The sequence below is a fragment of the Agrococcus sp. UYP33 genome, from assembly GCF_054060915.1.
On the sequence record NZ_JBSSDR010000001.1, the window covers coordinates 2,004,714 to 2,086,794 of the forward strand.

Here is an 82,081-nt window from a genome sequence, read left to right on the forward strand (position 1 = left end):
GGTGCTCTTCGACGACCGCCCCAAGGTCTCGCCAGGCGTCAAGTTCGGCGACGCCGAGATCATCGGCGTGCCGCAGATCGTCATCGTCGGCCGCGACGCGCACGAGGGGCTCGTCGACGTCTGGGACCGGGCGACGGGGGAGCGGCAGCAGGTCGCGCTCGACGCGCTGGAGGAGGCGCTGGGGCGCTAGGCCTGGCGCCCGGCGCCGGCCTCGGGCGCCGTGCGCCCGGGAGCCGCATCGGCGATCGTCCACTGGCCGGTGACCGATTCGGCGTCCTCCCACACCTCGACACCGCGGACGTCCGGCAGCATGTCGCGCGTGAAGACGGGATCCTTGCCCGCCTTGCGCTGCTCGTCGAAGTTCCGCAGCAGCCGGAAGGCGACGCGCGAGAGCAGCGCGATGGCGACCAGGTTCACGATCGCCATGACGCCCATGAGGAGGTCCGCGGTGTTCCAGATGGTCGCGGTGGCGACGACCGATCCGCCCAGCACCGCGGCCACCGCGAGCACGCGGTAGGCGGTGAGCGCGACGCGGCTCTCCGTGATGAACTCGATGTTCGACTCGCCGTAGTAGTAGTTGCCGATGATCGACGAGAACGCGAGCAGGAAGACGATGAGCGACAGCGCGACCCCCGCCCACGCGCCGAGCTCGCCCGTCACGGCGTCGAAGGTGAGCCCGATGCCGCCTTCGGCGCCGGTGAGGTCTGGCGTGGAGACCAGGATGATGAACGCCGTGATCGAGCAGACGAGGAAGGTGTCGAAGTAGACGCCGAGCGTCTGCACGAGGCCCTGCTTCGCCGGGTGCGTGACCGCCGCGGATGCCGCGCCGTTCGGCGCCGACCCCAGGCCGGCCTCGTTCGAGAACATGCCTCGCTTGACGCCCTGCATGATGATCGTGCCGATCGCGCCGCCGGCGACCTGCTGGAAGCCGAACGCGCCGGCGTAGATCTCGCCGAGCACGCGCGGCACCTCGGTGATGTTCATGCCGACGATGATGAGCCCGAGCAGCAGGTAGAGCAGCGCCATCGCGGGGACGAGCGACTCCGTCACCTTCGCGATGCGGCGGACCCCGCCGAACACGATGAGGCCCGTCAGCACGGCGACGACGGCGCCGATCGCCCACGGGAGCCATGCAGCGTCCGACCCGATCGTGGAGGTCACCGTGGCGACGATCGTGTTCGCCTGCAGCGACGAGAACGCGAACGGGAAGCAGACGATGAGGATGACGGCGAACAGGATGCCCATCCAGCGGGCGCCGAGGCCCCGCTGCATGTAGTACGCGGGCCCGCCGCGGAAGCCGTCGGCGTCGCGGTGCTTGTACAGCTGGGCGAGCGTCGACTCGATGAACGACGAGGCGCCGCCGACGAACGCCATCGTCCACATCCAGAACACCGCACCCGGTCCGCCGATCGCGATGGCGGTCGCGACACCGGCGATGTTGCCGACGCCGACGCGGCTCGCCGCCGAGATCGTGAACGCCTGGAACGACGACACCGACTGGTTGCTGCCGTCGCGCGCCTTCGGCGTCTTGTCGGTGAGCACCCGGAACATCGACGGCAGCAGGCGCAGCTGCACGACGCCGGTCCGGATCGTGAAGTAGATGCCCAGCACGGCGAGCACGGGCAGGACCACCCACGTCCACCAGAAGTCGCCGGTCGTCAGCACGAGGTCGTCGAAGCTCATGCGGGCCAGACTAGTTCCCGGGTCGCCCCTCTGGCGCTAGACTGATCGGTCGGCATCGGATGCCGGATGGACGCGGAACAAGGAGCCCACAAGTGAAGATCGATCTGACCGTGCTGAAGACCGTCGAGCGCGAGCGGGAGATCTCCTCGGACGCCCTGATCCACATCATCGAGCAGGCGATCCTGCAGGCGCACCTCCGCTCGGGCGAGAAGCACGACGCCGCGGCGCCGCAGCCGCGCGTCGAGGTCGACCGCGCGACCGGCGAGGTGACGCTCTTCGAGCCCGAGCTCGACGAGGACGGCAACCGCATCGGCGAGTCGATCGCGACCACCGAGGACTTCAGCCGCATCGCCGCATCCGCCGCGAAGCAGGTCATCTTCCAGGCGCTGCGCGACAAGAGCGACGAGACCGTGCTGGGGGCCTACAAGGACCGCGAGGGCGACATCATCGCCGGCGTCGTCCAGCAGGGCACGAACCCGCGCATGGTCCACGTCAAGCTCGGCGACGACATGGAGGCGCTGCTGCCGCCCGAGGAGCAGGTGCCGGGCGCCGAGTACAAGCACGGTCAGCGGATGCGCGTCTACATCACGAAGGTCGAGCGCGGCCAGCGCGGCCCGCAGGTCACCGTGAGCCGCACCCACCCGTCGCTCGTGCGCCGGCTCTTCGCGCTCGAGGTGCCCGAGATCGCCTCCGGCGCCGTCGAGATCGTCGCGATCGCGCGCGAGGCCGGCCACCGCACGAAGATCGCCGTGCGCGCCACCCGCCCCGGCATCAACGCGAAGGGCGCGTGCATCGGCGAGCTCGGCGCCCGCGTGCGCGCGGTGCAGGCGGAGCTCGGCGACGAGAAGGTCGACATCGTCGACTACTCCGAGGACCTGCCCGCCTTCGTCGCGAGCGCGCTGAGCCCCGCGCGGGTGTCGGACGCGTTCATGCTCGACGAGAAGACGAAGGCGGTGCGCGCGCTCGTGCCCGACTTCCAGCTCTCGCTCGCGATCGGCCGGGAGGGCCAGAACGCCCGCCTGGCGGCGAAGCTGACCGGCGCGAAGATCGACATCCAGCCCGACTCGGTCATGGATGAGTGACACGCCCACCTGCGTCCCGGGCGTGTCTGCGCTAGACTGATGAGCATCCGTACGTGCCTCGGCTGTCGCGCGCGCACTGAACCCGCACATCTCGTGCGGATCGTGGGCGCAGGCGGAGCGGCGGTCGTCGATCCCGATCGACGGCTTCCCGGCCGAGGGGCGTGGGTGCATCCGACGCAGCAGTGCGTGGAACGCGCGGTCCGCGCGATCCCGCGAGCGCTGCGCCAGCGCCTGGACACGTCACCCATCGCACGATGGGCCCAGGACGGGCTCGACCCGAGCCCCGACCGAAGGAATGAAAAGCACATGGACAACTGATGAGCAGCTCGAAATGAGACCCGTCAGCAATTGAGTCCGCCCTGTCCTGGGCGGACCAGGACAGGAGAGAACGTGGCAAACCCACGCGTGCACGAGATCGCCGCCGAGCTCGGCGTCGAGAGCAAGGTCGCGATGGCCAAGCTCAAGGAGATGGGCGAGTTCGTCAAGGGACCCGCCTCGGCGATCGCCCCCCCGGTCGCCCGCAAGCTGAAGGCCGCCCTGGCGTCCGAGAGCGCGAGCGCACCTGCGGCCGCGGCCCCGAAGGCACCGGCCAAGGCCGCCCCGTCGGCGAAGCCGGCATCGGCCACGCCCGCAGCGGCTGCCCCCGCCGCGACCCCGAAGGCTGCGGCTCCCGCGGCCCCGCAGGCCGCACCGGCACCCGCACCCACCGCGGCGCCTGCCGCGACGCCCGCACCGAAGGCTGCGCCGGCTCCGGCCGCGCAGACCCCTGCGCCGGCATCGCCCGCACCCGCATCGCCCGCACCCGCCGCGCCCGCGCAGCAGGGTGATGGCGACAGCGGCAGCAGCATCCCCCGCCCGATGGGCCGCCCCGGCGCACCGCGTCCGGGCAACAACCCGTTCGCGTCCGCGCAGGGCATGGGCCGGCCGCGCGTCGGCAACAACCCGTTCACGAGCAAGGCGGGCCCCGGCGGGCCGCGTCCCGTGGCTCCGCGCCCCGGCGCTCCCCGCCCGGGCGCACCGCGTCCCGGCGCTCCGCGTCCCGGCGCCCCGCGCACCGGCGGTCCCGGCCGACCCGGAGCCGGCGGTCGCCCCGGCGGCGGCTTCCAGCGCCCCGGCGCCGGCGCTCCCGGTCCCGGTGCTCCGGGCCGCGGCGGTCCCGCGTTCGCGGGTCGTCCCGGTGGTGGCGGCCGCGGTCGCGGCGGCACGGCCGGCGCGTTCGGCAAGGGCGGCGCGAAGGGCAAGTCCCGCAAGTCGAAGCGCACGAAGCGGCTCGAGTTCGAGATGCGCGAGGCGCCCTCGATCGGCGGCGTCAAGGTCCGTCGCGGCGACGGCACCACGGTCATCCGCATGCGCCGCGGCGCATCGATCGCGGACTTCGCCGAGAAGATCGACGCGAGCCCCGGTGACCTCGTGACCGTGCTGTTCCACCTCGGTGAGATGGCGACGGCGACGGAGTCGCTCGACGAGGCCACCTTCGAGCTGCTCGGAGCGGAGCTCGGCTACCGCATCCAGATCGTCAGCCCCGAGGACGAGGACAAGGAGCTCCTGGAGGGCTTCGACATCGACCTCGAGCAGGAGCTCGAGGACGAGACCGACGAGGACCTCGTCTACCGCTCGCCCGTCGTCACGGTCATGGGTCACGTCGACCACGGCAAGACGCGCCTGCTCGACGCCATCCGCGACGCGAACGTCATCGACGGCGAGGCCGGCGGCATCACGCAGCACATCGGCGCCTACCAGGTCTGGAAGGAGCACGAGGGCGAGGACCGCGCGATCACCTTCATCGACACCCCGGGTCACGAGGCGTTCACCGCCATGCGTGCCCGCGGTGCGCAGGTGACCGACATCGCGATCCTGGTGGTCGCGGCGGACGACGGCATCATGCCGCAGACCATCGAGGCGCTGAACCACGCGCAGGCGGCCAACGTGCCGATCGTGGTCGCGGTCAACAAGGTCGACAAGGAGGGGGCGAACCCCGCCAAGGTGCGCCAGCAGCTCACCGAGTACGGCCTCGTCACCGAGGAGTACGGCGGCGACACGATGTTCGTCGACGTCTCCGCGCTCGCCCGCACGGGCATCGAGGAGCTCCTCGAGGCCGTGCTGCTCACCGCGGACGCAGGTCTCGACCTGCGGGCCAACCCCAACAAGGAGGCTCGCGGCGTCGCGATCGAGGCGAGGCTCGACAAGGGCCGCGGCGCCGTGGCGACCGTGCTCATCCAGTCGGGCACGCTGCGCGTCGGCGACGCGATCGTCGCGGGCACGGCCTACGGCCGCGTCCGTGCGATGGTCGACGACCGCGGCGAGCTGGTCCAGGAGGCCGGCCCGTCGATGCCCGTCCAGGTGCAGGGCCTCTCGAGCGTCCCGCGCGCCGGCGACAGCTTCATCGTCACCGAGGAGGACCGCACCGCGCGCCAGATCGCTGAGAAGCGCGAGGCCGTGGAGCGCAACGCGCAGCTGGCGAAGGCCCGCAAGCGCCTGTCGCTCGAGGACTTCAAGCTGGCGCTGGAGCAGGGCAAGGTCGAGACGCTCAACCTCATCATCAAGGGCGACGTGTCGGGTGCCGTCGAGGCGCTCGAGGAGTCGCTCATGAAGATCGAGATCGACGACACCGTCGACCTGCGGATCATCCACCGCGGCGTCGGTGGCGTCACCGAGTCGGACGTGAACCTGGCGACGGTCGACTCGGCCGTCATCATCGGCTTCAACGTGCGCCCCGACCCGAAGGCTCGAGAGCGCGCCGCCCGCGAGGGCGTCGACATCCGCTTCTACAACGTGATCTACGCGGCCATCGAGGACGTGGAGAACTCGCTGAAGGGCATGCTCAAGCCGGAGTTCGAGGAGAAGCAGTCGGGCGTGGCGGAGATCCGCGAGGTGTTCCGCTCGTCCAAGTTCGGCAACATCGCCGGCTGCATCGTGCGCTCGGGGACGATCACCCGCAACGCCAAGGCTCGCGTCATCCGCGACGGCGTCGTGCTGGCCGATGGCCTCGCCATCGAGTCGCTGCGCCGCTTCAAGGACGACGTCACCGAGGTCCGCACGGACTTCGAGTGCGGCATCGGCCTCGGCAAGTTCAACGATCTGCAGATCGGCGACGAGATCGAGACCACCGAGATGGTGGAGAAGCCGCGCGTCTGACGCGCAATCGGGTGTGGGGCGACTGCGGTCGCCCCACACCTGTCTCTAGGACCGGAGGAACCACATGGCAGAGAACCCCAGGGCGAGGAAGATCGCCGACCGCATCCACGAGATCACCGTGCGCGCGCTCGAGCACGAGGTGCGCGACCCGCGGCTCGGCTTCGTGACGATCACGGCGGTGCGGATGACGGGCGACCTCCAGCACGCCTCGATCTTCTACACGGTCTACGGCACCGATGAGGAGCGCGAGGAGACCGCGAGGGCGCTCACGAGCGCGAAGGGCGTCGTGCGCCGCGAGATCGGCAAGGGCCTGACGCTGCGGCTGACGCCGTCGATCGAGTTCTTCCTCGACGCGCTGCCCGAGAACGCCGCGTCGATCGAGCACCTGCTCGACGAGGCGCGCGTGCGCGACCGCGCCGCGCAGGAGGCGGCCGCCGCCGCGCAGTACGCCGGCGACGCCGACCCCTACAAGAAGCCGCGCGAGATCGACGACGAGGACTGACGGCTCAGCGGACCTCGGCGAAGCGCAGCAGCCGCTCGGCGAGGTCCGCGTCCGTCAGCCGCACGCGGATGCGCGTGCCCGGCTCGGCGTCCGTGTCGCACGCCGCCTCGGTCGGCGGGTCGAGCAGCTGGATCGTCGACCCGTCCTTCCGGGAGTCCACGACGACCGCGTCGAACGCGTCGCCGATGCGCGACCGCAGCACCGCGATCTCCACGACGTCGATCGACTCCCGCTCGAGCCTCGATGCCGTCTGTGCCGACGCCTGCATGATGCCGGGCAGCCCCTCGAGCCCCTCGCCGGCCCACGCGGGGATCTCGCGGTCGTTCGCGATCGACTCGCAGTGGGCGAGCGCGTAGCGGTCGACGAGCCGCCGCAGCGGCGCGGTCACGTGCGCGTACGGCGCACCGATGGCCGCCTGCTCGAGCCCCGACGCCTCGGACGCGTCGTCCAGCACGGTGTACGCGGCGCCGCGGAAGAGCCGCCGCGCCGCCTGCAGGATCGCGAGCGTCGTCGGCTGCGAGCGGTCGAGGCGCCGCAGGAACGCGCCGTAGTGCTCGCCGTCGGCCCACTCCTCGCCGATCGCGCGCACCTCCGTGCGGAAGCGCTCGACGTCGGCGGCCGGCGGCGTCGGCATCGTGCGGAGGATGCCGCGCTTCGCGCGCAGCTGCAGGTTCGCGGCCTCCATGCCGGTCATGAGCGACAGCTGCGCGTTCCAGCGCTCGACCGGCAGCAGCTCGCGCCGCTCGATGCGGTACCCGTCGCCCTCGCGCACGACCTGCTCCTCTGGCATGTCGAGGCTCGCGCCGCCTCGCTCGGCCTCGAGCGCGATCCGCAGCTCGCCGACCTCCCGCAGCAGCCCCAGCATGGCGTCGCCGGCGTCGATGCGCTGCTGCGCCTCGGCGTAGGTCAGCTGCTCGCGGGAGCGCACCCGCGCGCGCTCGAGCCTGGTCGCGACCACGTCGCCGCGCGCATCCAGCCGCATGGTCCAGACGTAGGCGCCCCGCACCTGGCCGGCGAGGAGGCTCGCGACGCCCTCGCTCACGACCGGCGGGTGCAGCGGCACCCGGCCGTCCGGCGCGTACATCGTCTGGCCCCGGCGGCGCGCCTCGACGTCGATGGCGCCGCCCGGCGCCACGAACGCGGGCACGTCGGCGATCGCGTAGCGCACGACGACGCCGTCGCCGTCGCGCTCGAGGTGGAGCGCCTGGTCGAGGTCGGTCGAGCCCTCGGGGTCGATCGTGACGAACGCGACGCCCGTCTGGTCGGCCTCCGGCAGCGGCGGGTCCGCGGCGAGCGCTGCCGCCTCTGCCTCGGCCTCGGGCGGGAACTCGGCGGTCAGGCCCAGCTCCGCGCGGATCGCGGCGAGGGCGGCGGCGAGCTCGTCGCTCGCCTCGGTCAGACGCGCATGTCGTGCCGGCATGCGCACAACCTAGTGGGGCAGTCTGACGGCCCGCCCCGCCCCGCCCCGCCCCGCTCTCGCACAACGCAAGCCCGCAGGCGACATCGGGCGGCGGATCCGGCAAGGTGCGGATGCTGCCGCCGGTCGTCGTGCGGGGGCTTGCGTTGTGCGCAGGCGGGCCTGGCACCGCGGGTGGGAGGAGGTTCCCTCAGTCCGGGAGGCGGGCCGTCCCGTCAGCGCGCACGACGAGGCCGTCGGCGGCGAGCGACGCGAGCGCGCGATCGAGCTGCGCGGCATCGGGCCAGAGGGGCGCCAGCTCGGCTTCCGCGAGGGGCACGTCGACCGCGCGCAGGGCGCGCAGCACCGTGCCGCGCGCCTGCCGGTCGCTGCCCGCGAAGGTGCCCTGCCGCGGCGCGCGCCTGCCCTCGTACGCCGGGTAGCCGGCCGCGCGCCACGCGCACGCGTCGGCGATCGGGCACGCGTCGCACCTCGGGGCGCGCGCCGTGCAGACGAGCGCGCCGAGCTCCATGAGCGCGATGGAGGTGACGGATGCGTCGGCGGGGGAGTCCGGCAGCAGCGCCTCGACGTCGGCGAGGTCGCGCCTCGCGGCGGGGCCGGCCTCGCCCTGCCCGTGCACGGCGCGGGCGATCACGCGGCGCACGTTCGTGTCGACGACCGGGTGGCGGTCGCCGAAGTGGAAGACGGCGACCGCGCGCGCGGTGTAGTCGCCGATGCCGGGGAGCGCGAGCAGCGCGGCCACGTCGCGCGGCACGTCGCCGCCGTGCCGCTCGACGATCGCTCGCGCAGCGTCCTGCAGCCGCAGCGCCCGACGCGGGTACCCGAGCGTGCCCCATTGCCGCAGCACCTCGTGGGTGGGTGCGTCGGCGAGGTCGGCAGGCGTCGGCCAGCGCTCGAGCCAGCGGTCGATCTCGACGGCCACGCGCGACACCTGGGTCTGCTGCAGCATGATCTCGCTCACGAGCGTGCCCCACGCGTCGAAGTCGGGACGGCGCCACGGCAGGTCGCGCGCGTTGTCGCGGTACCAGCCCGCGAGCGCGGCGACGGAGGCGATCCCGAGCATCCCGCCAGGGTAGACGAGCGCGACCGCCTAGGCTGACGGCATGGTCGACTCCGCCCTCCTGATGAAGGCAGCGTCCTGGACGCCCGAGCAGAAGGCGCTCTACACGAGCCTCGCCGAGCTGCTCGTGCGCCGCAATCCGCGTGGCCGTCGGCTCGTCGCGATCGAGGGCCGCGACGGCGTCGGCAAGACGCGGTTCGCGGATGCCCTGCAGGTCGCGCTCGCGCGCGCCGGCGTCGAGGCGTTCCGCGCGAGCGCCGACGACTTCCACCGGTCGCAGGCGTTCCGCTACCGGCAGGGCCGCGACTCGCCGAAGGGCTACTACGAGGACGCCTTCGACGTCGAGCTGCTCGACCGCGTGCTGCTGCACCCGTTCCGCATGGGCGGCTCGACCGGCTTCATGACGCGCGCGTTCGACCTGCACGCCGACCGCTCGGTCGAGATGGAGTGGCAGACCGCGGGCCCGGACGCGGTGCTCATCGTCGACGGCGTGTTCCTGCAGCGCCCGGCGCTCGCCGGCAAGTGGCACGCGGTGCTCTACCTCGAGGCCGACGACCGCGTGCGCGGCGAGCGGATGCGCGCCCGTGACGGCGCGCACCCCGACGTGCAGCACGAGTCCCACCGGCGCTACCGCGAGGCGCACGACCACTACGAGCGCACCGTCCGCCCGCGCCAGAAGGCGCTCGTGATCGTCGACAACAGCGACTGGCGGTCTCCCCAGCAGGTCTTCGCCGACACCTGCTGACCCCTGCTGGTCGAGCTCCAGCGAGAGCAGCCCACGCCGGCGCTACGCCAGTCGCCGCACCACCGACGCGGGCAGGAACCGCCCTGTGCGCTCGACCTCGTGCACGAGCTCGACGAGCGCCGCGTTCACCGGTGCCTCTCGCCCGAGCCGCGCCGCGGCCGCGACGACCGCGCCGTTGATGTGGTCGACCTCCGTCGGCTGCCGCCGCCGGATCGACTGCTGCGTCGACCCGAGGTTCGGCACGTCGCCGAGTCGATCCTTGATGCGGAGCGGCACCTGCTGGGCGATCCGCCGGGGCGCGAAGGCGACGACCCGCACCATGAGCGGCGTCAGCCCCTGCAGCGGCTGGAACCGCACGCCCGAGGCCAGGCCGATCTGCGCCGTCTCCCGCATCGAGGCGAGCATCACGCGGCGCAGCCCCGGGTCGCGGATGACGTCCTGCACCGAGTGGCCGACGATCGCGGGCAGCGCGTTCACCATGTTGATGAGCAGCTTCGTCCACTGCGCGCCCTCGATCGACGGCGTCTCGCTCGTGGGCAGCGCCTCGTCCAGCACCGCCGCGAATCGCGCCCCCTCGGCGCCGCCGACGATGGTGTCGCCGGCCGCGGTGACCGTGATGACACCCGGCTCCATCGAGTTCGCCGCCATCAGCGCGATCCCGCCGGCGACGCGCCCGTGCCCCAGCAGCTCGGCCGCGGCGAGCTCGCCGCCGAGGCCGTTCTGCACGACGAGCAGCGGCACGCCGGCGAGCAGCGCGCGGTTCGCCTCGATCGCGGCCGCGGCGCCGGTCGCCTTGGTGGCGAGGATCGCGAGGTCGGGCGCCTCCTGCAGCACCTCCAGCGCCGCGACGCGGGCGGTGTGCGTGCCGAAGGCACCCTGCAGTCGCAGCCCGTGCTCGCGGACGGCCGCGAGGTGCTCGCCGCGCGCGGTGACGGTCACGCGGTGACCGATGGCATCCAGCCGCGCCGCGATCGTGCCGCCGATCGCCCCGGCACCGATCACCGCGATGCGCTGCCGCGGCTGCCGCCGGCCGTCCTCGATCGCCATGCCGAGCAGGCTATACGCGCCGCGCTGGCCGGATGTCGGCGGCGCGACCTACGCTTCCGCCAGGCCCGCGCGACGGCGTGCGGGGGAGGAGGCACGCCATGACCGACGCACCCCGGCTGACCGCCAAGCGCTTCCACGAGCATCCCGGCGTCGAGGACTGGCGCGTGCTGTTCTGGGGCGCGCACGCCCACTACGCGTGCGACTCGTTCGCGCAGGCGGTCGAGCTCGCGACCGCCATCGGCGAGGTCGCGGCGGCGGTGGGCCACGCGCCCGACGTGGACCTGCGGCCCCGCGGCGTGACGATCCGCACGGCGACGCGGCGAGACGGCGGCCTGAGCGCGGCCGACGCGCGCCTCGCCCAGGGCATCTCCGAGGCGGCCCGGCGGCTCGGGTGCCGGTCCGACCCCTCGACCCTCATGGTCACGGGCATCGCCGTCGCGCAGGACCGCGGCGCCGACGTGCGGCCGTTCTGGGCGGCCGTGATGGGCTACGACCTGCTCGGCGACGAGGATGCGATCGACCCCCAGCGGCGCAACCCGCACATCTGGCTGCACGAGCTCGATCCGCCGAAGCCCGGCCGAGGCCGCACCCACATCGACATCTCGGTGCCCGCCGACCACGCCGAGGCGCGTGTCGCAGCAGCGGTGGCGGCCGGTGGCCGCATCGTGCGGGAGGAGCCCGGGCGCTGGTGGACGATCGCGTCGCCCGAGAACCACGGCGTCGACATCGCCTCGTGGCCTGACGTCGAGGACTTCGACGAGGACCCGGGCGGCGGCCCCGACGAGGATCGTCCGCCCACGAGCGACTAGGGTCGACGGGTGCCAGCAGCCCCCGCAGACCCCGACGGCATCCTGCTCGTCGACAAGCCCCAGGGCATCACCAGCCACACCGCGGTGAGCCGCGCGCGACGGGCGCTCGGCACGCGCAAGGTGGGTCACGCGGGCACGCTCGACCCGATGGCGACCGGCCTGCTGATCCTCGGCGTCGGTCCTTCCACGCGGCTGCTGACGCACATGGTGGGGCTCGACAAGACCTACACGGCGACCATCGCGCTCGGCGCCGCGACCACGACCGACGACGCGGAGGGCGAGGTCACCGCGACGACGGATGCATCCCACCTGTCGGAGTCCGACCTCGTCGCGCCGATGGCGGCGCTCACGGGCGACATCGAGCAGGTGCCGTCGTCGGTGAGCGCCATCAAGGTCGACGGCGAGCGCGCCTACGCCCGCGTGCGGGCGGGGGAGCAGGTCGAGCTCAAGGCGCGACCCGTGACCGTCGCGCGGTTCGAGGTGCTCGCGTTCCGGCCCGGCGCCATCGCCGAGGCCGACGTCGTCGTCGACTGCTCGAGCGGCACCTACATCCGGGCGCTCGCCCGCGACCTCGGCGCGGCGCTCGGCGTCGGCGGCCACCTGTCGGCGCTCCGCCGCACCCGCATCGGCCCGTTCTCGGTCGACGGCGCGCCCGATGCCGACGCGCTGCCCGAGGCCGCGCGCGACCTGCTGCTGCCGCCCGCCGAGGCGGCCGCCCGCATCCTGCCGGTCGCGACGCTCGACGCCGAGCGCGCCGCCGACCTCGCCAACGGCCGCCGCACCGCCGCCCTCGAGGGGGAGTCGGGCATCGTCGCGGCGGTGCACGGCGACCGGCTCGTCGGCATCGCGCGCATCGCGGGCCGCCGACTGCTGCCGGTCACGAACTTCCCGACCGGCACCGGGGGCGCAGCGTGATCAGCTGGCTCATGCTCGCGCAGGCGAGCGCGCTCGGGCTCATCGGCGCGGCCGTCGCGGTGGTCGGCCTCGCGCGCCGCCCGTTCAACGACTGGGTCTTCGCCGGCGCAGCGATCGCGATGCTCACGCTCATCGTCCAGACCGTCGCGTCGATCATCGCGCCGCTCGCGGGCGCCGGCCCCACCGGCGACCTGCTCGAGTACTGGACATACCTCATCACCGCCCTCATGATCCCGCCGGCCGCGGTGCTGTGGGCGCTCGTCGACAAGAAGGGCGAGTGGGCGACGCTCGTCGTGGGTGTCGGCATCCTGGCGGTCGCCGTGATGGTCTACCGGATGCACCAGATCTGGTTCGTGCAGGTCGCCTGACCGCCCGCCGCCCGCGAGCGGCCGACCGCGCGAGGACTAGGATCGGACGAGTGAGCGAGCGGAAGCATGCGGGCATCGGCCGGGTCCTCGTGGCCGTCTACGCGGTGCTGGCGATGGCCGCCACCGGGCGCTCGTTCGTGCAGATCGTGCAGCGCTTCGACGAGGCGCCGCTCGCGTACTCGCTGAGCGCCGTCGCCGCCGTGATCTACCTCGTCGCGACCGTCGCGCTCGCGATGCGGGGCGACGCTTCTCGCACGGTCGCGCTCGCCGCCGTGTGCTTCGAGCTCGTCGGCGTGCTCGTGGTCGGCACGCTCTCGCTCGTCGCCCCCGAGCTCTTCGCGCACGACACCGTCTGGAGCCGCTTCGGGATGGGCTACCTGTTCATCCCCGCGGTGCTGCCGTTCCTGGGCCTCTGGTGGCTGCGCGCGAGCCGCGAGCGGGTGACGGCATGAGCGGCATGGCCTGGATCGACGAGCTCGAGTCCGTCCCCTCCGCCATCACGGTGGGCAAGTTCGACGGCGTGCACATCGGCCACCAGCGCATCATCGAGCAGCTGCGCGCCCTCGCCGAGCCCGCTGAGCCGGGAGCGGAGCGGCTGTCGACCACCGTCGTCACGTTCGACCGCAACCCGCTCGAGGTGGTGCGCCCGGACCGCGCGCCGGTGCCGCTCGTCTCGCTCGCGCACAAGGTCGAGCTGCTCCACGCCGCCGGCGCCGACCGGGTGGTCGTCGTGCCCTTCACCCCCGAGACCGCCGCGCAGCCCGCCCGCGAGTTCGCGGAGCGCGTGCTCTTCGACGGCCTCGGCGCGCGCGTGCTGCTCGTCGGCGACGACTTCCGCTTCGGCGCCCGCGGCGCGGGCGATGCCGCGCTGCTGCGCGAGCTCGCCGAGCCGCGCGGCGCGCGCGTCGAGTCGATCGCCGACATCTGCTTCGCCGACGGCCGCCGCGTCTCGAGCACCTGGATCCGGGAGGCGCTCGCCCTCGGCCGCATCGAAGAGGCGAACGGGATGCTCGGCCGCCGCCACCTGCTGCGCGGCGACGTCGTGCGCGGCTTCCAGCGCGGCCGCTCGCTCGGCTACCCGACGGCGAACCTCGGCGCCCCGGTCGAGGGGTTCATCCCCGCCGACGGCGTCTACGCCGCGCTCGCGCACGTCGACGCCGGGACCTTCGCCGCCGCCGTCTCGATCGGCGACAATCCCACCTTCGACGGCGTCGCCGCGAAGACGGTCGAGGCGTACCTGCTCGACGTCGACCTCGACCTCTACGACCGGCCGATCGCGCTCGAGCTCGTCGACTTCGTGCGCCCGATGCACCGCTTCGAGGGCCTCGACCAGCTCATCGCGCAGATGGGCCGCGACGTCGAGCAGACGCGCGAGCGCATCACCGCCGCGACCCCCTGAGCGTCGCCGGGAGGGCGGGCTCGGCCGGTAGACTGCCCTGCACCCGCAAGCCGCGACACACCTGGCGGAGAACCGCACCGCGGCGGAGCAGGAGGAACAGCGTGACCACACCCAGCGCAGCGCTCGCGCCCGCAGAGCGCGCCGTCCAGCTGCTCGGCAGCGACCTCTCGGAGGTCGCGCTCCGGCAGCACCTCGAGGGCCTCCCGACCGTCGACGCCGTCGGGCTCGAGGCCCGCGCCGCCGGCCTCGGCACGCGCTCGATCAAGACCACCTCGAAGCGGGCGGCGCTCGACCTCGTCATCCGCATGATCGACCTCACGACGCTGCAGGGCGCCGACACCCGCGGCAAGGTGCACTCGCTCGTCGCGAAGGCGCTCGTGCCCGACGCATCCGACCCCTCGACGCCCCGCCCCGCGGCCGTCTGCGTCTACGGCGACATGGTCGGCAACGCGGTCGACGCGCTCGGCTCCGCCTGGAGCGCGGGCAAGGACGACGGCATCAACGTCGCCGCGGTCGCGACGGCCTTCCCGGCCGGCCGCGCGAGCCTGCCCGTGAAGCTGCAGGACACCCGCGACGCGGTCGCCGCCGGCGCCGACGAGATCGACATGGTGATCGACCGCGGTGCCTTCCTCGAGGGCAACTACGGCAAGGTCTTCGACGAGATCGTGCTGACGAAGGAGGCGTGCCGCCGCGACGACGGCACGTACGCGCACCTCAAGGTCATCCTCGAGACCGGCGAGCTCGTCACCTACGACAACGTGCGCCGCGCCTCCTGGCTCTCGATCCTCGCGGGCGGCGACTTCATCAAGACCTCGACCGGCAAGGTGCAGCCCGCCGCGACGCTGCCGGTGACGCTGCTCATGCTGCAGGTCGTGCGCGACTGGGAGCGGCTGACGGGGGAGCGCATCGGCGTCAAGCCCGCCGGCGGCATCTCGACCGCGAAGGACGCCATCAAGTACCTCGTCACGGTCGCCGAGACGTGCGGCGAGACGTGGCTTGACCCGCACCTCTTCCGCTTCGGGGCGTCGAGCCTGCTCAACGACGTGCTGCAGCAGCGCCAGAAGCTCTCCACCGGCCGCTACTCCGGCCCCGACTACGTCACGATCGACTGAGGCACCCCATGGCATTCCTCGACTACGCGCCGGCTCCCGAGTCGACCTCCATCCTCGACCTGCGCGACGACTACCGGCTCTGGATCGGCGGCGAGTGGGTCGACGGCGGCGGCACGCCGTTCGCCTCGATCTCGCCCTCCACCGAGCAGCGGATCGCGATGTTCGCGTCCGCCGACGAGGGCGACGTGGATGCAGCGGTCGCCGCCGCGCGCACCGCCTTCCGCACCGTCTGGGGTCCGATGTCCGGCCGCGACCGCGGCAAGTACCTCTTCCGCATCGCGCGGCTGCTGCAGGAGCGCGCCCGCGAGCTCGCGGTCGCCGAGACGCTCGACAACGGCAAGCCCATCAAGGAGACCCGCGACGCCGACGTGCCGCTCGTCGCCCAGTGGTTCTTCCACTGCGCCGGATGGGCCGACAAGCTCGACCACGTCGGCCTCGGCGCCGCGCCGCAGCCGCACGGCGTGGCCGCGCAGATCATCCCGTGGAACTTCCCGCTGCTCATGCTCGCGTGGAAGGTCGCCCCGGCGCTCGCCGCGGGCAACACGGTGGTGCTGAAGCCCGCCGAGACGACCCCGCTCACGGCGATGCTGTTCGCCGAGATCTGCGAGCAGGCTGGCCTGCCCGCGGGCGTCGTGAACCTGCTCACGGGTGCGGGCGACACGGGCGCCGCGCTCGTGCGGCACCCGGACGTCGACAAGGTCGCGTTCACCGGCTCGACCGTGGTCGGCCGCGAGATCGCGAAGGCCATCGCCGGCACCGACAAGAAGCTCACGCTCGAGCTCGGCGGCAAGGGCGCGAACATCGTCTTCGACGACGCCCCGCTCGACCAGGCGATCGAGGGCATCGTCAACGGCATCTTCTTCAACCAGGGCCAGGTGTGCTGCGCAGGCAGCCGCCTGCTCGTGCAGGAGAACGTGCACGACGCGGTGCTCGAGCGGCTCAAGGAGCGCATGGCGACGCTGCGCCTCGGCGACCCGCTCGACAAGAACACCGATGTCGGCGCCATCAACTCGGCCGAGCAGCTCGAGCGCATCACCCGGCTCGTCGATCGCGGCGAGGCCGAGGGCGGCGAGCGGTGGTCGCCCGCGTGCGAGATCCCCGCGCAGGGCTACTGGTTCCCGCCGACCGTCGTCACCGGCGTCGAGGCGTCGTCGACGATCGCCCGCGAGGAGATCTTCGGCCCGGTGCTGTCGGTGCTGACGTTCCGCACGCCCGACGAGGCGATCGCGAAGGCCAACAACTCGCCGTACGGCCTGTCGGCCGGCATCTGGAGCGACAAGGGCAGCCGCGTGCTCGCCGTCGCCGACAAGCTGCGCGCGGGTGTGGTGTGGACGAACACGTTCAACAAGTTCGACCCGACGAGCCCGTTCGGCGGCTACAAGGAGTCCGGCTACGGCCGCGAGGGCGGCATCCAGGGCATGCAGGCATACCTGAAGGCAGGCAAGTGATGGCGACCACGAAGACGGCGACGCGCCTCGACGTGCCGAAGACCTACAAGCTCTTCATCGGCGGCGCCTTCCCGCGCAGCGAGTCCGGGCGCGTGACCGAGGTGCGCAGCCCCGACGGCGGCTTCGTCGCCAACGTCGCGAAGGCATCCAGGAAGGATGCGCGCGACGCCGTCCGCGCCGCCCGCAAGGCGCAGCCCGGCTGGGAGGGCGCGACCGCGTACAACCGCGGCCAGGTGCTCTACCGGGTCGCCGAGGTGCTCGAGGGCCGCAAGGCGCAGTTCGTCGACGAGCTCGTGCGCAGCGAGGGCCTCAGCGCCGCCCGCGCGCAGCAGCAGGTCGAGGACGCCATCGACCTGTGGGTGTGGCACGCCGGCTGGACCGACAAGATCGCCCAGATCGGAGGCAGCGCCAACCCGGTCGCGGGCCCCTACTTCAACCTGTCGGTGCCCGAGCCGACCGGCGTGGTCGCGATCGTCGCCCCGCAGCAGCAGGGCCTCCTCGGTCTCACGTCGGTCATCGCGCCCGCGCTCGTCACCGGCAACGCCGTCGTGGTCGTGCCCGCCGCGTCCTCGCCGCTCGCGGCGATCTCGCTCGGCGAGGTGCTCGCGACGAGCGACCTGCCCGGCGGCGTCGTCAACGTGCTCACCGGCGACCCGGCCGAGCTCGCGCCGTGGCTCGCGGGTCACGCCGACGTCAACGCGCTCGACCTCACCGGTGCCGGCGGCCTCGACTGGGTCGAGCTCGAGGTGATCGCGGCCGACACGCTCAAGCGCGTCATCCGTCCCGAGCCCGGCCTCGCGCCCGAGACGCCGCAGCGCATCCTCGCGCTCACCGAGACGAAGACGGTCTGGCACACGAAGTCGCGCCTCTAGCGGCGGATCGGCAGCGGAGCGCCGTCGTCATGGGCGGAGGGCACGTGCACGCGGATGCGCACGCCCACGGCGGCGGCGCGGGCACGAACCGCGTCGCGATCGCCTTCGGAATCACGGCGGCGCTCTTCGCGGCGCAGGTGTTGGGCTCGATCGTCACCGGCAGCCTCGCGCTGCTCGTCGACACCGTGCACATGCTGACGGATGTGGCCGGCCTCGGCGTCGCGCTCGGCGCGCAGGCGCTCGTTCGCCGGCCGCCGTCGGGGCGCCGCACGTGGGGCCTCGTGCGCGTCGAGGTGCTCGCGGCGGCCGCGCAGGCCGCGGCGCTGCTCATCGTCGCGCTGGTCGTGGTCGTCGAGGGCGTGCGCCGGCTCGGGGAGCCCACGGAGGTGCCCGGCCCGCTGCTGCTCGCCTTCGGCGTCGTCGGGCTGGTGGGCAACCTCGGCGCGCTCGCCGTGCTGGCCGGCGGCCGCGTCTCGAGCCTCAACCTGCGCGCAGCGTTCCTCGAGGTGCTGAACGACGCGATCGGCTCGGTCGCGGTGATCGCGGCCGGCGCCGCGATCTGGCTGTGGGGCTTCCAGCAGGCCGACCTCATCGCGAGCGCGCTCGTCGCGGCCCTCATCGTGCCGCGGTCGGTCGTGCTGCTGCGCGACACCGGGCGGATCCTGCTCGAGGCGGCGCCGGCGGAGCTCGACCTCGACGACGTGCGCGCGCACCTCGAGCAGCAGCCCCACGTGCTCGCCGTCCACGACCTGCACGCCTCGACGCTCGGCACGGGCTCGCACCAGCTGACCGCGCACGTCGTGGTTGAGGAGGCGTGCTTCCACGACGGGCACGCCCCGCGCATCCTCGACGCGCTGCAGACCTGCGTCGCCGAGCACTTCCCCGTGCCGCTCGAGCACGCGACCTTCCAGCTCGAGCCGCCCGGTCACGCCGACCACGAGCGCCCGACGCACGCCTGACCCGAGTCCGCCGTCGCCGAGTCCCGGTCAGGTGGCGATCTCCGGTACCGATCTGCGGGTGCCCGCCGCCCGCACCCGCAGATCGGTACCGGAAACGTGCTGTCGCGGGTTAGGTTGGCCGCGAGGAGGTGGCGATGGAGCGGATCGCGAACCCGGTGTCGGGGCGCGTCGGGAGCGTGCCGAGGCGCGCGGCTCCTTTGGTCACGCGCGGCATGCTGCTCTGCCGGTACGCGTACGCGTTCCTGGCTCCCGCGCTGTTCCTGGTCTGGTGGCTGCTGCCCCAGGACGGATGGCACCGCATCGCGCTGCTCGGAGCATGGCTGGTCCTCTCGCTGCCCCTCTCGGCGGGCGCGAATGGCTCGTGGTGGTCGGCACCGTGGGATGTGTGGCACACGTGCATGGCGATCGAGAGCGCCGTCATCATCGGGGCGATGGCGTGGAGCTTGCTCTCGGGTGACCCGCTCGTGATCCCCTTCGCGATGACGCTGCTCGTTGGCGCGGTCATCGGCGCCGGAGTCACGCACCTGTGGCGCTCCCGCGCCTGATCGCCACTTTCGCGCTCGCGCCCCTAATCGGTTTGCGGTACCAAATGGTCGCCTGAACACCGCCAAAGCGACCATTCGGTACCGCAAGCGAGTGCGCGCGCCTTCCTCGGCCCGATTTGCGGTACCAAGTGTTCGCCGGAACGCCGCCAGAGCGACCATTCGGTACCGCAAACGGCAGAGAGGCCACTCGGTACCGCAAACGGAGGACGACCACACGAGAGCCGGCCCACCGCCACCGCGACCGACGCACCCGCGCGCCCCGCACAGCATCCCGGCCGATCCGCCCCGTCAGCCAGCCGCTCCGGCTAGCGAAAGACCCGGCCGACCCGGCCGACCCGGCCGACCCACGACCCCCGCGCCCCCACGGAGCCAACCCTCACCCAACCGTCCGCACGAACCCCTCCCACGACACCCGCTCCACCAGCCCCTCCGACGCCCCCACGAGCACCGGGTCGTCGGTCACGAGCACGTCGGCCTGCAGCGTCGCGACGGCGAGCGGCTCGGCGAGCATCACGTCGTCCCAGTCGAGGTGCGTCGCGATCTTCCAGGCGGTCGCGCGCGAGACGCGATCGCCGAGCAGCCGCATCTTGAGCCCGGCGATCCCGTCGAGCACCCCGCGCACCTCGCCCGCGTCGACCTCGCTCGCGCGCACGGCGGCGTAGAGCAGCTGCATCGCCTGCGAGCGCAGCGCCCCCGCCCCGACGAGCTGGTGGTCGCCGACGTCGACGCCCTCCCGGACGATGCGCAGCGCGGTGGGCGCGTCGATGGCGAAGCGGGTCATCAGCAGCTCCTCTCGATCAGGTCGGCGTACCAGCGGCAGCCGTCGAGCCAGGTGTCGATGCGGATGCGCTCGTCGCGCGCGTGCAGCGTCAGGCGTTCCTCGCGCGTCATGGCGAACGGCGTGAAGCGGTAGACGCGGTCGGTGATGCGGTGCGCGTGCCGGCCGTCGGTGCCGCCGAGCATCACGTACGGCACGGTGAGCACGTCGGGTCGCATCCGCGCGACCGCCGCCTCGATGTCGACCCATCCCGGTCCGCTCGCCGGGCTCTCGCGGCTCGGGCCGTGCCCGTGCAGCACCTCGAGCTCGACGAGCGGGTCGGCGATCGCGCGGCGTATGAGCGAGATCGTGTCGTCGACGCTCGAGCCCGTCGCGATGCGCGCGTTCACGACGGCGATCGCCTCCTCGGCGAGCGCGTTCGGCGCCGCGGAGCCCGAGAGCTGCGTCACGACCGCAGTGGTCGAGAGCATCGCGCGCGTCTCGTCGCCGCGGGCGAGGATGCGCTCGACCAGAGGGCGGGAGCGCCGCACCCGCCGCAGCACGGCGCCCTGCGCGCCGCGGGCCTCGGCGCCCAGCAGCTCGAGCATGCGCAGCGACGGCTCGGGCAGCGAGCGGGGGAACGGCGCGCGGTCGAGCCGCCGGATCGCGCGGGCGAGCCGCGAGGTCGCCGCGAGCCGCGGCGGCGTCGACGCGTGCCCGCCGAGCTGCGCGACGCGCATCCGGATGTTCGCGAAGCCCTTCTCGGCCACCCCCACGACCGCGACGTCGCGCTCGACGCCCGCGATCGGCGGCTCGATGACGGCGCCGCCCTCGTCGAGGGCCCACGCCGGCCGCACCCCCGCGGCGTCGAGCGCCGCGATGGCCGACGCCGCGCCGGTGCCCATCGTCTCCTCGTCGTGGCCGAAGACGAGCCACACGTCGCGCGCCGGCCGGAAGCCCTCGGCGAGCAGCGCCTCGATCGCCACGCAGATGCCCACGAGCGAGCCCTTGTCGTCGAGCGTGCCGCGGCCCCACACGTGCGTCGCGTCGCGGTGGCCGCTGTAGGGCGGATGCGTCCACCCCTCCGGCGGCGCCGGCACGACGTCCTGATGCGCCATGAGCAGCGCCGGGCCGGCACCGGGCTCGTCGCCGCGGCCTGGCCAGCGGGCGAGCAGCGTCGCGCCGACGGACTCGACCTCGAGCGCCGTGAACAGCCGCGGGAAGCGGTCGCGGAGCGCCGACTGGAACGCGGGCAGCTGCTCCTCGCGCTCGGTCGGCAGCTGCACGAGCGCGATCAGGTCGTCGATCGCCCGGTCATCGATGCCCACCACGCGAGCAGGCTATCGTCGTCGCCGACCGGGGTTCCGGGGCGGACGGGGGAGCGATGGCGGATGCGCGCGCGACGGATGCCCTGCTCGTGCACGCCCTGCGCGCGAGCGGCAGCGTCTTCGCCGAGGAGGAGCTGGCCGAGCTCTGCCGCGCCGCGACCGATGCCGCGGCGCTCGAGCGGCTCGTCGAGCGCCGGGTGGCGGGGGAGCCGATCGAGCAGATCGTCGGCAGCGCCGCCTTCGCCGAGCTGCGCGTCGTGGTGCGGCCGGGCGTCTTCGTGCCGCGACGCCGCACCGTGCTGCTCGCAACCATCGTCGCCGACGCCCTCCGCGCGCTGCCGCCGGGCGCTCGCCTCCTCGACCTCGGCTGCGGCTCCGGCGCGATCGCGGCGCTCGCGATGCACCGCGTGCCGGGGATCGAGGTGGTCGCGATCGACGCCGACCCGGTCGCGGTGGCGTGCGCTCGCGAGAACCTGCCGACCGCCCTCGTGCTGCGGGCCGACTCACCGGACGTGCTCGACGCATCCGCCGCCTTCGACGTCATCGCCGCGAACCTGCCCTACGTGCCGACGCGCGAGCTCGCCCACATGCCGCACGACGCCCGCGACCACGAGCCGCTGCTCGCGCTCGACGGCGGCGCCGACGGGCTCGCGCCGCTCCGCGCCCTCGCCCCGGCGATCGCCGCGCGGCTCGCGCCGGGCGGCACCGTCGCGATCGAGCTCGCTCCCGAGCAGGTCGACGTCGCGACCGGCATCCTGCAGCGCGCCGGGCTCGGCGGCGTCGAGCAGCGCGACGACGAGGAGCTCGGCGCGACCGTGCTCGTGGCGGTGCGCGCCGCGCGTTAGCGTTGTGGCCAAGCATCGAAGGAGGCCCCCGTGGGCGTCGCGGACAACACGCGCGAGATCGAGTCGACCATCGTCACCGACCTGCGGGAGCGGATGAGCTACGGCTCCTACCTCGGCCTCGACACGCTGCTCGCCTCGCAGCACCCGCGGAGCGAGCCGGAGCACCACGACGAGCTGCTGTTCATCATCCAGCACCAGTCGACCGAGCTGTGGCTCAAGCTCGTCATCCACGAGCTCGACGACGCCCGCGCGCTGCTCGCCGCCGACCAGCTCGGCGCGGCGCTCAAGCGCATCGCGCGCGTGAAGCACATCCAGGAGGTGCTGACGCAGCAGTGGTCGGTGCTCGCGACGCTCACGCCCACCGAGTACGTGCAGTTCCGTGGCGCGCTCGCGAGCGCGTCCGGCTTCCAGTCGGCGCAGTACCGCCTCGTCGAGTTCGCGCTCGGCAACAAGCACGAGCGGATGCTGCAGGTCTTCGCCTCCAACCCGGCCGACCACGCGGCGCTCGCGGCCGAGCTCGAGCGGCCGAGCCTCTACGACGAGTTCCTGCGCCTGCTCGCGCGCCGCGGCCACGCTGTGCCCGCAGAGGTGCTCGACCGCGACGTGCGCAAGGCGCACGTCTTCAGCGAGCCGCTCGTCGACGTCTTCACGCGCATCTACACCGATGCCGGGCAGCCGGAGGGCGCGGAGCACTGGCGCGAGTACGAGGCGTGCGAGGAGCTCGTCGACCTCGAGGACAACTTCCAGCTCTGGCGCTTCCGGCACCTCCGCACCGTCTCGCGCACCATCGGCATGAAGACCGGCACGGGCGGCTCGAGCGGCACCGACTTCCTGCGCCGCGCGCTCGACCTCACCTTCTTCCCCGAGCTCTACGCCGTGCGGACGCGGCTCGAGGGGTGACCGCGCCGATCATCGCCCGCGTCGACCGCGCGCGCATCGGCGGTCTCTGGGTGACGGATGCGGTGGTCGAGCTGAGCGAGACCGGCATGCGGCTCGTGCCGCCCGACGAGGCGCCGGAGCGCGTCCGCACCCGGATCGGCGGCGTGCTCATGCCGCCCATCACCGACGCGCACGTGCACCTCGGGCTCACCGACGCGAGCCGGCGCGAGCCGACCGCGCTCGGCCGCGTGCTCGACCTCGGTTGGGCCCCGGAGGCGCTCCCCGGCCTCGCCGCAGCGGCGCGTGCCGCGCACCGCGGCCTCGACGTGCGCGTCGCGGGACCCTTCCACGCCGCGGTCGGCGGCTACCCGTCCGATCGCGCGTGGGCGCCGCCCGGCGCCGTCGTGGAGCTCGCCGACGTGGACGACGCGGCCCGCTCGGTGCGCGCCGCGGCCGACGCCGGCGCATCCGTCATCAAGGTCACGCTCCACGCCGAGGCGGGACCGGTGCTCGACCACGCCCTGCTCGAGGCGCTCGCAGGGCACGCGCACGACGCGGGACTGCCGCTCGTCGCGCACGTGCAGGGCGATGGGATGGCCGAGCGCGCCCTCGTCGCCGGCGTGGACGTGCTCGCGCACGCGCCGTGGACCGAGCGCCTGAGCGACGACGTCATCCGCGCGGCAGCGGCGCGCCAGACCTGGATCTCGACGCTCGCGATGCACGAGCGCGACGGCGACGACGCGGCGCTCGCGCGCGCGACCGACAACCTCGCCCGGTTCGCAGCCGCCGGGGGAGCCGTCGCCTACGGCACCGATCTCGGCAACGGCAGCGAGCGCTTCGACCTCGACCCGGCGGAGGTCGCGGCGCTGCGCCGCGCCGGGATCGACGGGACGGCGCTCGTCGACGCGCTGCTGGCCGAGCGGCTGCTGCCCGCGGGCGGCACCTTCGGCGGCGTGGCAGCGGCCGTCCACGACGATGCGTCGTTCCTCGCCCGCCTCGACCGCGCGAGCTCGCTGCCCCTCGACTGGTTCCACATGGAGGACGAATGACCGACACCGCCGCCCGCGCCGCCGCGCTCGACGCCGCAGACCCGCTCGCGGCGCACACCGCCGCGTTCGTGCGCGACCCGAGCGTCGTCTCCTACCTCGACGGCAATTCGCTCGGCCGACCGCTCGCGGCGCTCGAGCAGCGCTTCGCGCGCTTCATCGGCCACGACTGGGGCACCCGGCTCATCCGCGGCTGGGACGAGGGCTGGATGCGTCGCCCCTACGACCTCGGCGACCGGCTCGGCGCGCTCGTGGGCGCGGCCGCCGGTCAGGCCTTCGTCGGCGACTCGACCACCGTGCTGCTCTACAAGCTCGTGCGCGCCGCGGTCGACGCGCAGGCGGGGAGCGGTCGCACCGAGATCGTCATCGAGGACGACAGCTTCCCGACCGACCGGTTCATCGTCGAGGGCGTCGCCGCGGAGCGCGGGCTCGACATCCGCTGGATCGAGGTCGACCGCGCCGCCGGGGCGACGCTCGAGCAGGTCCGAGCGGCCGTGGGGGAGCGCACCGCGCTCGTGCTGCTCAGCCACGTCGCCTACCGCTCCGGCCACGTCGCCGACGTGGCGGGCATCACCGCCGCAGCGCACGACGCGGGCGCGCTCGTGCTGTGGGACCTGTGCCACTCGGCCGGCGTCATCCCGACCGAGCTCGACGCGAGCGGGGTCGACCTCGCGGTCGGCTGCACCTACAAGTACCTGAACGGCGGTCCTGGCTCGCCCGCCTTCGGCTATGTGCGGCGCGACCTGCAGACGGCGCTCGCGCAGCCGATCCAGGGCTGGATGGGCGCGGCCGACGTCTTCGCGATGGCGCCCAGCTACGAGCCCGCGCCCGACCTGCGCCGCTTCGCGAGCGGCACACCGCCCGTGCTCGCGACCGTGGCGCTCGAGGCGATGGTCGAGCTGCTCGAGCAGGTCGGCGTCGACGCCGTGCGCGAGAAGTCGGTCGCGCTCACCGACTTCGCAGAGGCGTCGCTCGAGGCGCACGTGCTCCCGCTCGGCGCGCGCCTCGCGAGCCCGCCGGCCGGGCCGACGCGCGGCAGCCACCTCACGGTCACGCACCCGGCCTTCCGGGAGGTCACCGAGCGGCTCTGGGCGCGCGGCGTCATCCCCGACTTCCGGGGCCCGGACGGCATCCGGGTCGGCCTCTCGCCGCTCAGCACGACGTTCGCCGAGGTCGAGACCGGCATCGCGGCGATCGGCGAGGAGCTCCGGGCCGCGCTGGCATGACGGGCGGCTACGCTTCACATGCGAACCCCGCACCCGCGTCCGCGCCCGCGACGCCCACCCGGCCACCGGGCACCGAAGGCAATGGAGCCAGCATGACCGACACCCCCACGTACAAGCTCGACCCCGCCCCGCAGGGCGAGCGCATCTACGCCGGCCCGACGCGCATCGAGCGCGACTCGCTCGGCGAGCTGCCGGTGCCGGCCGACGCGTACTGGGGGATCCACACGGAGCGCGCGCTCAACAACTTCCCCATCACGGGCCGCTCGATCTCGGTCTACTCCGACCTCGTGAACGCGCTCGCGGTCGTGAAGCAGGCGTGCGCGCGCGCCAACCGCGAGATCGGCGTGCTCGACCCCGACAAGGCCGACCTCATCGACCGCGTCTGCCGGCGCATCCGCGGCGGAGAGCTGCACGACCAGTTCAAGGTCGGCGTCATCCAGGGCGGCGCGGGCACCTCGACGAACATGAACACGAACGAGGTCATCGCCAACGCGTGCCTCGTCGAGCTCGGCCACGCCAAGGGCGACTACGAGCACTTCAGCCCGATCGACGACGTGAACCGCTCGCAGTCGACGAACGACACCTACCCGACGTCGATCAAGGTCGCGATGTCGTTCACCCTCCGCCGCCTGCTCGACGAGCTCGTGCGGCTGACGGACGCGTTCGACGCGAAGGCGGTCGAGTTCCGCGACGTGCTCAAGGTCGGCCGCACGCAGCTGCAGGACGCGGTGCCGATGACGCTCGGCCAGGAGTTCCGCGGCTTCGCCGTGACGCTGCGCGAGGACCGCGACCGGCTCGAGGAGACCATCGCGTGGCTCAGCGAGGTCAACCTCGGCGCCACCGCGATCGGCACCGGCATCACCGCCGACCCGCGCTACGCCGAGGCGGCCTGCCGCCACCTCGCGGAGCTCACGGGCCTCCCGATCGTCGCGGCCGCCGACCTCATCGAGGCGACGAGCGACACGGGCGTGTTCATGACGCTGTCCGGCACGCTCAAGCGCTGCGCCGTGAAGCTCTCGAAGATCTGCAACGACCTTCGACTGCTGTCGTCCGGCCCGCAGGCAGGGCTCGGCGAGATCACGCTGCCGCCGAAGCAGGCGGGCTCGTCGATCATGCCCGGCAAGGTGAACCCGGTCATCCCGGAGGTCGTCAACCAGGTCGCGTTCGCGGTCATCGGGTCGGATGCGACGGTCACCGCCGCCTCCGAGGCCGGGCAGCTGCAGCTCAACGCCTTCGAGCCGGTCATCGCGCACCAGATCCTGCAGAGCCTGCACTGGATGACGCAGGCGTGCCTCACGCTGCGCGTGAACTGCGTCGACGGCATCGAGGCGAACCGCGAGCGCCTCGGGCTCATGGTGGGCACCTCGGTCGGCGTCGTCACGGCGCTGACGCCCTACCTCGGGTACGCCGACTCGGCGAAGCTCGCGCACGAGGCGCTCACGAGCCACAAGTCGATCGCCGACCTCGTCGTCGAGGGCGGGCTGATGGATCGCGAGCGGGTCGAGAAGCTGCTCGCGCCCGCGCGGCTGTCGGGCCTGCAGCCCGTGACGCAGGCGATCCCGGTGATCTCGCCCGACGACCTGCCCTGACCGGCACGCGGACCGCGAGGAGCGGGGCGGGACTCGCTACGCTCCTTGCGTGACCGCCACCGCTCCACTCTCGCCGCTCGCGCAGCCGAAGGGCCCGGACGTCGGGCTGATCGCCGGCATCATCGGCATCGCCGTGCTCGCGCTCGCGTCGTTCGGCGTGATCCTCGTGCTGGGCGGGGCGATCGGCAACCCGCTCGTCGTCGCGACCTCCGGCGTGATGGCGCTCGTGCCGCTCTCGTTCGTCATCTGGGCGGTGCTCGCGATCGACCGCTGGGAGCCCGAGCCGCGCATCGCGATGTGGTTCGCGGCGCTGTGGGGCGGCGTCGCCGCGGTGCTGCTGACGCTCGCGCTCAACGCGTGGGTGCTCGAGCCGATCGTCACGCCCTTCCTGCAGTCGCAGGAGCAGTACGAGTTCTACGCCACGGTCGTGCAGGCGCCCATCACCGAGGAGCTGTGGAAGTCCATCCCGGTGGTCATCATGTTCCTGTTCTTCCGGCGCACGTTCGACGGCCCGGTCGACGGCGTCGTCTTCGCGGCGCTCTCGGCCGCGGGGTTCGCGTTCACCGAGAACATCCTCTACTTCGGCACGTCGCTCGCGGAGTCGGGCGACGGATCCTTCATCTTCTTCCTGCGCGGCATCATGAGCCCGCTCACGCACGCGATCTTCACCGCCGTCGGCATCGGGCTCGCGCTCGGCCTCGCCGCGCGGCTGCGCTCGCGCTGGTGGATCCTGCTCGCGTTCCCGGCCGGCTGGCTCGTCTCGGCGCTCCTGCACGCGCTCTGGAACTCGTCGAGCTGGTGGGTGCCCGGCGGCACCGTCGGCTTCTTCGTCTACTACCTCGTCGTGCAGGTGCCGCTCTGCGTGCTCGCGGCGGGGCTCGTCTGGCTGCTGCTGCGGCAGGAGATCCGGATCACGCGTGCTCGCCTGCACGACTACGGCCGTGCCGGATGGTTCACGGCCGAGGAGGTCGAGCGCCTCTCGACGGGCGACGGCCGGGCATCGCTGCTGGCCTGGGCGCGGAAGCGCGGCCTGCGTCGCACGATGCGCGACTACATCATCACCGCGACCCGGCTCGCCAACAGCCGGCAGCGCGCTCTCGTCGGCCGCGATCGCAGCCGCAGCAGCATGGCCGACGAGGCCACGCTGCTCGCGCGCCTCGTGCAGCACCGACGGGGGATGGCCTCCGCGGTGATGGGCCAGCCGGTGGCGATGGCGGTCGGCGCGCCCGTCGCGGCGCCCACCGCCCGTGTGCAGCGGTTCGGCGACATCGACGCCGCGTGGCCGCCGCGCCGCTGAACCCCCATCTCTGGTAGAGTCGAGCGGTTGCCGTAGACCGGCCGCGGACAGAGAGCGCTCCTGCATCGGGCAGGGGCACCGCGCTGCGAGGAGAGAGGGGTTTCACACCATGAGCCTGAACGCAGAGATCAAGAAGGCCATCATCGAGGAGTACGCCACGCACGAAGGCGACACCGGAAGCCCCGAGGTGCAGGTCGCGCTCATGTCGCGCCGCATCAAGGACCTCACGGAGCACCTGAAGGAGCACAAGCACGACCACCACTCGCGTCGTGGTCTGCTGCTGCTCGTCGGGCAGCGTCGCCGCCTGCTCGGCTACCTCCAGGAGATCGACATCTCCCGCTACCGCGCGCTCATCGAGCGCCTCGGTCTGCGCCGCTAGCCTTCGAAGCGTTCGAGGAGGGCCGTCCCTGCGGGGGCGGCCCTTCGTCGTTGCTCAGGAACCACCCTCCTTCGTGCTATCCGGCGGCGCGCACGAGCGACTGCGCGACGGCGACCGCGATCGCCGCGACCGCGACGCCCGCGCCGATCAGGAGCGCGCTCGCCGCATGGCGCCGACCCGCTGCCGTCGACGCGATGGCCGGCATGGGCACCGGCGCGACGGGCTGACGCTCGCCGTCGCGCGTCGCCGCGAGGGTGCGGATGCGGTGCACGAGCGCCTGGACCGCCGGATCGTCCATCCGCCACCCCGAGCGGGCCGTGACCGTGAGCGCGCCGCCCGCCACCTCGACGTCCAGCGGCATCGGTGCGTCGCGGAGCGCCGCGACGAAGCCGGCCGGCGGCGCGGCCGCCGCCCACGGCAGCTCGACGTACCCGCGGAGCTCCTCGTGCCCGCGGCGCGCGAGCAGCCGGTATCGCCACACGCCCCACTCCGCGCCATCCGGCGCGCGCAGGACGTCGCGCGCGACCCAGTCGAAGCCCTCCCGCAGCGCCGCGGCGGGCTTCGGCCCGAGCAGGGCTCGCTGCGCGTAGCCGAGCCCGTTCGCCTCCGCGAAGGGCAGCAGTCGCGCGGTGCGCCGGAGCGCGTCGCGTCGGCGACCGCCGCGCCACACGAGCAGCGCAGCGCCGATGCCCGCGAGCACGCCGCCCACGACCGGCATCGCGGGATCGGCGTCGCCGGGCAGCGCGGCGAGCACGAGCAGGGCGCCGGGCAGCAGCAGCACCCACCCGGCGACCGCGAGCCCGATGGCAGGCACGTCCGCCGGCTGGCGGTGCGCGCGGAGCCATCGCCGCGCATGGGCGTCGGCCTCCCTCGAGCGCGGCTGGTGCAGGGGACGGAGGTCGGGCTGCGGCGGCATGGGCACGAGTCGATTGAAGCGCGTCCTCCTGGGGTTCCGCGGCCCGTGCTGATAGCCTGTCCGAGGCCGCGTCTGCGGCCGTCGTGCGCCCGATTCGCACCTGCTCGAGAGCTGGTCGTTGGTGGAGGGTGCCGAAGTCGCCTTCGGCGCTCTCCACTGATGACCACTCCGTGCCGCGACCGGTGCACGACATCCATGTCGTGCCCTCGCGGGCACAGGAGAGGAGTGACCTTCATGGAAGGTCCCGAGATCACATTCGCCGAGGCTGTCATCGACAACGGCCGCTTCGGCACGCGCACCGTCCGGTTCGAGACCGGCCGCCTCGCGCAGCAGGCCCAGGGCGCAGCCGTCGCGTACATCGACGAGGAGACGATGCTGCTGAGCGCCACGAGCGTCTCGAAGCACCCGAAGGACAACTTCGACTTCTTCCCGCTCACGGTCGACGTCGAGGAGCGCATGTACGCCGCGGGCCGCATCCCCGGCTCGTTCTTCCGTCGCGAGGGCCGCCCCTCGACCGACGCGATCCTCACGTGCCGCCTCATCGACCGGCCGCTGCGCCCGTCGTTCGTGGAGGGCATCCGCAACGAGGTGCAGGTCGTCGTCACCGTGCTCGCGATCGAGCCCGACGAGCTCTACGACGTGCTCGCCATCAACGCCGCGTCCATGTCGACGCAGCTCTCCGGCCTGCCGTTCGACGGCCCGATCGGCGGCGTCCGCGTCGCACTGATCGACGGCCAGTGGGTCGCCTTCCCCAAGCACTCGCAGCTCGAGCAGGCCGTGTTCAACATGGTCGTCGCCGGCCGCGTGGTCACCGACGCCGCGGGCGTCGAGGACGTCGCGATCATGATGGTCGAGGCCGAGGCCACCGACAACGCCTGGGAGCTCATCCAGGGCGGCGCCGTGAAGCCGACCGAGGAGATCGTCTCGCAGGGCCTCGAGGCCTCGAAGCCGTTCATCAAGCAGCTCGTCGCCGCGCAGGCCGAGGTCGCGAAGACCGCCGCCAAGCCGACGCAGGAGTACCCGCTCTTCCCGCCCTACTCGCCCGAGGCCCTCGAGGCCGTGCGCGGCATCGCGAAGGACCGTCTCGGCGAGGTCTACCGCATCGCGGGCAAGCTCGAGCGCCAGGACGCCGACGACCAGCTCAAGGAGCAGGTCAAGCAGGAGATCGCGCAGCGCATCGAGCGCGGCGAGCTCGACTCGATCGTCGCGACGCAGGTCTCCGGCGCCTACAAGGCGGTGACGAAGGAGGTCGTCCGCGGCCGCATCCTCACCGACCAGATCCGCATGGACGGCCGCGGCCTCGCCGACATCCGTCCGCTCGACGCCGAGGTGGCCGTCGTGCCGCGCGTGCACGGCTCCGCGATCTTCCAGCGCGGCGAGACGCAGATCATGGGCATCACGACGCTCAACATGCTCAAGCTCGAGCAGCAGATCGACTCGCTCAGCCCTGTCACGTCGAAGCGCTACATGCACAACTACAACTTCCCGCCCTACTCGACCGGTGAGACCGGCCGCGTGGGCAGCCCGAAGCGCCGCGAGATCGGCCACGGAGCGCTCGCCGAGCGTGCGCTCATGCCGGTGCTCCCGAGCCGCGACGAGTTCCCCTACGCGATCCGCCAGGTCTCGGAGGCGCTCGGCTCGAACGGGTCGACGTCGATGGGCTCGGTCTGCGCCTCGACGCTCGCGCTCCTCAACGCCGGTGTGCCGCTGCGCGCTCCGGTCGCGGGCATCGCGATGGGCCTCGTCAGCGACACGGTCGACGGCCAGGTCCGCTACGCGGCGCTGACCGACATCCTGGGCGCTGAGGACGCGCTCGGCGACATGGACTTCAAGGTCGCCGGCACGCCCGAGTTCATCACGGCCATCCAGCTGGACACGAAGCTCTCGGGCCTGCCCGCCTCCGTGCTCCACGGCGCGCTGACGCAGGCGAAGGAGGCGCGCACGAAGATCCTCGAGGTCCTCAACGCCGCCATCGATGCCCCCGACGAGATGGCGCCCACCGCGCCGCGCGTCATCAGCGTGCAGATCCCGGTCGACAAGATCGGCGAGCTGATCGGCCCGAAGGGCAAGACGATCAACCAGATCCAGGACGACACGGGCGCCCAGATCTCGATCGAGGACAACGGCACCGTCTACATCGGCGCCGTCGACGGCCCCTCGGCGGAGGCCGCGCGCGCCGCGGTCAACGCGATCGCCAACCCGCTCAACCCGGAGCTCGGCGAGCGCTACCTCGGCACCGTCGTGAAGACGGCGTCGTTCGGCGCCTTCGTCTCGCTCCTCCCGGGCCGCGACGGCCTGCTCCACGTCACCGCGATGCGCGCCCTCAACGGCGGCAAGCGCATCGAGAGCGTCGAGGACGTCGTGTCGATCGGCCAGAAGATCCAGGTCGAGATCACGAAGATCGACGACCGCGGCAAGCTCTCGCTCGAGATCGTCGACGAGTCGGCGCCGGCTGCGGATGCGGTCGAGTCGACGGAGTCGGCGGACGCGGCCGAGTAGTCGCTCCCACGACGGATGCCCTCACCCTCCCGGGTGGGGGCATCCGTCGTCTGCGCCTAGGCTGGACGGATGCCCGCAGTCCAGCTCCCGCTCGAGACCCCTGAGATCGCCATCGCAGCAGCGGGCGGTGCGCTCGTGCGCCGCAGCGTGCTGCCGAGCGGCGTCCGCGTGCTCACGGAGCGCGTGCCGGGGGCGCTGAGCGCGACCGTCGGCTTCTGGGTGCCGGTCGGCTCGCGCGACGAGCGCGACGACGCTCGCGGCGCCACGCACTTCCTCGAGCACCTGCTGTTCAAGGGCACGCCGACGCGGTCGGCGTTCGACATCGCGGTGGCCTTCGACGAGGTGGGTGGCGAGCACAACGCGCTCACCGCCAAGGAGCACACCTGCTACTACGCGAAGGTGCGCGACCGTGATCTGCCGATGGCGGTCGACGTGCTCGCCGACATGGTGACGTCGTCGCTGCTCGACCCCGACGAGTTCGAGCGCGAGCGCGACGTCATCCTCGAAGAGCTCGCGATGGCCGACGACGACCCGGGCGACGTCGCGGGGGAGCGGCTGAGCGAGCTCGTGCTCGGCCTCGAGGCGCCGCTCGGCCGGCCGATCGGCGGCACGCCAGCATCGATCACCGAGGTCTCGCGCGACCGCGTCGCCGAGCACTACCGCGAGCACTACGGGCCGGGCGACCTGGTCGTCACCGTCGCGGGCGCCGTCGACCACGACGCGGTCGTCGAGCAGCTGCAGCTGGCGCTCGTCCGCTACGGCTGGTCGCTCGATGCAGCGAGCCCGAGGCCGCGGCGCGACCGCGCGGCGCAGCCCTACGCCGCCGGCGGCCTGACCGTCGTGCAGCGCCCGCTCGAGCAGGTGAGCCTCATGATCGGCACGCCCGGCCTCACCGCGACCGACCCGCGGCGCGGCGCGATGGCGGTGCTCAACGCCGTGCTCGGCGCGGGCATGTCGTCGCGGCTCTTCCAGGAGATCCGCGAGAAGCGCGGCCTCGCCTACTCGGTCTACTCCTACGCATCCGGCTACGCCGATGCCGGCCTCATGGGCATGGCGGCCGCGTGCGCGCCGCGGAAGACCCTCGAGGTGGCGCAGCTCATGCTCGGCGAGCTCGAGCGGCTCGCCGACGGCGCCAGCGACGAGGAGCTGCGGCGTGCGAAGGGGCAGCTCGCTGGCGGGTCGGCGCTCGCGCTCGAGGACTCCGACACGCGTATGTCGCGGCTCGGCCGCGCGGAGCTGACGCTCGGCGAGTTCCTCGACATCGACGCGACGCTCGAGCGGATCGATCGCGTCACCGACGCGGATGTGCGGGCGCTCGCCGCCGAGCTGGCATCCGGATCCCGCTCGATCGCGGCCGTCGGCCAGGTGCCGGAGGGCCTCGACACCCAGCTCGTGTCCCCCGGCTCGGCTAGGGTGGATGGAGCGGCCGCAGCCGCTCCATGACGATCACGAGGGCACTGACGCGCCCTGCACGGACCGGCGCATCGATGCGCCGAGTGGAGGAACGATGGCGCACCTGCTCTACCTCGTACGACATGGGGAGCAGGTCGACGCAGAGCACGGCGTCGAGGACGGCAGGCTCTCGCCGCGCGGCGTCCGGCAGGCCCACGCCATCGCGCAGCGGCTCTCGGGCGTCCACTTCGACAGCGCCTGGACGTCGCCGCTGCTGCGCGCGACCGAGACCGCCGCGATCATGCAGCAGCGGCTCCCGGCCGTCGAGTTCGAGCCGTCGTCGCTGCTGCTCGACTGCATCCCGTCGGGGCTCGAGCCCGACACGCCGCTGCCCTTCCAGTCGTTCCTGAAGAGCATCCGGCCCGCGGAGGCCGAGGCGGGCGCCGCGCAGATGCACGACGCCGCGGAGCACTGGCTGCGCCCATCGCGCGGCGACGTCAACGAGCTGCTCATCACCCACAACTTCGTCATCGGCTGGTTCGTGCGCGAGGTCATGCAGTCGCCGCACTGGCAGTGGATGGGCCTCAACCAGGCGAACTGCGGCCTGACGATCATCCGCCGGCGCTCGGGCAAGCCGCCGCAGCTCGTCGTGCACAACGACCTCGGCCACCTGCCCCCGGAGGACCGAACGGGCCTCCCCATCCCGCAGCCCTACTAGCGGCCCGGCCAGCCCGCCCCGGCCGACGGGTCGCGACCTTCCGCACAACGCAAGCCCGCGGGTCCCTTCCTGCGGCTGACGCAGGGATCACACCGAGATCGGCGCGCCGATCGTCGCTCGGGCTTGCGTTGTGCCTGAGGTGCGGGCTCAGGCGAGCGGCTTGCGGAACCAGGTCGTCGCGTTCGGGTTGTCGTTGTAGGCGGGCACGGATGCGTAGCCCCGGGTCGTGTAGAGCCGGTTCGCAGCCGTCAGCGCGCTGTTGGTGTCGAGCACGACCTCGCTCGCACCGAGCTCGACCGCGCGCGCCTCGAGCGCGGTGAGCAGCGACGCGCCCGTGCCCATGCCGCGGCCCGCCGGTGCGACGTAGAGGTGCTTGACCTCGAACCGCTCCGGCGACAGCCGCCGCAGCGCGCCGCAGCCGACCGGCTCGCCGTCCGACCAGGCGACCAGGAACGCGCCCTCTGGGGCGCGCAGCGTCGCGGGGTCCGCAGGCTTCGGCGTGTAGACACCGCCCACGAACGAGATCGCGCGGTCGGAGAAGTAGGCGTGCAGCAGGGCCTGCGCGACGGCGGAAGCGGGGTCCTCGGGTGCGATCGTGACAGCCACCCGACCACCCTACGACCGGTCTGCGGCCGCGCTCGCCGCACGGGCTGGGCCGTAGGCTTGACGCCATGGCAGGCACCAGGCGCATCGGCATCGCGGGCTCGACCGGCAGGCTCGGCTCCCTCGCGCTGCGGCTGGTGGCTGCGGCCGACGACCTCGAGCCGATCGAGCTCGACGTGCGTGAGGGCCTCGACCTGGCCGGGCTCGACGCGATCTTCGACGCGACGGTGCTCGATGCGAGCGAGCGGCTCGTCGACGCCGCCGTCGACGCGGGCGTGCCCGTCGTCGTCGGCACGAGCGGATGGACGCAGGAGCGCATCCGCGACCTGCGGGACCGCGGCGCCGATGGCATCCGCATCGTGCCCAACTTCTCGCTCGGCAGCGTGCTCGAGACGCACCTCGCGACGATCGCGGCCCGGCACTTCACCGCCGTCGAGGTCGTCGAGGCGCACCACGACCGCAAGCGCGACGCCCCGAGCGGCACCGCGACCCGCACGGCGGAGGCGATCGGCGCGGTGCGCGGCTTCCGGCCCGCGACGCCCGACGAGCCCGGCCGCGGCACGATCATCGCTGGCGTGCCCGTGCACGCGCTCCGCCTGCCGGGCGTCGTCGCGCGCCAGGAGATCGTCTTCGGCGGCACGGGGGAGACCCTCACGATCCGGCACGACACGACGTCGAGCGACTCCTACAGCGCCGGCATCCTGCTCGCGCTGCGCGCCGAGCGGCAGCCGGGCGTGACCGTCGGCATCGACGACCTGCTGGGCCTGACGTGACGGATCGGCCCGCCGCTCGCGTCGGCCTCCGCAAGTCGGTCGCGCTCGCGATGGCGGCGCTGCTCGCGCTCTACGTCGTCGTCGCCGGCGACCGCGCGGTGCGGTTCATCGCCACGGGCGAGCCGCTCGCGATCGTCGTCGGCGTCGCCGTGGTGGTGACCTTCCTCGCCGGCGCCTGGGCGCTCATCCGCGAGGTCGTCTTCGGCGTGCAGCTGGAGCGTGCCGTCGCCGAGCTCGAGGCGGCCGGCGGCATGCCGGCGCCGCTGCCCGGCACGCCATCGGGCCGCGCCGACAAGGATGCCGCCGAGCAGGCCTTCCCCATCGCGAAGGCCGACGTGGAGGCGAACCCGGAGTCGTGGGCGTCGTGGCTGCGGCTGTCGATGGCCTACGACGCGGCGCGCGACCGCCGCCGGGCGCGACACGCTGCCCGCACATCCCTCGGCCTGCGCCGGCAGCTGCGGCGGCTGCGGAAGACTGGACGCCAGGAGGCATCATGACCGCGAACGAGCCCGGAGCGCACCCCTACGAGGAGCTCCTCGCCGACGTGCTCGCGCACGGCGAGCACAAGAGCGACCGCACCGGCACCGGCACGCGCTCGGTGTTCGGCCGCCAGCTGCGCTACGACCTGTCCAAGGGCTTCCCCCTCATCACCACGAAGCGCGTGCACTTCAAGTCGATCGCGCTCGAGCTGCTCTGGTTCCTGCGCGGCGACTCCAACGTGCGCTGGCTGCAGGAGCGGGGCGTCACGATCTGGGACGAGTGGGCCGACGCGGATGGCGAGCTCGGCCCGGTCTACGGCGTGCAGTGGCGCTCGTGGCCGACGCCCGGCGGCGAGACCATCGACCAGATCCAGCAGGTCATCGACGAGATCCGCCGGAACCCCGACTCGCGCCGGCTGATCGTCTCCGCCTGGAATCCGGCCGACATCCCGAGCATGGCGCTCGCGCCCTGCCACGCGCTCTTCCAGTTCTACGTCGCCGACGGGAAGCTGTCGTGCCAGCTGTACCAGCGGTCGGCCGACATGTTCCTCGGCGTGCCGTTCAACATCGCGAGCTACGCACTGCTGACGCACCTGATCGCCGAGCAGACCGGCCTCCAGGTGGGCGACTTCATCTGGACCGGCGGCGACTGCCACATCTACGACAACCACGTCGAGCAGGTCACCGAGCAGCTGACGCGCGAGCCGTACCCGCTGCCGACCCTGCGGCTGCGGACGCACCGCGACTCGGTGCTCGACGTCGAGTACGACGACCTCGAGGTCGTCGGCTACGAGCACCACCCGGCGATCAAGGCGCCCGTGGCCGTCTGATGCTCGGGATGATCTGGGCGCAGGCGCGCGACGGCGTGATCGGCGACGCGGGCGACATGCCCTGGCGGCTGCCGGAGGACATGGCGCGCTTCAAGGCGATCACCACTGGGCACCCGGTCGTGATGGGCCGCCGCACCTGGGAGTCGTTCCCGGAGCGCTACCGCCCGCTGCCCGACCGCGACAACATCGTCATCACCTCCGACCACGACTACGTCGCACCGGGTGCCCGCATCGTGCGGAGCCTCGACGACGCCCTCGAGGCCGCGCGCGCGATCGACGACGAGGTGTGGATCATCGGTGGCGGCCGCGTCTACCGCGACGCCCTCGACCGCGCTGACCGGCTCGAGGTCACCGACATCGACCTCGACGCATCCGGCGACACGACCGCGCCCGTCGCGGATGCCTCGTGGCGCGAGGTCGCGCGCGACCCGGCCGAGGGCTGGCACGTCAGCCGCACGGGCCTCCGATACGCCTACCGCACCCTCGAGCGGGCCGCGCGCTCCTAGGGCTGCGCCCGGCGCGGCAGTTCCCGCTCCGCAACCGAGCGGTCGAGCTGCAGCGACGGATCGTCGGCCCGCGCGCCCTGCCGCAGTGACACGGACCAATCACCCTGCCCGATGATCTGCACCCAGCCGGGCCCGGCCTGGATCGGCACGGAACCGGCGTAGTTGCCGCTGTGCAGAATCAAGGTGTTGGCGTACTCCCAATCGTCCTCAAACCATCGCTGGTCGACCACGAAGCTCGAGTCCCCGGTGTACTGCGCATCCAGCACGCCCGCGCCCGCCCCGTAGAGGTAGGCCGCGTCGCCTGTTCCCCAAGCAGCGCCGGAGAATTCCGGCACGTGACGGATGTCGTCGAGGCGGAGCGTCCACGGGCCGTCAGCAGTGACCTGGAGGTGGCGGGTCATATAGCTCTCGCTCCAAGACCAGGTGCCGTCGAACACGACCGAGCCGTTGTAGCCGCCCCAGTGCCAGACCGGCTGTGCGATCTCCTCGTAGTTCGAAGCGAGCGCCGACACTGCGAACTCGGCCTCACCGCGGTGCGTCGCTGTGATCAGACCCGCGTACACCTCGGTGTCCAGATCGATCACCTGGCCCCCGGTCCCGGAGTACGACCGGCTCGTGAACGTCCCGTACCGGTCGCCCATTGCCTGCTGGAAAGCCGTGAACACGGGGCAGGGTCCGAGCGACAATGCCTGATCGCTGATCGACGCAGAGGTGCCGAGACCGACGACGGTCTCGATGCCGCGCTGGCTCGCCTCACCCCGGAGCATGTCCGAGATGCGGGCGTGGCACGCCTTGGGCGTGAGGTACAGGGGAATGCCTCGGAGCGCTGCGTGGACGGCGCCCGAGAGAGCGTCGGGGAAGTTCTCGCCGGTCGCGAGCATCATCGTGCGGTCAGATGGACTGGGGTTGAACGTGTCGTTGATAACGCGAGCGGTCTCGTAACGATCGGATCCGGAGTAGCGGAAGACACCGGTGGTCCCCGACCAGCGGAGCACCTGCTCGTCGTAGCTGCTGACCGACGGGCCGCCGCCGGCAATGTTGACGACTCGCCCCTGCACATAGGGCGCGACGCGTTGCCGCCACGCCTCGACGCCGCTCGGCGTGCCGTCGTGGTAGTCGAGGACGACGGCGTGCCGCCGGGTGCCGGCGACCGACGCCGCGACGAGCGCGTCTGGGAAATTGTGCCCGGATGCGACCCAGATGGTGTCGACGGTGGTCTCAGGGACGGCCAGCAGGCGGTCGAGCAGGAGCAGCGAGGTCTCGACACGGTCCCGCCCGCCGAGGCGTGTGATCTGCGCGCCGGTGGCGGTGCGCACCTGGTCCGCCACCGCTGCGGACACGGATGCCTCGGATCCGACGATCACCACCTCGGCAGGCGCGAGCGCGCGAATGCGCGCCATGACCGTCGTGTCGACGTACTCCGGTCGCGTGAGCAGGAGGTGCGCGCGCTCTGCCGCCGCGACGGGACCCGCGGCGAGCGCGTCAGGGAACTTCAGTCCAGAGGCGAGGAACACCGTGGAGCCCGCCCAGCCGTCCGACCACTTCGACACCTCGACGCTCGTTGCGAAGCGATCTGAGCCGGCGTAGCGGATGGTGGAGAGCGCCTGCGCGGCTGGCGCTTGCAGCGGCGCGACCACGATCGCCATCGCGAGTGCCAGCGCGAGCAGCGCTCGGGAGATGATGGCCATGGGAGCTCCTGGTGCGACGTGGCGACCCCAGCGGCCCGCCTATCCGCATCGTATGAGCGCATCGGGACCATCCGATGCGAGGATCCATCACGATTTCGCAACGGTCATGCATCGCCATACCCGGGTCACCGGAACCTGAGCGTCCAGGAGTCCTCGGCCATCACGCCGAGCACCGAGGGGCCCGCGCGCAGCTGGCCCGTGGTGGTGAACGGCTCGCAGCACGTCGAGAACGGCCACGCCTGCGTCGCGTAGGGGCCCGCGACCTCGCGCACGCCGAAGAACGAGGCGCCGCTGCCGCTCGCCTCGACCGTGCGGGCGACGCCGCCGTACACGTACACGGCGTCCGTGCTGCCGCTCGCCGAGCCGGTCAGCGCCGGCGCGCTCGTGAGGTCGCTCACCTGGATCGTCCACGAGCCGTCCGACGTCACCTCGAGGAAGCGGGCAGGCGTGTCGCGGCTGTCGACCGCGAGCAGGGCCGTGCCCGCGTAGGCGCCCGTGATCGACAGCGGCAGGTCGACGAGCTGCTGGCCGGCGTCGAGCGCGCCGATCTGGTTCATCCCGGCGCTCGGCATGCTCGCGCGGATCTGGGCGAAGGGGATGCCCGCGCCGAGGTCGATCACCCGGTCGCCGGTGCCGCTGTAGGAGCGGGCGGCGAACCTGCCGTACGCATCGCCGACCTCGTCCGCGAGCGTGCGGGGGCACGGCCCGAGCGACAGCGACGCGTTGCTGATCGTGGTCGCAGTGCCGAGGCCGATGACGCGGGTGATGCCGCGCTGGGTCGCCTCGCCCTGCAGCATGTCGGCGATCGCCGCGTTGCACGTGCCGGTCGTCAGGTACATGGGCACGCCGCGCAGCGAGGCGTGCACGGCCCCCGAGAGGGCGTCGGGGAAGTTGCTGCCCGTGGTGAGCAGCATCGTCGGCTCGGCGGGGGTCGCGGCGAACGCGTCGTTGATGATGCGGGCGGTCGTGTAGCGGTCCTGCCCGGCGTAGCGCGTGACGGATGCGGTGCCGGCGCCGCGGAGGCCCTGCGCGTCGGCAGCGCTCACCGAGGGCTCGCCGCCCGCGATCCGCACGTGCCTGCCGGTGACCGCAGGGCGCACGCGGTCGACCCACGCCTGTGCTGACGCGGCGTCGGCCGCGTGGTGGTCGAGCACGACCGCCGCTCGTGCCCGTCCGGCGACGGATGCCGCCACGAGCGCGTCGGGGAAGTCGAAGCCGGACGCGACCCAGACGGTGCTGACCGCGCCGCGCGACGCGAGCCGGTCGAGCAGCCGCAGCGACGTGTCGACGCGGTCCACGCCGCCGATGCGGCTGATGCGCGCGCCGCTGATGCCGGCCGCCTGCGTGGCGACGGCGGCCGAGACGGAGGCCTCCGAGCCGACGACCACGATCTCGGTCGGCCGGAGCTCGCCGATGCGCTCGGCCACGATGGCCGGGAGTCGGCCCGGCGCGGTGAGCAGCAGGTGCGCCCGCTCTGCGGCCGCGACCGGGCCGGCGGCGAGCGCGTCGGGGAACTTCTCGCCGTTGGCGAGGAACACCGTGGTGCCGGCGTTCGTGGCGCGCGAGATGGCGACGCTCGTCGCGTAGCGGTCCGCACCGGCATAGCGCTCGGTGGTCACCGCCTCGGCAGGAGCGGCAGCGGTGGTGAGACCGGCGACCACGAGGGCGAACGCGGCGGCGATGGAGACGAGGGCGCGCATGGCTGTCCTTGATGCTGAGGCGATGGTGCGGTGATCCTGCGCTTGCGGCGATGTGCAGCCTGCGCATGATCTGCTACCAGTGTCGCATGCGAACGATGTTGCAGAATTGCGTTTCCTGCATCTCTGCGACGGCCCCGAGACCGCTGCACGCACGGCGCGATACCCTGGCAGGGTGAATGCCAATCCCTTCGGCCAGGTGCTCGTCGCGCTCGTGACGCCGATGGGCGTCGACGGCGAGGTCGCCTGGGACGACGTCGAGCGGCTCATCGACGACGTCGTGACGAACGGCGCCGACGGCATCGTCGTCTCCGGCACCACCGGCGAGACCTCGACGCTCACCGACCCGGAGAAGATCCGGCTCGTCGAGGTGGCGAAGGCCGTCGCGGGGGACCGGGCGAAGATCATCCAGGGCGGCGGCTCGAACGAGACCGCGCACGCGATGGACCTCTACCGCCAGGCGGAGCTCGCGGGCGCCGACGGCGTGATGATCGTGACGCCGTACTACAACAAGCCGACGCAGTCGGGCATCCTCACGCACTTCCGGATGATCGCCGACGCGACCGACCTGCCGGTCATCCTGTACGACATCCCCGGCCGGTCCGGCATCCCGATCCGCTTCGAGACGCTCGTCCGCGCCGCGAAGCACCCGAACATCCTCGCCGTGAAGGACGCAAAGGGCGACTTCGCCGAGGTGAGCCGCGTGCTCAACCAGACCGACCTGCTCTACTTCTCGGGCGACGACGCGAACGTGCTGCCGCACCTCGCGATCGGCGCCTCCGGCCTCATCGGCGTGACGGCCAACATCGCGCCGAGGCCGTACCGCACCATGATCGACGCGGTCAACGCGGGCGATCTGCACACGGCGCAGGAGCAGCACAAGGCGCTCGAGCCGCTCGTGCGCGCCACCATGACGCACGTGCCCGGCACCGTCGCCAGCAAGTACATCCTCCACGGCCTCGGCCGCATCGGCAGCCCGCGCGTGCGCCTGCCGCTCGTCGGCCCCGAGGACACCGAGGCCGCGCTCATCGAGGACGAGATCGCCCTCGTCCGGGGCGTCGACGGCCTCGACCTCAGCCGCTTCCGCCCGGACCGCAACGCGGCCGCCGGCGGGGCGCTCCCCAAGGTGCACGGCACCACGCGATAGCCCGGAGGCTACGCCCCGCAGACCACAGCGCGCCCGGCGTGCGCACCCCACCACATCCGCCCGCCGCACGGCGGGCTCCATACGAAGGAGGGCCATTGACGGCCATCACCCAGCCTGCCCCGCTCGAGGCAGGCACGCTCCGCATCCTCCCGCTCGGCGGCCTCGGCGAGGTCGGCCGCAACATGACGGTCTACGAGCTCGACGGCAAGCTGCTGATCGTCGACTGCGGCGTGCTCTTCCCGGAGGAGCACCAGCCCGGCGTCGACCTGATCCTGCCCGACTTCGGGCCGATCCGCGACCGCCTCGACGACGTCGTCGGCGTCGTGCTCACGCACGGCCACGAGGACCACATCGGCGCCGTGCCCTACCTGCTGCGCCTCAAGGCCGACATCCCCCTCCTCGGCTCGCAGCTGACGCTCGCCCTCATCGAGGCGAAGCTCAAGGAGCACCGCATCAAGCCCTACACGCACACGGTGCGCGAGGGCCAGATCGAGCAGCTCGGCCCGTTCGAGACCGAGTTCATCGCGGTCAACCACTCCATCCCCGACGCGCTCGCGGTCGCGATCCGCACGCGTGCAGGGCTCGTGCTCCACACCGGCGACTTCAAGATGGACCAGCTGCCGCTCGACGACCGCATCACCGACCTGCGCGCGTTCGCGCGGCTCGGCGAGGAGGGCGTCGACGCGTTCCTGGTCGACTCGACGAACGCCGACGTGCCGGGCTTCACCGCGCCCGAGCGCGAGATCGGTCCGGTCATCTCGCAGGTGATCGCCAAGACCACCGGCCTCGTCGTCGTCGCCTCGTTCTCGAGCCACGTGCACCGCGTGCAGCAGGTGCTGGACGCGGCGGCCGAGAACGGCCGCAAGGTGGCGTTCGTCGGCCGGTCGATGGTGCGCAACATGGGCATCGCCGCCGAGCTCGGCTACCTCAAGGTGCCGGACGGCGTCGTCATCGAGCAGAAGCGCGCCGAGAACCTGCCGCCGCGCGAGGTCGTCTACATGTCGACCGGCTCGCAGGGCGAGCCGATGGCCGTGCTGAGCCGCATCGTGAACGGCGAGCACCGCATCGAGGTCGGGGCGGACGACACCGTCATCCTCGCGTCGAGCCTGATCCCGGGCAACGAGAACGCGGTCTTCCGCATCATCAACGGGCTCATGCAGCTCGGCGCGAAGGTCGTGCACAAGGGCTCCGCGAAGGTCCACGTCTCCGGCCACGCGTCCGCCGGCGAGCTGCTCTACTGCTACAACATCCTCGGACCCGCGAACGTCATCCCGGTGCACGGCGAGTACCGCCACCTGCACGCGGCGGCACAGCTCGCGATCGACACCGGCGTGCCGCGCGAGCGCGCGTTCGTGGGCGAGAACGGCACGGTCTGGGACCTCAAGGACCACCGGATCCGCGTGGCCGGCCAGGTCGAGATCGGGTTCGTCTACGTCGACGGCTCCTCCGTCGGCCGCATCGACGAGGCCGACCTCAAGGACCGTCGGATCCTCGCCGAGGAGGGCTTCATCTCGATCTTCATCGCGCTGGAGCCGCAGACCGGCAAGGTCATCGTGGGGCCGGAGATCCACGCCCGCGGCTTCGCCGAGGACGACAAGGTCTTCGACGAGATCCGCCCGAAGATCGTCAAGGCGCTCGCCGAGGCGGGCGAGCAGGGCGTGCGCGACCAGCACCAGTACCAGCAGGTCGTGCGCCGCACGGTCGGCCGCTGGGTCGGCACGCGCATCCGCCGCCGCCCGATGATCGTCCCGGTGGTCATCGAGGCCTGACCGGAAGCGAGCCGATCTCATCCTGCAGGAGGAGGTCGGCCGAGGCGCCCCGTCCTAGCGTATGGACAGGGGCGCCTCTGCATCTTTGCGGGCGCCGCAGCCGAGAGGACGACGCCGTGCCGGATCAGCACCACCCCGACGACCTCGACGCGCCCGCCGCGGCCGCGCCCGCGCGTGCCGAGCCGTCCGCTCGCGAGGCGCGCCGAGCGGCGACGCGGCAGCGACGGCTCGAGCGCCTCGAGCGCAAGCAGCTGCACAGGGCCGAGCGCGCCGCCCGCGGGCCTGGTGCCTGGCGGACCTGGGTGCTGCCGGTGCTCAAGCTCGCGGTGGGTGCCGCGGTCGCCCTCGCGCTCGTGAAGCTCGCCTTCTTCCCGGCGGGCGAGACCGCGATCGCCGACGACGCCTTCCCGGGCGCGGTGTTCGAGGAGCCCACCGCCGGGGTCGAGCGCGGCTCGATCGAGAACGCGGTGTCCGTCGCCGGTTCCGTCGTGCCGGTCGAGTCCGTGCCGGTGCGCTCCACCCGCTCGGGCACCGTCGCGCGGATCGTCGCCACGGACGGCCAGCAGGTCGCCGCCGGCGACGTGCTGTACACCGTCCGCGTCGAGACGCAGCCGCAGCCGGCCGCGGATGGCACGGTCGGACCGCCGACAGCGCGGGTCTACGACGTCACGGCGCCGGCCGCGGGGACGCTCACCGGGTTCGCGCTGCTCGTCGACCAGAGCGTCGACATCGCGACCGAGACCGGCGCCGTGCAGCCCCCGCAGCACCTCGTGCGCGCCTCCGTGGGCGCGGCGGAGCAGTACCGGCTCACGAGCCGGCCGGAGACCGCGACGGTCACGATCGAGGGCGGGCCGGCGCCCTTCGAGTGCGGCGGCGTCACGATCGCGCAGCCGACGGGCGAGGCGGCGGCGACGGGCGAGAGCGCGACCCTCAGCTGCGCCGTGCCGGACGACGTCCGCGTCTTCGTCGGCCTCGCCGCCAGCATCGAGCTCGTCGCGGGCTCCGCCGATGACGTGCTGCTGCTGCCCACGACGGCGGTGCTCGGCAGCGCGGACGCGGGCATCGTCTACCGGCCGACGGCATCGGGGGAGCCGGAGGAGGTGCGCATCGAGCTCGGGCTCACCGACGGCACGCGGGTCGAGGTGCGCTCGGGGCTGGCGGAGGGCGACCAGGTGCTGCAGTTCGTGCCGGGCGCCGCCGATCCGTGCGCCGATCCCGTGACCGCCGACCCGATGGTGTGCGGCTTCGGCGGCGGGTTCGCGCCGTGACGCTCCTGCACCTGCGCGGTGTCACGCGGCAGTTCGCGACGATCGACGGCCCGGCGCTGCAGATCCTGAAGGGCGTCGACCTCGACGTCGCGGCGGGGGACCGGGTGTCGATCGTCGGCCGCTCCGGCTCGGGCAAGTCGACGCTGCTCAACCTGCTCGGCCTCATCGACCAGCCCACGACCGGCGTCGTCGAGCTCGACGGCGAGCCCGTCGCCCTCATGCGGGGGCGCAGGCGCGACCGGCTGCGCGGCGCGAGCGTCGGCTTCGTCTTCCAGCAGTTCAACCTCATCGAGGGCCTCACGGCCGCCGAGAACGTCGCGGTGCCGCTGCACTACGGCGCCGGCCGGGCGTACTGGCGACGAGCCCACCTCGCGCGCGAGATGCTGCACCGGGTGGGGCTCGGCCACCGGCTGGACACGAGGGCGACGCACCTCTCGGGCGGCGAGCAGCAGCGGGTCGCGATCGCCAGGGCCCTCGTGCGGCGGCCTCGGCTCATCCTCGCCGACGAGCCGACCGGCGCGCTCGACATCGAGACGGGTGCCCGCACGATGGACCTGCTCGACCGGGTGGCGACCGACGCGGGGGCCGCCCTCGTCACCATCACGCACGACCTCGCGGTCGCGAGCCGCGCACGCCGTGTGCTGCAGCTCGTCGACGGCCGCCTGCAGCCCCACGAGCGCGTCGAGGTGCCGGCATGACCGACGTGGCCGCCGCCATCCAGGACGCCTGGACCGAGCTCCGCATCCACCGGGGGCGCGTGCTCATGAGCCTCATCGGCGTGACGGTCGCCATCGCCGCGCTCACCGCGTCCGTCGCGGTCGGAGAGCTGGCTCGCTCGACGCTGCTCGTCTCGATGGAGGCGAGCGGCGGCAGGCCAGCGACGGTCACCATGTACGTCACCCCGGCTTCCACCGACGCCCCGTCGGCCGAGCAGCACCTCGCCGCGCTCGGCGCCATCGACGCCGCCGTCGAGCGCTACCGGGTCGAGTACGCCAGCGCCCGCACGAGCGCCTCCCTGACGATCGGCGGTCAGGGGATGGGCGTGCAGGTCGAGGGCGTCGACCCCGACTTCGCGGTCATGCGGCATCTGGGCGTCGCGGACGGCAGGTTCCTCGTCGAGAGCGATCGCGCGCGCCTCGCGCCCGCGGTCGTCGTCAACCGGGGCGTGCTCGACGCGCTGGGCGGCGGCGGCATGGACGCGCATCGCACGGTCGAGCTGGGCGGCACGACGGCGGTCGTCGTGGGCGTCGTCGACCGCGGGCTCGGCGACGACTGGCCGCAGGCGTGGATGCTGCCGACCGACGTCGTGCGCGTCGCCGATGCCGCGGGCCAGGTGGGGATGATCTCGGGCATGCAGCTGGAGGCGTGGGTGCCCGAGTCGATGGCCGACGACGGCGTGCGGATGCTCTCGCAGGACATCCGCTCCGCGCTGCCCGGCAGCTCCGTGGACGGCAACCGTCAGGACTGGCAGGCCTTCGAGGGCTACGACCCCCTGCTGCCGCTGCAGCTCACGCTCGTCGGCACCGCGGTCGTCATCCTGCTGCTGGGCGCGCTCGGGCTCATCACGGTGGCCGTCGTCTCGATCCGCCAGCGCGTCCGCGAGCTCGGCATCCGACGCGCCTTCGGCGCCTCGCGCAGCCGCATCTTCGTCGCCGTCATGCTCGAGTCCGTGGTCGGCACGGTGGTGGCGGGCGCGATCGGCATCGCCATCTGCATCTTCGCGTACCGGCTGCCGGTCGTGCAGGAGACGCTCACGCAGGGCATCGGCGGGGTCGTCCTGCCCGGATTCCCGATGGGGGCCGCGGTCACGGGCCTGCTCGTGTCGGCCGCGGTCGGCGCGATCGCCGGCAGCATCCCGGCGACGATCGCCGTCCGCTCGAAGGTGATCGAGGCCATCCGCTTCTGATCCGCGGAGCGCCTCCGCGGCGGCGTCGGCGCCCGCGCTTAGGGTGTGCGCATGTCCACGACCAAGCCGACGCGCCCGCGATCGACCAGCGCCGCCTCGAAGGGCAAGGCCGCCACCGCGACCACGAAGGTGCAGCGCACGCGCCAGACCACCGCGCAGCCGACCTTCGAGGACCACGGTCCCGGCCTCGGCCAGCGCGTCTGGATGGGCCTCGCCCACGCCACCGGCGCCGGCGCACGGGTGTTCGGCCGCGAGTCGCTCGCGAAGGAGGAGCGCCGCGACGGCGTGCCGTTCCTGCTGACCCTGCTCGCCATCGCGGGCGCCATCGTGGAGTGGATCCTCCCCACGAGCCAGGTCGCGCAGGCGATCTCCGCCTACACGTTCGGCGGGCTCTTCGGCCAGGTCGCGATCGCGCTGCCGGTCGTGCTCGTCCTGCTGGCGCTCTGGATGTTCCGGCACCCGGCGTCCGTGAGCGACAACGGCCGCGTCGGCGTCGGCCTCGCCATGCTGCTCATCGCCGTCGCCGGCCTCTGCCACGTCGTGCTCGGCATGCCGGATGCGTCGCTCGGCATGCCGGCGCTCGCGGACGCCGGCGGCATCCTGGGCTGGGTCATCTCCGCGCCGCTCGCTGCGCTCCTCACCGGCATCGGCGCCGGCATCATCTGCGGCCTCATCGCCGCCCTCGCGGTGCTCGTCATCACCCGCACCGCGCCCAACCGCATCCCCGACCGCCTCCGCGAGCTCTACGGCTACCTGTTCGGCGTCGAGACGGCGACGCCCGAGGAGCGCGACGCCGCGCGCCGCGAGCGCCGCGACGCGAAGGAGCTCGCCAAGGCGGAGGCCGCGCAGATCGCCGACGACGAGCTCGTCGACGACCCCGACGCGCTCCCGTTCTGGCGCCGCAACGCCACCGGCCGCGAGGTCGACCCCGCCTACGACACCCCGGTGCTCGTCGATCGCGAGCAGCCCACCACGCACGTCGACCGCGTGCCGGCCGCCGCCGTCGAGCCGCTGCCGGCCGCCGCCGCCGACGAGCACGACGACTACGCGACCGCGGTGCTCGCCTCGCTCGAGCAGGCTGAGGAGGCGATGCGCAAGCACACCGGCGAGATCGTCGGCGAGGACGAGTCCCTCGAGGTCGCGGATGCCGTGGCGCCGGCCGCGCCCGTCGCGCCCCCGCGTGAGCGACCCTACCGCCTGCCGTCGATCGCCTCGCTCGGGCAGGGCGACCCGCCCAAGGCGCGCTCGGCCGCGAACGACGAGATCGTCGCCTCGATCACGCAGGTGCTCAGCTCGTTCAACGTCGACGCGAAGGTCACCGGCTTCTCGCGCGGCCCGACCGTCACGCGCTACGAGGTCGAGGTCGCGCCCGGCGTCAAGGTCGAGCGCGTCACGGCGCTGTCCAAGAACCTCTCGTATGCCGTGGCGTCGAACGAGGTGCGCATCCTCTCGCCCATCCCGGGCAAGAGCGCGATCGGCATCGAGATCCCGAACCCGGACCGCGAGATCGTCAAGCTCGGCGACGTGCTGCGCTCGCGCGCGGCCGCCGACTCGAAGCACCCGATGACGATCGGCATCGGCAAGGACGTCGAGGGCGGCTACGTCGTCGCGAACCTCGCGAAGATGCCACACCTGCTCGTGGCCGGCTCGACCGGCTCCGGCAAGTCGTCGTTCGTGAACTCGATGATCACGAGCCTGCTCATGCGCTCGACCCCCGCCGACGTGCGGATGGTGCTCGTCGACCCCAAGCGCGTCGAGCTCACGGCCTACCAGGGCGTGCCGCACCTCATCACCCCGATCATCACGAACCCCAAGAAGGCGGCAGAGGCGCTGCAGTGGGTCGTGAAGGAGATGGACATGCGGTACGACGACCTCGCGTCGTTCGGCTACAAGCACATCGACGACTTCAACAAGGCCGTGCGCGCCGACGAGATCGTGCTGCCCGCCGGCAGCCAGCGCGCGCTCAAGCCCTACCCGTACCTGCTCGTCGTCGTCGACGAGCTCGCCGACCTCATGATGGTCGCCCCCCGCGACGTCGAGGACTCGATCGTGCGCATCACGCAGCTCGCGCGCGCCGCCGGCATCCACCTCGTGCTCGCGACGCAGCGCCCCTCGGTCGACGTCGTCACCGGCCTCATCAAGGCGAACGTGCCGAGCCGCTTCGCGTTCGCGGTCTCGAGCGTCACCGACTCCCGCGTCATCCTCGACCAGCCGGGCGCCGACAAGCTCATCGGCCAGGGCGACGGCCTGTTCCTGCCCATGGGCGCGAACAAGGCGATGCGCGTGCAGGGCGCCTGGGTCGACGAGGCCGAGATCCAGCGCGTCGTGCAGCACGTCACCGGGCAGGCGCAGCCCGAGTACCGCGACGACGTCGCCGAGGTCGCCGAGAAGCGCGAGATCGACAGCGACATCGGCGACGACCTCGAGGACCTCTGCGCCGCGGCGGAGCTCGTCATCTCGACGCAGTTCGGCTCGACGTCGATGCTGCAGCGCAAGCTGCGCGTCGGCTTCGCGAAGGCCGGTCGGCTCATGGACCTGCTCGAGTCCCGCGAGATCGTCGGCCCGTCCGAGGGATCGAAGGCGCGCGACGTGCTCGTCCCGCCGGACAACCTCGCCACGGTGCTCGCGTCGCTCCGCGGGGAGGGGCCGGCGGCAGCGCCGCGCGCCGCCGCCGCGCCGGCGCCCGCGCCCGCGCCGCAGGTGGACAGCGCCGACGACGCCGCAGACGACGACGGCGCCGCCTGGATCGAGGCCGACGACCGCTACGCCGACCCGTTCGACGAGGCGAACCGCGACGGGCTCGAGGTCGTGGAGGCCGACGACGACGACCAGGACGCCTGGTCGCTGACGGGTCGCGACTGACCGACCCGCTCGGCTCGAGTCGGTAGCCTCGCAGCATGGGGATCCTCAGTCCGTGGCGCGGCCGCATCTGGCGGCGCGGCGACGAGCCCGCGAGCGTCGCGAGCGTGCCCAACCTCATCTCGCTCGCGCGCATCCTGCTCACCCCGGTCTTCATCGTCGTCGCGCTCACCAACCCGGAGCCCTCGCTCGCGCGCACGCTCGCGGCCCTGCTGTTCGCGGTGCTGATCGCGACCGACTTCGTCGACGGGCAGATCGCGCGCAGCCGCCGCCTCGTGACCGACCTCGGCAAGCTCCTCGACCCGATCGCCGACAAGGCCATCACCGGCAGCGCGTTCGTCGTGCTCTCGCTGCTCGGCGAGCTGCCCTGGTGGATCACGATCGTGGTGCTCGTGCGGGAGATCGGCATCACCGTGTACCGGCTCGTGGTGGCGCAGCAGGTGGTCATCGCGGCCGACTGGGCGGGCAAGGCCAAGACGATGGCGCAGGCCATCGCGCTGCCGCTCGCGCTGCTGCCGCTGCAGGCGTGGCTGGGGGACTGGGCGGTGTGGGTGTGCGTCGTCACGATGACGATCGCCGTCGCCCTCACGGTCTACTCGGGGATCGAGTTCGTGGTGCACGCAGTGAGAGGACGATGATGGAAGCACAGGAGCTGGCCGCCCGGATCGTCGCGCGAGCCGCGGCGCGGGGCGTGACGATCGCGGTGGCCGAGTCGCTCACCGGCGGCCTGGTCGCGGAGACGCTCGTCCGCACGCCCGGCGCCTCGGTCGTGCTGCGGCTCGGCGTCGTGGCCTACGCGACGGAGATGAAGCAGCGGGTGCTGCACGTGCCGGCGACGCTGCTGGCGGAGCGCGGCGCGGTCGACCCCGACGTGGCGATCTGGATGGCGCGGGGCGTGCGACAGCTCGCGGCGATCGACCGGTCGGCGTGCACGATCGGGCTCGGCACCACCGGCGTCGCGGGCCCCGGCGCACAGGACGACCACCCGCCCGGCGAGTTCCACATCGGCCTCGAGCTCGAGACGAACGACGGCCTCGTCGCCGAGGCGTCGTCGCACGTCGTGCTCGGCGACCGCGAGGCGGTGCGGCACGCGGCGCTCGAGGCGGCGCTCGCCGACCTCGACGCGGCGCTCGATCGCACCGACCTCGTGATGCACAGCGAATCCACATCGTGACCAGGGGCCGGTGCGGAATGCCGGATGTGACACTGGCGTTGTCAACATCGAGCGGAGCACGGCTGGGCGCAGGGAGCCTGCGACTAGGATGATGCATCCGGCCACGGTGAAGGGGGAGACCATGGTGCTGGTACGACAGGAGATCGGCGACGTCCTGCGTGACGTCCGCCTCCGGCAGGGCAGGACGCTGCGCCAGGTCGCCTCGCGCGCCTCGGTCGCGCTGGGCTATCTCAGCGAGGTCGAGCGCGGTCAGAAGGAGGCCTCGAGCGAGATCCTCGCCTCGGTCGCGGACGCCCTCGAGGTGCCGCTGTCGCGGATCCTCCGCGAGGTGGGCGACCGGCTCGCCGTGCTCGAGGGGCTCAGCTACGGCGAGCTCGACTCGATCGGCTCGACGGTGCCCGACACGCTGCCCGACGAGCTCGTGGCGGAGTTCGACGCGGCCGTCCGCTGAAGGAGCGCGGGTGAGGACGAGCGAGCTGCAGCTCGCGGTCACGGAGGAGTTCGGCGCCCTCGGCGCGGTGCTCATGACCGACATGACGCTGGGGAGCCTCGGCGGCCGCACGGCCGCTGAGGCCCTCGCCGCCGGTGTGCCGGCGCGCGCCATCTGGCAGGCGCTGTGCGACGCGAAGGATGTGCCGGCCGAGCGCCGCCACGGCCGCGGGATGCGGGCACCGCGAGCCTGAGCGGCGTCGCGACACGCCGCCCGTCGTTCGAAGACTCGTTCGATGCGCGCGTAGGCTGATGGGGCACGACGGCACCGTCATCCACAGGCGGGTGCTGGGGCCGCACGCATGTCAGCGGCCCGCCGTAGCGTGAGCGCACCACCGACGGAAGGCCCAGCAATGCCCACACCCGCAGACCGCGAGAAGTCCCTCGAGGCGGCGCTCGCCCAGATCGACCGCCAGTTCGGCAAGGGATCGGTGATGCGCCTCGGCAGCGAGGAGCGCGCACCGGTCGAGACCATCTCCACCGGCTCGATCGCGCTCGACGTCGCGCTCGGCATCGGCGGCCTGCCGCGCGGCCGCATCGTCGAGATCTACGGCCCGGAGTCCTCCGGCAAGACCACGCTCACGCTGCACGCGATCGCGAACGCGCAGAAGGCCGGCGGCATCGCCGCCTTCATCGACGCGGAGCACGCGCTCGACCCCGAGTACGCGAAGAAGCTCGGCGTCGACATCGACGCGCTGCTCGTCTCGCAGCCCGACACGGGCGAGCAGGCGCTCGAGATCGCCGACATGCTCGTGCGCTCCGGCTCGATCGACCTCGTCGTCATCGACTCCGTCGCGGCGCTCGTGCCGCGCGCCGAGATCGAGGGCGAGATGGGCGACAGCCACGTCGGCCTGCAGGCACGCCTCATGTCGCAGGCGCTCCGCAAGCTCACCGGTGGCCTCAACCAGACGCAGACCACGATGATCTTCATCAACCAGCTGCGCGAGAAGATCGGCGTCTTCTTCGGCAGCCCCGAGACGACCGCCGGCGGCAAGGCGCTGAAGTTCTACGCGTCGGTGCGGCTCGACATCCGCCGCATCGAGACGCTCAAGGACGGCACCGAGGCGGTCGGCAACCGCACCCGCGTCAAGGTCGTGAAGAACAAGATGGCCCCGCCCTTCCGGCAGGCCGAGTTCGACATCCTCTACGGCATCGGCGTCTCGCGCGAGGGCAGCCTGATCGACTTCGGCGTCGAGCACGGCATCGTCCGCAAGTCGGGTGCCTGGTACACCTACGACGGCGACCAGCTGGGCCAGGGCAAGGAGAAGGCCCGGCAGTTCCTCATCGAGAACCCCGACATCGCGGCCGAGATCGAGCGTCAGATCCTGACGAAGCTCGGCATCGGCGCCGGGAAGCCGGCTGCCGAGGCGCAGGGCAGCGTCGAGTCGCTCGACGCACGCAGGCAGGGGCGCCAGGGCGCGTGAGCGACCCCGATCGCCTGGCCGGCGTCACCGAGCTCTCGGCCTGGGTCGCCCGCGACGCCGAGCGCGACGCGGGCGACTCCGACGACGAGCCGATGGAGCCCGTCGACGAGGAGTCGGCCCGCTCGATCGCCCTGCGCGCGCTCGGGCGCCGCGCCGCGAGCCGGCAGGAGCTCGACCGCACGCTCGAGCGGCGCGACGTCGAACCGGAGGTGCGGGCCGCCGTGCTCGACCGGCTCGAGGCCGAGGGGCTCGTCGACGACGCGCAGCTCGCGCGCGACACCGCGGAACGGCTGCGCGAGCGCAAGCACCTGGGGGAGCGCGGCGTGGCGGCGCAGCTGCGCAAGCGCGGCCTCGACCCCGACGAGCTCGACGAGGCGGATCGTGACGACGAGCTCCAGCGCGCGATCGACGCCGCTGCCGAGCGCCGCCGCCGCTCGGGGAGCCTCGACGACGAGACGGCCGAGCGCCGCCTCACCGGCTACTTGCAGCGGCGCGGCTTCTCCGGCGGCACGGTGCGGATCGCGATCGAGCGCACGAGGCCGCAGCGATCGCGGGGTCAGAGCGCGTCGGGGCCGCGTTTCCGCTGAACGATCGCAAGAACGCGCCGATCGGAAGAAAACTCAGCGCGTGTGCAGGTACGAACGCTCAGCCGCAGGATAGGTTGCTCCCATGAAGACGACCCGCCTCCTCGCTGTCCCCGCCCTCGCCGGCGCCTCGCTGCTCGCGCTGACGGGCTGCATCCAGCTGCCGCCGATCGGCGGCGCACCTGTGGCCACGCAGGCACCGGTCGTCTCCGGCGACCCCGGCTCCGGCGACCCGGGCGCCGGCACCGGCGACCTCGCCGGCACGAGCTGGACCGGTGACTTCAACGGCCAGGTGACCGACATCGCCTTCACCCTCAACGAGGACGGCACGATCGACTTCGCAGACTGGGCCGGCACCGAGTTCGACTCGCCCGGCGACGTGTGGTCGCTGAGCGGTGACACGCTCGACATGACCATCACCCAGATCTCCGTCGACGAGAGCGGCGACGAGACGTTCGACGTCTCGCTCTCCGGCACCGCGACCGACGGCTCGATGAGCCTCTCGGGCGAGGGCACCGACGGGAACACCTACGAGCTGAACGCGACGCAGGGCTGACGAGCGCCGCGCTCGATCGAGCGCGGGTAGCCTGGGCGTCATGTCCGTGATCGCTCCAGCGCGCACCTACGAGGTCAAGACGTTCGGCTGCCAGATGAACGTCCACGACTCCGAGCGGCTGCGCGGCTCGCTCGAGGCGGCGGGCCTGGTCGAGGCGCAGGACGGGGCGCCCGACGTCGTCGTCATCAACACTTGCGCGGTGCGCGAGAACGCCGACCAGCGGCTCTACGGGCACCTCGGGCAGCTCGCGAAGACCAAGCGCGAGCGGCCCGGCTTCCAGATCGCGGTCGGTGGCTGCCTCGCCCAGAAGGACCGCTCGACGATCGTCGAGCGCGCGCCCTGGGTGGACGTCGTCTTCGGCACGCACAACATCGGCTCGCTGCCGACGCTGCTCGAGCGGAGCCGGCACAACGGCGAGGCCGAGGTCGAGATCCTCGAGGCGCTCGAGGTGTTCCCCTCGACGCTGCCGTCGAAGCGGGAATCGACCTACGCGGGCTGGGTGTCGATCTCCGTCGGGTGCAACAACACGTGCACGTTCTGCATCGTGCCGTCGCTCCGCGGCAAGGAGCGCGACCGCAGGCCCGGCGACGTGCTCGCCGAGCTGCAGGCGCTCGTCGACGACGGCGTCGTCGAGGTGACGCTGCTCGGCCAGAACGTCAACTCCTACGGCGTCGAGTTCGGCGACCGCCTCGCCTTCGGCAAGCTGCTGCGGGCCGCTGGCGAGATCCACGGCCTCGAGCGCATCCGCTTCACCAGCCCGCACCCGGCGGCGTTCACCGACGACGTGATCGACGCGATGGCCGAGACGGATGCGGTGATGCCGCAGCTCCACATGCCGCTGCAGTCGGGCTCCGACCGCGTGCTGCGCGCGATGCGGCGCTCCTACCGCTCTGCCAGGTTCCTCGGCATCCTCGACCGGGTGCGCGAGCGCATCCCGCACGCGGCGATCACGACCGACATCATCGTCGGCTTCCCCGGCGAGACCGAGGAGGACTTCGCCGAGACGCTCCGCGTGGTCGAGGCGTCGCGGTTCGCGTCGGCGTTCACGTTCCAGTACTCGATCCGGCCGGGCACCCCCGCGGCGACGATGCCCGACCAGGTGCCGAAGGAGGTCGTGCAGGAGCGCTTCGAGCGCCTCGTCGCGCTGCAGGACCGCATCGCGTTCGAGGAGAACCGCGCGCAGGTGGGCCGCACGGTGGACGTGCTCGTCTCGAACAGCGAGGGCAGGAAGGATGTGACGACGCACCGGCTCAGCGGCCGCGCCGAGGACAACCGGCTCGTGCACTTCGCGCCCGGCGCCGACGTGCCGCGGCCCGGCGACGTCGTGACGGTCGCCGTCACCCACGCCGCGCCGTTCCACCTCATCGCCGACGACGGCCCGCTCGCGCTGCGGCGCACCCGCGCGGGCGACGCCTGGGATCGCGCGCAGGCCGACTCCTGCGCCGTGCCGGCGCCCGTCCCCGGCGGCGGCCCGCGCCCCGTGTCGCTCGGCCTGCCGGCGCTCCGCGCCACGTGACCCTCATCGCCGTCGTCGGGGCCACCGGCACCGGCAAGACGGCGGCGTCGCTTGACATCGCCGATGCGGTCGCGCGCCTCGGCGGCACGGCCGAGATCGTGAACTGCGACGCGATGCAGCTCTACCGCGGCATGGACATCGGCACGGCCAAGGCCGGCGTCGACGAGCGGCGCGGCCATCCGCACCACCTGCTCGACGTGCTCGAGCCCTGGCAGGACGCCGCCGTGCCGGCCTACCGCGATGCCGCGCTGGGAGCGATCGCAGCGATCGAGGCGCGCGGCGCCGTGCCGATCCTGGTCGGCGGCAGCGGCCTCTACGCCTCGAGCGTGCTCTACGACTTCGCGTTCCCCGCGACGGACGCTGCGCTCCGCGCCGACCTCGAGGCCGAGCTCGAGGCGTCCGGCGCGGCGGCGATGCACGCGCGGCTCGCGGCCGTCGACGCGAGCGCGGCAGCCGCGATCGGCCCGCACAACGGTCGGCGGCTCGTGCGCGCGCTCGAGGCGGTCACCCTCACCGGCGAGCCGTTCCGCGTGGGGCTGCCGCCCGAGGAGTCGCTCGTGCGGCCGACGATCATCCAGCACGTGCGCGCAGACAGGGCCGAGCTCGTCGAGCGCCTCGACGCACGCGTGGCGCGCATGTGGGCGCTCGGCATCGTCGAGGAGGCGCGCGCGCTGCGCGAGGCCGGCATCGAGCGGGGCACGACCGCGCAGCAGGCGATCGGCTACCGCCAGGCGCTCGACCAGCTCGACGGGCGCATCGACGAGGCGGAGGCGGTGGAGCGCACGCAGGCGCTCACGCGACGCTACGCCCGCCGCCAGGTGTCGTGGTTCCAGCGCTACCCGGCCGCGCCGCCGATGGACGCGACCGAGCTCGCGCGCCGAGCGGTCGGTAGCCTGGGAGCATGACGCAGGTGATCCCGCAGGGCTTCTCGAAGGGGCACGGGACCGGCAACGACTTCGTGCTGGTCGCCGACGCCGACGGCAGCGCGCCGCTCACGCCGGAGCGCGTCCGCGCGCTCGCCGACCGGCGCTTCGGCGTCGGGGGCGACGGCGTCATCCGCGCGGTGCGCGCGGGCGCCACGGGCGTCGCCATCCTCGACAGCGCCGCCGAGGGCACCTGGGCGATGGACTACTGGAACGCCGACGGCAGCGTGAGCGAGATGTGCGGCAACGGCGTGCGCGTCTTCGTGCGCTACCTGCTCGAAGCGGGGCTCGAGCAGCTGCCGGATGGCGGCGCGATAGACGTCGCCACGCGCGCGGGCGTCAAGCGCGTCGTGCGACGCGGCGAGCTGCTCTCCGTCGACCTCGGCCCGTTCGAGCTCGGCGAGATGGCCCTGGTCGCCGCCGACGGGCTCGAGGTCGACCGGCCGGGCCTGCGGGTCTCGACCGGCAACCCGCACGTCGTGGTGGCCCTCGCGAGCGAGGACGAGCTCGCCGGCCTCGACCTGCACCGGGCGCCGTCGCTCGACCCCGCGCCCGTCGACGGCGCGAACGTCGAGTTCGTCGTGCCCGGGGCGATCGCCGACGGCATCGGCTCGATCCGCATGCGCGTGCACGAGCGGGGCGTCGGCGAGACGCTCTCCTGCGGCACGGGCGCCGTCGCCGCAGCGATGGCCACGCGGCATTGGTCGGGCGATGCCGCCGACCGCTGGATCGTCGACGTGCCGGGCGGCCGGCTCGAGGTCGACGTCGACGAGCGCGGCCACGCCTGGCTCACCGGGCCAGCCGAGATCGTCTTCCGCGGAGAGACGCTCAGTCCGGCGCGGTGACGGCGATGATGCGGTACGTCTTCCGGGAGTCGACGCGCTCGACGTCGAAGCCCTCGAAGCGCTCCGCGAGCCACCGCAGCAGCGAGTCGGCGCCGAGGTGCTTCTGCACCACGAGCCACGCCGTCGCCCCGGGCGCCAGCCGCGGGATCCACCGCTCCAGCATCGCGTGCAGCTCGGCCTTGCCGATGCGGATGGGCGGGTTCGACCAGATCACGTCGAACCGCACGTCGTCGGGCACCAGCTCGGGCGAGGCGGCCGTGATGTTCGATATGCTGAGCAGCTCGGCATTCCGCTCCACGAGCGAGAGCGCTCGGGCATTGACGTCGACCGCCCACACGCGGGCGGCGGGGGAGCGGAGCGCGAGCGTCGTGGCGATCGGCCCCCAGCCGCAGCCGAGGTCCAGCAGCTCGCCGGTCTCGGGGGGTTCGGGCACGGCATCCAGCAGCACCGCGGTGCCGACGTCGAGGCGGTCGCCGGAGAAGACGCCGGTGGCCGTGACCATCTCCCGCTCCTCGCCCGCGATGGGCACCCGGATCGTCCGGATGGACGAGGGCGCGGCGGGATCGGGTGAGAAGTAGTGGTCCGGCACGGACACGACAGTAGCGAAGGACGAAGCATGGCAGCACCGCAGGACAGCGGACCCACCGGCCCCGGGCGCGCGACGGAGCGCATCCTGGCCTGGGCCACGTCGGAGGACGACGTGCTCGGCGAGCGCGCGCAAGCGCTGCAGGACGACGGCACCGCGACCGACGCGGGGTTCGGCGACGACGTCGACGGCGCGCAGCTCGAGCGCGCGGACCGCGCGGCGCTCCGACGCGTCGACGGCCTGCGCACCGAGCTCGAGGACGTCACCGAGGTCGAGTACCGCCAGCTGCGGCTCGAGAACGTCGTGCTCGTCGGCGTCTACTCCGGTGGCGCGAGCGGCGCGGAGGACGCCGAGAACTCGCTGCGCGAGCTCGCCGCCCTCGCCGAGACCGCCGGTGCGCGCGTGCTCGATGGCATGCTGCAGCGCCGCCCCAACCCCGACCCGGCGACCTACGTCGGCCGCGGCAAGGCGGAGGAGCTCGCGGCCATCGTGAAGGAGCTCGGCGCCGACACCGTGATCGCCGACAGCGAGCTCTCGCCGAGCCAGCGCCGCGCGCTCGAGGACCAGGTGAAGGTCAAGGTGATCGACCGCACCGCGGTGATCCTCGACATCTTCAGCCAGCACGCGACGAGCCGCGAGGGCAAGGCGCAGGTCGAGCTCGCGCAGCTCGAGTACCTGCTGCCGCGCCTGCGCGGCTGGGGCGAGTCGATGTCGCGCCAGGCCGGTGGCCAGGTCGGCGGCCAGGGCGCCGGCATGGGCTCCCGCGGTCCGGGTGAGACGAAGATCGAGCTCGACCGCCGCCGCATCCACACGCGCATGGCGCGGCTGCGGAAGCAGATCAAGGGCTTCGGGCCCGCGCGGCAGGCGAAGCGCGCCAACCGCGACCGCTTCGAGGTGCCGGGCGTCGCCATCGTGGGCTACACGAACGCCGGCAAGTCGAGCCTGCTCAACCGCATCACCGGCGCGGGCGTGCTGGTCGAGAACGCGCTGTTCGCGACCCTCGACGCGACCGTGCGGCGCTCCAGCACGCCCGACGGCCGCGAGTTCACGATCGCCGACACGGTCGGCTTCGTGCGCAACCTGCCGCACCAGCTCGTGGAGGCGTTCCGCTCGACGTTCGAGGAGGTGGCGGAGTCGGACGTCGTCGTGCACGTCGTCGACGCGAGCCACCCCGACCCGGCGGCGCAGATCGCCACGGTGCGCGACGTGCTGGGCGAAACGGGCGCGCGCTCGATCCCCGAGGTCGTCGTGTTCAACAAGGCCGACCTCATCAGCGACGACGAGCGGCTCGTGCTGCGCGGGCTCCAGCCGGACGCCGTGTTCGCCTCGGCGCGGACGGGCGAGGGCGTCGACGCGATCCTCGCGAGGATCGCCGAGCTGCTGCCGCGGCCGGAGGTCGCGGTGTCGCTGCTCGTGCCGTTCGACCGTGGCGACATCATCGCGATGCTCCACGACCGCTTCGAGGTGCTGCGCGAGGCCTACGAGGAGGCGGGCACGCGCGTCGACGCGAAGGTGACCGAGGCTGCGCTCGCGCAGCTGGCGGAGTTCCGGGTCGAGCCGGCCGCCTGACGCCTAGACGGCGCGCAGGACGGCGACGACGCGCCCCAGCACGTCGGACTCGTCGCCGAGGATCGGCTCGAACGCCGAGTTGCGGGGCAGCAGCCACGTGTGGCCGTCGCGCTGCTTGAACACCTTCACGGTCGCCTCGCCGTCGAGCATCGCGGCGACGATGTCGCCGTTGTCGGCCGTCTGCTGCTGCCGCACGACGACCCAGTCGCCGTCGCAGATCGCGGCGTCGATCATCGAGTCGCCGACGACCTTGAGCATGAAGAGGTCGCCGGTGCCGACGAGCTGCTTCGGCAGCGGGAACACGTCCTCGACCTGCTGCTCAGCCGTGATCGGGATGCCGGCGGCGATGCGGCCGACGAGCGGCACGAACGTGGCCTGGTCGACGCTGCCCGCGGTCTCGTCGAGCTCGTCGTCGACGAGCACCTCGATGGTGCGGGGGCGGGAGGGGTCGCGGCGGATGGCGCCGGCCAGCTCGAGCTGGCCGAGCTGGTGGGTGACGCTCGAGAGCGAGGACAGCCCGACGGCGTCGCCGATCTCGCGGTAGCTCGGCGGGTAGCCGCGCTGGCGGACCGCTCGCTGGATCATCTGCAGGATCGCCTGCTGCTTGTCCGTCAGCTGCCTCGCCATGCCCGCCCGCTCTCGATGTCAGTAGCCCCTGCTTGACTCCTGGTGGTTCGAAAGCGTATCCGACAGGGTGCCCGGATCAAACGGATGTTCGAGCGTGTCGTGGAGATTCTCCGCGGCAGGGCTTGACGCATCCGTGGAATCGAAGATAGGTTCGAAACAGAGATTCGCGGCCGGTGCTCCCGGCCGAGCACCGGCTGCGGATCCCACGAGAGGAGCAGGCCATGACTGCCATCGCCACTGCAAGCATCACCGGCACGCCGACCGTCCGGGTGCGCATGACGCCGCGCGGTCGCCGCGCCCTCGCGCTGCTCGTCGCCGCCCCCGTCATCGTCGCGGGCACCCTCGCGGGTGCCGGCGTCCTGGGCGGTGCGCTCGCCGGCGCCGTCGCGTCGTCCTCCACCGACACGGCCCAGTTCGAGCACATCACCGTGCTGCCGGGCCAGTCGCTCTGGCAGATCGCGCAGGTCGTCGCCCCCGAGGCCGACCCGCGCGACGTGATCGCCGAGATCGAGCTGCTCAACGGCATCGCCGGCGCGATCCAGCCCGGCGAGCAGCTGGCGATCCCCGCGCACTACTCGCGCTGAGCGCTCGGCCGCGCCCGGCGCGGCTCGCCCGCCGTCCTAGGCTGGTTCAGTGACGAGCCTCGACGACCTCCCCATCCGCGACGACCTGCGCGGGCTGACGCCGTACGGCGCTCCGCAGCTCGACGTGCCGGTGCGGCTCAACGTCAACGAGAACGCGTACCGGGTGCCGGAGGCGGTCGCGCTCGACATCGTGCAGGAGATCGCTCGCGCGCTCCCGGACGCGAACCGCTATCCGGACCGCGAGTTCGACGCGCTCCGTCGCGCCTTCGCCGACTACCTCGGGCACGGCCTCGAGCCCGCGCAGCTGTGGGCGGGCAACGGCTCGAACGAGGTGCTGCAGCACGTGCTGCAGGCCTTCGGCGGCCCCGGCCGCTCGCTGCTCTCGTTCACGCCCACGTACTCGATGTACCCGCTGCTCGCGCAGGGCGTCGGCATGCGGTGGGTGCCGGTGCCGCGCGCCGCCGACTTCACGATCAGCCCGGACGCCGTGCGCGCGGCGATCGCCGGGCACGACCCGGACATCGTCTTCCTCTGCTCGCCCAACAACCCCACCGGCACGGCGATCGGCCTCGACGTCGTCGAGGCGGCCGCCGAGGCCGCGCGCGGCATCGTGCTCGTCGACGAGGCGTATGCCGAGTTCGCGCACGACCGCAGCCAGACCGCGCTCTCGCTGCTCGATCGGTACCCGCGCCTACTGGTCTCCCGCACGATGAGCAAGGCGTTCGCGTTCGCCGGCATCCGCGTCGGCTACCTCGCCGCACACCCCGCCGTCGTCGACGCGCTCCGGCTCGTGCGGCTCCCGTACCACCTGTCGGCGATCACGCAGGCGGCGGCCGTCGCGGCGCTCCGCCACAGCGACGAGATGCTGTCGCGCGTCGACGAGCTGCGCACCCAGCGCGACCGGATCGTCGACGAGCTGGCGGCCATGGGCTTCGAGCCCTACCCGTCCGACGCCAACTTCGTGCTCGTCGGGGGCGTCGCCGACCCGCAGGCCACCTTCCGCGCCCTGCTCGACCGCGGCATCCTCGTGCGCGACGTCGGCCTGCCGCACACGCTGCGCATCACCGCCGGCACGCGGGCCGAGACGAGCGCGCTGCTGGCCGCGATGGCCGAGCTCGGCGCGGAATAGGATCGAGGCATGGCCCGCACTGCTTCCATCGAGCGCACGACGAGCGAGTCGAGCATCCGCCTCTCGCTCGACCTCGACGGCGACGGCACCTCGTCGATCTCGACGACCGTGCCGTTCTACGACCACATGCTGACGGCCTTCGCGAAGCACTCGCTCATCGACCTCACGGTCGAGGCGTCCGGCGACACCGACATCGACGCGCACCACACCGTCGAGGACACCGCGATCGCGCTCGGCCTCGCGCTCGCCGAGGCGCTCGGCGACAAGGCCGGGGTGCGGCGCTACGGCGACGCCACCGTGCCGCTCGACGAGGCGCTCGCCCGCGCCGTCGTCGACCTCTCCGGCCGCCCGTTCCTCGTGCACGGCGGCGAGCCCGCCGGGTTCGAGCTCCACCGCATCGGCGGCCACTTCACCGGCTCGCTCGTGCGGCATGTCTTCGAGGCGATCACCCTCAACGCCAGGATCACCGCGCACGTCGAGGTGCTCGCCGGCCGCGACCCCCACCACGTCGCGGAGGCCGAGTTCAAGGCCTTCGCGCGCGCGCTCCGCGTGGCGGTCGAGCACGACCCGCGCGTCACCGGGGTGCCGTCGACCAAGGGCGCGCTCTGATGGCAGCGCGTCCCCGCGTCGCCCTGCTCGACTATGGGCTCGGCAACGTGCACTCCGCCGCGAAGGCGCTCGAGGCGGCCGGCGCCGACGTGACGCTCACCGCCGACCGCAGCGCGGTCATCGAGGCCGACGGCCTCGTCGTGCCGGGCGTCGGCTCGATGGCCGCGTGCATGGCTGGCATCCAGGCGATCCGCGGCGGCGAGCTGATCGGCCGACGCCTCGCGGGCTCTCGTCCGGTGCTCGGCATCTGCGTGGGCATGCAGGTGCTCTTCTCGGCCGGCGAGGAGGGCGGCAGCCCGACCGTCGGCCTCGACGAGTGGCCCGGCACGGTCCGCCGGCTGCAGGCCGACATCCTGCCCCACATGGGGTGGGCGCAGGTCGACGCCCCCGACGACTCCACGCTCTTCGCCGGGCTCCGCGACGAGCGCTTCTACTTCGTGCACTCCTACGCGGCCACCGAGTGGAGCATCGACCCGCACCCGCGCATCCGCCAGCCGCGCGTGACGTGGGCCGAGCACGGCGAGCGTTTCATCGCCGCCGTCGAGAACGGCCCCCTCGCCGCCACCCAGTTCCACCCCGAGAAGTCGGGCGATGCGGGCATCCGCCTGCTGCGGAACTGGGTCAGCGGCCTCTGAGCTCCTACCCCGGAAGGCATCGAACCCCCATGACCGACTTCAACCAGTCGCCCAAGCTGCAGCTGCTGCCCGCCATCGACGTCGCCGACGGCAAGGCGGTGCGGCTGACGCAGGGCAAGGCCGGCACCGAGACGTCGTTCGGCAGCCCGGTCGAGGCAGCGGAGGACTGGGTGCGGCAGGGCGCCGAGTGGCTGCACCTCGTCGACCTCGACGCGGCCTTCGGCCGCGGCGACAACCGCGGCGTGATCAAGAAGGTCATCAAGGCCGTGCGCGGTCGGGTGCAGGTCGAGCTCTCGGGCGGCATCCGCGACGAGGCCTCGCTCGAAGCCGCGCTCGCCACCGGCGTGAAGCGCATCAACCTCGGCACCGCCGCCCTCGAGAACCCGGAGTGGACGGCCTCCGTCATCGCCGAGTACGGCGAGCAGATCGCGGTGGGCCTCGACGTGCGCGGCACGACGCTCGCGGCGCGGGGCTGGACGCAGGACGGCGGCGACCTGTGGGACGTGCTCGACCGGCTCGAGGCCGCCGGGTGCAGCCGCTACGTGGTCACCGACGTCACGAAGGACGGCACGCTGCAGGGTCCGAACATCGAGCTGCTGCGACAGGTCGCCGAGCGCACCGAGAAGCCGGTCGTCGCCTCCGGCGGCATCGCGAGCCTCGACGACATCGCCGCGCTCCGCGAGCTCGTGCCGCACGGCGTCGAGGGTGCCATCGTCGGCAAGGCGCTCTACGCGGGGGCGTTCACGCTCGCCGCCGCGCTCGACGTCGCGAGTGCCTGAGGCTGCGGACTCGGCCGGGCGGCCGTGGGCCGGCCGCTCGTTCGACCACCACGACACCGCCTACGCCGGCGACGACGGCTCTCCGCCCGCGGGCTACCGCGAGGCGGTGCGCGCCCTCGCCGACGGGACCGCCGGCCGGGCTGCCGTCGTCGACGCGCTGCGCGGCGAGCGCCTGCTCGTGCCGCTGCTCGCGGCGGCGGGGGAGACGGGCGTCGACGACCGCGGCAGGACCGTCGACAAGACGCAGGAGCTGTCGATCGTCACGGTGCTCGGTCCCGACGGCGAGCCGATCCTGCCGATGTTCTCCGGGGTCGAGGCGATGCAGGCATGGAACCCGCGCGCCCGCCCGGTGCCGACGAGCGTGCAGCGCGCCGCGGCTGCGGCCCTCGACGGACCTGCGCGCATCGTGGTCGATCCCGGCGGCGAGGGCGAGTTCGTGCTCGGCCGCTCGATGCTCACCGCGCTGCTGACCGACGAGCCCTGGCGCTGGGGCGTCGAGGATCCGGCCGTGCACGCCGCGGTGCTCGACGCGCTGCTCGCCGCACCGGCCGTGCAGGCGGTCGTGCTCGCGACCGGCGATCCGCGCTGCACGCTCGCCGGCGCGGAGCTCGAGGTGCATGCGCTCGTCGACGGCTCGCCCGACGCCGCCGGCCAGGTGCAGCGCGCGGCGCAGGCGCTCGGCGGCGCCGAGGTCGTGCGCGAGCGCATCGCGAGCGTCGCGGTGCGGCTGCACCGCTGGGACGGCGGCGCCGCGCGCCTGCCGCTCGTGGCGCCGGCAGCGCTCGCCGTCACGCGCGCCGAGCTCGAGCGCTAGTTGACCGGCCCGGTGAACTTCTCGCCCGGGCCCTTGCCCGGTGCGTCGGGGATCGTGCTCGCCTCGCGGAACGCGAGCTGCACCGAGCGCAGGCCGTCGCGCAGCGGTGCGGCGTGGATGCCGCCGATCTCGGCCGCGGCCGCCGTCACCAGCCCGGCGAGGGCGTTGATGAGCTTGCGCGCCTCGTCGAGGTCGAGCTGCTGCTCGGGGTCGTCCGCGAGCCCGACCTTCACCGCGGCCGCGCTCAGCAGGTGGATCGCGACGGTGTTGATCAGCTCGACCGCGGGCACCTCGGCGATGTCGCGCATCTCGGCGATGGCGTCGTCGTGGTCGTGCTGCATCGCGTCGGTCATCGCGCTCTTCTCCCGAAGGTCGGTCTCTGGTAGGCTTCTGCAGGTTTCGGGCTTCGCGCCCGGAGGTGAAAGAGGAGCAATCCCACCCGCAGTCGTTCCAGGCTAACGGGTCAACGGCACCGCGACGCTTCGTCGCCAGGTGCTGAGCCGCGCAGCAGATCCGCGCGTCGGCTCCTCGTTCGCCGTGCACCAGCACACAGCACGCAAACGAGAAGGAGCCCGCGATCAGCGATCCCCGCACCAATGAGCGCATCCGCGTCCCTGAAGTCCGACTGGTCGGCCCTGCCGGCGAGCAGGTCGGCGTCGTCCGGGTCGAGGATGCCCTTCGCCTTGCCCGCGAGGCAGAGCTCGACCTCGTCGAGGTCGCGCCCGACGCCCGCCCGCCCGTCGTCAAGATCATGGACTTCGGCAAGTTCAAGTACGAGCAGGCTCAGAAGGTCAAGGAAGCACGTCGCAACCAGGCGAACACGGTCCTCAAGGAGGTCCGGTTCCGGCTCAAGATCGACGAGCACGACTACGAGACCAAGCGCAAGCGCGCCGAGGGCTTCCTCAAGGCCGGCGACAAGGTCAAGGCCATGATCCTGTTCCGCGGCCGCGAGCAGTCGCGCCCCGAGCTGGGCGTGCGCCTGCTGCAGCGCTTCGCGGAGGACATCGGCGAGTTCGGCTCGGTCGAGTCGTCGCCGACGATCGACGGACGCAACATGGTCATGATCGTCGGCCCGATGCGCTCGAAGTCCGACGCGAAGGCGGAGCTCAACGCCGCCCGCTCGGCGCAGCGCGCCGCGGACCAGGAGAAGCGTCGTGCCGAGGCCGAGCGCCAGGCGGCGCACCAGGCCGCCCTCGACGCCGAGCGTCCCGCTCGTCCGGTGCTGCCTGCCCGCAGCGCCGCGACCGGTGACTCGGAGTCGCGCTCGTCGCGTCCCTCGACCGGCACCTCGCGCCCGGCCAGCAGCTCGCGCCCCGCGAGCAGCTCGTCGTCCCGCCCGTCGAGCGCCTCGAGCTCGCCGCGCCCGTCGTCGGAGTCGTCGGACTCGCGCCCCCGCCAGACCGCGCGCACCGTGCAGCCGACCCCGGCCGGCGCACCGCGCCCGTCGACCGCGCCGCGCCCCGCGTCCGCCGCGCCCGCCGCCGCGAAGCCGGCCGGCACCCCCGCCGCCGCGCCCGCGGCACCGAAGCCCGCCGCGAAGCCCGCGGTCCCGAAGCCTGCGGCCACGCCCGCGGCGCCCTCGGCGGCCGGCAAGCCCGCAGCGCCCAAGGCCAAGCCCGCAGGTCCGCCCGCCGGCAAGCCAGCATCCGAGTAGGAGAAGAAGAATGCCCAAGCAGAAGACGCACTCCGGTGCGAAGAAGCGCTTCAAGATCACCGGCACCGGCAAGATCCGCAAGCAGCAGGCCGGCATGCGCCACAACCTCGAGGTGAAGTCGTCGGTCCAGACGCGCCGCCTCAACAAGGACAAGGTGCTCGCGCCCGCCGACGCCAAGATCATCAAGAAGCTGCTCGCCCGCTGACGCGCGCGACTGAGAGACAAGAGAGAACAGACTCATGGCACGTGTCAAGAGGGCGGTCAACGCCCACAAGAAGCGTCGCGTCATCCTCGAGCAGGCCTCCGGCTACCGGGGCCAGCGCTCGCGCCTGTACCGCAAGGCGAAGGAGCAGCTGCTCCACTCGCACGTCTACGCCTTCCGTGACCGCAAGGCCAAGAAGGGCGACTTCCGCCGCCTGTGGATCCAGCGCATCAACGCCGCGTCGCGCGCGAACGGCCTGACCTACAACCGCCTGATCCAGGGCCTCGGCCTCGCGGGCATCGAGGTCGACCGTCGCATGCTCGCCGAGCTCGCGGTGCACGAGCCCGCCACGTTCGCGACCCTCGTCGAGGCAGCGAAGGCGGCCCTGCCGGCCGACACGTCGGCGCCGAAGAACGCAGCCTGACATGCTCGACAGCCCCCGCGCGCCCCGCGTGCGAGAGGCTGCGAGACTCCAGCAGCGAGCAGCCCGGTCATCGACCGGGCTGTTCCTGTTGGAGGGCCCCGCGTCGCTCGACGAGGCGGTGCGCTGGCAGCCCGCGCAGCTCGTCGAGGTCTTCGTCACCGATGCCGCGCGCGAGCGCCACGCCGACCTGCTCGAGCGCGCCGCGCAGCACGCGACGCTGACCGCCGTCTCCGACCGCGCGCTCGCCGCGCTCGCCGACACCGTGCACCCGCAGGGCGTCGTCGCCGTCGCCCGCCAGTCGCCGGTGCGGCTCGAGGACGCGATCGAGCGCGCCGCCGCCGAGGAGCACCCGCTCGTCGCGATCCTCCACGAGGTGCGCGACCCCGGCAACCTCGGGACGATCCTGCGCGCGGCCGACGCCGCCGGCGCATCCGCCGTCATCGTGACGGCCAACTCCGTCGACCCCTACGCGCCCAAGGTCGTGCGCGCCACCACCGGGTCGCTCTTCCACGTCGACATCGCCGTCGGCGCCTCCACGCTCGATGCCGTCGAGGCCGCTGCGGCGGCCGGGCTCTCGGTGCTCGCCGCCGACGTGACGGGGGAGGACCTCGTCGCGCTGCAGGCCGAGGGCGTGCTCGCCCGACCCACCGCGTGGCTGTTCGGCAACGAGGCGCGCGGGCTCGACGCCGCGACGCTCGCGCTCGCCGACCGCGCGGTGCGCCTGCCCGTCTACGGGCGCGCGGAGTCGCTCAACCTCGCGACGGCCGCGTCGGTCTGCCTCTACCAGAGCGCGTTCGCCCAGCGCCGCTGACGGGGCGCGTGTAACCGTTTCGTTTCGATCCGGGGATCGCGCGCTCAGCCTGGCCATAGGTCGTGCTTTGATGGCGGCATGCAGCCCCTCGTCGAGCTCGACCACGTCAACAAGCACTACGGCGAACTCCACGTGCTGAACGACATCAACGTCAGCATCCCCAAGGGCCAGGTCGTCGTCGTGATCGGGCCGTCTGGCTCCGGCAAGTCGACGTTCTGCCGCGCCATCAACCGCCTCGAGACGATCGACGACGGCGAGATCCGCATCGACGGCGTCAAGCTGCCCTCCGAGGGCAAGGGCCTCGCGCAGCTGCGGGCCGACGTCGGCATGGTCTTCCAGTCGTTCAACCTCTTCGCGCACAAGTCGATCCTCGAGAACGTGACGCTCGGCCCGATGAAGGTGCGCGGCAAGAAGCGCAAGGACGCGGAGGAGCAGGCGATGGTGCTGCTCGAGCGCGTCGGCATCGCCAACCAGGCCAACAAGATGCCCGCCCAGCTCTCCGGCGGGCAGCAGCAGCGCGTCGCGATCGCCCGCTCGCTCGCGATGGAGCCGAAGCTCATGCTCTTCGACGAGCCCACGAGCGCGCTCGACCCCGAGATGATCAACGAGGTGCTCGACGTGATGGTCGAGCTCGCCCACGGCGGCATGACCATGATCACGGTGACGCACGAGATGGGCTTCGCCCGCAAGGCGGCGGACCGCGTGCTCTTCATGGCCGACGGCAAGGTGCTCGAGGACTCGACGCCGGAGTCGTTCTTCTCGAACCCGCAGACCGAGCGGGCCCAGGACTTCCTCTCGAAGATCCTCACCCACTGACCCCTTCCCGAAGCACCACCACTCAAGGAGAAGCACCCATGCGCACCAAGCTGACGCTGGGCGTCGCCGCTGTCGCGGTCCTCGCCCTCACCGCGTGCGGCGGCCCTGCCGGCACCACGTCGTCCGAGGCCCCCGAGGAGCCCGCAGAGACGGGCGCGGCCACCGAGCACCCCTACGGTCTGGAGGTCGCCGAGGCGCCCGAGTTCGAGGCCGGCACCACCATGGCCGAGCTCGCCGAGGCCGGCTCGATCACCATCGGCACGAAGTTCGACCAGCCGCTGTTCGGCCTGGTCGGCCCGGACGGCGCCCCCGAGGGCTTCGACGTCGCGGTCGGCTCGCTCATCGCTGCCGAGCTGGGCATCCCCTTCGAGGGCATCCAGTGGGAGGAGACCGTCTCCGCGAACCGCGAGACGTTCATCGAGAACGGCACCGTCGACCTCGTCGCGGCGACCTACACGATCAACGACGCCCGCAAGGAGAAGATCGACTTCGCCGGCCCGTACTACGAGGCCGGCCAGGCGCTCATGGTGCTGGCGGGCAACCCCGAGGGCCTCACCGGTCCGGATGACGTCTCCGGCCTCCAGGTCTGCTCCGTCGAGGGCTCGACCCCGGCAGCGCGCATCGTCGACGAGTACGGCGCCGTGCTGAACGCGACCGACACCTACTCCAACTGCCTCGACCCGCTGCGCAACGGGCAGGTCGTCGCGGTCACGACCGACAACGTGATCCTGGCCGGCTTCGTCGACCAGAACGCCGGCGAGTTCGAGCTCGTCGACGGCGGCGCGACCTTCACCCAGGAGCCCTACGGCCTCGGCATCGAGAAGGGCGACGACGAGTTCCGCACGTTCATCAACGACGTGCTCGAGGAGGCCGTCGCCGACGGCACCATGGCGTCGCTCTGGGAGCAGACGGCAGGCGCCGTGCTGCCGACCCCCGAGTTCCCGGCACCCGACCGCTACTGATCGATCACCCGAGCCGGGTGCGGGAGGTCCTCCTCCCGCACCCGGCCGCCGGATGAGGGACTGATGCAAGCACTTCTCGAGAACTGGCCGCTCTGGCTGCAGGGCATGGGCGCGACACTGCTGCTGACCGCGGTCGTGACGCTCATCGGCCTGCCCATCGGCATCCTGCTGGCGGGCATGCGGGTGTCGCCCGTGGCCGCGCTGCGCGTGGTGGCGGCCGTCTGGACGGAGGTCGCGAGGAACACCCCGCTGACGCTCGTGTTCTTCTTCACCGCCTTCGTGCTCCCGAAGCTCGGCATCGTCCTCGACTTCACCCTGGGCGCGATCATCGCCCTCACCTACTACACGAGCGCCTTCTTCGCCGAGGCGGTGCGCTCGGGCATCAACTCGGTGCCGCTCGGCCAGGCGGAGGCATCCCGATCGATCGGGCTCGGCTTCGGCCAGACCATGAGCCTCGTGATCCTGCCGCAGGCCTTCCGCAGCGTGCTGCCGCCGGTCATCAACGTCGTCATCGCGCTCGTCAAGAACACCTCGGTCGCGCTCGGCTTCTTCGTCTTCGTGCTCGTCTCGGTCGCGCAGCGCCTCTCGAACACCTACGGCGACCAGTCGCTCCAGATCTTCCTGGGGATCGCGCTGAGCTACCTCATCATCACGGTGCCGCTCGGCCAGCTGGTCGACGCCCTCGAGCGCAAGTGGAGCGTGCAGCGATGAGCGGCTCGGTCCTCTTCGACGCCCCCGGGCCCAACGCGATCAAGCGGTCGCGCATCCTCTCGATCGTCTTCGCGGTCGTCGCCGTCGCCGCGCTCGCGCTCGCCGCCTACCAGCTGTGGCTCGGCGGCGCCTTCTACCAGGACCGCTGGGACATCTTCCAGGACCCGCAGCTGTGGTTCGGCGCCCGCGGCCTCATGGTGGGCCTCGGCACCACGCTCTCGATCGCCGCCATCGCCGCCGTCGGCGCGATGGTCCTCGGCATCGTCTTCTCGATCCTGCGCAACGCCTACACGCCGTGGGTGCGGGTGCCGGTCACGATCGTGCTCGAGTTCTTCCGCGGCATGCCCGTGCTGCTGATGATGCTGTTCATCCTCATCGTCTTCTCGACCGGCGCCTACTGGGCCGTCGTCTGGGCGCTCATCGTCTACAACGGCGCGATCATCGGTGAGGCGCTCCGCGCCGGCATGAAGTCGCTGCCGAAGGGCCAGCGCGAGAGCGGCCTTGCGATCGGCCTCACGCCGCTGCGCACGACGCTCGAGATCGAGCTGCCGCAGGCGCTCCGCATCATGCTGCCGATCATCCTCGCGCAGCTCATCGTGTTGCTGAAGGACACGTCGCTCGGCTACATCGTCGGCTCGCCGGAGATCATCCGCATCGGCCGTCAGCTCGTCGACTTCTACGACCGCCAGGGCGGCCCGTACGCGCTCTCGATGTTCTTCGTGATGCTCGCGATCTTCCTCGCCATCAACCTGAGCCTGTCCGCGATCGTGCGCGCGCTGGCGAAGCGGATGGCGCGTCCGCGCCGCGGCGGACGCAACCTCGACGGCACCGCGACCCAGGCGATCCCGCTCTCGACGCAGGCGATGCGCGAGGTCACCGACCCGCAGGCGGACATCACGCGGTTGCCGGGCGCGGGCATCGGCGGCCAGGGAGGCTGACCCCTCGGCGCTCGGTAGGATCGTCGGGTGCCAACCCCCGATGCTCACGCCGACCTCGGCGCGCGCGTCGACGCCGCGGTGACCGCGGCGCTCGCCGCGATCGACGCCGCCTCGACGACCGCCGACCTGCAGGCCGCGAAGTCCGCCCACAACGGGCAGGGCAGCGAGCTCGCCTCGCTCAACGCGAGCCTGCGCGACATCGCGCCCGCCGACCGCAAGGCGGCGGGGCAGACGATCGGCGCCGGCCGCGCCCGGGTCGCCGATGCGATCGCCGCGCGCCAGGCCGAGCTCGCGCTCGTCGAGGAGGCCGCGCAGCTCGAGGCGGAGCGCGTCGACGTCACGGCGCTGCCGCGCATCCGGTCGCGCGGCGGGCGCCACCCGCTGACCATGCTCATGGACGAGATGAGCGACGTCTTCGTCGGGATGGGCTGGGAGGTCGCCGAGGGACCGGAGCTCGAGCACGAGTGGTACAACTTCGACGCGCTCAACGTCGACCCCGACCACCCCGCGCGCAGCGAGTCCGACACCTTCTACGTGGCGCCGGCGGACCGGCACATGGTGCTGCGCACGCAGACGAGCCCCGTGCAGGTGCGCACGCTGCTCACCCGCGAGCTGCCGACGTACATCGTCGCGCCCGGCCGCGTCTACCGCACCGACGACATCGACGCCACGCACCTGCCGGTGTTCACGCAGCTCGAGGGCCTCGCCGTCGACAAGGGCATCACGATGGCGAACCTCCGCGGCACGCTCGAGCACCTCGCGCGTGCCATGTTCGGCGAGGAGGCGAAGATCCGCCTGCGCCCCAACTACTTCCCGTTCACCGAGCCCAGCGCCGAGATGGACGTGTGGCACCCAGGCATGCGCGGCGGCGCGCGCTGGGTCGAATGGGGCGGGTGCGGCATGGTCAACCCCAACGTGCTGCGCGCCGCGGGCGTCGACCCCGACGTCTACTCCGGCTTCGCGTTCGGCATGGGCATCGAGCGCACCCTGCAGTTCCGCTACCTGCTCGACGACATGCGCGACATGATCGAGGGCGACGTCCGCTTCACGGAGCAGTTCGGGATGGTGATCTGATGCGGATCCCGCTGTCATGGCTCGGCGAGCTCGTCGAGATCCCCGCGACCGACACGGCCGAGTGGCTGCACGCGACGCTCGTGCGCGTCGGCTTCGAGGAGGAGGCCGTCCACGGCGGTGAGCTCCGCGGTCCGATCGTCGTCGGCCGCGTGCTCGAGATCGTGGAGGAGCCGCAGAAGAACGGCAAGACGATCCGCTGGTGCCAGGTCGACGTCGGCGAGGCCAACGGCGGCGTGCGCGGCATCGTCTGCGGCGCGCTCAACTTCGTCGAGGGCGACCGCGTGGTCGTCACCCTGCCCGGCGCCGCGCTGCCCGGCGGGTTCGAGATCGCCGCCCGCAAGACCTACGGCCACGTCTCCGACGGCATGATCGCCTCGGAGCGCGAGCTCGGCCTCGGCGACGACCACGACGGCATCATGCGCCTCGACGTGCTGGGGATCCCCGGCGAGATCGGCGACGACGCGCTCGCCATCCTCGGGCTCGACGACCAGGCCGTCGAGATCAACGTCACGCCCGATCGCGGCTACGCGCTGTCGCTGCGCGGCATCGCCCGCGAGGTGGCCTCGGCGACGGGGCAGCCCTTCCGCGACCCCGCATCCACGTATGCAGCGGCGATCGAGCCCGGCACGGCATCCGGCTTCCCGGTCGAGCTGCGCGACGAGGCGCCCATCCGCGGTCGCGCCGGCTGCTCGCGCTTCGTCGCGCGCGTCGTGCGCGGCATCGACCCGAGCCGGCCGACGCCGGCGTGGCTCGCGTCCCGCCTGCGGCTCGCGGGCATCCGCTCGATCTCGCTCCCGGTCGACATCACGAACGCCGTGATGCTCGAGCTCGGCCAGCCCATCCATGGCTACGACCTCGGCAAGCTCCGCGGCGGCATCGTCGTGCGGCGCGCAGCCGAGGGGGAGCGCCTCACGACGCTCGACGGCGCGGACCGGGCGCTCTCGACCGAGGACCTGCTCATCACCGACGACCGCGGCGCGATCGGCCTCGCCGGCGTCATGGGCGGCGCCGAGACCGAGATGGACGCGTCGACGACCGACGTGCTCATCGAGGCCGCCACCTTCGACGCCGTCACGATCGGTCGCACCGCCCGCCGCCACAAGCTGTTCTCCGAGGCCTCCAAGCGCTACGAGCGCGGGGTCGACCCAGCCGTCGCCGCGGCAGCGGCCGCCCGCGTCGCCCAGCTGCTCGTCGAGCTCGCGGGCGGCACGATCGACGAGCTCGGCGCCGACGTCGGCGACGTGCCCGCGATGGCGCCCATCACCATCCCGGTCGGCTACTGGAGCACCTACACCGGTGCCGACTACACCGTCGACGAGGCGCGCGACGCGCTCGAGCGCATCGGCGCGACCATCGACGAGGCGGCGGACGCCTGGACGGTCACGCCGCCGACGTGGCGCCGCGACCTCGTCGACCGCGAGGGCCTCGTCGAGGAGGTCGCCCGCATCGTCGGGTTCGACCGCATCCCCTCGGTGCTGCCGGTCGCGCCTCCCGGGCGCGGCTACACGCGGCCCCAGCGGCTGCGCCGCCGGGTCGCCGACGCGCTCGCCTCGACCGGGCTCACCGAGGTGCTCGTCGCGCCCTTCGTGAGCGAGCAGCAGGCCAGGCTCACCGGGGCCGAGCCCGTGCGCCTCGAGAACCCGCTCGACGGCGAGCGCCCGTGGCTTCGCACCGCGCTGCTGCCGGGCATGCTCGACACCGCGCACCGCAACCTCGGCCGCGGGCTCACCGACCTCGCGCTCTTCGAGCTCGGCCGGGTGTTCCACGCGGTCGACGGCCAGGGCACCGACTCGCTGCCCGCGTCCACCAGCCGCCCGGACGACGACGCGCTCGCCGAGCTCGACCGCCTGCCCGCGCAGCCCGACCACGCTGCCGTGCTGCTGGTCGGTGAGCGGGTGCGCAAGCAGCCCGGCGTCGCGGCAGTGCGCTACGGCATCGCCGACGCGGTCGAGGCGGCGGAGCGCATCGCCCGCACGCTCGGCCTCGAGCTCGAGCTGCGCCAGTCCGAGCGGCCCTGGCTGCACCCCGGCCGCACGGCGGAGCTGCTGCTCGGCGAGACCGTCGTCGGGGTCGCGGGCGAGCTGCTGCCCGCGGTCGCGGCGGCAGCGGACCTGCCGCGGGTCGTCGCCGTGGCCGAGCTCGACCTGAGCCTGCTCATCGCCCGGGCCCGCGTCAGCCTCGACACCCAGCGCATCGCGCCCGTGCCCGCGGCGACGCAGGACCTCTCGGTGGTCGTGCCCGTCGACGTGCCGGCCGGCGACGTGCGTCGCGCGGTCCGCGACGGCGCCGGTGCGCTGCTCGAGCACATCGCGCTCGTCGACGACTACCGCGGCGCGGGGCTCGGCGACGGCGAGAAGTCGCTCACGTTCGCGCTGCGGTTCCGCGCCGACGACCGCACGCTCACCGCGGCCGAGGCGTCGGAGGCGAAGCTCGCCGGCCTCGCGGTCGCGACCGAGCGGCACGGCGCGCGCCTGCGGGAGTAGCGCCAGGCGCCACGAGTAGCATGCGGCGCATGGTCGAGATCCTGGTGCGCGGCGAGGCCGTCGAGCGAGCGGCGGCCGAGCGCGCCACCGTCACCGTCCAGTCGCGGTGGCAGGCGGATGCGCCGGACGAGGCGATGGGCCGGGTCGCGACCGGGCACGCGCGGGTGGCGGCCGAGGCGAAGGCCTTCGCCGCGTCGGGCGCCGTCGAGTCGTGGCACGCCGACCGGGTGTGGGTCTCGCACCACCGGGAGTGGGTGGGGGAGGGCCAGCCGCAGCGACTCGTCTTCACCGCCTCCGCGTCCGTGACCGCGACCTTCGTCGACGTCGAGGCGCTCGGTGCGTGGATCGGCGACCTCGGCGTCGAGCAGCTGCACGAGGTCGGCGGCATCGCGTGGTCGCTCGCCGAGAGCACGGTGCGCGAGCTGGCCGGCCGCGCCCGCTCGCGCGCCATCGCCGACGCCGTGGCACGGGCCGCCGACTACGCGGCCGCGGCGGGCCTCGGCGCCCCGGCCATCACGAGCATCCGCGAGCCGGAGGCGACGGTGCCGCGCCCGCCGATGGCGAAGGCGCGGGGCGTCGAGCTCATGGCGGCGAGCGACAGCGGCGGCGCCGTCGAGCTGGCCGCTGGCGAGCTCGAGGTGCGCGCCGCCGTCGAGGTGGGCTTCGCGGCCGAAGCGGATCGGGCGGGCGACTAGCCTGGAGGCATGAGCCTCTCCGTCGCCGTCGCAGGCGCGAGCGGGTACGCGGGCGGCGAGCTGCTCCGGCTGCTCGCCCAGCACCCCGAGCTGGAGGTGCGCACCGTCACGGCGCACGCCAACGCCGGGCAGCCCCTCGTCTCCGTCCACTCCAACCTGCGCTCCCTCGCCTCGCTGACCTTCCAGGAGACGACCGCGGAGGTGCTGGCGGGGCACGACGTGGTCTTCCTCGCGCTGCCGCACGGGCACTCGGGCGGCATCGCCGCGCAGCTGCCGGAGTCGACGCTCATCGTCGACGCGGGCGCCGACCACCGGCTCCACGACGCCGCCGACTGGCAGCGCTTCTACGGCACGGAGCACGCCGGATCCTGGCCCTACGGCATGCCGGAGCTCATCCTCGCCGACGGCGGCCGGCAGCGCCGCGAGCTGCGCGCAGCGCGTCGCATCGCGGTCCCCGGCTGCAACGCCACCGCGGTCACGCTCGCGGCCGCGCCCGGCATCGCCGCTGGCCTCATCGACGCGACGGCGCTCACATCGGTGCTCGCCGTCGGCTCCTCCGGCGCCGGCCGCGCCGCGAAGACCAACCTGCTCGCGGCCGAGCTCACCGGCTCCGCGACGCCCTACGGCGTCGGCGGCACGCACCGCCACCTGCCCGAGATCGCGCAGAACCTGCGCGCGGTCGGCGCCACCGACATCCGCCACTCCTTCACGCCAGTGCTCGTGCCGATGACGCGCGGCATCCTCGCGACCGTCACCGCACCGCTCGTCGGCGATGTGACGGCCGACGAGGTGCGCGGCGCGTGGCTGTCGGCGTACGGCGAGGAGCGCTTCATCCACATGCTCCCCGCGGGGACGTTCCCGCGCACCGCCGACGTGCTCGGCTCGAACTCGGTGCACATCGGCGTCGGCCTCGACGACGAGGCCGGCCGCGTCGTGATGATCGCCGCGATCGACAACCTCGGCAAGGGCACGGCCGGTGCGGCGATCCAGTCCGCCAACATCGCGCTCGGCTTCGACGAGCAGATGGGTCTGCCGATCGACGGGGTCGCGCCGTGAGCGTGACCGCCGCGAGCGGCTTCCGGGCGGCCGGTGTCGCCGCGGGCGTGAAGGCGTCGGGCGGCCTCGACGTGGCCCTCGTCGTGAACGACGGGCCGCTCGACGCGGCGGCCGCCGTGTTCACCTCGAACCGCGCGAAGGCGAACCCCGTGCTCTGGAGCCAGCAGGCGATCGCCGGCGGCACCGCTCGAGCCGTGATCCTCAACGCGGGCGGCGCGAACTGCTTCACGGGCGCCTTCGGCTTCCAGACGACGCACCAGACGGCCGAGCGGGTCGCCGAGCGGCTCGGCACGGCATCCGACCCCATCGGCGCGATCGACGTCCAGGTGTGCTCGACCGGCCTCATCGGCGTCGGCGACGAGGCGTTCCGCGCCGCCGTGCTGCGCGGCGTCGACCTGACCGCGGATGCGCTCGCGGACGACGACGCCGCCGGGCTCGCCGCCGCGCAGGCGATCATGACGACCGACTCCAAGCCGAAGCAGGCGGTCGTGACGACCGACGGCTTCACCGTCGGCGGCATGGCGAAGGGCGCCGGCATGCTCGCGCCAGGGCTCGCGACGATGCTCGTCGTGCTCACCACCGACGCCGAGGCCGACGCCGACGTGCTCGACCGGGCGCTCCGCGCGGCCACCAGCACGACCTTCGACCGGCTCGACTCGGACGGCTGCATGTCGACGAACGACACCGTGCTGCTGCTCGCGTCGGGCGCATCCGGCTTGCGGCCCGACGAGGCGGCGCTCACCGCCGCCGTCACCGCGGTGTGCGACGACCTCGCGGCGCAGCTGCACGGCGACGCCGAGGGCGCCACCCACGACATCGCCATCGAGGTGCGCTCTGCCGCGAGCGAGCAGGAGGCGGTCGTCGTCGCCCGCTCGGTCGCCCGGTCCAACCTGTTCAAGGCGGCGATCTTCGGCAACGACCCGAACTGGGGCCGCGTGCTCGCCGCGATCGGCACGACCGACGCAGCCTTCGACCCCTACGCCGTCGACGTGCACTTCAACGGCGTGCGCGTCTGCCACGCGGGCGAGCCCGACCGGCCGCGCGAGGAGGTCGACCTCTCGCCGCGCGCGACGCACATCCTCATCGAGCTGTTCGCGGGCGACGCGACCGCGACGGTGCGGACGAACGACCTCACGCACGACTACGTCCACGAGAACTCCGCATATGCCAGCTAGGGCCGAGGCCGCGGCGCACAAGGCCGCGACGCTCATCGAGTCGCTGCCGTGGCTCGAGCGGTTCCGCGGCGCGACCATGGTCGTCAAGTACGGCGGCAACGCCATGGTGAGCGCCGAGCTGCAGCGGGCGTTCGCGGAGGACATGGTCTACCTGCGCCACGTCGGCATCCAGCCGGTGGTCGTCCACGGCGGCGGCCCGCAGATCAACGAGGCGCTCCGCATCCACGGGATCGAGAGCGAGTTCCGCGGCGGCTACCGGGTCACGAGCCGCGAGGCGATGGACGTCGTGCGGATGGTGCTCACCGGCCAGGTGGGGCGCACGCTCGTGTCGCTCATCAACGCGCACGGACCGCTCGCGGCGAGCCTGTCCGGCGAGGACGCCGGCCTCTTCACCGGCCGCCGCCGCGGTGCGGTGATCGATGGCGAGGAGGTCGACCTCGGCCAGGTGGGCGACGTCGTGGCGGTCGACCCGGCCGGCGTCCACCGGCTGCTCGACGCCGGACTGATCCCGGTCGTCTCGTCGATCGCACCCGATGGCGACCGCCCGGGGGAGAGCCTCAACATCAACGCCGACGCCGCGGCCGCCGCGCTCGCGGCGGCGGTCGGCGCGCAGAAGCTCGTCATCCTCACCGACGTCGAGGGGCTCTACCGCGACTGGCCCGATCGCGACTCGCTCATCAGCGAGATCACCGACGACGAGCTCGAGGCGCTGCTGCCGACGCTCGAGTCGGGCATGATCCCGAAGATGCAGGCGTGCCTCACCGCGGTGCGCGCGGGCGTGCCGAAGGCCGCGATCATCGACGGCCGCTCGCCGCACTCGATCCTCACCGAGATCTTCACGAGCGCGGGCTCGGGTACCGAGGTCGTGCGCGCCGCGACCTCGAGCCCCGCATCCGCACACGCACCCACCCAGACAGGGGACTCCGCATGACCCGCCACTTCCTCCGCGACGACGACCTGAGCCCCGCCGAGCAGCGCGAGGTGCTCGAGCGCGCGGTGCGGATGAAGCAGGACCGCTACGGCGAGCGCCCGCTCGACGGCCCCCGCTCGGTCGCCGTGATCTTCGACAAGTCGTCGACGCGCACGCGGGTGTCGTTCCACGTCGGCATCTCCGACCTCGGCGGCTCGCCGCTCATCATCTCGACCGCGTCGAGCCAGCTCGGCGGCAAGGAGACCGCGGCCGATACGGCGCGCGTGCTCGAGCGTCAGGTGGCCGCGATCGTGTGGCGAACCTACGCGCAGGCGGGGCTCGAGGAGATGGCAGCCGGGACGACCGTGCCGGTGGTGAACGCGCTCTCCGACGACTTCCACCCGTGCCAGCTGCTCGCCGACCTGCTCACGATCCAGGAGCACAAGGGCGAGCTCGCGGGCCTCACCGTCGCCTTCGTCGGCGACGGCCGGTCGAACATGGCGCAGTCCTACCTGCTCGCGTGCGCGACCGCCGGCATGCACGTGCGCGTCGGCGCGCCGGCCGAGTACGTGCCGGAGGGGAGCGTGGTCGCGGATGCGCAGCGCATCGCCGCCGAGACGGGCGGCAGCGCGACGGTCGTGACCAGCGCGACCGAGGCCGTGACCGGTGCCGACGTCGTCGTCACCGACACCTGGGTGTCGATGGGCAAGGAGGACGAGAAGGCCGAGCGCGTCGCGACCTTCGGCGGCTTCAAGGTCGACCAGGCGCTCATGGACCTCGCGTCGCCCGACGCGGTCTTCATGCACTGCCTGCCCGCCGACCGCGGCTTCGAGGTGACGGCCGACGTCATCGACGGGCCGCAGTCGATCATCTGGGACGAGGCGGAGAACCGGCTGCACGCGCAGAAGGCCCTGCTCGCCTGGCTGCTCGAGCGGACCGACGCATGAGCGACCAGCAGGGCACGAACGAGGGATCGCTGTGGGGCGGCCGGTTCGCCTCCGGCCCCAGCCCCGAGATGGCGCGGCTGTCGAAGTCGACGCACTTCGACTGGCGCCTCGCGCAGCTCGACATCCGCGGCTCGAAGGCGCACGCCACCGCGCTGCACGCGGCCGGGCTGCTCGACGACGCGGAGCTGACCGCCATGCGGTCCGCGCTCGACGAGCTGAGCGACCGGGTCCGCAGCGGTGCGTTCTCGGCCGCTGCGTCGGACGAGGACGTGCACGGCGCCCTCGAGCGCGGCCTCATCGAGATCGCGGGGCCGGAGCTCGGCGGACGGCTGCGCGCCGGCCGCTCCCGCAACGATCAGATCGCGACGCTCGTGCGCGTGTGGATGCTCGAGGAGACCGACGAGGTCGAGCGCGGCATCCGCGCGGTGATCGAGGCGCTGCGCATGCAGGCCGACGCGCATCCGACCGCGCCGATGCCGGGCCGCACCCACCTGCAGCACGCGCAGCCGGTGCTGCTCGCGCACCACCTGCTCGCGCACGCGTGGCCGCTGCTGCGCGACCTCGAGCGGCTCGCCGACTGGCGGGTGCGCGCGAGCGAGTCGCCCTACGGCGCCGGTGCGCTCGCCGGCTCGACGCTCGGGCTCGACCCGGCCGTCGTCGCGGACGAGCTCGGGCTCGCGGCGCCGAGCCCGAACTCCATCGACGCGACGAGCGCGCGCGACGTCGTCGCGGAGCTGACCTTCGTGCTGACGATGACGGCGATCGACCTCTCGCGGCTCGCCGAGGAGGTCATCTTCTGGTCGACGCGCGACGTCGGCTTCGCGCGGCTGCACGACGGGTTCTCGACCGGCTCGTCGATCATGCCGCAGAAGAAGAACCCAGACATCGCCGAGCTCGCCCGCGGCAAGGCGGGCAGGCTCATCGGCGACCACGCCGGCCTCCTCGCGACGCTCAAGGCGCTGCCGCTCGCCTACAACCGCGACCTGCAGGAGGACAAGGAGCCCGTCTTCGACGCGGTCGACCAGCTGCAGGTGCTGCTGCCGGCGTTCGCCGGGATGGTCGCGACGCTCGACTTCGACGAGGCCAGGATGCGTGAGGGCGCGGCCGCCGGCTACGCGCTCGCGACCGACGTCGCCGAGTGGCTCGTCAAGCGGCGCGTGCCGTTCCGCGAGGCCCACGAGATCTCCGGCGCCCTCGTGCGGCTGTGCGAGCAGCGCGGGATCGAGCTCGACGAGGCGAGCGACGACGAGTACCGGAGCGTGAGCGAGCACCTGACGCCCGAGGCGCGCGAGGTGCTGACCGTCGACGGCGCGATCGCGTCGCGCGACGGCATCGGCGGCACGGCTCGCAGCGCGGTCGACGCGCAGCTCGCGACCCTCGACGCGCGCCTCGCGCGCCTCGACGGCCACTGATCCCCGGTAGGTTCGAACCGTGATCGATCCCGCGCCCATCCAGCTCGACCCCGCCTTCGACAACGTGTGGGACGAGCTGCAGTACCGCGGCAGCGTGCACGTCTCGACCGACCCGGAGACGCTGCGCACGCTGCTCGGCGGCGACCCGATCACCTTCTACTGCGGCTTCGACCCGACCGCGCCGAGCCTGCACCTCGGCAACCTCGCGCAGCTGATCGTGATGCGCCGGCTGCAGCTCGCCGGCCACCGGCCGCTCGCGCTCGTCGGCGGCTCTACCGGCCTCATCGGCGACCCGAAGCCGACGAGCGAGCGGCAGCTCAACACGCGCGAGACCGTCGCCGAGTGGGTGACGTACCTGCAGGCGCAGGTGCTGCGCTTCCTCTCGGACGAGGGCGAGAGCGCCGTGCGGCTCGTCAACAACCTCGACTGGACGGCGCCGCTGTCCACGGTCGACTTCCTCCGCGAGGTGGGCAAGCACTTCCGCGTCGGCACCATGCTCCGCAAGGACGCGGTCGCGGCGCGGATGGAGTCCGACGAGGGCATCTCCTACGCCGAGTTCAGCTACCAGGTGCTGCAGGGGATGGACTTCCTCGAGCTGCACCGGCGGTACGGCTGCCTCATGCAGACCGGCGGCAGCGACCAGTGGGGCAACCTGACGGCGGGCACGGAGCTGCTGCGGAAGGCCGAGGGCGTGCACGCGCACGCGATCGGCACGCCGCTCATCACCGACGCCGAGGGCCGCAAGTTCGGCAAGAGCGAGGGCAACGCCGTCTGGCTCGACGCCAACCTGACGACGCCGTACGCGATGTACCAGTTCTGGCTCAACCAGGACGATGCGATCGTCGTGCAGCTGCTCAAGTCGTTCACGTTCCTGCCGCAGGAGCGGATCGAGCAGCTCGCGGCCGCGACCGCAGAGGCGCCCTTCCGGCGCGAGGCGCAGCGGGTGCTCGCGATCGAGGCGACGTCGTTCATCCACGGGGCGGACGCGACGCAGCAGGCGATCGACGCATCGCAGGCGCTGTTCGGCAGCGGCGACCTCGCCGCCCTCGACCTCCCGACGCTCGCCGCCGCGGTCGGTTCGCTCGACAAGCAGGCGACCGCGACGCCGGATGCGCCGGTGCTGCAGCTGCTGCAGGAGACCGGTCTCGTCGACTCGCTCTCCGACGGCAGGCGCGCGATCGCGCAGGGCGGGGTGTCGGTGAACAACGAGCGCATCGACGACCCGGGCGCAACGCTCGACGGCCGGCTGCTGCACGGGCGGTTCGCCGTGCTGCGGCGCGGCAAGAAGACGCTCGCCGGCGTCGACGCAGGCCCCGCCGCCTGACCACCCGGGGCGACACGCCCGGGATGCGCGTGGTTTGCGGGGTGGGGGTGTGGCCCGTGTAACGTAATCCCTCGTCACCCCAAAGACGCAGAGCCGGACTGGCCAGCGGATCAAGAGGGACCACCTCCTCGCCGATAGGCGTCACGCTGT

The 82,081-nt window shown here is 72.8% G+C and carries 83 protein-coding genes (1 of these 83 running past the window's edge); 70 read left to right on the plus strand and 13 right to left on the minus strand.

Going from position 1 to position 82,081, the window contains the following annotated elements; all coding sequences use genetic code 11:
• Positions 1–190 carry the final stretch of a proline--tRNA ligase gene (locus ACVWW9_RS09810; protein ID WP_456515335.1) on the plus strand. It extends 1,574 nt beyond the left edge of the window, so only the last 190 of its 1,764 coding nucleotides appear in the window; its start codon lies beyond the left edge, outside the window; it ends in the stop codon at positions 188–190.
• Here ACVWW9_RS09810 and ACVWW9_RS09815 read toward each other — a convergent pair.
• Positions 187–1,683, minus strand: a complete 1,497-nt coding sequence (locus ACVWW9_RS09815) for an alanine/glycine:cation symporter family protein (protein ID WP_456515336.1) — start codon at positions 1,681–1,683, stop codon at positions 187–189. The genes ACVWW9_RS09810 and ACVWW9_RS09815 overlap by 4 nt on opposite strands.
• A gap of 92 nt (positions 1,684–1,775) precedes the next feature.
• Here ACVWW9_RS09815 and nusA point away from each other — a divergent pair, with 92 nt between their 5' ends.
• From nusA to rbfA, 4 genes are all read left to right on the plus strand, one after another.
• On the plus strand, positions 1,776–2,765 hold the full coding sequence (gene nusA, locus ACVWW9_RS09820; RefSeq protein WP_354255291.1) for a transcription termination factor NusA: 990 nt from the start codon (positions 1,776–1,778) through the stop codon (positions 2,763–2,765).
• A 39-nt stretch (positions 2,766–2,804) separates the two neighbouring features.
• The gene (locus ACVWW9_RS09825; protein WP_354255288.1) at positions 2,805–3,083 is read left to right on the plus strand and encodes a YlxR family protein; all 279 of its coding nucleotides are present in this window, start codon (positions 2,805–2,807) and stop codon (positions 3,081–3,083) included.
• Positions 3,084–3,155: 72 nt separating this feature from the next.
• The gene (gene infB / locus ACVWW9_RS09830; RefSeq protein ID WP_456515337.1) at positions 3,156–5,900 is read left to right on the plus strand and encodes a translation initiation factor IF-2; all 2,745 of its coding nucleotides are present in this window, start codon (positions 3,156–3,158) and stop codon (positions 5,898–5,900) included.
• A 64-nt stretch (positions 5,901–5,964) separates the two neighbouring features.
• Entirely contained in the window at positions 5,965–6,402 is a 438-nt protein-coding gene (gene rbfA / locus ACVWW9_RS09835; RefSeq protein ID WP_123697488.1) for a 30S ribosome-binding factor RbfA, read from the plus strand.
• Between the two features lie 4 nt (positions 6,403–6,406).
• Here the strand turns inward: rbfA and ACVWW9_RS09840 are convergent, their stop codons facing one another.
• Together ACVWW9_RS09840 and ACVWW9_RS09845 are read right to left on the minus strand one after the other, a co-directional pair.
• Complete coding sequence (locus ACVWW9_RS09840) at positions 6,407–7,822, minus strand: RNB domain-containing ribonuclease (protein WP_456515338.1); 1,416 nt, start codon at positions 7,820–7,822, stop codon at positions 6,407–6,409.
• A 187-nt stretch (positions 7,823–8,009) separates the two neighbouring features.
• Entirely contained in the window at positions 8,010–8,882 is an 873-nt protein-coding gene (locus ACVWW9_RS09845; RefSeq protein WP_456515339.1) for an A/G-specific adenine glycosylase, read from the minus strand.
• A gap of 40 nt (positions 8,883–8,922) precedes the next feature.
• Here ACVWW9_RS09845 and ACVWW9_RS09850 point away from each other — a divergent pair, with 40 nt between their 5' ends.
• Positions 8,923–9,624: a uridine kinase gene (locus tag ACVWW9_RS09850; protein ID WP_456515340.1), complete on the plus strand. Its 702-nt coding sequence runs from the start codon at positions 8,923–8,925 to the stop codon at positions 9,622–9,624.
• A gap of 42 nt (positions 9,625–9,666) precedes the next feature.
• Here ACVWW9_RS09850 and ACVWW9_RS09855 read toward each other — a convergent pair whose 3' ends face one another.
• Positions 9,667–10,671: a ketopantoate reductase family protein gene (locus ACVWW9_RS09855; protein ID WP_456515341.1), complete on the minus strand. Its 1,005-nt coding sequence runs from the start codon at positions 10,669–10,671 to the stop codon at positions 9,667–9,669.
• A gap of 98 nt (positions 10,672–10,769) precedes the next feature.
• On the opposite strand from ACVWW9_RS09855, the gene ACVWW9_RS09860 reads away from it, so the two are divergent.
• The 10 genes from ACVWW9_RS09860 (at position 10,770) to ACVWW9_RS09905 (ending at position 19,098) form a co-directional block, all read left to right on the plus strand.
• A complete protein-coding gene (locus ACVWW9_RS09860) occupies positions 10,770–11,480 on the plus strand; it encodes a 4a-hydroxytetrahydrobiopterin dehydratase (protein ID WP_456515342.1) in 711 nt (236 codons plus the stop codon).
• Positions 11,481–11,489: 9 nt separating this feature from the next.
• Positions 11,490–12,395, plus strand: a complete 906-nt coding sequence (gene truB, locus ACVWW9_RS09865; RefSeq protein ID WP_456515343.1) for a tRNA pseudouridine(55) synthase TruB — start codon at positions 11,490–11,492, stop codon at positions 12,393–12,395.
• Entirely contained in the window at positions 12,392–12,763 is a 372-nt protein-coding gene (locus ACVWW9_RS09870; RefSeq protein WP_354255268.1) for a hypothetical protein, read from the plus strand. Before truB ends, ACVWW9_RS09870 begins: the two co-directional genes overlap by 4 nt.
• 113 nt (positions 12,764–12,876) lie before the next feature.
• Positions 12,877–13,215, plus strand: coding sequence for a hypothetical protein (locus tag ACVWW9_RS09875; protein WP_456515420.1), 339 nt, complete (start codon positions 12,877–12,879; stop codon positions 13,213–13,215).
• Complete coding sequence (locus ACVWW9_RS09880) at positions 13,212–14,162, plus strand: bifunctional riboflavin kinase/FAD synthetase (RefSeq protein ID WP_456515344.1); 951 nt, start codon at positions 13,212–13,214, stop codon at positions 14,160–14,162. Before ACVWW9_RS09875 ends, ACVWW9_RS09880 begins: the two co-directional genes overlap by 4 nt.
• A 101-nt stretch (positions 14,163–14,263) precedes the next feature.
• Complete coding sequence (gene deoC / locus ACVWW9_RS09885; RefSeq protein WP_123697496.1) at positions 14,264–15,274, plus strand: deoxyribose-phosphate aldolase; 1,011 nt, start codon at positions 14,264–14,266, stop codon at positions 15,272–15,274.
• Positions 15,275–15,282: 8 nt separating this feature from the next.
• Positions 15,283–16,722 carry an aldehyde dehydrogenase family protein gene (locus ACVWW9_RS09890; RefSeq protein WP_456515345.1) on the plus strand — a complete coding sequence of 480 codons (1,440 nt, stop codon included), beginning with the start codon at positions 15,283–15,285 and terminating at the stop codon, positions 16,720–16,722.
• Complete coding sequence (locus ACVWW9_RS09895; RefSeq protein WP_456515346.1) at positions 16,722–17,594, plus strand: aldehyde dehydrogenase family protein; 873 nt, start codon at positions 16,722–16,724, stop codon at positions 17,592–17,594. The genes ACVWW9_RS09890 and ACVWW9_RS09895 overlap by 1 nt, the downstream gene beginning before the upstream one ends.
• Before the next feature lie 29 nt (positions 17,595–17,623).
• Positions 17,624–18,553, plus strand: coding sequence for a cation diffusion facilitator family transporter (locus ACVWW9_RS09900; protein ID WP_456515347.1), 930 nt, complete (start codon positions 17,624–17,626; stop codon positions 18,551–18,553).
• 134 nt (positions 18,554–18,687) lie between these two features.
• Positions 18,688–19,098 (plus strand): hypothetical protein, encoded by a 411-nt coding sequence (locus ACVWW9_RS09905; protein WP_456515348.1) that lies wholly within the window; start codon positions 18,688–18,690, stop codon positions 19,096–19,098.
• 376 nt (positions 19,099–19,474) lie between these two features.
• Here the strand turns inward: ACVWW9_RS09905 and ACVWW9_RS09910 are convergent, their stop codons facing one another.
• Positions 19,475–19,879 (minus strand): hypothetical protein, encoded by a 405-nt coding sequence (locus ACVWW9_RS09910; RefSeq protein ID WP_456515349.1) that lies wholly within the window; start codon positions 19,877–19,879, stop codon positions 19,475–19,477.
• Positions 19,879–21,186 carry a M20/M25/M40 family metallo-hydrolase gene (locus tag ACVWW9_RS09915; protein ID WP_456515350.1) on the minus strand — a complete coding sequence of 436 codons (1,308 nt, stop codon included), beginning with the start codon at positions 21,184–21,186 and terminating at the stop codon, positions 19,879–19,881. Before ACVWW9_RS09915 ends, ACVWW9_RS09910 begins: the two co-directional genes overlap by 1 nt.
• 53 nt (positions 21,187–21,239) lie before the next feature.
• Between ACVWW9_RS09915 and ACVWW9_RS09920 the strand changes: the two genes are divergently transcribed.
• The 7 genes from ACVWW9_RS09920 (at position 21,240) to rpsO (ending at position 28,444) form a co-directional block, all read left to right on the plus strand.
• The gene (locus ACVWW9_RS09920; protein ID WP_456515351.1) at positions 21,240–22,028 is read left to right on the plus strand and encodes a N5-glutamine methyltransferase family protein; all 789 of its coding nucleotides are present in this window, start codon (positions 21,240–21,242) and stop codon (positions 22,026–22,028) included.
• Positions 22,029–22,058: 30 nt separating this feature from the next.
• Positions 22,059–22,928: a tryptophan 2,3-dioxygenase gene (locus ACVWW9_RS09925; RefSeq protein ID WP_354255244.1), complete on the plus strand. Its 870-nt coding sequence runs from the start codon at positions 22,059–22,061 to the stop codon at positions 22,926–22,928.
• Positions 22,925–23,956, plus strand: coding sequence for a hydrolase (locus ACVWW9_RS09930; RefSeq protein ID WP_456515352.1), 1,032 nt, complete (start codon positions 22,925–22,927; stop codon positions 23,954–23,956). Before ACVWW9_RS09925 ends, ACVWW9_RS09930 begins: the two co-directional genes overlap by 4 nt.
• Entirely contained in the window at positions 23,953–25,179 is a 1,227-nt protein-coding gene (locus ACVWW9_RS09935) for a kynureninase (RefSeq protein WP_456515353.1), read from the plus strand. Before ACVWW9_RS09930 ends, ACVWW9_RS09935 begins: the two co-directional genes overlap by 4 nt.
• A 92-nt stretch (positions 25,180–25,271) precedes the next feature.
• The gene (locus ACVWW9_RS09940) at positions 25,272–26,768 is read left to right on the plus strand and encodes an aspartate ammonia-lyase (protein WP_354255236.1); all 1,497 of its coding nucleotides are present in this window, start codon (positions 25,272–25,274) and stop codon (positions 26,766–26,768) included.
• A gap of 49 nt (positions 26,769–26,817) precedes the next feature.
• Entirely contained in the window at positions 26,818–28,065 is a 1,248-nt protein-coding gene (locus tag ACVWW9_RS09945; protein WP_456515354.1) for a PrsW family intramembrane metalloprotease, read from the plus strand.
• 109 nt (positions 28,066–28,174) lie between these two features.
• Positions 28,175–28,444, plus strand: a complete 270-nt coding sequence (gene rpsO / locus ACVWW9_RS09950) for a 30S ribosomal protein S15 (protein WP_123697509.1) — start codon at positions 28,175–28,177, stop codon at positions 28,442–28,444.
• Positions 28,445–28,520: 76 nt separating this feature from the next.
• Here rpsO and ACVWW9_RS09955 read toward each other — a convergent pair whose 3' ends face one another.
• Positions 28,521–29,360: a hypothetical protein gene (locus tag ACVWW9_RS09955; RefSeq protein ID WP_456515355.1), complete on the minus strand. Its 840-nt coding sequence runs from the start codon at positions 29,358–29,360 to the stop codon at positions 28,521–28,523.
• Between the two features lie 234 nt (positions 29,361–29,594).
• Between ACVWW9_RS09955 and ACVWW9_RS09960 the strand changes: the two genes are divergently transcribed.
• The 3 genes from ACVWW9_RS09960 to ACVWW9_RS09970 all read left to right on the plus strand — a co-directional run bounded on the left by ACVWW9_RS09960 (position 29,595) and on the right by ACVWW9_RS09970 (position 33,969).
• Positions 29,595–31,859 (plus strand): polyribonucleotide nucleotidyltransferase, encoded by a 2,265-nt coding sequence (locus ACVWW9_RS09960; RefSeq protein ID WP_354255228.1) that lies wholly within the window; start codon positions 29,595–29,597, stop codon positions 31,857–31,859.
• A 69-nt stretch (positions 31,860–31,928) separates the two neighbouring features.
• Positions 31,929–33,302, plus strand: coding sequence for a M16 family metallopeptidase (locus tag ACVWW9_RS09965; RefSeq protein ID WP_456515356.1), 1,374 nt, complete (start codon positions 31,929–31,931; stop codon positions 33,300–33,302).
• Positions 33,303–33,366: 64 nt separating this feature from the next.
• Positions 33,367–33,969, plus strand: a complete 603-nt coding sequence (locus tag ACVWW9_RS09970) for a histidine phosphatase family protein (protein WP_123697513.1) — start codon at positions 33,367–33,369, stop codon at positions 33,967–33,969.
• A gap of 147 nt (positions 33,970–34,116) precedes the next feature.
• On the opposite strand, the gene ACVWW9_RS09975 is transcribed toward ACVWW9_RS09970, so the two are convergent.
• Positions 34,117–34,575, minus strand: a complete 459-nt coding sequence (locus ACVWW9_RS09975; RefSeq protein ID WP_456515357.1) for a GNAT family N-acetyltransferase — start codon at positions 34,573–34,575, stop codon at positions 34,117–34,119.
• Between the two features lie 65 nt (positions 34,576–34,640).
• Here ACVWW9_RS09975 and dapB point away from each other — a divergent pair, with 65 nt between their 5' ends.
• The 4 genes from dapB to ACVWW9_RS09995 are packed head-to-tail and all read left to right on the plus strand — an operon-like array spanning position 34,641 to position 37,160.
• Entirely contained in the window at positions 34,641–35,345 is a 705-nt protein-coding gene (dapB, locus tag ACVWW9_RS09980) for a 4-hydroxy-tetrahydrodipicolinate reductase (RefSeq protein ID WP_456515358.1), read from the plus strand.
• Positions 35,342–35,842: a hypothetical protein gene (locus tag ACVWW9_RS09985; RefSeq protein WP_456515359.1), complete on the plus strand. Its 501-nt coding sequence runs from the start codon at positions 35,342–35,344 to the stop codon at positions 35,840–35,842. The genes dapB and ACVWW9_RS09985 overlap by 4 nt, the downstream gene beginning before the upstream one ends.
• Entirely contained in the window at positions 35,839–36,654 is an 816-nt protein-coding gene (locus ACVWW9_RS09990) for a thymidylate synthase (RefSeq protein WP_456515360.1), read from the plus strand. Before ACVWW9_RS09985 ends, ACVWW9_RS09990 begins: the two co-directional genes overlap by 4 nt.
• Before the next feature lie 8 nt (positions 36,655–36,662).
• Positions 36,663–37,160 (plus strand): dihydrofolate reductase, encoded by a 498-nt coding sequence (locus ACVWW9_RS09995; RefSeq protein WP_456515361.1) that lies wholly within the window; start codon positions 36,663–36,665, stop codon positions 37,158–37,160.
• On the opposite strand, the gene ACVWW9_RS10000 is transcribed toward ACVWW9_RS09995, so the two are convergent.
• The gene (locus tag ACVWW9_RS10000) at positions 37,157–38,848 is read right to left on the minus strand and encodes a cell wall-binding repeat-containing protein (RefSeq protein ID WP_456515362.1); all 1,692 of its coding nucleotides are present in this window, start codon (positions 38,846–38,848) and stop codon (positions 37,157–37,159) included. The two genes, ACVWW9_RS09995 and ACVWW9_RS10000, sit on opposite strands and share 4 nt — an antisense overlap.
• Before the next feature lie 125 nt (positions 38,849–38,973).
• Positions 38,974–40,548: a cell wall-binding repeat-containing protein gene (locus ACVWW9_RS10005; RefSeq protein WP_456515363.1), complete on the minus strand. Its 1,575-nt coding sequence runs from the start codon at positions 40,546–40,548 to the stop codon at positions 38,974–38,976.
• A gap of 172 nt (positions 40,549–40,720) precedes the next feature.
• Here ACVWW9_RS10005 and dapA point away from each other — a divergent pair, with 172 nt between their 5' ends.
• The 16 genes from dapA to dapF all read left to right on the plus strand — a co-directional run bounded on the left by dapA (position 40,721) and on the right by dapF (position 57,005).
• Entirely contained in the window at positions 40,721–41,692 is a 972-nt protein-coding gene (gene dapA / locus ACVWW9_RS10010) for a 4-hydroxy-tetrahydrodipicolinate synthase (RefSeq protein ID WP_456515364.1), read from the plus strand.
• A gap of 95 nt (positions 41,693–41,787) precedes the next feature.
• Positions 41,788–43,461, plus strand: a complete 1,674-nt coding sequence (locus tag ACVWW9_RS10015; RefSeq protein WP_354255197.1) for a ribonuclease J — start codon at positions 41,788–41,790, stop codon at positions 43,459–43,461.
• Positions 43,462–43,577: 116 nt separating this feature from the next.
• A complete protein-coding gene (locus ACVWW9_RS10020; RefSeq protein ID WP_456515365.1) occupies positions 43,578–44,729 on the plus strand; it encodes a hypothetical protein in 1,152 nt (383 codons plus the stop codon).
• Positions 44,726–45,427, plus strand: a complete 702-nt coding sequence (locus ACVWW9_RS10025; RefSeq protein WP_354255192.1) for an ABC transporter ATP-binding protein — start codon at positions 44,726–44,728, stop codon at positions 45,425–45,427. The genes ACVWW9_RS10020 and ACVWW9_RS10025 overlap by 4 nt, the downstream gene beginning before the upstream one ends.
• Positions 45,424–46,635: an ABC transporter permease gene (locus tag ACVWW9_RS10030; protein WP_456515366.1), complete on the plus strand. Its 1,212-nt coding sequence runs from the start codon at positions 45,424–45,426 to the stop codon at positions 46,633–46,635. Before ACVWW9_RS10025 ends, ACVWW9_RS10030 begins: the two co-directional genes overlap by 4 nt.
• A 51-nt stretch (positions 46,636–46,686) precedes the next feature.
• Positions 46,687–49,497 carry a DNA translocase FtsK 4TM domain-containing protein gene (locus tag ACVWW9_RS10035; RefSeq protein WP_456515367.1) on the plus strand — a complete coding sequence of 937 codons (2,811 nt, stop codon included), beginning with the start codon at positions 46,687–46,689 and terminating at the stop codon, positions 49,495–49,497.
• Positions 49,498–49,532: 35 nt separating this feature from the next.
• Entirely contained in the window at positions 49,533–50,132 is a 600-nt protein-coding gene (pgsA, locus tag ACVWW9_RS10040; RefSeq protein WP_456515368.1) for a CDP-diacylglycerol--glycerol-3-phosphate 3-phosphatidyltransferase, read from the plus strand.
• The gene (locus ACVWW9_RS10045) at positions 50,129–50,668 is read left to right on the plus strand and encodes a CinA family protein (protein ID WP_354255183.1); all 540 of its coding nucleotides are present in this window, start codon (positions 50,129–50,131) and stop codon (positions 50,666–50,668) included. Before pgsA ends, ACVWW9_RS10045 begins: the two co-directional genes overlap by 4 nt.
• A gap of 121 nt (positions 50,669–50,789) precedes the next feature.
• Positions 50,790–51,119: a helix-turn-helix domain-containing protein gene (locus ACVWW9_RS10050; RefSeq protein WP_354255180.1), complete on the plus strand. Its 330-nt coding sequence runs from the start codon at positions 50,790–50,792 to the stop codon at positions 51,117–51,119.
• Between the two features lie 10 nt (positions 51,120–51,129).
• Entirely contained in the window at positions 51,130–51,351 is a 222-nt protein-coding gene (locus tag ACVWW9_RS10055; protein ID WP_123697523.1) for a DUF3046 domain-containing protein, read from the plus strand.
• Between the two features lie 159 nt (positions 51,352–51,510).
• The gene (gene recA / locus ACVWW9_RS10060; protein WP_123697524.1) at positions 51,511–52,581 is read left to right on the plus strand and encodes a recombinase RecA; all 1,071 of its coding nucleotides are present in this window, start codon (positions 51,511–51,513) and stop codon (positions 52,579–52,581) included.
• On the plus strand, positions 52,578–53,168 hold the full coding sequence (locus ACVWW9_RS10065; protein WP_456515369.1) for a regulatory protein RecX: 591 nt from the start codon (positions 52,578–52,580) through the stop codon (positions 53,166–53,168). Before recA ends, ACVWW9_RS10065 begins: the two co-directional genes overlap by 4 nt.
• A gap of 82 nt (positions 53,169–53,250) precedes the next feature.
• Positions 53,251–53,721, plus strand: coding sequence for a hypothetical protein (locus ACVWW9_RS10070; protein ID WP_354255173.1), 471 nt, complete (start codon positions 53,251–53,253; stop codon positions 53,719–53,721).
• Between the two features lie 40 nt (positions 53,722–53,761).
• Positions 53,762–55,237, plus strand: coding sequence for a tRNA (N6-isopentenyl adenosine(37)-C2)-methylthiotransferase MiaB (gene miaB / locus ACVWW9_RS10075; RefSeq protein ID WP_456515370.1), 1,476 nt, complete (start codon positions 53,762–53,764; stop codon positions 55,235–55,237).
• On the plus strand, positions 55,234–56,142 hold the full coding sequence (gene miaA, locus ACVWW9_RS10080; protein ID WP_456515371.1) for a tRNA (adenosine(37)-N6)-dimethylallyltransferase MiaA: 909 nt from the start codon (positions 55,234–55,236) through the stop codon (positions 56,140–56,142). The genes miaB and miaA overlap by 4 nt, the downstream gene beginning before the upstream one ends.
• Positions 56,139–57,005: a diaminopimelate epimerase gene (dapF, locus tag ACVWW9_RS10085; protein WP_456515372.1), complete on the plus strand. Its 867-nt coding sequence runs from the start codon at positions 56,139–56,141 to the stop codon at positions 57,003–57,005. The genes miaA and dapF overlap by 4 nt, the downstream gene beginning before the upstream one ends.
• Here the strand turns inward: dapF and ACVWW9_RS10090 are convergent.
• A complete protein-coding gene (locus tag ACVWW9_RS10090) occupies positions 56,989–57,600 on the minus strand; it encodes a class I SAM-dependent methyltransferase (RefSeq protein WP_456515373.1) in 612 nt (203 codons plus the stop codon). The two genes, dapF and ACVWW9_RS10090, sit on opposite strands and share 17 nt — an antisense overlap.
• Positions 57,601–57,621: 21 nt before the next feature.
• Between ACVWW9_RS10090 and hflX the strand changes: the two genes are divergently transcribed.
• Entirely contained in the window at positions 57,622–59,160 is a 1,539-nt protein-coding gene (gene hflX / locus ACVWW9_RS10095; protein WP_456515374.1) for a GTPase HflX, read from the plus strand.
• Between the two features lie 3 nt (positions 59,161–59,163).
• On the opposite strand, the gene lexA is transcribed toward hflX, so the two are convergent.
• Positions 59,164–59,787 carry a transcriptional repressor LexA gene (lexA, locus tag ACVWW9_RS10100; RefSeq protein WP_354255159.1) on the minus strand — a complete coding sequence of 208 codons (624 nt, stop codon included), beginning with the start codon at positions 59,785–59,787 and terminating at the stop codon, positions 59,164–59,166.
• Positions 59,788–60,008: 221 nt separating this feature from the next.
• Here lexA and ACVWW9_RS10105 point away from each other — a divergent pair, with 221 nt between their 5' ends.
• From ACVWW9_RS10105 to ACVWW9_RS10130, 6 genes are read left to right on the plus strand one after another with little or no spacing between them, the layout of a single operon-like run.
• Positions 60,009–60,371: a hypothetical protein gene (locus ACVWW9_RS10105; RefSeq protein ID WP_354255157.1), complete on the plus strand. Its 363-nt coding sequence runs from the start codon at positions 60,009–60,011 to the stop codon at positions 60,369–60,371.
• A gap of 49 nt (positions 60,372–60,420) precedes the next feature.
• Complete coding sequence (locus ACVWW9_RS10110) at positions 60,421–61,500, plus strand: histidinol-phosphate transaminase (protein WP_456515375.1); 1,080 nt, start codon at positions 60,421–60,423, stop codon at positions 61,498–61,500.
• 9 nt (positions 61,501–61,509) lie between these two features.
• Positions 61,510–62,109 carry an imidazoleglycerol-phosphate dehydratase HisB gene (gene hisB, locus ACVWW9_RS10115; protein WP_354255152.1) on the plus strand — a complete coding sequence of 200 codons (600 nt, stop codon included), beginning with the start codon at positions 61,510–61,512 and terminating at the stop codon, positions 62,107–62,109.
• Positions 62,109–62,744, plus strand: a complete 636-nt coding sequence (hisH, locus tag ACVWW9_RS10120; protein ID WP_354255150.1) for an imidazole glycerol phosphate synthase subunit HisH — start codon at positions 62,109–62,111, stop codon at positions 62,742–62,744. Before hisB ends, hisH begins: the two co-directional genes overlap by 1 nt.
• A 29-nt stretch (positions 62,745–62,773) precedes the next feature.
• Positions 62,774–63,523 (plus strand): bifunctional 1-(5-phosphoribosyl)-5-((5-phosphoribosylamino)methylideneamino)imidazole-4-carboxamide isomerase/phosphoribosylanthranilate isomerase PriA, encoded by a 750-nt coding sequence (gene priA / locus ACVWW9_RS10125; protein WP_354255147.1) that lies wholly within the window; start codon positions 62,774–62,776, stop codon positions 63,521–63,523.
• Positions 63,516–64,337: an SseB family protein gene (locus ACVWW9_RS10130; RefSeq protein WP_456515376.1), complete on the plus strand. Its 822-nt coding sequence runs from the start codon at positions 63,516–63,518 to the stop codon at positions 64,335–64,337. The genes priA and ACVWW9_RS10130 overlap by 8 nt, the downstream gene beginning before the upstream one ends.
• On the opposite strand, the gene ACVWW9_RS10135 is transcribed toward ACVWW9_RS10130, so the two are convergent.
• Positions 64,334–64,690 (minus strand): DUF1844 domain-containing protein, encoded by a 357-nt coding sequence (locus ACVWW9_RS10135; protein ID WP_245989841.1) that lies wholly within the window; start codon positions 64,688–64,690, stop codon positions 64,334–64,336. The two genes, ACVWW9_RS10130 and ACVWW9_RS10135, sit on opposite strands and share 4 nt — an antisense overlap.
• Before the next feature lie 272 nt (positions 64,691–64,962).
• Here ACVWW9_RS10135 and infC point away from each other — a divergent pair, with 272 nt between their 5' ends.
• From infC to tyrS, 17 genes are all read left to right on the plus strand, one after another.
• Positions 64,963–65,991, plus strand: coding sequence for a translation initiation factor IF-3 (infC, locus tag ACVWW9_RS10140; RefSeq protein ID WP_456515421.1), 1,029 nt, complete (start codon positions 64,963–64,965; stop codon positions 65,989–65,991).
• Between the two features lie 10 nt (positions 65,992–66,001).
• The gene (rpmI, locus tag ACVWW9_RS10145) at positions 66,002–66,196 is read left to right on the plus strand and encodes a 50S ribosomal protein L35 (RefSeq protein ID WP_123697539.1); all 195 of its coding nucleotides are present in this window, start codon (positions 66,002–66,004) and stop codon (positions 66,194–66,196) included.
• Positions 66,197–66,230: 34 nt separating this feature from the next.
• The gene (gene rplT / locus ACVWW9_RS10150) at positions 66,231–66,617 is read left to right on the plus strand and encodes a 50S ribosomal protein L20 (RefSeq protein WP_123697540.1); all 387 of its coding nucleotides are present in this window, start codon (positions 66,231–66,233) and stop codon (positions 66,615–66,617) included.
• A 1-nt stretch (position 66,618) separates the two neighbouring features.
• Positions 66,619–67,428 (plus strand): TrmH family RNA methyltransferase, encoded by an 810-nt coding sequence (locus ACVWW9_RS10155; protein WP_456515377.1) that lies wholly within the window; start codon positions 66,619–66,621, stop codon positions 67,426–67,428.
• A gap of 78 nt (positions 67,429–67,506) precedes the next feature.
• The gene (locus ACVWW9_RS10160) at positions 67,507–68,244 is read left to right on the plus strand and encodes an amino acid ABC transporter ATP-binding protein (protein WP_354255137.1); all 738 of its coding nucleotides are present in this window, start codon (positions 67,507–67,509) and stop codon (positions 68,242–68,244) included.
• Positions 68,245–68,282: 38 nt separating this feature from the next.
• Positions 68,283–69,206, plus strand: coding sequence for a glutamate ABC transporter substrate-binding protein (locus ACVWW9_RS10165; RefSeq protein ID WP_123697543.1), 924 nt, complete (start codon positions 68,283–68,285; stop codon positions 69,204–69,206).
• Between the two features lie 63 nt (positions 69,207–69,269).
• Complete coding sequence (locus ACVWW9_RS10170) at positions 69,270–69,917, plus strand: amino acid ABC transporter permease (RefSeq protein WP_123697544.1); 648 nt, start codon at positions 69,270–69,272, stop codon at positions 69,915–69,917.
• Entirely contained in the window at positions 69,914–70,855 is a 942-nt protein-coding gene (locus ACVWW9_RS10175; protein ID WP_456515378.1) for an amino acid ABC transporter permease, read from the plus strand. Before ACVWW9_RS10170 ends, ACVWW9_RS10175 begins: the two co-directional genes overlap by 4 nt.
• 27 nt (positions 70,856–70,882) lie before the next feature.
• Positions 70,883–71,929 (plus strand): phenylalanine--tRNA ligase subunit alpha, encoded by a 1,047-nt coding sequence (gene pheS, locus ACVWW9_RS10180; protein WP_123697546.1) that lies wholly within the window; start codon positions 70,883–70,885, stop codon positions 71,927–71,929.
• Complete coding sequence (pheT, locus tag ACVWW9_RS10185; protein ID WP_456515379.1) at positions 71,929–74,412, plus strand: phenylalanine--tRNA ligase subunit beta; 2,484 nt, start codon at positions 71,929–71,931, stop codon at positions 74,410–74,412. The genes pheS and pheT overlap by 1 nt, the downstream gene beginning before the upstream one ends.
• A 29-nt stretch (positions 74,413–74,441) precedes the next feature.
• Positions 74,442–75,107, plus strand: a complete 666-nt coding sequence (locus ACVWW9_RS10190) for an SIMPL domain-containing protein (RefSeq protein WP_456515380.1) — start codon at positions 74,442–74,444, stop codon at positions 75,105–75,107.
• A gap of 9 nt (positions 75,108–75,116) precedes the next feature.
• On the plus strand, positions 75,117–76,163 hold the full coding sequence (gene argC / locus ACVWW9_RS10195) for an N-acetyl-gamma-glutamyl-phosphate reductase (protein ID WP_123697549.1): 1,047 nt from the start codon (positions 75,117–75,119) through the stop codon (positions 76,161–76,163).
• Positions 76,160–77,338 (plus strand): bifunctional glutamate N-acetyltransferase/amino-acid acetyltransferase ArgJ, encoded by a 1,179-nt coding sequence (argJ, locus tag ACVWW9_RS10200; RefSeq protein ID WP_456515381.1) that lies wholly within the window; start codon positions 76,160–76,162, stop codon positions 77,336–77,338. Before argC ends, argJ begins: the two co-directional genes overlap by 4 nt.
• Entirely contained in the window at positions 77,328–78,269 is a 942-nt protein-coding gene (gene argB / locus ACVWW9_RS10205; RefSeq protein ID WP_456515382.1) for an acetylglutamate kinase, read from the plus strand. The genes argJ and argB overlap by 11 nt, the downstream gene beginning before the upstream one ends.
• Positions 78,266–79,195 carry an ornithine carbamoyltransferase gene (argF, locus tag ACVWW9_RS10210; RefSeq protein ID WP_456515383.1) on the plus strand — a complete coding sequence of 310 codons (930 nt, stop codon included), beginning with the start codon at positions 78,266–78,268 and terminating at the stop codon, positions 79,193–79,195. Before argB ends, argF begins: the two co-directional genes overlap by 4 nt.
• Complete coding sequence (gene argH / locus ACVWW9_RS10215) at positions 79,192–80,607, plus strand: argininosuccinate lyase (RefSeq protein WP_456515384.1); 1,416 nt, start codon at positions 79,192–79,194, stop codon at positions 80,605–80,607. The genes argF and argH overlap by 4 nt, the downstream gene beginning before the upstream one ends.
• A 19-nt stretch (positions 80,608–80,626) precedes the next feature.
• Positions 80,627–81,931 (plus strand): tyrosine--tRNA ligase, encoded by a 1,305-nt coding sequence (gene tyrS, locus ACVWW9_RS10220; RefSeq protein ID WP_456515385.1) that lies wholly within the window; start codon positions 80,627–80,629, stop codon positions 81,929–81,931.
• The last annotated feature ends 150 nt before the right edge of the window (positions 81,932–82,081 follow it).

What these genes read in the sequence shown, in the direction of transcription:
- ACVWW9_RS09815 (WP_456515336.1), bottom strand. Translation starts at nt 1,683, where the DNA reads ATGAGCTTCGACGACCTCGTGCTGACGACCGGCGACTTCTGGTGGACG.
- ACVWW9_RS09825 (WP_354255288.1), top strand. Translation starts at nt 2,805, where the DNA reads ATGAGCATCCGTACGTGCCTCGGCTGTCGCGCGCGCACTGAACCCGCA.
- rbfA (WP_123697488.1), top strand. Translation starts at nt 5,965, where the DNA reads ATGGCAGAGAACCCCAGGGCGAGGAAGATCGCCGACCGCATCCACGAG.
- ACVWW9_RS09840 (WP_456515338.1), bottom strand. Translation starts at nt 7,822, where the DNA reads ATGCCGGCACGACATGCGCGTCTGACCGAGGCGAGCGACGAGCTCGCC.
- ACVWW9_RS09845 (WP_456515339.1), bottom strand. Translation starts at nt 8,882, where the DNA reads ATGCTCGGGATCGCCTCCGTCGCCGCGCTCGCGGGCTGGTACCGCGAC.
- ACVWW9_RS09850 (WP_456515340.1), top strand. Translation starts at nt 8,923, where the DNA reads ATGGTCGACTCCGCCCTCCTGATGAAGGCAGCGTCCTGGACGCCCGAG.
- ACVWW9_RS09855 (WP_456515341.1), bottom strand. Translation starts at nt 10,671, where the DNA reads ATGGCGATCGAGGACGGCCGGCGGCAGCCGCGGCAGCGCATCGCGGTG.
- ACVWW9_RS09860 (WP_456515342.1), top strand. Translation starts at nt 10,770, where the DNA reads ATGACCGACGCACCCCGGCTGACCGCCAAGCGCTTCCACGAGCATCCC.
- ACVWW9_RS09875 (WP_456515420.1), top strand. Translation starts at nt 12,877, where the DNA reads ATGGCCGCCACCGGGCGCTCGTTCGTGCAGATCGTGCAGCGCTTCGAC.
- ACVWW9_RS09880 (WP_456515344.1), top strand. Translation starts at nt 13,212, where the DNA reads ATGAGCGGCATGGCCTGGATCGACGAGCTCGAGTCCGTCCCCTCCGCC.
- ACVWW9_RS09890 (WP_456515345.1), top strand. Translation starts at nt 15,283, where the DNA reads ATGGCATTCCTCGACTACGCGCCGGCTCCCGAGTCGACCTCCATCCTC.
- ACVWW9_RS09895 (WP_456515346.1), top strand. Translation starts at nt 16,722, where the DNA reads ATGGCGACCACGAAGACGGCGACGCGCCTCGACGTGCCGAAGACCTAC.
- ACVWW9_RS09900 (WP_456515347.1), top strand. Translation starts at nt 17,624, where the DNA reads ATGGGCGGAGGGCACGTGCACGCGGATGCGCACGCCCACGGCGGCGGC.
- ACVWW9_RS09905 (WP_456515348.1), top strand. Translation starts at nt 18,688, where the DNA reads ATGGAGCGGATCGCGAACCCGGTGTCGGGGCGCGTCGGGAGCGTGCCG.
- ACVWW9_RS09910 (WP_456515349.1), bottom strand. Translation starts at nt 19,879, where the DNA reads ATGACCCGCTTCGCCATCGACGCGCCCACCGCGCTGCGCATCGTCCGG.
- ACVWW9_RS09920 (WP_456515351.1), top strand. Translation starts at nt 21,240, where the DNA reads ATGGCGGATGCGCGCGCGACGGATGCCCTGCTCGTGCACGCCCTGCGC.
- ACVWW9_RS09935 (WP_456515353.1), top strand. Translation starts at nt 23,953, where the DNA reads ATGACCGACACCGCCGCCCGCGCCGCCGCGCTCGACGCCGCAGACCCG.
- ACVWW9_RS09940 (WP_354255236.1), top strand. Translation starts at nt 25,272, where the DNA reads ATGACCGACACCCCCACGTACAAGCTCGACCCCGCCCCGCAGGGCGAG.
- rpsO (WP_123697509.1), top strand. Translation starts at nt 28,175, where the DNA reads ATGAGCCTGAACGCAGAGATCAAGAAGGCCATCATCGAGGAGTACGCC.
- ACVWW9_RS09955 (WP_456515355.1), bottom strand. Translation starts at nt 29,360, where the DNA reads ATGCCGCCGCAGCCCGACCTCCGTCCCCTGCACCAGCCGCGCTCGAGG.
- ACVWW9_RS09960 (WP_354255228.1), top strand. Translation starts at nt 29,595, where the DNA reads ATGGAAGGTCCCGAGATCACATTCGCCGAGGCTGTCATCGACAACGGC.
- ACVWW9_RS09965 (WP_456515356.1), top strand. Translation starts at nt 31,929, where the DNA reads ATGCCCGCAGTCCAGCTCCCGCTCGAGACCCCTGAGATCGCCATCGCA.
- ACVWW9_RS09970 (WP_123697513.1), top strand. Translation starts at nt 33,367, where the DNA reads ATGGCGCACCTGCTCTACCTCGTACGACATGGGGAGCAGGTCGACGCA.
- dapB (WP_456515358.1), top strand. Translation starts at nt 34,641, where the DNA reads ATGGCAGGCACCAGGCGCATCGGCATCGCGGGCTCGACCGGCAGGCTC.
- ACVWW9_RS09990 (WP_456515360.1), top strand. Translation starts at nt 35,839, where the DNA reads ATGACCGCGAACGAGCCCGGAGCGCACCCCTACGAGGAGCTCCTCGCC.
- ACVWW9_RS09995 (WP_456515361.1), top strand. Translation starts at nt 36,663, where the DNA reads ATGATCTGGGCGCAGGCGCGCGACGGCGTGATCGGCGACGCGGGCGAC.
- ACVWW9_RS10000 (WP_456515362.1), bottom strand. Translation starts at nt 38,848, where the DNA reads ATGGCCATCATCTCCCGAGCGCTGCTCGCGCTGGCACTCGCGATGGCG.
- ACVWW9_RS10005 (WP_456515363.1), bottom strand. Translation starts at nt 40,548, where the DNA reads ATGCGCGCCCTCGTCTCCATCGCCGCCGCGTTCGCCCTCGTGGTCGCC.
- ACVWW9_RS10030 (WP_456515366.1), top strand. Translation starts at nt 45,424, where the DNA reads ATGACCGACGTGGCCGCCGCCATCCAGGACGCCTGGACCGAGCTCCGC.
- ACVWW9_RS10035 (WP_456515367.1), top strand. Translation starts at nt 46,687, where the DNA reads ATGTCCACGACCAAGCCGACGCGCCCGCGATCGACCAGCGCCGCCTCG.
- pgsA (WP_456515368.1), top strand. Translation starts at nt 49,533, where the DNA reads ATGGGGATCCTCAGTCCGTGGCGCGGCCGCATCTGGCGGCGCGGCGAC.
- ACVWW9_RS10045 (WP_354255183.1), top strand. Translation starts at nt 50,129, where the DNA reads ATGATGGAAGCACAGGAGCTGGCCGCCCGGATCGTCGCGCGAGCCGCG.
- ACVWW9_RS10050 (WP_354255180.1), top strand. Translation starts at nt 50,790, where the DNA reads ATGGTGCTGGTACGACAGGAGATCGGCGACGTCCTGCGTGACGTCCGC.
- recA (WP_123697524.1), top strand. Translation starts at nt 51,511, where the DNA reads ATGCCCACACCCGCAGACCGCGAGAAGTCCCTCGAGGCGGCGCTCGCC.
- ACVWW9_RS10070 (WP_354255173.1), top strand. Translation starts at nt 53,251, where the DNA reads ATGAAGACGACCCGCCTCCTCGCTGTCCCCGCCCTCGCCGGCGCCTCG.
- miaB (WP_456515370.1), top strand. Translation starts at nt 53,762, where the DNA reads ATGTCCGTGATCGCTCCAGCGCGCACCTACGAGGTCAAGACGTTCGGC.
- dapF (WP_456515372.1), top strand. Translation starts at nt 56,139, where the DNA reads ATGACGCAGGTGATCCCGCAGGGCTTCTCGAAGGGGCACGGGACCGGC.
- hflX (WP_456515374.1), top strand. Translation starts at nt 57,622, where the DNA reads ATGGCAGCACCGCAGGACAGCGGACCCACCGGCCCCGGGCGCGCGACG.
- lexA (WP_354255159.1), bottom strand. Translation starts at nt 59,787, where the DNA reads ATGGCGAGGCAGCTGACGGACAAGCAGCAGGCGATCCTGCAGATGATC.
- ACVWW9_RS10105 (WP_354255157.1), top strand. Translation starts at nt 60,009, where the DNA reads ATGACTGCCATCGCCACTGCAAGCATCACCGGCACGCCGACCGTCCGG.
- hisB (WP_354255152.1), top strand. Translation starts at nt 61,510, where the DNA reads ATGGCCCGCACTGCTTCCATCGAGCGCACGACGAGCGAGTCGAGCATC.
- hisH (WP_354255150.1), top strand. Translation starts at nt 62,109, where the DNA reads ATGGCAGCGCGTCCCCGCGTCGCCCTGCTCGACTATGGGCTCGGCAAC.
- priA (WP_354255147.1), top strand. Translation starts at nt 62,774, where the DNA reads ATGACCGACTTCAACCAGTCGCCCAAGCTGCAGCTGCTGCCCGCCATC.
- ACVWW9_RS10135 (WP_245989841.1), bottom strand. Translation starts at nt 64,690, where the DNA reads ATGACCGACGCGATGCAGCACGACCACGACGACGCCATCGCCGAGATG.
- rpmI (WP_123697539.1), top strand. Translation starts at nt 66,002, where the DNA reads ATGCCCAAGCAGAAGACGCACTCCGGTGCGAAGAAGCGCTTCAAGATC.
- rplT (WP_123697540.1), top strand. Translation starts at nt 66,231, where the DNA reads ATGGCACGTGTCAAGAGGGCGGTCAACGCCCACAAGAAGCGTCGCGTC.
- ACVWW9_RS10155 (WP_456515377.1), top strand. Translation starts at nt 66,619, where the DNA reads ATGCTCGACAGCCCCCGCGCGCCCCGCGTGCGAGAGGCTGCGAGACTC.
- ACVWW9_RS10160 (WP_354255137.1), top strand. Translation starts at nt 67,507, where the DNA reads ATGCAGCCCCTCGTCGAGCTCGACCACGTCAACAAGCACTACGGCGAA.
- ACVWW9_RS10165 (WP_123697543.1), top strand. Translation starts at nt 68,283, where the DNA reads ATGCGCACCAAGCTGACGCTGGGCGTCGCCGCTGTCGCGGTCCTCGCC.
- ACVWW9_RS10170 (WP_123697544.1), top strand. Translation starts at nt 69,270, where the DNA reads ATGCAAGCACTTCTCGAGAACTGGCCGCTCTGGCTGCAGGGCATGGGC.
- ACVWW9_RS10175 (WP_456515378.1), top strand. Translation starts at nt 69,914, where the DNA reads ATGAGCGGCTCGGTCCTCTTCGACGCCCCCGGGCCCAACGCGATCAAG.
- pheT (WP_456515379.1), top strand. Translation starts at nt 71,929, where the DNA reads ATGCGGATCCCGCTGTCATGGCTCGGCGAGCTCGTCGAGATCCCCGCG.
- ACVWW9_RS10190 (WP_456515380.1), top strand. Translation starts at nt 74,442, where the DNA reads ATGGTCGAGATCCTGGTGCGCGGCGAGGCCGTCGAGCGAGCGGCGGCC.
- argC (WP_123697549.1), top strand. Translation starts at nt 75,117, where the DNA reads ATGAGCCTCTCCGTCGCCGTCGCAGGCGCGAGCGGGTACGCGGGCGGC.
- argB (WP_456515382.1), top strand. Translation starts at nt 77,328, where the DNA reads ATGCCAGCTAGGGCCGAGGCCGCGGCGCACAAGGCCGCGACGCTCATC.
- argF (WP_456515383.1), top strand. Translation starts at nt 78,266, where the DNA reads ATGACCCGCCACTTCCTCCGCGACGACGACCTGAGCCCCGCCGAGCAG.
- argH (WP_456515384.1), top strand. Translation starts at nt 79,192, where the DNA reads ATGAGCGACCAGCAGGGCACGAACGAGGGATCGCTGTGGGGCGGCCGG.